This is a genomic window from Vibrio sp. PID23_8, from assembly GCF_003584965.1.
Taxonomy (GTDB): domain Bacteria; phylum Pseudomonadota; class Gammaproteobacteria; order Enterobacterales; family Vibrionaceae; genus Vibrio.
This window is the reverse complement of the sequence record NZ_LIXE01000009.1, coordinates 1-115,343: the sequence shown is the minus strand read 5'-3', so window position 1 is coordinate 115,343 and position 115,343 is coordinate 1. Positions and strand designations below refer to the sequence as shown.

General features: G+C 45.6%; 94 protein-coding genes (1 of these 94 running past the window's edge). 44 read left to right on the top strand and 50 right to left on the bottom strand.

All coding sequences use genetic code 11. The features are described from left to right. From AK966_RS15060 to AK966_RS15040, 5 genes are all read right to left on the bottom strand, one after another. Window positions 1–2,178 carry the 5' portion of a PHP domain-containing protein gene (locus tag AK966_RS15060; RefSeq protein WP_119464466.1) on the bottom strand. 396 nt of this gene lie to the left of the window's left edge, so the window shows 2,178 of its 2,574 coding nt (coding positions 1–2,178); it begins with the start codon at window positions 2,176–2,178; the stop codon falls past the left edge of the window. A gap of 99 nt (window positions 2,179–2,277) precedes the next feature. Further along, the gene (locus AK966_RS15055; protein ID WP_099079376.1) at window positions 2,278–3,732 is read right to left on the bottom strand and encodes a hypothetical protein; all 1,455 of its coding nucleotides are present in this window, start codon (window positions 3,730–3,732) and stop codon (window positions 2,278–2,280) included. Beyond that, on the bottom strand, window positions 3,719–4,534 hold the full coding sequence (locus AK966_RS15050; protein ID WP_099079377.1) for an XrtA-associated tyrosine autokinase: 816 nt from the start codon (window positions 4,532–4,534) through the stop codon (window positions 3,719–3,721). Before AK966_RS15050 ends, AK966_RS15055 begins: the two co-directional genes overlap by 14 nt. A gap of 45 nt (window positions 4,535–4,579) precedes the next feature. Next, on the bottom strand, window positions 4,580–6,112 hold the full coding sequence (locus AK966_RS15045; protein WP_119464465.1) for an XrtA system polysaccharide chain length determinant: 1,533 nt from the start codon (window positions 6,110–6,112) through the stop codon (window positions 4,580–4,582). 17 nt (window positions 6,113–6,129) lie between these two features. Continuing rightward, a complete protein-coding gene (locus tag AK966_RS15040) occupies window positions 6,130–6,834 on the bottom strand; it encodes an XrtA/PEP-CTERM system exopolysaccharide export protein (RefSeq protein WP_220473358.1) in 705 nt (234 codons plus the stop codon). Between the two features lie 543 nt (window positions 6,835–7,377). Here AK966_RS15040 and AK966_RS15035 point away from each other — a divergent pair. The 12 genes from AK966_RS15035 to AK966_RS14980 all read left to right on the top strand — a co-directional run bounded on the left by AK966_RS15035 (window position 7,378) and on the right by AK966_RS14980 (window position 21,866). Continuing rightward, on the top strand, window positions 7,378–8,778 hold the full coding sequence (locus tag AK966_RS15035) for a TIGR03013 family XrtA/PEP-CTERM system glycosyltransferase (protein WP_099079380.1): 1,401 nt from the start codon (window positions 7,378–7,380) through the stop codon (window positions 8,776–8,778). 4 nt (window positions 8,779–8,782) lie between these two features. Then, window positions 8,783–9,709: an XrtA system polysaccharide deacetylase gene (locus AK966_RS15030; protein ID WP_119464464.1), complete on the top strand. Its 927-nt coding sequence runs from the start codon at window positions 8,783–8,785 to the stop codon at window positions 9,707–9,709. Beyond that, window positions 9,651–10,694, top strand: a complete 1,044-nt coding sequence (locus tag AK966_RS15025; protein WP_099079382.1) for a FemAB family XrtA/PEP-CTERM system-associated protein — start codon at window positions 9,651–9,653, stop codon at window positions 10,692–10,694. The genes AK966_RS15030 and AK966_RS15025 overlap by 59 nt, the downstream gene beginning before the upstream one ends. Window positions 10,695–10,697: 3 nt before the next feature. Next, window positions 10,698–11,915: a TIGR03087 family PEP-CTERM/XrtA system glycosyltransferase gene (locus tag AK966_RS15020; protein WP_119464463.1), complete on the top strand. Its 1,218-nt coding sequence runs from the start codon at window positions 10,698–10,700 to the stop codon at window positions 11,913–11,915. After that, complete coding sequence (xrtA, locus tag AK966_RS15015) at window positions 11,908–13,344, top strand: exosortase A (protein WP_099079384.1); 1,437 nt, start codon at window positions 11,908–11,910, stop codon at window positions 13,342–13,344. Before AK966_RS15020 ends, xrtA begins: the two co-directional genes overlap by 8 nt. Window positions 13,345–13,358: 14 nt before the next feature. Further along, window positions 13,359–15,239 (top strand): XrtA/PEP-CTERM system amidotransferase, encoded by a 1,881-nt coding sequence (locus tag AK966_RS15010; RefSeq protein WP_099079385.1) that lies wholly within the window; start codon window positions 13,359–13,361, stop codon window positions 15,237–15,239. A 6-nt stretch (window positions 15,240–15,245) separates the two neighbouring features. Continuing rightward, window positions 15,246–16,472: a glycosyltransferase family 4 protein gene (locus AK966_RS15005; RefSeq protein WP_119464462.1), complete on the top strand. Its 1,227-nt coding sequence runs from the start codon at window positions 15,246–15,248 to the stop codon at window positions 16,470–16,472. Beyond that, complete coding sequence (locus AK966_RS15000) at window positions 16,465–17,619, top strand: acyltransferase (RefSeq protein ID WP_182852708.1); 1,155 nt, start codon at window positions 16,465–16,467, stop codon at window positions 17,617–17,619. The genes AK966_RS15005 and AK966_RS15000 overlap by 8 nt, the downstream gene beginning before the upstream one ends. After that, window positions 17,585–18,754, top strand: coding sequence for a glycosyltransferase (locus AK966_RS14995; RefSeq protein ID WP_099079387.1), 1,170 nt, complete (start codon window positions 17,585–17,587; stop codon window positions 18,752–18,754). Before AK966_RS15000 ends, AK966_RS14995 begins: the two co-directional genes overlap by 35 nt. A gap of 15 nt (window positions 18,755–18,769) precedes the next feature. Further along, the gene (locus tag AK966_RS14990; protein ID WP_119464460.1) at window positions 18,770–19,867 is read left to right on the top strand and encodes a glycosyltransferase family 4 protein; all 1,098 of its coding nucleotides are present in this window, start codon (window positions 18,770–18,772) and stop codon (window positions 19,865–19,867) included. Between the two features lie 12 nt (window positions 19,868–19,879). Next, complete coding sequence (locus tag AK966_RS14985) at window positions 19,880–20,770, top strand: glycosyltransferase family A protein (RefSeq protein ID WP_099079389.1); 891 nt, start codon at window positions 19,880–19,882, stop codon at window positions 20,768–20,770. A gap of 73 nt (window positions 20,771–20,843) precedes the next feature. Further along, the gene (locus AK966_RS14980) at window positions 20,844–21,866 is read left to right on the top strand and encodes a glycosyltransferase (RefSeq protein ID WP_099079390.1); all 1,023 of its coding nucleotides are present in this window, start codon (window positions 20,844–20,846) and stop codon (window positions 21,864–21,866) included. A gap of 78 nt (window positions 21,867–21,944) precedes the next feature. Here the strand turns inward: AK966_RS14980 and AK966_RS14975 are convergent, their stop codons facing one another. From AK966_RS14975 to AK966_RS14915, 13 genes are all read right to left on the bottom strand, one after another. Beyond that, on the bottom strand, window positions 21,945–23,156 hold the full coding sequence (locus AK966_RS14975; protein WP_182852704.1) for a CDP-glycerol glycerophosphotransferase family protein: 1,212 nt from the start codon (window positions 23,154–23,156) through the stop codon (window positions 21,945–21,947). Between the two features lie 56 nt (window positions 23,157–23,212). Then, a complete protein-coding gene (locus tag AK966_RS14970; RefSeq protein WP_119464458.1) occupies window positions 23,213–23,992 on the bottom strand; it encodes an NTP transferase domain-containing protein in 780 nt (259 codons plus the stop codon). Further along, the gene (locus AK966_RS14965; RefSeq protein WP_119464457.1) at window positions 23,989–24,618 is read right to left on the bottom strand and encodes a gamma-glutamyl-gamma-aminobutyrate hydrolase family protein; all 630 of its coding nucleotides are present in this window, start codon (window positions 24,616–24,618) and stop codon (window positions 23,989–23,991) included. Before AK966_RS14965 ends, AK966_RS14970 begins: the two co-directional genes overlap by 4 nt. Then, window positions 24,615–27,596: a PEP-utilizing enzyme gene (locus AK966_RS14960; protein WP_182852702.1), complete on the bottom strand. Its 2,982-nt coding sequence runs from the start codon at window positions 27,594–27,596 to the stop codon at window positions 24,615–24,617. The genes AK966_RS14965 and AK966_RS14960 overlap by 4 nt, the downstream gene beginning before the upstream one ends. A gap of 531 nt (window positions 27,597–28,127) precedes the next feature. Further along, window positions 28,128–28,817: a VPLPA-CTERM sorting domain-containing protein gene (locus tag AK966_RS14955; protein ID WP_119464455.1), complete on the bottom strand. Its 690-nt coding sequence runs from the start codon at window positions 28,815–28,817 to the stop codon at window positions 28,128–28,130. Between the two features lie 228 nt (window positions 28,818–29,045). Beyond that, entirely contained in the window at window positions 29,046–30,173 is a 1,128-nt protein-coding gene (locus AK966_RS14950; protein WP_119464454.1) for an acyl-CoA dehydrogenase family protein, read from the bottom strand. Between the two features lie 11 nt (window positions 30,174–30,184). Beyond that, window positions 30,185–31,393, bottom strand: coding sequence for an acyl-CoA dehydrogenase family protein (locus AK966_RS14945; protein ID WP_099079397.1), 1,209 nt, complete (start codon window positions 31,391–31,393; stop codon window positions 30,185–30,187). A gap of 16 nt (window positions 31,394–31,409) precedes the next feature. Then, a complete protein-coding gene (locus AK966_RS14940) occupies window positions 31,410–32,576 on the bottom strand; it encodes an acyl-CoA dehydrogenase family protein (protein ID WP_119464453.1) in 1,167 nt (388 codons plus the stop codon). A gap of 8 nt (window positions 32,577–32,584) precedes the next feature. Then, a complete protein-coding gene (locus AK966_RS14935; RefSeq protein WP_099079399.1) occupies window positions 32,585–33,760 on the bottom strand; it encodes a lipid-transfer protein in 1,176 nt (391 codons plus the stop codon). Window positions 33,761–33,772: 12 nt separating this feature from the next. Next, a complete protein-coding gene (locus tag AK966_RS14930; RefSeq protein ID WP_119464452.1) occupies window positions 33,773–34,195 on the bottom strand; it encodes a MaoC family dehydratase in 423 nt (140 codons plus the stop codon). After that, window positions 34,176–35,285 (bottom strand): acyl-CoA dehydrogenase family protein, encoded by a 1,110-nt coding sequence (locus tag AK966_RS14925; RefSeq protein WP_099079401.1) that lies wholly within the window; start codon window positions 35,283–35,285, stop codon window positions 34,176–34,178. The genes AK966_RS14930 and AK966_RS14925 overlap by 20 nt, the downstream gene beginning before the upstream one ends. Continuing rightward, window positions 35,282–36,256: an OB-fold domain-containing protein gene (locus tag AK966_RS14920; RefSeq protein ID WP_182852700.1), complete on the bottom strand. Its 975-nt coding sequence runs from the start codon at window positions 36,254–36,256 to the stop codon at window positions 35,282–35,284. Before AK966_RS14920 ends, AK966_RS14925 begins: the two co-directional genes overlap by 4 nt. A gap of 50 nt (window positions 36,257–36,306) precedes the next feature. After that, entirely contained in the window at window positions 36,307–37,071 is a 765-nt protein-coding gene (locus AK966_RS14915) for an SDR family oxidoreductase (RefSeq protein ID WP_099079402.1), read from the bottom strand. 147 nt (window positions 37,072–37,218) lie between these two features. On the opposite strand from AK966_RS14915, the gene AK966_RS14910 reads away from it, so the two are divergent. After that, window positions 37,219–37,995 carry an enoyl-CoA hydratase gene (locus tag AK966_RS14910; RefSeq protein ID WP_119464451.1) on the top strand — a complete coding sequence of 259 codons (777 nt, stop codon included), beginning with the start codon at window positions 37,219–37,221 and terminating at the stop codon, window positions 37,993–37,995. Between the two features lie 117 nt (window positions 37,996–38,112). Here AK966_RS14910 and AK966_RS14905 read toward each other — a convergent pair whose 3' ends face one another. The 3 genes from AK966_RS14905 to AK966_RS14895 form a co-directional block, all read right to left on the bottom strand. Continuing rightward, entirely contained in the window at window positions 38,113–39,276 is a 1,164-nt protein-coding gene (locus AK966_RS14905) for a helix-turn-helix transcriptional regulator (RefSeq protein ID WP_099079404.1), read from the bottom strand. A gap of 75 nt (window positions 39,277–39,351) precedes the next feature. Then, a complete protein-coding gene (locus tag AK966_RS14900) occupies window positions 39,352–40,311 on the bottom strand; it encodes an electron transfer flavoprotein subunit alpha/FixB family protein (protein WP_119464450.1) in 960 nt (319 codons plus the stop codon). A 9-nt stretch (window positions 40,312–40,320) separates the two neighbouring features. Beyond that, window positions 40,321–41,070: an electron transfer flavoprotein subunit beta/FixA family protein gene (locus tag AK966_RS14895; RefSeq protein ID WP_099079406.1), complete on the bottom strand. Its 750-nt coding sequence runs from the start codon at window positions 41,068–41,070 to the stop codon at window positions 40,321–40,323. 515 nt (window positions 41,071–41,585) lie between these two features. Between AK966_RS14895 and AK966_RS14890 the strand changes: the two genes are divergently transcribed. Then, a complete protein-coding gene (locus AK966_RS14890; protein WP_182852696.1) occupies window positions 41,586–41,930 on the top strand; it encodes a c-type cytochrome in 345 nt (114 codons plus the stop codon). A 257-nt stretch (window positions 41,931–42,187) separates the two neighbouring features. On the opposite strand, the gene AK966_RS14885 is transcribed toward AK966_RS14890, so the two are convergent. The 13 genes from AK966_RS14885 to AK966_RS14825 all read right to left on the bottom strand — a co-directional run bounded on the left by AK966_RS14885 (window position 42,188) and on the right by AK966_RS14825 (window position 56,030). Beyond that, the gene (locus AK966_RS14885) at window positions 42,188–43,222 is read right to left on the bottom strand and encodes a ferredoxin--NADP reductase (protein WP_099079409.1); all 1,035 of its coding nucleotides are present in this window, start codon (window positions 43,220–43,222) and stop codon (window positions 42,188–42,190) included. Between the two features lie 27 nt (window positions 43,223–43,249). Beyond that, window positions 43,250–44,470 carry an acyl-CoA dehydrogenase family protein gene (locus AK966_RS14880; RefSeq protein ID WP_099079410.1) on the bottom strand — a complete coding sequence of 407 codons (1,221 nt, stop codon included), beginning with the start codon at window positions 44,468–44,470 and terminating at the stop codon, window positions 43,250–43,252. A 310-nt stretch (window positions 44,471–44,780) separates the two neighbouring features. Next, complete coding sequence (locus AK966_RS14875) at window positions 44,781–46,346, bottom strand: amidase (protein WP_119464448.1); 1,566 nt, start codon at window positions 46,344–46,346, stop codon at window positions 44,781–44,783. A 1-nt stretch (window position 46,347) separates the two neighbouring features. Further along, window positions 46,348–47,226: an SDR family oxidoreductase gene (locus AK966_RS14870; RefSeq protein WP_099079412.1), complete on the bottom strand. Its 879-nt coding sequence runs from the start codon at window positions 47,224–47,226 to the stop codon at window positions 46,348–46,350. A 37-nt stretch (window positions 47,227–47,263) separates the two neighbouring features. Next, a complete protein-coding gene (locus AK966_RS14865) occupies window positions 47,264–48,415 on the bottom strand; it encodes an acetyl-CoA C-acetyltransferase (RefSeq protein ID WP_119464447.1) in 1,152 nt (383 codons plus the stop codon). Continuing rightward, window positions 48,415–49,485, bottom strand: a complete 1,071-nt coding sequence (locus AK966_RS14860; protein ID WP_119464446.1) for an acyl-CoA dehydrogenase family protein — start codon at window positions 49,483–49,485, stop codon at window positions 48,415–48,417. The genes AK966_RS14865 and AK966_RS14860 overlap by 1 nt, the downstream gene beginning before the upstream one ends. Window positions 49,486–49,493: 8 nt before the next feature. Then, window positions 49,494–50,645: an acyl-CoA dehydrogenase family protein gene (locus AK966_RS14855; protein ID WP_119464445.1), complete on the bottom strand. Its 1,152-nt coding sequence runs from the start codon at window positions 50,643–50,645 to the stop codon at window positions 49,494–49,496. Between the two features lie 18 nt (window positions 50,646–50,663). Then, entirely contained in the window at window positions 50,664–51,440 is a 777-nt protein-coding gene (locus tag AK966_RS14850) for an enoyl-CoA hydratase family protein (protein WP_119464444.1), read from the bottom strand. Continuing rightward, window positions 51,441–52,535 (bottom strand): nitronate monooxygenase family protein, encoded by a 1,095-nt coding sequence (locus AK966_RS14845; protein ID WP_119464443.1) that lies wholly within the window; start codon window positions 52,533–52,535, stop codon window positions 51,441–51,443. Window positions 52,536–52,539: 4 nt separating this feature from the next. Continuing rightward, a complete protein-coding gene (locus tag AK966_RS14840) occupies window positions 52,540–53,424 on the bottom strand; it encodes an enoyl-CoA hydratase (RefSeq protein ID WP_099079418.1) in 885 nt (294 codons plus the stop codon). Next, window positions 53,421–54,251, bottom strand: a complete 831-nt coding sequence (locus tag AK966_RS14835; RefSeq protein WP_099079419.1) for a CoA-transferase subunit beta — start codon at window positions 54,249–54,251, stop codon at window positions 53,421–53,423. The genes AK966_RS14840 and AK966_RS14835 overlap by 4 nt, the downstream gene beginning before the upstream one ends. An 11-nt stretch (window positions 54,252–54,262) precedes the next feature. Further along, window positions 54,263–55,138 carry a CoA transferase subunit A gene (locus AK966_RS14830; RefSeq protein ID WP_119464442.1) on the bottom strand — a complete coding sequence of 292 codons (876 nt, stop codon included), beginning with the start codon at window positions 55,136–55,138 and terminating at the stop codon, window positions 54,263–54,265. A gap of 1 nt (window position 55,139) precedes the next feature. Next, window positions 55,140–56,030, bottom strand: coding sequence for a VOC family protein (locus AK966_RS14825; RefSeq protein ID WP_119464441.1), 891 nt, complete (start codon window positions 56,028–56,030; stop codon window positions 55,140–55,142). 191 nt (window positions 56,031–56,221) lie between these two features. Between AK966_RS14825 and AK966_RS14820 the strand changes: the two genes are divergently transcribed. The 3 genes from AK966_RS14820 to AK966_RS14805 all read left to right on the top strand — a co-directional run bounded on the left by AK966_RS14820 (window position 56,222) and on the right by AK966_RS14805 (window position 59,283). Next, on the top strand, window positions 56,222–57,016 hold the full coding sequence (locus AK966_RS14820) for a hypothetical protein (RefSeq protein ID WP_099079422.1): 795 nt from the start codon (window positions 56,222–56,224) through the stop codon (window positions 57,014–57,016). Window positions 57,017–57,311: 295 nt separating this feature from the next. Continuing rightward, window positions 57,312–58,211, top strand: a complete 900-nt coding sequence (locus tag AK966_RS14810) for an HprK-related kinase A (RefSeq protein ID WP_099079424.1) — start codon at window positions 57,312–57,314, stop codon at window positions 58,209–58,211. Beyond that, on the top strand, window positions 58,195–59,283 hold the full coding sequence (locus AK966_RS14805) for a nucleotidyltransferase family protein (protein WP_099079425.1): 1,089 nt from the start codon (window positions 58,195–58,197) through the stop codon (window positions 59,281–59,283). The genes AK966_RS14810 and AK966_RS14805 overlap by 17 nt, the downstream gene beginning before the upstream one ends. A gap of 95 nt (window positions 59,284–59,378) precedes the next feature. Here AK966_RS14805 and AK966_RS14800 read toward each other — a convergent pair whose 3' ends face one another. From AK966_RS14800 to AK966_RS14785, 4 genes are all read right to left on the bottom strand, one after another. Then, window positions 59,379–62,282 (bottom strand): S8 family serine peptidase, encoded by a 2,904-nt coding sequence (locus AK966_RS14800; protein WP_119464439.1) that lies wholly within the window; start codon window positions 62,280–62,282, stop codon window positions 59,379–59,381. Window positions 62,283–62,584: 302 nt separating this feature from the next. Next, window positions 62,585–63,520 (bottom strand): OB-fold domain-containing protein, encoded by a 936-nt coding sequence (locus AK966_RS14795; RefSeq protein ID WP_099079427.1) that lies wholly within the window; start codon window positions 63,518–63,520, stop codon window positions 62,585–62,587. A 4-nt stretch (window positions 63,521–63,524) separates the two neighbouring features. Next, a complete protein-coding gene (locus tag AK966_RS14790) occupies window positions 63,525–64,736 on the bottom strand; it encodes a thiolase family protein (protein ID WP_099079428.1) in 1,212 nt (403 codons plus the stop codon). 12 nt (window positions 64,737–64,748) lie between these two features. Continuing rightward, window positions 64,749–66,650: a long-chain-acyl-CoA synthetase gene (locus AK966_RS14785; protein ID WP_119464438.1), complete on the bottom strand. Its 1,902-nt coding sequence runs from the start codon at window positions 66,648–66,650 to the stop codon at window positions 64,749–64,751. Window positions 66,651–66,989: 339 nt separating this feature from the next. Here AK966_RS14785 and AK966_RS14780 point away from each other — a divergent pair, with 339 nt between their 5' ends. The 3 genes from AK966_RS14780 to AK966_RS14770 all read left to right on the top strand — a co-directional run bounded on the left by AK966_RS14780 (window position 66,990) and on the right by AK966_RS14770 (window position 71,476). Continuing rightward, window positions 66,990–67,820, top strand: a complete 831-nt coding sequence (locus tag AK966_RS14780) for an alpha/beta fold hydrolase (RefSeq protein WP_099079430.1) — start codon at window positions 66,990–66,992, stop codon at window positions 67,818–67,820. A gap of 20 nt (window positions 67,821–67,840) precedes the next feature. Continuing rightward, window positions 67,841–69,958 (top strand): FAD-dependent oxidoreductase, encoded by a 2,118-nt coding sequence (locus AK966_RS14775; RefSeq protein WP_099079431.1) that lies wholly within the window; start codon window positions 67,841–67,843, stop codon window positions 69,956–69,958. Between the two features lie 96 nt (window positions 69,959–70,054). Further along, window positions 70,055–71,476: a coniferyl aldehyde dehydrogenase gene (locus tag AK966_RS14770; protein WP_119464437.1), complete on the top strand. Its 1,422-nt coding sequence runs from the start codon at window positions 70,055–70,057 to the stop codon at window positions 71,474–71,476. Window positions 71,477–72,297: 821 nt separating this feature from the next. On the opposite strand, the gene AK966_RS14765 is transcribed toward AK966_RS14770, so the two are convergent. From AK966_RS14765 to AK966_RS14740, 6 genes are all read right to left on the bottom strand, one after another. After that, complete coding sequence (locus AK966_RS14765; protein ID WP_099079433.1) at window positions 72,298–73,374, bottom strand: replication initiation protein; 1,077 nt, start codon at window positions 73,372–73,374, stop codon at window positions 72,298–72,300. A 1,061-nt stretch (window positions 73,375–74,435) separates the two neighbouring features. Next, window positions 74,436–75,191 carry an SDR family NAD(P)-dependent oxidoreductase gene (locus AK966_RS14760; RefSeq protein ID WP_119464436.1) on the bottom strand — a complete coding sequence of 252 codons (756 nt, stop codon included), beginning with the start codon at window positions 75,189–75,191 and terminating at the stop codon, window positions 74,436–74,438. Between the two features lie 39 nt (window positions 75,192–75,230). Continuing rightward, entirely contained in the window at window positions 75,231–77,630 is a 2,400-nt protein-coding gene (locus tag AK966_RS14755; RefSeq protein ID WP_119464435.1) for an RND family transporter, read from the bottom strand. 17 nt (window positions 77,631–77,647) lie between these two features. Next, window positions 77,648–78,658 carry a YCF48-related protein gene (locus tag AK966_RS14750; protein WP_216360614.1) on the bottom strand — a complete coding sequence of 337 codons (1,011 nt, stop codon included), beginning with the start codon at window positions 78,656–78,658 and terminating at the stop codon, window positions 77,648–77,650. Window positions 78,659–78,919: 261 nt separating this feature from the next. Further along, a complete protein-coding gene (locus AK966_RS14745) occupies window positions 78,920–80,479 on the bottom strand; it encodes a DUF1302 domain-containing protein (RefSeq protein ID WP_220473357.1) in 1,560 nt (519 codons plus the stop codon). A gap of 15 nt (window positions 80,480–80,494) precedes the next feature. Further along, window positions 80,495–81,880 (bottom strand): DUF1329 domain-containing protein, encoded by a 1,386-nt coding sequence (locus AK966_RS14740; protein WP_119464434.1) that lies wholly within the window; start codon window positions 81,878–81,880, stop codon window positions 80,495–80,497. 248 nt (window positions 81,881–82,128) lie between these two features. Between AK966_RS14740 and AK966_RS14735 the strand changes: the two genes are divergently transcribed. The 5 genes from AK966_RS14735 to AK966_RS14715 are packed head-to-tail and all read left to right on the top strand — an operon-like array spanning window position 82,129 to window position 86,728. Further along, on the top strand, window positions 82,129–83,097 hold the full coding sequence (locus AK966_RS14735) for a flavin reductase (RefSeq protein ID WP_119464433.1): 969 nt from the start codon (window positions 82,129–82,131) through the stop codon (window positions 83,095–83,097). A 10-nt stretch (window positions 83,098–83,107) separates the two neighbouring features. After that, window positions 83,108–83,905 (top strand): fumarylacetoacetate hydrolase family protein, encoded by a 798-nt coding sequence (locus AK966_RS14730; protein WP_099079438.1) that lies wholly within the window; start codon window positions 83,108–83,110, stop codon window positions 83,903–83,905. Window positions 83,906–83,953: 48 nt separating this feature from the next. Continuing rightward, window positions 83,954–84,856 (top strand): acetaldehyde dehydrogenase (acetylating), encoded by a 903-nt coding sequence (locus AK966_RS14725; RefSeq protein ID WP_099079439.1) that lies wholly within the window; start codon window positions 83,954–83,956, stop codon window positions 84,854–84,856. A 10-nt stretch (window positions 84,857–84,866) separates the two neighbouring features. Further along, window positions 84,867–85,889 (top strand): 4-hydroxy-2-oxovalerate aldolase, encoded by a 1,023-nt coding sequence (gene dmpG, locus AK966_RS14720; RefSeq protein WP_099079440.1) that lies wholly within the window; start codon window positions 84,867–84,869, stop codon window positions 85,887–85,889. A 59-nt stretch (window positions 85,890–85,948) separates the two neighbouring features. After that, on the top strand, window positions 85,949–86,728 hold the full coding sequence (locus AK966_RS14715; RefSeq protein ID WP_099079441.1) for an SDR family oxidoreductase: 780 nt from the start codon (window positions 85,949–85,951) through the stop codon (window positions 86,726–86,728). Between the two features lie 110 nt (window positions 86,729–86,838). Here AK966_RS14715 and AK966_RS14710 read toward each other — a convergent pair whose 3' ends face one another. The 5 genes from AK966_RS14710 to AK966_RS14690 all read right to left on the bottom strand — a co-directional run bounded on the left by AK966_RS14710 (window position 86,839) and on the right by AK966_RS14690 (window position 92,562). Continuing rightward, complete coding sequence (locus AK966_RS14710; RefSeq protein ID WP_119464432.1) at window positions 86,839–87,060, bottom strand: hypothetical protein; 222 nt, start codon at window positions 87,058–87,060, stop codon at window positions 86,839–86,841. Between the two features lie 543 nt (window positions 87,061–87,603). Further along, window positions 87,604–88,680: a ParB family protein gene (locus AK966_RS14705; protein ID WP_099079442.1), complete on the bottom strand. Its 1,077-nt coding sequence runs from the start codon at window positions 88,678–88,680 to the stop codon at window positions 87,604–87,606. Further along, the gene (locus tag AK966_RS14700; protein WP_099079443.1) at window positions 88,680–89,879 is read right to left on the bottom strand and encodes a ParA family protein; all 1,200 of its coding nucleotides are present in this window, start codon (window positions 89,877–89,879) and stop codon (window positions 88,680–88,682) included. Before AK966_RS14700 ends, AK966_RS14705 begins: the two co-directional genes overlap by 1 nt. A gap of 210 nt (window positions 89,880–90,089) precedes the next feature. Continuing rightward, window positions 90,090–91,181: a Rieske 2Fe-2S domain-containing protein gene (locus AK966_RS14695; RefSeq protein WP_099079444.1), complete on the bottom strand. Its 1,092-nt coding sequence runs from the start codon at window positions 91,179–91,181 to the stop codon at window positions 90,090–90,092. Further along, window positions 91,174–92,562 (bottom strand): MFS transporter, encoded by a 1,389-nt coding sequence (locus tag AK966_RS14690; protein ID WP_099079445.1) that lies wholly within the window; start codon window positions 92,560–92,562, stop codon window positions 91,174–91,176. The genes AK966_RS14695 and AK966_RS14690 overlap by 8 nt, the downstream gene beginning before the upstream one ends. A 249-nt stretch (window positions 92,563–92,811) precedes the next feature. Here AK966_RS14690 and AK966_RS14685 point away from each other — a divergent pair, with 249 nt between their 5' ends. From AK966_RS14685 to AK966_RS14620, 14 genes are all read left to right on the top strand, one after another. Beyond that, the gene (locus tag AK966_RS14685; protein ID WP_143699939.1) at window positions 92,812–93,900 is read left to right on the top strand and encodes an MBL fold metallo-hydrolase; all 1,089 of its coding nucleotides are present in this window, start codon (window positions 92,812–92,814) and stop codon (window positions 93,898–93,900) included. A 13-nt stretch (window positions 93,901–93,913) separates the two neighbouring features. After that, window positions 93,914–95,635, top strand: a complete 1,722-nt coding sequence (locus AK966_RS14680) for a class I adenylate-forming enzyme family protein (protein ID WP_119464431.1) — start codon at window positions 93,914–93,916, stop codon at window positions 95,633–95,635. Between the two features lie 31 nt (window positions 95,636–95,666). Beyond that, window positions 95,667–97,424 (top strand): FAD-dependent oxidoreductase, encoded by a 1,758-nt coding sequence (locus AK966_RS14675; RefSeq protein ID WP_119464430.1) that lies wholly within the window; start codon window positions 95,667–95,669, stop codon window positions 97,422–97,424. Window positions 97,425–97,454: 30 nt separating this feature from the next. Beyond that, entirely contained in the window at window positions 97,455–99,068 is a 1,614-nt protein-coding gene (locus AK966_RS14670) for a FadD3 family acyl-CoA ligase (protein ID WP_119464429.1), read from the top strand. Window positions 99,069–99,198: 130 nt separating this feature from the next. Further along, the gene (locus AK966_RS14665; protein ID WP_099079450.1) at window positions 99,199–99,981 is read left to right on the top strand and encodes an SDR family NAD(P)-dependent oxidoreductase; all 783 of its coding nucleotides are present in this window, start codon (window positions 99,199–99,201) and stop codon (window positions 99,979–99,981) included. Window positions 99,982–99,990: 9 nt separating this feature from the next. After that, a complete protein-coding gene (locus tag AK966_RS14660) occupies window positions 99,991–101,115 on the top strand; it encodes an alkene reductase (RefSeq protein WP_099079451.1) in 1,125 nt (374 codons plus the stop codon). Between the two features lie 12 nt (window positions 101,116–101,127). Beyond that, window positions 101,128–101,859: an SDR family NAD(P)-dependent oxidoreductase gene (locus AK966_RS14655; protein ID WP_099079452.1), complete on the top strand. Its 732-nt coding sequence runs from the start codon at window positions 101,128–101,130 to the stop codon at window positions 101,857–101,859. Between the two features lie 10 nt (window positions 101,860–101,869). Next, a complete protein-coding gene (locus tag AK966_RS14650; protein ID WP_099079453.1) occupies window positions 101,870–102,505 on the top strand; it encodes a nuclear transport factor 2 family protein in 636 nt (211 codons plus the stop codon). A gap of 258 nt (window positions 102,506–102,763) precedes the next feature. After that, entirely contained in the window at window positions 102,764–103,051 is a 288-nt protein-coding gene (locus tag AK966_RS14645; protein WP_099079454.1) for a YkgJ family cysteine cluster protein, read from the top strand. A gap of 123 nt (window positions 103,052–103,174) precedes the next feature. Continuing rightward, window positions 103,175–103,525 carry a DUF3147 family protein gene (locus AK966_RS14640; protein WP_099079455.1) on the top strand — a complete coding sequence of 117 codons (351 nt, stop codon included), beginning with the start codon at window positions 103,175–103,177 and terminating at the stop codon, window positions 103,523–103,525. A gap of 527 nt (window positions 103,526–104,052) precedes the next feature. Then, window positions 104,053–104,769 (top strand): PEP-CTERM sorting domain-containing protein, encoded by a 717-nt coding sequence (locus tag AK966_RS14635; protein WP_119464428.1) that lies wholly within the window; start codon window positions 104,053–104,055, stop codon window positions 104,767–104,769. 306 nt (window positions 104,770–105,075) lie between these two features. Then, on the top strand, window positions 105,076–106,254 hold the full coding sequence (locus tag AK966_RS14630; RefSeq protein WP_147422379.1) for an SGNH/GDSL hydrolase family protein: 1,179 nt from the start codon (window positions 105,076–105,078) through the stop codon (window positions 106,252–106,254). A gap of 176 nt (window positions 106,255–106,430) precedes the next feature. Next, window positions 106,431–107,765 carry an MBOAT family protein gene (locus AK966_RS14625; RefSeq protein WP_182852694.1) on the top strand — a complete coding sequence of 445 codons (1,335 nt, stop codon included), beginning with the start codon at window positions 106,431–106,433 and terminating at the stop codon, window positions 107,763–107,765. Between the two features lie 47 nt (window positions 107,766–107,812). Then, window positions 107,813–108,757: a hypothetical protein gene (locus AK966_RS14620; protein WP_182852692.1), complete on the top strand. Its 945-nt coding sequence runs from the start codon at window positions 107,813–107,815 to the stop codon at window positions 108,755–108,757. Between the two features lie 324 nt (window positions 108,758–109,081). Here AK966_RS14620 and AK966_RS14615 read toward each other — a convergent pair whose 3' ends face one another. Continuing rightward, window positions 109,082–109,831 (bottom strand): PEP-CTERM sorting domain-containing protein, encoded by a 750-nt coding sequence (locus tag AK966_RS14615; RefSeq protein ID WP_119464424.1) that lies wholly within the window; start codon window positions 109,829–109,831, stop codon window positions 109,082–109,084. A gap of 375 nt (window positions 109,832–110,206) precedes the next feature. Between AK966_RS14615 and AK966_RS14610 the strand changes: the two genes are divergently transcribed. The 5 genes from AK966_RS14610 to AK966_RS14590 are packed head-to-tail and all read left to right on the top strand — an operon-like array spanning window position 110,207 to window position 115,168. Next, on the top strand, window positions 110,207–110,992 hold the full coding sequence (locus AK966_RS14610) for an SDR family oxidoreductase (RefSeq protein ID WP_099079461.1): 786 nt from the start codon (window positions 110,207–110,209) through the stop codon (window positions 110,990–110,992). A gap of 12 nt (window positions 110,993–111,004) precedes the next feature. Beyond that, window positions 111,005–111,466, top strand: coding sequence for a MaoC family dehydratase (locus AK966_RS14605; RefSeq protein ID WP_099079462.1), 462 nt, complete (start codon window positions 111,005–111,007; stop codon window positions 111,464–111,466). Between the two features lie 16 nt (window positions 111,467–111,482). Next, window positions 111,483–112,685 (top strand): thiolase family protein, encoded by a 1,203-nt coding sequence (locus AK966_RS14600; RefSeq protein ID WP_119464423.1) that lies wholly within the window; start codon window positions 111,483–111,485, stop codon window positions 112,683–112,685. A gap of 56 nt (window positions 112,686–112,741) precedes the next feature. After that, window positions 112,742–113,509, top strand: coding sequence for an enoyl-CoA hydratase/isomerase family protein (locus AK966_RS14595; protein WP_172438120.1), 768 nt, complete (start codon window positions 112,742–112,744; stop codon window positions 113,507–113,509). Between the two features lie 18 nt (window positions 113,510–113,527). Continuing rightward, complete coding sequence (locus AK966_RS14590; protein WP_099079465.1) at window positions 113,528–115,168, top strand: electron transfer flavoprotein-ubiquinone oxidoreductase; 1,641 nt, start codon at window positions 113,528–113,530, stop codon at window positions 115,166–115,168. The last annotated feature ends 175 nt before the right edge of the window (window positions 115,169–115,343 follow it).

The following is a 115,343-nucleotide window of genomic DNA, read 5'->3' as shown; positions in this document are numbered from 1 at the left end:
AAAAAAAGAGCCTTTACGTAATGCCTCTATTACTCCATTAATTGAATTGTCCCGCGAATAGACCCTAGTTTCTGAAAATTGACAAGGCCAATAATCACCTCTCGTACCATGAAAATCAGAAGGTGCACGTGCCCCCCAAAGTAATTTCCCTTTGCCAAGTAGATTATCCCACACCCCACCAACCTCTGAGACAACAGGGTCCCATCGGTCATGTGTCTTAAATTTATGGAAATACGAACCAATTTTATCACCAGGAACTCGTTGATGGCCTGGAGCTCCGGAAAAGCCTAAAAAAACACTGTTTTCTTTCGCCCAATCCTCCAAATTTCTAAGAGTCTCTTCAAAACTGTCGACTTTGCGGCTAGGGTGATTATAAAAAACTGCAGGTAAAACTGGGTAAGAATCGAAGCTACTTTCAAGCCACTTAAGCCCATCCCTCACAGATGAAAATGGGTTGTTAGGGTTTCTATAGTCATCGAACTGACGTCGAAACTGACTCGCTATCATGGCGGCAGTATGCCCTTCTGGGAACAGCAGCGTCGCATGCTCTCGTCCCTCATACGGAGGTAAATTCCATTCCAAGCCAGAAATAATTGAAAGTGTTGGAAATGCGCGATCGATTGCTTCAATTTCAAGAAAATAGTCTAATGAACCTGCATGTAAATCACCGTCTGAATGATCAGTAATCGCAATCGCATCGCACCCATAGCTCACCGCTTTATTGGCGATTTGTTCTATCGAATGCCCACCATCGGAATGCTTCGTGTGGATATGAGTATCGACAGCCAACCAAACACCATTGGAAGCCCAAGGGATAGTGTCAATTATAGCTAAACTCTTGTTTCTGGATAAATCATCTAAAGAACTGTTTTGATATAAGGTGAGAGCTTGCACTTCTGCTTGTAGTTTCTCTATCGTTTTAGTGTACTCCTCATTTTCAGTACTACCAATGACCTTTTCAAAGTCTTCAGAAGTTATAGAGCGATGCCGATTAACATTCGGAAAAAAAAGGGCTTCGGAATGACTAGCGATAAGAAGGTTTTGTGAGTGAACGGCATTAATTTTACGACTCGAGATAAAATTAGAAAATCTTGCACCAGCGATATCTGCGGCTAAATCAGAAATATCAAAACCAGAACCATCTTGATTAGCATCAAACAACTCTTTTAGTTCGCCCATATTATTAGCAATTGCTTCGCTACCAACTCTTTCAATAATAGCAGAATATAAAAAGTGCAGTGCTAAATCATTTCTGTTATTAAGAGATGCTGTCTTTGATGAGAGATTAGATAATTTAGTACCTATTGAATATGTGTCAGCATCTATTAGCTCTGCAAAGCGATGGTTTGCGAATGCCATCGCGACCGCCCACAATGCATACTCATTTTCTTTTCTAGCATCACTAATGCGGCTTCTCTCTTTTGCATGTTGAAATACAACATTAAATATTTCTGATAGAGAAAGCTTTCTTTTGCTCATGATGACATCACTTTCCAACATAAACTCTAAATAGCTACCGATAACATCAGGATCAATTTTATTATTGTATCTTGAACTAAATGATTTTATAAATGAAGATATATCAGACAAACCAGATTTGATATAATTCTTTAGATCACCATTTTTTATCGCTCTTAAGCGTAATGTATTATCTTCTATTTCTATACTTTTTATAAATTGCTCAAAAATATCATTAACACCAGAATCAAATACTATTTTTAAAAAAACACTAACCCCGAATTCAACCAAAGAGCCAGGGACATAAATCCCGCCTACCTGACATGAATCGATGGCGTTATTACCATCTGGGATGATAAAGCAAGAAACGTTGACATATCGATTATTAATAAAACCGCTTAAATCTAAGGTTCCTAATACTACCGCACCATAATGAGAAACCTTAATCTCAAAATTCATATTAGGTGTAAGATGTGAAGCAGCTTTAAATATAGATGTTAATTTTTCACCACTGATCTCTACTTCTATTTCATCCTCCAAACCAAAGATGACACCGGATACGTATTGATATTTATCCACTGCATCTTTGACCTCTTTTGGATTAATGTAAACATCAGAAACCAATGGTTTTTTAGATAACAAAAAAAATAGCGGCAAAAATAAAACAATCATAACAAACAGAATTAAAACCTTCCATTTATAACGCCTCAACTTGTCCATCTTTGACAATCACCTCATTGTAAACCCAATTTCAACTCTTTATATCTCACCTATTGATTAAAACATCAAAAATAAAATCATGCACTAACAAGGAATAAGTTAGTATTCAACTGAAACTGTAAAATTAGCTCTATTTTCTTTGTATATCGAACTATTGGCATGACGTAAGGACACGTCCCAAAAAATGCTGTTTGAAATCTGATTTTCTAAAGAAACATCGAATATACGGTAATAATTAATCAGAGATTCAGTTGGTTCAGAATCAAATTTATCTATATCAAATTGAAAGCTAGCAGACAATGAAGTCAAATTAGAGATATTGTGCAAAATGGCAAGTTTACTTCCATAAAGCTTACTGTCTCCTACATTATCACTTCCTACATTATCACTGTCAGAGAGTATTAGCCTCTCTTGAGCACGAAGGTCAAAACTAAACGTTGTTCTGCGTGTAATAAACGACGAGTTCATACTCAACTCTTTGACAAGTTGGAATTCCTCTATATTTTCTCCTACAACAAAAAATTGGCGTTCAAATCCTTCAAGTTCTTCACGATAGCTAATGGTGTTAGTCATTCTTTTGTTTATATTAATCAGCGTAAAATCATAGGAATCCCCATAAAACTTTCTTGTGTAATCAAATGCTAAGAATGTTCTTGGGTTAGGATTAAGACTAACAGCCCACCTCCAAAAGTCCCTATCGTTAATCGAAAATTCGTAACCCAATTCAACATAAGATCTCCGATGTAGATAATATCGTACTCCAGGTCCCCAACTCCCAGATTCAACAACTTTATCTTGATTGCCTGTTGTATATCCTTCATAGTACGCGTGAATGAGAGGGCTCACCCCATATACAGTCTGAATTCCAACTTCTTGGTCGATCTCATAGTTATAATAGGATTCTTTTGTATTAGCAGATATGTTTTTTTCGTAAGAATAATCCGTCAACCAAAAATAATCCTTCTCAGACAAACCATTTTGAAAAACTATATTGCTTTCTATAGCATAATAATCACCTATACCATCTTCGTTAGATGTAGCGCTCCCATAAATGGATCCATAAATATCAAAATAACCTCTTGGATTATTCTGATATGAAATTTCTGCGTCTATCGAACGAGTTTCTATCGTGTTACCAGAAATAATATCAGGGTTAGCATTATCTTGAATAGAACGAGCAATATTGGTAATCGTAGCGTTAGTTTCTAACTCTACAGAGTCCTTATATATTTTTCTATTTGCGAAGAGTGAAAGTTCATTAAACAATTTATTTTCACTAGAGTCTTGCAGGTTAAACGTTTGATATACATCGTAGCCAAACAGCAACTCTCCATTATTTCCAATAGATTCAGTGATAACACCGGCGGACCATGTTGATACGAATCCACTGTTTTCATTTGTTGAATCTAAATTTATGTTATCGGAGTAAGTTAATTCGACCGAAGCCGTTGGACTAATCTCTACATTCGCGGAAAATACATTTTTAACGATGATAGATGATAAAATTAATATTATCCCCTCTAACTTTAGATATTTACAACTAGCCATACCCATAACCGTAACCATATTGACTTAGCTTATAGTTAACAGACTTATTAAGAATAAATCCAATGGCTAACCTGCTATCGAGCTGAGACACCGCCTCTTTGATAGATGAAATTTTCGTTTTGTTGTGTTCGACCACAACCACAACCTGACCGACGAGTTTTGACAACGAGATGGTTTCAATAACACCGAGAAGAGGCGGGCCATCGAACAGCACGATACGATCACTGTAACGGCTTGCTAATTCACTTGCCAATGCCAACATCTTGTCACTGGCCAAAAGTTCGTAGCTCAAATGATGAGCTTCACCTGAAGGCATTATCCGAAGGTTCTCTACTGAAGTGTTGTAAATAATACTCTCTACATCCGATACATCACCGTTTAAGTAGTCGATTAAACCAGGTCTATTATCAATATTAAGTATTCTGTTAACACTAGGATTTAGCACATCCGCATCAACGAGTAATACTGATTTGTTTTTCTCTAACGAAAGCATCATAGCTAAGTTAACAGCGCAGAAGGTTTTACCTTCATTTGCTGTCGAGCTAGAAACCATGATTAGATTGCCATTCTCATGGCTATTTGCTCCAGAGCCAAATGCATTGCTTACCAATTTGTGTTTTATTGCACGAAACTCATCATTAACTCCTTGTTTATTCCCATTACTTCTTACGCAAACCATCCCCTTCTTTTTTAGATCTTCAACATCTATAACGATAATGTCTTTCTTTAAAAATCCAGGTTCATTGATTTCTTTCGTTCGCTCTTCTAAAGATAATTCACCGCTCTCTTCTGATTTTGAGTTGTGCATCCTTTCCCCCAAACGCATTTTATTGTAATAAATAAACTATCGAATCTACCTAATCATGCTATATATTGATGGAACAGTATTGATAACCAGTAACATGAACAACACGCTTAACAACATTAAGGTCATAAAAATAAATACCATTAACCTTTTCTTTTCTGCTGCTAGTAAACCAGAGCACGCTGTAGCCGACACAACACCAAAAACAGGCACTCCTGTCATCTGATAAAGTTGGTTTGGTGAAGTGGCCACTGGATACATCTGGCTCATAATAAACGACACCCCAAAGCCTGCCCCAACGCCAGCGACCAGAACGGCTAATAATAGTAGTAAGCGATTTGGGCCAGAAGGTGATGTCGGTATTGAAGGAGGCTCAATGATTTTGAATTTAATGTCTTCCGAAGCATTTCCGACGCTATTAGAAATAGAGGCAGTTTCACCTCGAGACATAAGCTCTAGATACTTTCCTTTAGTGACTTCGTAATTTCTTGTCAGTGATGTAAGCATAGCCTCAACATCTGGCACAATATCAAGCTTACTTTGATACTCGTCTATCTTCGCTTTGTGATTTTCGACGCGTACTTCTAGCGATGCGATTTCATTGTTAAGTCGGTAAATCGAGATTTTTAAGTCCTGATAGACTAAATTATCATTTAAACTGTTGTCTACAGTGATATTTTTCACCGACTGACTTTTTAACTGTTTTAGCTCTAATAACTGTCGTTTAGTCTCAACGACATCAGGGTGTTTCTGTGTATATCGGAATAGAAGCTCATCTAAACGCATTTCGACAGCCTCAATCCTAGCGTCATACTCAGTCTGAATGGTGAATATTTGGCTCAATGCATTTTGCTTTTCTTCTTCGAGCTGAAGCTTGGCTCTAGCAACACCAGATCTTGCCTCTTTTAGGGCTAATTCTGCTTGTTCTAAATCAGACTTCTCTGATTCAAGATTTGAGTAGTAACTTTGATCACTACCAGGAAGAAGCCCGATATATTCTCGCTTAAAATCTGCTAAGTCTTTTTCTGCTTCGACTAATCGGTTTTCATAATATTCAATTTGGTCATTAATGACATAACGGGCTTGTTCAGCATCAAGTCGTTTATCTCCTAAACTGCTTTCAATAAATACGTTTAGCGCCGCTTGTACTACATTTTTGGCAAAAACTGGGTTTTCACCAGTATAACTGATTGTATATAAATTATTTCTACCCGCAGACCTAATTATTATTCCTGACTTCAAGTCATTTAATAATTCTTCGTATTCTTCTGGAGTAGTTGCCCTAATGTTAGCATCAACTTCATTTCCAATAACTTCGAGATTTCTCGTATTAAGTAATGTCTTGGCCATCAATTCCAATCTCTGGGAAGGATCCGTTTGTATTGCAAGCCCTCGTAGAAGTGGGCCAAGAATAGACTGTGTATCTGCGTAAACTTTTGCCTCTGATGTATACTGATTTGGCAGTAAAGTAACGCCAATCCACCCGATTGGACAAATGATCCAGGCCAAAATGAGAATATACCTTCTTTGCAACCAAATTCCCTGGAGATAGTAAGCCAACAACTTAACTTGTTCTTGCATGTATTGTTCTTCCCTGATTAAAACCACGCCTCTGGAATGATGATAATATCGCCAGGTAAAATATCGACATTCGCCTCTATATCACCGTCTCTCAGTAAGTCATCCATTCTTAAACCGAATTGTTTTTGCTGATTTTTAATCACTCTTATAAGTCGAGCGTTATTTCCGTCGGCAAAATCTGTTAATCCTCCAACCTCAATCATCACGTCAAAGAGCGTCATGTTTTCTTTATAATTGATAGCCTGAGGCTCTAACGCTTCACCCATTACCCGAACCTGCTCGCTGAATGGGCCAACAAAGGTGTCCACCGAGATAGAGACTATTGGATCTCTTATATACACAGATAGTTGGGCTTCAAGCTCTCTAGCGAGGAACGTTGGTGTCTTGCCAGCAACAACAATATCATCGACCAGTTGGGTAGAAATCATGCCATCAGGACGAACCGTATACGTTCCTGATGCCTCTGGATTTCCCCACACCGAAATGGTTAAAGAGTCTCCTGGGCCAATAAGGTAACGATAGTTATTAATGTCCTCAGTCAAGGATGGGTGGATTGTTGCCGTGGGTAACGAAGGTAAATCGTTAGTGGTACAGCCTATCATCAGCCAAACACAACTCAAAACGAATGCTTGTTTAGATTCTCTGTAGAATTGGCAAATTGCACTCATACATGCTTCCTTAGAATTCCTTTTCTCATCCATATCTTTACGTTCCGCTGCCACGTAAACTCAGAGTTCAACGTACCGAATGTTTCGTACTATGACTCCCTTTCCTATTGCCGAATGTACAAAGACATGAAAATCTATAGCTATACAAGAATCTAATATAGAACATGAATTTACACTCTGCACATTAGTTGACAGAAAAAACATGCCCCAAGAAATGCAAAAGTAAAATGTCAGTTACACCCAACATTGTTTTCAGTGGCACCACTCTTTTACCTATTTACATTGTGTAATACTACTCTTCAACATGCTTCCTTAACCTTCTGATTACCAAAATAATTACGGCGAGATTATCCAAATTAAGTAGGACACTACAAACCGCTACATTAAGATCTGAATCCTAATTGTGATTCGTTCATCACGGATTTACTTGAGTCATTAGGCGAACTGTCTTCTACAAGCAAACACTAAACTAAAGTGAAAATAGTCTAATATTGCATTGGATCTAACAACAAAACCCGTCTAAGTTTCATAAGTGTGTGACTCCCAAAATGTATTTAATTTGCTTTAGTGAGTTCTTAATTATGTCAGGGATAGGATATGTCGAGCGCTAAATTTCACGGATTGAATACCAATAATACTTTAATGATAGTTACTGATTTCATGGTGGTTTTTTTCAGTTTCATACTGACAATATTCTGCGCGAAGTTGTTCACGAGTGACTTTTATTTAAGTAATTCTAATATTGATGTTTATGTGCAATTCTTCATCTTTGCTCTGCCTTTACATTTAACGCTGTTAGGTGTTGGTTTATACAACGAAAAACTCAGGGAAACCTTTTATGGCATTCTAATTCGAATATTTGTCGCTGTTTTATTGGCTTATATATTAACCAGACTACTAAGCCATTTATTTATTGCAGACTTTTTCCCTCATTCATTCAATGAGTTATTATCCGTCTTCGCATTTTTTTCGCTGTCGATCTGCCGCTTTATCATGTTAAAGCTAGGGTTGAATCAATTGGTTAAGCGACGCATCCTAATCCTTGGTTCAGGGAAAAGGGCAAGTATCATTGAGCAATGTATGCGCCGTAGCTCCGATCGTATTGGGCTTGATTTTGTCGGTTTTGTCACTATTGAAGGCGATGCCCAGCAACAGATAAATGACGAACAAGTCATCAAAATCTCAGAACCGATTGATACTTTTGTAAGGCATAAGCAGATTGATGAACTCGTTATTGCAATTGATGAACGTCGAAATAACCTGCCCTTTGAAGAATTGCTCCGCTTAAAACAAGTGGGAGTGCAAATTACCGACATCATTGAATTTGTTGAGCGAGAAACTGGGCAAGTCGCCGTCAACTACCTCAACCCATCTTGGTTTCTTTTCCAGAACCATCGCTCAAAGAACCAATTGAGAACAAACTTGTATTGGTTGTTCAATGGTGCGATCGCGATTTCAATCGCTCTATTAACCCTCCCAGTGATGGCACTTACTGTGGTGGCCATCAAACTAGAAGGCGGGCGACATTTTCCTATCCTGTACTCTCAAGAGCGAGTCGGACTAAACGGCAGACGTTTCTTTATATACAAATTTACGAGCATGCGTACTGACGCAGAAAAAAATGGTGTTCAGTGGGCGCAACAAGATGACCCCCGAGTAACTAAAGTCGGTAAGTTCATTCGGAAATTTCGTATTGATGAACTTCCACAGCTCTACAACGTCATTATCGGTGACATGTACTTCGTTGGTCCGAGGCCAGAGAGACCACAATTTACTCAAGGCTTTAGTAGCTCCATTCCCTATTACAATCAAAGACACAATGTTAAACCAGGTTTAACAGGTTGGGCGCAGCTAAAGTATCCCTATGGCAGCAGTGAAAAGGACGCATTAGAAAAGTTGAAATTCGATCTTTACTACATAAGAAACCGCAACTTTACCTTGGATCTTTTAATTTTATTGAAGACATCCGAGATTATCCTCTTTGGAAAAGGTAGATAGCCGTATGACTGATTTACCAAGCAACGATCACTCTATAGCGCAGTGTGCGATGACCGTCGATGTTGAGGATTATTTTCAAGTAGCAGCCTTTGACAAAGTAATCAAACGTTCAGAATGGGGGACTAAGTACCCTCTACGAATCGAGCGAAGTACGAATAGGATCCTCGAAATTTTCTCAGAACATAATGTAAAGGCAACTTTTTTTATGTTGGGGTGGGTCGCTAATTCATGCCCACAATTGGCTAGAGCAATCACAGAGAACGGGCATGAACTAGCTAGCCATGGCTTCAATCACGAAAGAGCCACCTCTCAGTCCCCAATCGTGTTTAGACAAGATGTTCAACGTAGTAAAGCGTTGCTAGAAGATATAACTGGTGGCCAGATTAAGGGCTATCGAGCACCAAGTTTCTCGATCAACCCACAGAATGAATGGGCATTTAGTGTTTTGGCTGAATTGGGTTTTCTCTACAGCAGTAGTACTTACCCAGTTAAACACGACCATTATGGCGCGCTAGATTGGCCGAAATTGAAGTATCGTCGGCCTGAGGGAATTTACGAAATTCCCATACCGACGTTACATAAATTCAATCGCAGCGTCCCAATTGGCGGGGGTGGTTTTTTCAGACTCTACCCCTACGATTTGAGTAAAGTGTTGATTAACCGCTTTATTCGCGAGACTGGTTTGCCTTATAGCTTTTATTTTCACCCTTGGGAAATCGATCACCAGCAACCTCGCATCGCTGGGATAACCCTGAAATCTCAATTTCGCCACTATCTGAATCTTAATCGAATGGAAGCTCGTATTCAGCACCTATTAACGGATTTTTCATGGAATACGATGAGCCATGTTTTCCAACTGGATGGACTAACGGATGACTCAAAATCTACAAATCAGAAAAATGACTCAACAAGATATGTTGGCCTGGGATAAGTACGTTGACCATCATCAAGACGGTACGTTTTTTCACCTTACCGGTTGGTACACAGTCATACACTCTGTTTTCAAACATAAACCACAATACCTGCTCGCGGAACGCGACCACAACATCGTGGGTGTGTTGCCTCTTTTTGAGCAGAAAAGTGCGATTTTTGGCCACGCGCTGATATCGACACCTTTTTGTGTCTATGGTGGCGTGCTCGCTGACTCTGATGCCATTCGACATAAACTCGAAAAATCAGCACTTGAGCTTGGCGCGTCTTTAAATGTCGACTATGTAGAGCTACGCGATAAAACGCCCCGTGAATCAGAAGGGCCTTGGGTGGCACATTGCCAGCACGCAACGTTTTCATCCGTACTTAGTGATTCTCCCGATCAAATCCTAACTGACATTAAGCGAAAGCAAAGAGCGGTCATTCGCCACTCGCTTAAAAACAACCTGAAATGGGATAACAAAGACGACACGTCGTGCTGCTACGATGTGTATGCTCAAAGCGTTCACAACCTTGGCACTCCCGTCTTCAACAAAAAGCTTTTCGATTCACTAAAAGAAACGTTCGCTGAGCGATGCGAGACACTTGTTATCCATAATGATAAAGATACTCCAGTATCGAGTGTGCTCAGTTTCTACTACAAAGATACAGTACTTCCCTATTACGGAGGCGGTACTCACGATGCTCGAGATTTAAAGAGCAATGATTATATGTACTATCAACTTATGTGCATCGCTAAGGACAAGGGCATGACACAGTTTGACTTCGGTCGAAGCAAAAAAGATTCAGGCTCCTACCAGTACAAAAAACACTGGGGTATGCAGGAGAATAATCTTCACTATCGTATTGCACTAATCAAAGCCAAAAACTTACCGAACCTGTCACCAAACAACCCTAAATATCGGATACTAATAGGGTTATGGAAGAAAATGCCGTTAAGCCTTTCTCGTCAAATAGGGCCCCAACTTTCCAAATATTTAGGCTAGAACATGAAAGAACCGCTACTGTACTTGTGTCATCGTATTCCGTATCCCCCGAACAAGGGGGACAAAATCACGACATTCAATGTTCTGAAGTTCTTGAACAAACACTATGACGTATATGTGGGCTGCTTTATCGATGACCCAAACGACAAACAGTACACTGACAACGTTGCTAAGTTGTGCAAAGAATGTTTTTTTGTCGACCTCAATCCTACCCTAGCCAAAATAAAAGGATTAACTGCATTTGGTCGGGGTGAACCGATCACCTTACCCTATTACCGCAGTTCTAAAATGCAGAGCTGGGTTAATCGAACCATCGCAGAGCACAGCATCACTAAAGCTTTTATATACTCAGGCTGCATGGCGCAATATGTACTCAGGCCCGAATCACCAACCTTATATAAAGTGATGCAGTTTGCGGATATTGATTCTGATAAGTGGCGTCAATATGCATGTTCCTCAAACGGGGTCATGAGCAAAATTTACATGCGTGAATACCAGGCTCTCGAAGGGTATGAAAAATACGTTGCAGATAAATTCGAGGTTAGTTGCTTTATCTCGGATGCAGAAGCTTCTCTTTTTAAGGAAATGGTGGACGACCATATTCAACCAAAAATTAAAACCTTAAGTAATGGTATCGACAGTGAATACTTCTCACCGTCAGCTATCGCGAACCTAAATGAAGGTTTTTCCGTTCAAGATGACAACTATATTGTCTTTACCGGCGCAATGGATTATCGACCTAACATCGAGACCGTAACGTGGTTTACTCATCATGTTTGGTCTGAAGTCATTAAACAGTGCCCAGATAGCAAGTTTTATATTGTCGGTTCCTCCCCCCCTAAACAGGTGTTGGAACTGTCCTCATTTTCTGGCGTTATTGTCACTGGTCGTGTCGATGATGTTAGACCTTACCTCGCACATGCTAAAGCGGCTGTCGCTCCTATGCAGATGGCTAGAGGAATCCAGAATAAAATTTTAGAAGCGATGGCAATGGAAAGGCCTGTACTTACGTCAAACCGTGGTATCGAAGGATTGGAAGGGTGCCCTAATGAAAACCTGTATGTCACCGATTCAGAACAAAATATGAGAGCATGGGTGATCAATAAGTTAGAGAGCCCTCCCCTTAACGCCACTGATTCTAGAGTGTGGTTAGAGCAAAATTACAGCTGGGAAGCAAAACTGACCCCTTTGCTGCATTATTTGGGAGCTCGCGGTGATTAAGCTACCCATATATCGCTTTATTCTCCCCCTTATCACTTGGGCTTTTGTTTACCATGAGTCTATAGAAAGCATGGTCACGGTATGGTCGCAATCTAAAACTTATGAACATGGCTTTATTATTGTTCCAATCTCTCTATGGCTCACTTGGCGTAAAAGAGACCAGATCAAGCAAACCCCGTTGGGGAGCAGCTGGATCCCTGTCGTTCTCTTTATATTCCCGACACTGTGCTGGATGTTCGGAAAGGCGGCAGATGTCGCGCTGCTTGAGCATATTGCCGCTATTTTCAGCTTGCAGCTAATACTTTGGGCGTTACTAGGGACTCCCCTAACGAAGATCCTGTTTTTCCCAATATTTTATCTAATTTTCTGTATTCCTTTTGGTGAAGAGCTCGTTCCCTATCTTCAGGTCATTACCGCTGATATCACCGTGTTTGCCCTACAACTCTCAAATATTCCTGTTTATCGTGAAGGGTTATTCCTCGAGATACCTAATGGCCAGTTTGAAGTGGCCGAAGCGTGTTCAGGAATACGATTCCTAATTTCTAGCCTCGCACTCGGGACCTTATTCGCTTACCTCAGCTTCAATAAATGGTGGAAGATACTCATTTTTGTCGGGTTCTCGTTTATTTTTCCGATTATCGCAAATGGCATCCGAGCTTACGGCATTGTGCTCATCGGCTACTTAAGTGACATGAAGTATGCCACTGGCGCGGATCACTTAGTTTACGGGTGGGTCTTCTTCGCTTTCGTCATCGGCATCATCTTCTATATCTCTGATAAGTTTGCCGACAACCCGCGATCTTCGGCTACGTCACAGAAACCGAACCATGTGATTCGAACGCCGGCCAAAACATTGACTATGTCGATATGCTTTACCGCCGTTTTGTTCCTACAATTCAAATGGGAAGCGTCTTTACAAAAAACCGACCAGCAAGCCGTCTCTCCAATTCGTTTACCTGACCAGATAACTGAAGTTCATTCGTCAGTGTGGGGGATCTCTTTCCCGCAGGCACTAACAGTAACGAGGGGCGTCACGCCTGACGGTCGAGTTGAATACTTTTCAGCAAGATATTCCATCCGTCAGAAGCATGGGGAATTAATTAGCTCAGTTAATCACCTCTATGACCAGAATAAATGGGCGCTGAACTCAAACTCGAAACACGTCATTTCACCACAGGTTATTGATGCCTTTAATGCAACGCAACTCACTATCGCTAATCATTACGGCGAGTCAATGAAAGTCCTTTACTGGTATTGCATCGATAATGTCTGTTCGAGTAACCCACTAGAAATAAAACTAATCAAAGCAACGAAATTGATGACTGAACGGTCGGGCACAGCAGATATATTGGCGTTGGCAAGTTTCGATTTGACAGACGAACAACTTCAAGCACTCGCGAAGGCATGGATGGCCAACGGAGACTACTAACAGGGAATCATGTTATGTGTGGAATATCCGGAATATTTAATCTTGAGACCAATGCAGCGATTGACGAGAGCCTATTAAAACATATCAATCGAGTGCAATCTCACCGAGGGCCTGATGATGAAGGTTACTTCATTGATAGCGACGTTGGCTTAGGTCATCGTAGATTATCAATCATTGACCTCAGTAGTGGACAGCAGCCTATTTTCAATGAAGATCAATCCGTTTGCGTTGTCTTTAACGGCGAGATTTACAACTTCGAATCATTAGTTGCTGAGCTGTCATGTCTTGGCCATCGCTTCTCTACTCATAGTGATACTGAAGTCATTGTTCATGCTTGGGAAGAATGGGGAGTCAAATGTCTTGAACGCTTTCGCGGGATGTTTGCGTTTGCACTGTGGGACAGGAACAAAAAGCGACTTTTTTTAGCGAGAGATAGGCTCGGCAAAAAGCCTCTTTACTACACCAAAACCACATCAGGCCAATTCATTTTTGGTTCTGAGCTCAAGGTATTACTCGCCCATCCAGACGTCGACACAAGGTTACGCGAGCAGATGGCAGAAGAGTTCTTTATGTATGGCTACATACCTGAGCCATTCAGCGCATACAAAAACGTTTATAAGCTCAACGCCGGCCACTATATGCTGTTAGAGCCTTGCACAAAAATCCAACAAACTCGTTACTGGGATCTACCCGTGCCCACCAAAACTCATTCATGGGAAGATGTTCAAACCGAACTGATCGAGCGGCTAAATGAGTCTGTCAGAATTCGCCTGCTCTCCGATGTACCTTTGGGGGCTTTTCTGTCCGGTGGCGTGGATTCAAGTGCTATCACTGCCCTGATGGCTGGCCTGCAAGAAACCCCGGTCAACACGTGTGCAATAGGCTTTAATGAACGTGACTATGACGAAAGTGACTATGCCAACCAAATAGCCGTGAGGTACCAGACCAACCACATAAGCCAAATCGTCTCCTCAAACGATTACCATTTAATAGACAGGCTCAGTACCATTTATGATGAACCTTTTGCCGATAGCTCAGCACTCCCTACCTACCAAGTGTGCCAACTGGCACGGCAAAACGTAAAAGTTGCTTTATCCGGCGATGGCGGTGATGAAGTCTTCGCTGGCTACCGACGTCAAAGAATGCATTTAACCGAACAGCGTCTTAGAGATAAAATCCCCCTACATTTACGCAAATCTCTATTTGGTGGCTTAGCAAGCGTCTACCCTAAAGCCGACTGGGCTCCCAAGCCACTACGAGCAAAAACCACATTACAATCACTGGCGATGAATACGGTCGAGGCATACGCCAACACCATGTCAAAACTGCGAGCAGAACAAAGGCATCAACTTTTTCATCCCGATTATTTGCGTCGCCTCAATGGCTACTCCGGTTTAGAGATCATGCGGCAGCATGCTAAGGCGGCACCAACCGATGATCCGTTAAAGCAGATCCAATATTTAGACATCAAAACTTGGCTTCCAGGAGACATATTAACCAAGGTGGATAGAGCCAGCATGGCGCATTCGTTGGAAGTTCGTTCGCCGCTACTCGACCATGTCTTTGTGGAATGGGCATTCTCAATTAAGAGTACGGACAATATCCGAGGCACCGAAGGAAAATACGCCTTCAAGAAAGCGCTTGAACCCTATGTGGACTCAAACATTCTCTACCGCCCAAAAATGGGATTTAGCATTCCTATCGCCGAGTGGTTTAGAGGACCGTTAAAGCACAGCCTCAGCTCAACCATACTTTCTGAAAATATGCTCGACAGTGGTTTTTTTTCTGCCGACACGCTTAAAAAAATGATTAATGAGCATATCGAAGGAAAGAGTAATCACGCCGACGCCCTTTGGTGCCTGCTGATGTTTGCAAAGTTTATGAATAGGCAGTAGTGATAAATGAAGATATTGACAGTAACAACCTTATTCCCTTACGCCAATAACCCAAAGCATGGTGTGTTTATCGAAACTCGGCTACGTCACTTAAAGCAGCATTTTCCTGACGTTGAAATAAAGGTTATCGCTCCGATTCCTTGGTTTCCATTTCGCCAGCCAATGTTTGGTGCGTATGCTTCTTATGCCAATGCTCCACTGCATGAAAATCGTTTTGGGATGGATGTCTACCACCCTCGTTACGTTGTCGTGCCTAAAATTGGAATGACACTCACTCCACATACACTCGCTAATACAATATATAAAAAAGCAGCGGAACTTATCCAGCAAGGCTTTGATTTTGACATAATTGATGGCCACTACTTCTATCCAGATGGGGTGGCCATATCACAAGCTGCAGAAAAACTGGGTAAACCCTTTACAGTCACAGCTCGAGGGACGGATATCAACCTTATTCCCGAATTCACAAAGCCTAAAAAAGATATCCAGGCGGTCCTTAAACGTAGCGATCACAACATGGCGGTTTGTGAAGCGTTAAGGAAGGAGATGATAACGCTGGGAGCGGAACCTAACTCGGTAACCACACTGAGAAATGGTGTGGATCTAGAGCTATTTTCCTATGTGGACGAGTTAAAACAAACCGCACTAAGAGCAGAGCTCAATCTGCCGCAGGATAAACCTATCATCATTTCTGTCGGTCATCTTATTGAACGCAAAGGCCATCACTTCGTTATCGAGTCATTACGACAGCTGCCCAGTGTCTTGCTTCTTATCGCTGGCAATGGACCAGACGAAAATCAACTCAAACAACAGGTCATAAAAAATCAGCTGCAAGATCGCGTCATTTTCCTCGGTAGTCTTAGTCAAAGTGAGCTTGCGAACTACTACGGAGCAGCTAACGCGCTTGTCTTGGCATCAAGCCGTGAAGGGTGGGCGAACGTTCTATTAGAGTCCATGGCCTGTGGAACCCCTGTCGTGGCAACAAATATCTGGGGGACACCGGAAGTGGTTCAAAATATACAGGCCGGTGTCCTTGTTGACAGAGATTCGAACTCGATCGCTCAAGGCGTACAGCATCTGCTAGAAAATCCCCCACAGCGAAATCACACTCGTCTTTACGCAGAACAGTTTGATTGGTTCACCACTTCTCAAGGGCAATACGATGTATTCTCTTCACTTCTAGAAAGACAGTTTGAAGCCCAACGGAATGACGGCGGGGTCCAATATGAATAAGTCGCCTAGCAAGGATGGAGATGCTACATCCCAGGAAGTAAGGACCGTTCAGATACTTAGAGGGCTCGCTGCACTGATTGTTATGATCGGTCATACTGTTGGGAAATTGAAGCATGAATACTCGCAGGAGGCAATGCCAGACCTCTTTCTATCTATATGGAAGGTCAGTGCACTCGGTGTGGACGTATTTTTCATTCTAAGTGGTATTGTCATGGTACTGGTTACACGAGATTCTCAGAATAAAAGTAATGACATAAAATGCTTTGTCATTAAAAGAGTGTTCAGGATTTACCCAATCTATTGGCTTGCTTTTATCGCTTACCTGTCTTTGTTATCACTGAGTAACATGCTCAACACACAACCTCTACTAGGGCATGTAGAGCTACAGCCTTTAATAACTTCTCTCCTTCTGTTACCGACAACGAATAATGGTAGTTACTATCCTTATCTAGGCATCGCTTGGACACTCGTGTTCGAAATGTTTTTTTACATGGTCTATGCTGCGTTATTAACTTTAAAAATCCAAAGCAGGTTACTGACCCTAAACATTATTTTTGTCTTCCTTGCGCTCACTAATTTTGTCTTATCCTCTACTTTTAGTAGTGCATATATACACTACTACACAAACCCAATAATTTTGGAGTTCATTGCGGGTTGCTGGATCGGCTACCTTTATAAAAAGGGTGTACTTTTAGGCAAAACTCTCGCTATTCCTCTTGCTATCATAGCCCTGATTTTACTCAGTCTGTCATCTCATTTAGAAGCACCTTACGTGTCTTTCTATAACCTAAATCCATGGCGTTTTATAATATGGGGGATGCCATCAATAATGCTTGTTTACGCGATTGTTTCGTCCGAGCACTTATTCCAAGCAAACGCTTTTAGACCAATGGTTGCGTTAGGTAACGCCTCATACTCACTTTACCTGTTTCATGCGGCACTTTTCCTTCCAGTACTTGGCCTTATTTTTTCCACGTTAGATGTGTATGCTTACATAGACGTTTATACCTCTACGGCCGTTCTTTCCATTCTCTGCATAGCAGGCTCATACTTAATTTACTCACTCATTGAACGCCCTTTAGCTTCAATACTCAAAAGAAGGATGTTGTGTAATGAAGATACTTTATCACCACAGAATCGCGTCTAAAGATGGCCAGTATGTCCATGTGGAAGAAATCATTAATGCCCTTGAAAGCCTTGGTCATCAAATTATTGTCGTTGGTCCAAATGTCTCCGAGGAGGCGGAGTTTGGCAGCGACGGTGGATGGGTATCAAAGCTAAGAAGTGTATTACCGAAAGCGTGCTCGGAAGTGTTGGAGTTTGGCTATGCGTTTTATGTCTTTTTCAAGTTGCTACTTGCTGCTATTAAGCACCGCCCCGATGCTATTTATGAACGCTATAACTTATTTTTGCCAGCTGGAATTTGGGTCAAGAAACTCCTTCGCCTTAAGCTCATTCTGGAAGTGAACTCCCCTCTTTACGACGAACGAAAGCAATACGGAGGCATCACACTAAAACCGCTGGCAAAATGGAGTGAGGTGTATACGTGGCGTAATGCCGATCATGTGTGCCCTGTTACCCATGTGCTCGCTCGCTATATCCTGCAAGTGGGCGTTCCAGCAGACCAAATTACGGTGATCCCCAATGGCATTGACCCTCAAAAGTTCTATCCAACCACTCAGCATGATCGAAATCGTAAATTTGAAAATCAGCTAACCATCGGTTTTGTTGGCTTTTGCCGGGAGTGGCATCAGCTAGATAAATTACTATCCTTGATAGCAGAGCCTGAAAATAACCATTTAATGCTACTTGTCGTGGGTGACGGCCCCGCTGCTGCAACGCTACAGCAACAAGCCCAACAGTTAGGCATTGAAGACCGTTTTCACGTCACTGGTTTAATAGAGAGAAACGATATGCCAGGTTGGCTAGACCAAATTGACATCGCTCTTCAACCTGCTGCAACACCATGGTCATCACCACTTAAGCTCATCGAGTACTTAGCAAAAGGGAAAGCCATTGTCGCACCCAATACCGAAAACATTAGAGAGCTTTTATGTGATAACAAAAACGCGCTTCTGTACGACATGAGCTCACCTGATGACATTTTAGTATGCGTGAAACGAATTCTCGCCGATGAAACCCTGCGGAAACAACTGCAGCTTGAAGCAACAAAAACCATTCAAGATAAGAAGTTGACCTGGCTGAACAATGCGAAACGTATCGAACATATATTTTCAGATATAACGTCTAAGGTATCGATACCGTTTAAGGAAACCGAGTAACGCAAGGAACTGCATGTGAACAAACTGGATAAAAGACTCCACATCGCTTTTTTGATTAATGATATAACAGCTCTTGGTGGTACAGAAAGGATGTGTACTATGATATCAAATGAACTCTTCGCCGCCGGGTTTGATGTGACGATCATCAGTCACCATGAATCAAAAACAACACCTTTTTTCTTTCTCAATGAATCGGTGAAAAGAGAACAGCTGTTCGATGCATCGAAGTCGTCCCTTCACCATCTCACGCTGCCTTTCGCTATTTCTCGCATGATCTCACAACTTAAGCCTGACCTTATTATCAGCTGTGACACACAAATGTGCCTGTATTCATCGATACCACTGCTGCGCAAAAATCACGTAGCTTGGGAACACTTCAACTCTGGAATTAGCACCAGATTTGGTAGTCGTTGGTTTGGCCGTCGACTTGCCTCGCTCTTGTGCAAAAAAATCATTGTGCTAACAGCAACGGATAAAAGACATTGGATAAATACGCTTCAAACCAACCCTGACAAAGTGGTCGTTATTCCTAATCCCCTACCCATTGAACGACCTAAGAATTGGAACCACTCGGAGAGGAAGAACATCGTATTGGCAGTAGGACGAATGACCGCTCAAAAGGGATTTGATTTACTCATTAGAGCTTGGGCCCAAATCGAACGAGAATCAAAGAAAAACTGGACACTAAGAATCGTGGGACCCACTGGGAGTGCGAAACCTGAGCTCGAAAAACTTATACGTGAATACCAGCTGGAACAGAGTGTCGAGCTTGTTGCTGAGTCCACTCACATCGAGAATGAGTATCAACAAGCAGCGATGTATGTGCTGAGTTCACGCTATGAAGGATTTGGGCTGACCTTGATAGAAGCGATGGGCCAAGGGCTTCCCGTTATTGCGTTCAATTGTCCGATGGGGCCTTCAGAAATCATTGCCGACAAATATGGCAAATTACTGCCAGAGCATAATATTGAACAACTGGCAGAGTGTATTAACAGCTTCTTGCTCAGTCCTCAACTTCGTGATGAATATGGCAAACTTGCCTACACACGTTCAGAGGAATACACACCTATCAATATCATCAACAAATGGACATCGATGATCCACCAACTATGAAGGCCTGCAACTATGAGTAAAGTGACAAAAAAAATCCGAATTAATGTGCTCGCTTATAATGAAGCAGATTTCATCGAGCGCTGTCTCAACTCTATCGATCAGTCTTTGTTCGCGCTGAGTAACATGGATGCAGAGGTCAACATCATCTGCAATGGATGTCGTGACGATACATACCCAGTAACTCAACGATACTGCCAAAATAAGGACGGTTGGCAAAGCTTCGACATCCCGCTAGGAGACAAGGCGAACGCCTGGAACTATGCAATCGAATTAGGCAACGATACCCCTCTCATGACTATTTTCATTGATGGAGACTGCACGATTACACCAGGTTCACTCATCAGTATCATGCAGTCATATGATGCTCACCCCGATTGCTACATCATCGCAGGCATACCAAAGACTCAAGGAAGAACGACAGATCACATCATCACAAATACACTAAAAGGAGAGGCGCTAAGCGGAGCGTTCTACGCTGTTACTCCGCTTTTTGTCGAGAAGTTGCAAAAGTTAGACTTTAGGCTACCTGTTGGGTTAATTGGTGATGACAGCCTTTTAGCTTGGGCCGCCAGCCATGATTTTAGACTATCCAATGGTTTTTCCTATGGCTTCATGCGCGGATGTGAAGGTGCCGAATTTTATTATCATCGGCTAACACCAACCAGTTTAAAGAATATTTATCTCTATATTAGGCGATTACATCGCTATAGCCTTAGACACCTCCAACAAAGTGCCATACGAGAACATCTGAACCATTATGACAGCTTCGAATCTTTGCCAGACTCGATTGATAGTATTTACAGTAACATCAAATTCGATCACTTAAGGTTAAAGTCACCAAACAGTGTTTTCGACATGATTAACTATTTTAAAATTAAAAACTCCGCATCAATAGCTACTTAAATCATTACCTAAAAGACGAGTACGCCAAATCTCACTATGGTTTCAAACACAGAAGTTAAAATGGGACATCATCATGAATAGTCACTCTTCCGATAGAAGTAACCAAGAAACTTATGTTGTAATCATCAGCGGAAACTCTCTTGGATTGGAAAATGATTCATTAGTACTTCAGTCTGCTCTAAAAAAAGCGTACCCCTGCATTTCCTCAAAAGTACTCTTGGGAAAGAAAAGTTTCTTAAACAAGGCATTGAGTATCGCCAGTCTCTTTCTAGAGAGAACTCGTGGTAAGGTGTTGGTGTTTATTCATATGGAAGAAATTCAGGCTAAATTGCTCTGGCTTGCAACACAAAATTACTTGATTCCTAATCAAGACTGGTTCCGCCCCCACACAGAGAAAACAACCTTAAGAAACGAAAAAATTGTGTTACTTTGCAAAACCAGAGACGCACTCCAAGCTTTTTCAGATATTAAAAATAGAACGCATTACTTAGGGTTTAGCTCTTTAGACCGTTATCAGTCTCACTCCCAAAAAAGTTTTAGCCGATATTTGCATCTCGCCGGAAAAAGCGAGAAAAAGGGAACATTATCTGTGATTAATTCGTGGAAAAGGCATCCTGAGTGGCCAAAACTGACTTTGCAAACCACCGTCGTTGCTCACATAGAATCAGCGAAAGACGTGAAGAATATTGACCTGATCACAACCAATCAAACTGGGGATGATTTACTCAGCTTGATGAACAGTCACGGCGTTCATATCTGTGTATCCGAAATGGAAGGCTTTGGTCACTATATCGTTGAAGCTCTCTCAACTGGTGCCGTCGTTGTCACAACAGATGGCGCACCTATGAATGAAATTGTCACACCCAACTGCGGCTTTCTGGTCAGTTGCGTCGAAGCAAATCATCAATATAGAGCGAAAGGATTCAAAATCAATGAGCCAGAATTTGAGAGTATCATCACTTCAATCACCAGAATGCCACACCACAAGCTAATGACAATATCGAAATGCAGCCGAAATAGATATCTTGAAATTACATCAACATTCGAAGGAAACGTTAAAGCTCATTTTGATCAATACATTCTTTCAAACAAATAAAGGATAGAGATAGAGATTCTTTCTTAAACCATATTGTGGACTACTCGCTTGCCTTGCCATCGTAAAATGAAAATATCACTAGTCGCCAACAACCAGCGTCTCATTCAGTATCGTCATGATCTGCGCCGTCGGTGATAATGGTGGTCTTAGCTTCTTTTGCATATCCTCATCAAACGTGACCTCATCACCTCGAATTATCGACACGATGAACCTTTCTATGTCTGATTGCTTTTCTGCTTTCAACATTGCGTCATAGCCTAACTTGCCGTAGTCATTCAGACGCTCTCTGATGTTCGGATTAAGGTAAAGTACTGGCTTACCTATGTATAAATACTCGGTGATAAATGAAGTACAATCATGGATCATGCCATCCGACTCTCTGAATAAACCCACATATTCCCCCTCTTCAAGTTGCAAATTAGGCTTGGATGACCAGAAGTTCCAATACTGATCGGTTTTTTCTTTTCCCCAGTCAGGGTGGCGATAAAGCTTCTCTTTTAGTAATGGATGGGGTTTAAAAGCAAAGTTCACTTGATCGGAATACTTGACCGCCAATGCTTTGAGGCACTCAGCGTTTTCAAGAAACGTTGCGTTGGATAAAAAGCTGCTATCAGCGATGCTGTGGTGTGGTGCAATGATGATTTTTTTGAGCGATGGGTTTATCCACGGGTTTTCATATTGGCTGTCATTATACAATGCCTCGGTCGCAGGATAGCCTACGACTACACTATTACTTCCTTCATTGTAAGCGTATTCTTGAGCAATTTTTCTATGGATCTCATTAATTTGAAAAAACTTCCATACCAGGTTTTCAGTCGGGCCATTAAAGTGAATAGCGAAATTCAAATCCAACAATTCAAAGTATGGAACATAACACGTAAGCTTATTTCTTAAGCTTGAGATAGAGTACTTCTCTAACGAGTCGTTATGTGGGTTGGTGAAGAATATCAGGTCTTGATTTATGACGTCATCCTCTTCCGCCCATTGTTCACTTGGGCAAGATCGGCTAACCCTATATCCCTTATCAACAAAGAACGCTTCGGTTTGTCTTGTGTTCGCTTCAATATCAGAAGCATTACACCTTGGGATCACCAAAATCATAGGACAATAATGGGGATGCTTATCCATCGCCTGGTAGAGCAAATCTGTTTTCCACATGCTTTTTTCAAGCACCAGAAACACTACCTTGATTTGATCGCCGTGTTTGGTCTTACGCCTAATCCGCTTTATCTCATAGTAGTGAAATGGTTTGGCGGCTAAGATTAAGAGCCGAGTTCGATGTTTTTTCACTCTCATCCATAACCAACGCACCATTGGCACTGTGCCTAAAACGTCCCTTATCATGACTACGCCTTATAAAAAGGGTCAAGCTGGTTGCGTTTGTATAGCGCCTCATAAGCATTCAAATCGTCGGTTGAGTCAATCTCTAACCATCCTGAATCCACCTCTACAGCTTTTATCTTCCAGCCTTTATTGATGAGTATCTGAAGAAAGCTAGTCATATACATATTGTAGAAATCCTTACCGTCATATAATGCCTGACGATCAAGTTTCAAATAGTCATTTACAAAGTCGCCAATCTTATCTTTTCGAATCTTGATAAGCCCAGTATATTGCCCTTGGATCTGATCATAACTTTCCGGCTTCTGACCTAACTCTAAGACGCATCCTTCCTTATCGAGCACCAAAGTCTCTGCATCGTTGAGGGGGTCATCCATCCTAATTGACCATAACTCATGCCAATTTTTGTCGACCATGAGCGCGATTTCAGCCTCCGAAGCTAGCAGTGCCTCTAAATTCGATGGGTTATAGACAATATCACCGTAGCTAATAATCAAGTCCTCTTCACACGCTTCGATGAACTCAATTGCCGAAAATAAACTTTCTACCATATTAGTTCGCTGGAAGTGCTCATTGTAACTGGTATCATAACCGAGTACTTCAAGCTGCTCAGCGCAATAGCCAGTTGCGATGTGGATATCCTTAACGCCTTGACTTTTCAAGCTATCAATTTGCCTATCCAACAACGTTCGACCTACCAAGGGAACCAGACACTTAGGCTTATTATTGGTCAAAGGGCGCAGTCGCGTCCCTTCTCCTGCCGCCAAAATTAATGCTTTAGTCATAAGATTTGTCTTTTCAGTAAGTTTATGTCTAGTTGGTTGAAACCATCGACTCTTTCAGGGTGCCACATCATCCCGAACACTTGTTTTGAAGGATGAGTAAAAGCTTCAATATTTCCCATATGGTCTGATGCGATAGGTTTCAGATGCCTAGCTAATTTTTCTGAAGGGATCCCCCAACCATGAAAACTGTTCACCAATGTTGGCAATTCAAAATCCGCATTTAAAGTAACCAACTCATGCCAGGTACCAATGTGGCCTTCAATTGGTTGAAAACCGCCACCGAAATAATGATTTATCACTTGCATCCCTCGACATACCCCAATCAAAGGCAAATCATTTTCTAATGCATATTGGATAAGTGCATGCTCAAATTCATCCCTTTCAGGCGCCGTATCGCTCGCCAAGGGGTCAAGGTCAGTGATGCTATTTCCTCCGGAGAGGATAATCCCTGACAGACCTAGCGATGTCATCAGCACCTCCACTAGGCTTGCTGGAATATTCGGTAAAGGAACAGGCAACCATTCCATCGAAATCATTAATTCATACCAACGCTGATCGATTGCATCGCGTTGTTCGTCATGGCTTTCGACAAAGTCAACGCGGTGACTTATTCCCACGAGCTTCATTTAACGACTCTCAAGGTTTGTCCCAGGCAATCCAACTCGAGCTTATGAGAAGCTAATAATGCCTCGTAAAGTTTTTCCCCTACGCCTATGGCTGCCGGTAAACCTATCTCTGCGGCTCGAATCGCCATATGCGAGTTTGCGCCGCCAAACTGAGTGATCAGCCCTGCTATTTCGTGACCAAAAAGCCAATCGTAACCAGGATCAGCCTGAGGAATCATGACGATTTTTCCTCTAAGATTGGTGTTATCATTAGAGATAGGGGCAACCTCTGCCGTAACACTTTTTAAACCAATATAGTTTGGTAATGAAGAGTGTCTCTCAAAACAATAAAATTGAGATTGATCATTAATAAATGAAGGGAGCTCGACAATCCTTGTTATCTGATAGTCCGCCTTTCTTTTCTGTATGCTCTCAAGTAAGCCCTCCGTCGTCATTCGGTTGAGTGTTAAACTTTCAATGTCACTATATGTCATATAGGAGAGGTCATCTCTGCTTAACCCAATGCTATGACCCCATTTCACCAGACTGTCTAATGCTTTGCTTAAACTCTTTGTCATTTCGAATTTAACACTTTCACGCTGTTGAGTTGCTTTCACCAAGTACTCGATGAATGCAGACGTACTAAGAACTGATTCTAACTGTTCCAACATACCACTCATGGCCAGCAGCTCACCGTCGGTAAACTGTATGTCGCAGCTTATTTGCTCTTTAGATTGCATCTCCTTCGGTATCAAGTAATGCTCAGGAAGCTCCCAATAGGCAGGCGTGGTCACTTCGTAAGTCCCTGGCCTCAAATGACCATACTGGTCTATTAACTCCCCCAAGGTGATTTCACCAGAGGAAAAACGCGCTTTATCTTTTTCAAACTGCCCCGCAACAGTGTCAAAACTACTCAAAAAACCCATGCAGCGCTCTTCCGACAAACCACCACTTTGTACCAAACTATTTAACAACGTACGAGCGACGAAACCCGCTCTTGCGGCATGAGAAAATGCCAAGGTACCATAACGCCTGCAATCATCGAGCAAGGCAAATGCTCTATCTAAATCCATCATACAGGCGTCATTAATATTCTGACGTCGCGATGTTAGGATCACGACGGGACTCACGTCGTCATCTAACCGAGTCAGCGCATTTTGCGTTATTTCTTTTAGTCCTTGTTCTAAAAAGGACAAGTCTGACTCTCGGACGCCATAAGGGAGTAAACGTGCAGATGCGTCTTGCTTAAACTCGGGCGTCCAAATCGTAAAAGCGACATCGAATTCAATTTTATCGTGCAGACTTGGGTTATTGTTCAGTATCGCGATGTAAGCATTGACGATCCTCCCCGCAGAGTCTTCAGGTACCGATTCAGGTATAAAAGAGCTAAAACTCGCTCTCACATCAACGTAAGGATGCCCAGAAAAACTGACAATTAACGGGTGTGGCCTCACGTCCTTGTAACCATACTCAGCTCTCTGTTTGGCCCAAACATCATTGGTAATAAGTTGCTGATACAGGCTTAGAGATAACGGTTTAGGCCGGGTACTAATGATTTCGGCAGGGTTCCAATCTGGCATATTGGCGAAGATTGTGGTGTCGCCGAACACAAAGGGAGGCTTAATTTGATACTCGTTATAACGGGTAACATTGGATTTTAGAGAGGTAATGATCCTGTTATTTTCGATCTCATCATCATTGCTGACTAAAACTGGCCGCACCTGAAATATATGCACTGTTCCGGAAGAGTCGACCGCAAACTCAATATCTAACTTGTCAAAACCGAGCAGTGTTTCTAGCTCTTGAACCGAAGTCAACACAGACTTGAGTTCTGGAGCCACCGTGTCGAGCGTCTCTGGATGAAATTTACTAACTAGGACGGTTCTTAATTCACCACCACAACCGGATGTCACTGACTCTGTAGATTGCGTTGTATCATCAAAATTAAACCGATAATAAGGTGCGCCGGTTTCTAGGCTACAGGTAAAGACAACACCGGACATGATGACATCTTGCAAAAACGCCTGAATAAGGATCTGTTCTTCACTCGCAAGTGACGGTCCATAAGAATCGAGCACCGTTTGTATCGCCGAGTTGAGTTGTGCCAGATCATTTCCATCAACGCCAAGAATACTATCAAATCCACCCGCGTTAGAGCTGTTCCAGTTGTCTTCGGCCTTTGAGCTGCTTCTCACCACCAGTTGCTTGTTTTCAAACTTATTTCTTATAGCTGCCAGTACTGTGGTTGAATCGATGCGCCATTCTGCTGCGGTAAAACTATACTGTTCGCCGATATAGCTGGTTTTTACGATATGTTCTAGGCGTGAAAGCGTGTCTGCTTTGGTACCCAAAATAAAATTTGCTATATCGTTTGGGGAATTAAACTCTGCCCACTCCCCCTTAACATCTTTATAATGGACGGTCAGTCCTTGCAGGCTCATGAAAGCGATAAGATCGAGCAGTTTTTTTCCTGCCATTTCTCGTTTAATGTCATGATTTGAGTCTACGATTACGTTGACGGCCCGCTCTCCGAAATACACTAAACCGGTAAATTCAAACAGTTCACTATCAACAATCAAAACTTCAGCTTTATCGATGTCTTCTTTTTTCCTGGCGTAGTACCTTTCTAACCAATGACTATCCACCGCAACGGTGATATCCGCCTCTAGTGAGATAAATTCATTAATAACATCATTTCGAAAGACAGTGTCCCCGTACGTTACGATGCAAGGTTTGTTTGAGATTGGGGCATGGAAGAAAGTATCCAGTGGCGTGGAACTTTTCCACTCTGGCGTGGCAATAAAGTTCAATTTGGGGTAAAGACCGATCACTTCCTCTATTTGATAACCTCCAAGAAAATACACATCATCAAGTCGAACTAAACTTGAAAAGCTGTGTATCTGCCAGTCCATTACTCTCGTATTCATTGAGATGTTTTTTAGTGCTGAAGGTTTGTTGCCACTCTTTGGAGCACCAGCCCCCAAAATAAACACGTTCACTCGCCACCCCCAACGTTCCATCCTTAGAACAAGCAATAATTAACTAACAGATTACTGCCGTCGTCGGGCATTGCTTTTCTTGTAACTAGGCAATCGCCCGACCAATTTCTCGCATCAGCGCTAATGGCATTCTCAAAAGCAAATAAATGCGACACTCTCATCCTTGCAAAAACCGCGAAGCTTCGACCGATTAAGCACAGGATATTTCATCAAAATGCAACTTAGCATGCTTATTTTTTGTGACTATTCACTCAAAAATCGCTCATCACTTCACCACAAATAATGACAATTATATTATCTTTCATTGCGTTATATCCAAATAACCAAGCAACATTCTGATTATCAAATAAGGTGTCAACCATCGTCTATCGTTAAATTAGATGGGAACATAAATCAGGAGCCCTTAGGCATAGCCAGCACGTAAGCCTGACTCTAGCCACGTTGATCATTAGGTTCGTTAAATAATTAGAGCCACTGCGTAATACGCTATGTGGCTCGGATATTTTACCTGTTCAGAACAAAATCGAATATTCAGCTCACTTTCCTACGACGAATCATGCCTAGGCCTAAAAGCCCCGCCGCCAACAAAAGGGTTGAAGCTGGTTCAGGAATGCTTCTTGGCGTACCTCTTCGGCTACCGTATGACTTATCACTCCCTGTACACTCTTCGATGCCATCCGGCAGCGTCGCATCACCGGTACAGAGTTGCTGTGAACGAACGCCGGCTAGACCAAAGTCAGACAGCTCTAGTCCAAAATCCAATGTCGTCCACGTAAAAGTTTGGATTTGATCAAATCCTTGCGCGCCAAGTCTAAATACGAGCTCCCACTCATCATCTGGCGTTTCCAAACTAGGATTTAAACCGTTTAAATTACATCCTTGACCACAATCATTTGAGGTGGTATCTGTCGCCCAAAGCGCTACCTCATCTGCAGGGTCAATATTTGTCAAACCAATGTCCGCAGCCGTCGTCCCGGGCATCGTATGATCGCCAAAATCAATAAATAAACCCAGCCCTTCAGCATCCCAAGGGTCTACGGTAAACTTATAGTTAAATAAATCGTTTGCCTGATCGTGTTCGACGGTAAACACATAACTTCCAGATTCACCTTGATTCGTCGTCCAATTATTATAAACAATCCCAGCTTGCGCTGGACTAATGAAAGCGATACCAAGATAAAGGAAGATTGCTGATTTAACACTCATAGTTTTAACACTCATTGCTTTAACCTCGTAAAGATGTATTGCAAGGATAAAGGAGCAAAGTTCACGCCAAAATTAAAAGTGCTAGTAAGACAACAAATTAGCGAAGCGCTCTTAGTAAGTCAGCCCTGAAGTGTAAAAAATATTGACAGTGTAGTTATTAAATAAAAATCCTCGTAAGCGGATGCGTCACGAGGATTCGGTTTAGAAAGCAAAAAATTTAGACCGTTATATGCTTATAATCAATTACTCTTCCAACAAGGCTTGATAACGGCTCTGATGGTAGTCTGAATCTCCGAGATGCATTTGGGCCACACGAATTCGCTTTAGATACAATCCCACATCCAACTCGTCTGTCACGCCCATTCCGCCGTGCATTTGAACCGCCTCTTTGCTTATAAGATCCGCCATCTGGTTCATTTTCCATTTCGCTAAACTCACCGCTTTCGCACGTTGCTGTTCGTCAACTGAACTATCAATGACAGAAAACGCGTTCATCAAGGTGCTTTTGGCCAGTTCAAGTTCGACATAACACGCAGCAGCGCGGTGCTGAAGCGCTTGGAAACTGCCAATCGGTTGATCAAATTGCTTACGCGTTTTCAGATACTCTAATGTCATCGTAAACAGCGCCTCACTCGCACCAAACAACTCTGCAGCCAAACATGAAGCCGCGACATCCTGCGAGAACGCTAACGCTTCTCGAACTTCCTGCGCGCTACCAAGCATGGCCTCTTCCGATACCACTACCTGCTCGAAACTGACCATCGCCATATTACGAGCATCGACCAGCTTCATCGATTTCTGCGTCACACCAACGCTGCTAGCGGGAACAAACACTAAACGAAGTTGGCTGTTCAGCTTCGCCACCACGAGGTAGGCATCTGCTCCTAGTCCATCGGTAACAAGCACTTTCTGGCCAGAAAGCACATAGCCATTATCATTCGCTGTCAGTGTGGTAGTCACCGTATTCGGATCATAAATGTGGCTCTCTTCATGAGCCAATGCCACGCGAAGTTCACCGCTAATAATCCCCGTAAGCCACTGATCTTTCTGCGATTCATTACTTAGCGTTTCGATTAATGAACCGCACAATACCACTGATGAGAGTAAAGGCGATGCCGATAGATTGTGACCAATTTGAGTAAATACCGCGCCCATTCCTTTATAACCGAAAGCGAGACCGCCAAACTCTTCAGCGAATGGTATGGCAGTCCATCCCATTTCGGCCATACTCTTCCAAAGCTCGCTATCGAACGCTTGGTCTGTATTGTTGTCACGCAGTGTGCGCTGAGCAGATACCGGGCTGATCTCACCTAAAAGTCCTTCGGCACTTTCCAGTAACATCAGCTCATCTTGTGAATAAATTAGACTCATTGATGTACCCCTTATTGTGTCTTTTCTACTTTGCTCGCATCCGGCAAATTCAATACGCGTTTGGCAATCACGTTCAATTGAATTTCGGAAGAGCCGCCTGCGATGGTTTGAGTAAAGCTGTTTAACCAAGCTCGAGTGACACCCAGTTCCTGCTCTGAGAACGCATCATCCTGCCAACCCAGCCCACGATAGCCCATGACGTCAAGTAACAGTTCAAACTTGATTTTTTCTTGCTCAGTGTGCACGAGCTTCATGATCGACATTGTGCCACTCACGTCTAAGCCCGAACGCGCTTCTTCTGTCATGCGCTGAACCGTAAGCGCATAGGCTTGTTCTTCCATGTCGGCTGCGGTGATGCGTGCTTTCAGGCTTGCATTATTAGCAACCGGCGAAGAAGACAAATACGCTTTACTCAGAGCTAAAAGGTCATAGTGCGTCGGCAAGCTAAACTCACCGAACTTCGACATCGCCGCACGTTCATGTTGAAGCAGTTGCTTAGCCAGTGACCAACCCAGATTTGGTTCACCAATGAGGTTGTTCTTCGGTACGCGCACCTCGTCGAAATGCACTTCGCAAAATGACGATTTGCCACTGATCAAATCAATCGGCGAAACCGTTACGCCTGGAGCGTGCATATCCATCAGTAATAACGAGATACCATGGTGTTTACTACCGGAATTGTCCGTTCGTACCAAAGCATACATCCAGTCACTTTTATTGCCGTAAGAGGTCCAGATTTTTGCCCCATTGACGATGTAATCATCACCATCTTCTTTTGCCGTCGTGCGAATATTCGCTAGATCGGAGCCTGCATTAGGTTCACTGAACCCTTGGCACCAACGCACTTCTCCACGAGTCATTGGGGTCAGAATACGTTGCTTTTGCGCTTCTGTACCGTATTTTAAAACCACGGGACCGAGCATCCAAATACCGAGGTTAATCTGCGCAGGTCGGCAGCCTAAGCGGCGAATTTCTTGTTCTAGAATATTTTCTTGGGTCGCATCTAAACCGCCACCGCCATATTCTTTAGGCCATCCCGGACAAAACCATCCCTTGTCGCGCATGCGCTCAAACCACAAACGCTGATCTTCCGTCTTGAACTCAATCTGGCTTCCGCCCCAAACCAGTTCGTCATCAGGAGTGGGCGTTCTTAACGAAACCGGACAGTTTTCTTCTAGCCATGCCCGAACTTCCTGTCGAAATAAATCTTTATCGCTCATCGATGTTCTCCTTGAATTATCGGGCTCGAGGCAATCCTAAGCCTAGCTGTGCGATCAATTCGCGCTGAATTTCGTTGGTACCACCACCGAACGTTACCGTAACAGAAGCGCGAACTTCATACTCTAACTCACCCTCAAGTAATGATGCCGCCGATCCCTGACGAACCATGCCATTCGCACCAGTTATCTCTTGTAGCTTGCGCAGTATCTCGATGACAGACTCTGAGCCGTATACTTTGGTCGTTGACGCTAAGGCCGCATCTAACGCCCCTGTTTCAAGCTCAGCCGCAATACGGAAATTGATCAAACGCATCGCTTCAAGACGGGCATAGCACTCAGCCAATGCTGTACGCACCCATGCTTTATCCATCGCTTTGTTGCCTTGCTCGTCCGGTGTTTTTGCCCACAAAAATACGCGGCGGAATAGACCAACGACTTTGTCGGACCATGAGCCAAGACCCAGTCTTTCATGGTTTAACTGAGCCGTCATTAGCTTCCAGCCACCGTTTAACTCACCAACCAACATCGATTTTGGTACTTCCACATTGTCATAATATGTCGAAGTAGTGGTGTTAGATGTCGTAGGAATTAGCGTGTGAGAAAAGCCTTCACTCTTGGTATCAACAATCATGATTGAGATACCTTTATGTCTTGGTAAATCAGGATCAGTGCGAGCCGCTAACCAAATATAATCCGCTTCATTTGCGCCTGATGTCCATAACTTGGTGCCGTTAACCACGAAGTGATCGTCTTTTTGACGCGCAACCGTCTGTAAGCTTGCCAAATCTGAACCCGCATTCGGCTCAGAGTAGCCAATCGCAAAATGGATATCACCGCGTGCAATACCGGGTAAAAACCTCTCTTTTTGCTCTTGCGTCCCAAAGGTCATCAACGCGGGACCAACGGTGCTGATAGTAACAAAAGGAAGCGGAGCGCCTGCGATATTGGCTTCTTCAAAAAAGAGCAACTGCTCCGTTGCGCTGTAACCTTGACCGCCATATTCTTTCGGCCAACCGACGGCTAACCAGCCATCTTTGCCCATCTGACGAATCACATCACGGTATTCCGTGCCGCTCTCTTTACCGCGTAATCGTGCTTTGAGCTCCGGCGTCATCAGTGCAGAGAAATAGTCCCGAATAGTACGGCGTAGCTCTTGTTGTTCTGGTGTTAAATCGACAAACATACTGCCTCCTACTCACTACCTAAAATCAGACCACTGGTTGGAACACCCGTACCTGCCGTCACGAGCACATTGTGTACATCATCAACCTGGTTGACTGCTGTGCCACGAACTTGCCTTACTGCTTCCGCAACGCCGTTCATGCCATGGATATATGCTTCGCCAATCTGGCCACCATGTGGGTTGATTGGGAGCTTGCCACCACGAGCATGATGACCCGCACGAATGAACTCTTTCGCTTGACCCTTAGGCACAAACCCAAACTCTTCTAATTGAGGCAGAACAAAAGGAGTGAAATGGTCATAAATGATCGCCGTTTGGAAATCTTCCGGTGTCAAGCCTGACTGGTTATAAAGCTCTTTTGCGACCACGCCCATTTCAGGCAAACCCGTGATATCTTCACGGTAATATGAAGTCATGCATTGCTGACCATCGGCAATGCCTTGAGCGCCCGCTTTGATGATGACTGGCTTAACTTGCAGTGTTTTTGCTACTTCAGTACGTGTGATAACCATCGCGACCGCGCCATCAGACTCTTGACAGCAATCAAACAAATGCAGGGGTTCGCAGATCCAACGCGATGCTTGGTGCTCTTCTAACGTGAGCGGTTTTTCATAGAAAAACGCATTTGGGTTAGTCGATGCGAAATCGCGTGCCGCCACCGCGACGCGACCGAAATCCTCAGACGTTGCACCGTATTCATGCATATAGCGCTGTGCAAACATACCAACCCATGCTGCTGGCGTATGGAAACCATGCGGAAGGTACCAGCCGTAGTTAACGTTCTCGAAGATTGGCGTTGATCCGAAACCATAGTCGCCACTACCAAAACGGTACCACGAACGTTCATTCATCGCGCGGTAAACCACGACCGTATTGGCAAGGCCCGAGGCAACGGCCATTGCGGCATGCATAACCGGTGCACAAGCAGCGCCGCCACCATGAGGGATTTGAGAGAAAAAGGTCACTTTCTCACACCCTAGCAAGCGTGCTAATTCGTATTCCGGCACTTTATCGACCGAGTAGCTGCAAAAGCCATCGACTTCGGAAGGAGAAATGCCCGCATCTTCCAAGGCAGCTAACGTCGCTTCCATGGCCAGACGCAGTTCTGTGCGACCTGAGTTTTTGGAAAACTCCGTTGCCCCTAACCCCACGATTGCGGCTTTGCCGCTGATTGACGAATCCATTCTTTTTCTCCCTTATGCCGGCAATGACATTAAAACAGTGCCACTCACGTGTGTACCCATGCTATTTTTGCCCGCGATGCTCACGACGACGTTATTTGCTTCTGAGTCGATGTGCGTCACTTCACCTTTGAATAGCATGGTGTCGCCTGGGTAGTTAGGCATGCCTAGCTTGATCTTAAGATCTTTCAAACGGGCCCCATTACCCGCCCACTCTTCAACGTAACGCTGAACCAATGCATTGGTGGTTAAGATATTCATAAAGATATGCGGGGTACCCGATGCCTGTGCTGCATCTTTGTCATGGTGACCCGGAAAGTAATCGCGTGTGGCAAGTGCACCGCCCGTAATCAAAGCAACAGTAATTGGGATCGATAGCTCTGGTAAGTTATCACCAACATTGATTTCACTGATTCTATTATTTTTCTTCGAGATCATATTTCCACCCGAGTGTGTTGTTATCTGCTAGCCAATCGCCTAAGCGTTCAAGGTTGTCACTGCTGCCTCCAAGAGCAAGGCAAATCGCACGGCTCCAATACAAGTACAAATACGTTGGAGAGCTAATGTCAACGCCAAAGCCGCCATGCACATGTTGAGTTTTATGACAAATGAAATGCCCCGCTTCACACGCTTGCCACGCCGTTGATAAGGCCTCCGGCTCACACGGCAAACCTTGATCTAATCGATAAACCAATTGCCAAAGCGTAGATCGCACGGCCTCTAGTGAAATTTGGCAGTCGGCTAATACCATCTGCACCGCTTGGAATGCACCAATTTGTCGTTCAAATTGGCGGCGCTCACTAACGTACTCAACCGTGCGTTTGATTTGCTGCTTACACAGACCAACCAACATGGCAGACTGAGCCGCAATCAAACGAGGATGAAGCCAAGATTCTGCATCGTCAGACAGCAAATAGTGTTGGTTTAGACGTACGCCTTCAAAGACAAGATCGGAAACCGATTCTCCTTGAGTTAGCGTGCCATCAATGCGCTGGATGTCGCTTAAGCTCAAGTCGATCAATACCAAGCGTTTTCGACCTTCAAGCTCAGCGGCAACCAACGTATATTGGCTATCACTCGCTTCAGGTACGGCATTAACGCGTCCAGAAAGGATTAATTCACTACCTTCAAATTGTGCCGATAGTGAAGCGTCATCGAAGTTGGCGATGGTTAACACATTTGCCCCTTCTGCAGCAGTGATTGCAATTGGCAGTAAGGATTCATTGCCAAACTGACTGATCACCGCCGCAGCAAGTTGATGGCGATATAACGGTACCATTGCGAGCGATTGCCCTTGAGCTTCAAGCACCACCATCATTTCGGTCATGTTTAGTCCACTTCCGCCCACGGTTTCTGGGATCAACAGCGAGTGTAAACCGGTCTCGATGCACGTATTCCATAACGTTTCCATGCGATTTTTACCTGAATCGGCAAACGTGCATAACTGCTCATCGGTACAATAATCACTAAAAACGGAGACGGCTAACTCTTCGATGGCGCGCTGGTCATCTGTAAGGGTAAAGTTCATTGCGCCTCCCTAATTTTAAACATCGGTAATGTCAACTCACCATCAAAGGTTTCAAAGCACACTTCTACTGGAGTTCCAATAGCCATCTTCTTCGGATCCATACCAACGAGACCCGCAGTAATACGAACCCCTTCTTCAAGTTCAATAAGACCGATTGGGTTTGGGTAATCGAAAGGTGGAATTTCTGGGTAGTGCATCACCACGTAGGAATAAAGCTCACCTTGGCCGCTTGCCACTTGATAGTCGAGCTCAAAAGATTGACAGTGAATACAAACCGGAGCCGGTGGGTGCTGCAATTTATTGCAACTTTTGCAATGCTGAATACGCAATTCATGAGCATCACAGCCTTCCCAGAAAAAGCGGTTGTCATCACTGATACCAGGCTTAGAGCGCTTGATCACAGGAATCGCTGAATCACTCTCTTGTTTTGCTTCCACGGGATGAGCAGGCTTAAATTTGAACACTCGGAAAAGCAACTCGCCCACTTTCTCATCGCCGTTTGGTCGTTCTGAGAAATAGGCCATCTTCAATGTGACAAAATAGCCCGTACCTAGCGCGGTTTGTTTCTCGTCACTGAGCGCTTCGAAACGAGTCGTGTAGTACAGCTTTTCGCCCATTTTTAAATAGCGATCAAAGCTTAGCTCCGAGTTAACCGCCACGACCGATGGGTAGCCGTTTTCTTCAAGCAAACTCAATACACCATATGGATTTTCGTCGGTAGAACCTGGTGGGTAATTATTTTGATACAGCCCCGATTCACACCAACTCTGTAGCATCGCCGGTGGCGCAACTATTCCCTCAAATTCGGTGCGAAGTGCGTACTCAGGATCCGTGTACAACGGATTATTCACCCCCATCACTTCACACCATTGCCTTACCATTGCTGGGTTCACTTCATCCCACGCGTAAATACGGCCGAACTCTTTGCCGACCATTTCGCGTAATGGGGTTAACCAGTTATTATCAGCCAATGTCTTTCTCCTACTATTCAAAACAACTGATTACTTAGTTGTTGATGTGTTTACGCTTCTGCCGCAGATAAGAAAGCGGGTTTTTCACCACCACCATGGAGCACTAAATTACAGCCACTCCCGTATAGGCAATGTTCAGATGCCAAAAATAAGCACGCACCACCAATGTCACTTGGTTGGGCCATGCGCCCTAAAGGAATAGTCCCACTCACTGCTTTAATACCGGCATCATCACCATAATGAAGGGTAGATTGCTCAGTCTCGACCAAGCCCGGGGTCACGGCGACAACGCGCACTTTAGGTGCCCACTCCACAGCCAGCGATTGAACTAAAGACAATACGCCCGCTTTTGCTGCACCATAGGCAGCTGTGCCTGGAGATGGTCTCAACGCACTCACACTGCTGATGAAAATGATCACCCCAGGACGAGATTGACTCTGCATCAGGGTGTTTGCTCGTTGAGCTACATTGAGGGGTGCGATTAAATTGAGTCGAATAATACTTTCGTGGAAGCGTGGCGATGCCTTGTCAGCCAGTGCAAACGGGCTGCCTCCGGCGTTATTGATTAGCACATCGAGTTGGCCATATTCAGCCTGAATAATCGAAAACAAGGTATCGACAGAGTCTAAATCGCGTACGTCAACAGGTAAGAAGCGGGCTTTCATTGCGCCACTACTTGGCAATGTTTCTGGCTCTGTGCGGCCACACACAATGACTGTCGCACCACTTTGCAGAAATGACTCCGCAATACCGAAACCAATACCCTTCGTACCTCCGGTGATCAACACCGTTTTACCTATATTTTCAAATTGCATAACGTCTCCATTTACCATCATTCCATCACAATGGAAGTGTCCTGATGTTATTTTCAATGCTTATGCCGACCAATTCGTCGTCTAAATGGACGATGAAAAAAAAACGTGAGCTATGGAGAATCGCCTTGAAAGAGAAAGGAGTTTCCGATGGACGAAAAACCGGTTTTATTGACTTATCCTAGCGAAGGGGTAGCGCAGCTAACGCTCAATCGCCCACAGGCGACAAACGCACTGAGCTTAGAGCTGCAGAAACAACTCGCTGATTACTTTGTGCAGTTGTCTGAAGACTCAAGCGTGCGCTGTATTGTACTCACTGGTGGTGAAAAGGTGTTTGCAGCCGGAGGCGATATCCACAGCATGGTCGATTGCAGTCCTATCGATATTTATAAGCGTCACACCGAACGTTTGTGGGCACCGATAGCCAACTGTCCCAAGCCAATCATCGCTGCAGTATGCGGCTATGCTTATGGCGGTGGTTGTGAGTTGATGATGCACGCCGACATCATCATCGCGGGGGAAAGCGCCTCATTTTGCCAGCCTGAGATCAACATCGGTATCATGCCTGGCATAGGCGGCACACAGCGCTTAGTCCGTGCGATTGGTAAAGCCAAAGCAATGCAGATGGCGCTGACTGGTAAACCGATCAACGCCCATGAAGCGTGGGTGGCTGGTTTAGTCAGTGAAGTCTGTGCAGACAACAACGTCCTTGAACATGCCAATTCAATGGCGAAAAGGGTCGCAAGAATGCCACCATTAGCCGCCGAGCAGATAAAAGAAGTGATCAATGCAGGGATGGATGCATCGCTGGATGCCGCGATGGCCATTGAGCGAAAGGCGAATGCGTTGTTGTTTGCTTCGTACGATCAAGAAGAAGGCATGAAAGCCTTTATTGAAAAACGCTACCCTAGCTTTAAAGGGGAATAAAGCAAACCCCAAGCCATGATTTCCCAAAAACATATCTTGGGAACGTCATGGCAATTATTAGGCTCATTTAATTAGCTTGAAGCGATGTAAGAACATGCTGCCACCGCATCAATAGGATCACATATGAGCTTCTGCATCCGTGCATGCAAGTGGCGCAACACTGTTAAGCAAAATACGGACAAGCTCCGTTTGGCGTCGAACGCCGGTCTTGGAAAAGATTGAACGCAGGTGTGCACGAGCAGTATTGCGGCGAATATTGAGCCTTTCTGCCGCTTCTTCTAAAGACAGTCCGTTGGCCAATTCGAGTGTCAGCGCCGTTTCAGCAGACGTTAAACCAAAAATTTTCTTAGCAACATGACTGCTTGCCTGAGACTTAGCTACAGAATCACGGATATAAACCACCGCTTTTCCATGCCCAGTACCATTTTGCCATGCAGGCGATGGGATCACTTCGACAACAACCCCAAGGTTAACCTCACCCGATGGGCGAGCCACAGACATAGCTTCAGGCAGTATCGGTCGATCCGACTCCCTAACCATCTTAAATGAATTATGGATCAGCTGCTTGAGCTCTCGATTATCATTCGGATAATGGGCCGTTAATTTTCCGCCCTGAACTTTCAGTCCATCTTCTTGCATCAACAATTCATTGGCAAAGACATTCTGCTCAAGAACACGGCCCGATTCATCGATTTGCACCGTGGCGATCGATAGACGGCTAATCGCTTCATTGTACATTGAGCCGAGTGAGTGGCTTCTGTCTAGCTGGTGATGAATATCAAGGGCACGTTTAAGGTGGGAGACAAGCATTTGACAAAGCGCTTTGTCTTCGGAGGAAAAGTTTTGGGCAGCTTCAGGTCTCGTGATACGCAGTTTCACCGTTCCGCCATCACTCGTTGCAATATCAACCGACATCACATGATAGACATCAATATTTGCACACCAATATTTACGATAAGTACTTTGGATCCACGCTTCTTCATCCATTAGATCATCAACCGTAAATACCGTATCTACTTGTTGATTATTAAATGGTGTGATGTGATAACGATAAGGAAGATACTGCACCTTTTTTTCTGCGCTAATACCGTTTCCAATCGCGATCATTAAGCCTAGATCTTCTTCCTCATTTTCGAACGTTGGTTTAAGAATCAAAGTAACATAATTTGCCTCAAAGCAATCGCGCAAAGCTTGTAATGGCTTATACCAATTGGATTTACTTTGAGAAAATTCATAAATACCTTCAATCAGTCCACTGTACTGTTTAAGATCAAAAGACATGTCCGCCAAAATACCCTCCGTTATACTACTTATTTAAGGGTAGGAACCCGCAGTAATCACTTACTGCGGATCGCACTATGACTGAGCAATAGATTCCGTAAGTTCAGGAACCACAGTGAACAAGTCACCTTCCAGGCCATAATCAGCAAACTGAAAAATAGGCGCATCAGGATCCTTATTAATGGCTACTATTACTTTAGAATCGCTCATCCCTGCAAGATGTTGAATCGCGCCAGAAATCCCTACAGCTATATATAGCTCAGGCGCCACAATTTTACCGGTTTGCCCTACTTGATAATCATTCGGTACATAACCTGCGTCTACTGCAGCTCGTGAAGCGCCTAGCGCCGCACCCAGTTTGTCAGCCAGTGGTTCTAGAAGAGCGCGGTAGTTTTGATCACTACCTAACCCTCTCCCCCCGGACACCACGACTGACGCAGTATTGAGATCTGGACGATCTGATTCAACCAATTCAATTTTAACAAACTGCGATAGACCCGTGTCTGCAGCAGCTTCAATGTTAACTAATTCAGCTTGACCTTCCATGGCTGCCTTTTCAAATGCAGTCGTTCTGACAGTTAAGATCTGAATTTTTTCTTTCGACTCAAGTGTTAACAATATGTTACTAGTGTATATGTGGCGTTGGTAGATGCCAATATTTTCTATACTAATAACATCCGAAACTTGAGCCGTATCAAGAAGTGCACTTACACGAGGGGATACATTTTTTCCAAACGTTGAGCTGGCGCTAATAATAGCGTCGTACTGCTCTGTTCGAGCCAACTCAACCACAAGCTCTGCCACGTTTTCAGCAACCAAGCCTGCATAATGAGCGGCATCGGCATGTAATACGCGGTCAACACCAGAGATTTTCTGACACGCTTGCGCGACTTCAGCACACTGCTCGCCCGCAACAAGAAGATCAATCTTTGCGTCGGTACTAAAGCTTGCTAGCTTTTGAGCGGCGCCAACGGCATTACACGTAGCACTGACAAGTTGATTATTAAGATGTTCTGCGACAACTAGAATTTTCATAATTTCCCCTTAAAGAACCTTTGCTTCGTTCTTAAGCTTTTCGATTAGCTCTTCAACACTTGAAACCATCACGCCACCTTTGCGCTGCTCAGGAACGGCATAAGACACGGCCTTAAATCGAGGTGTGGTATCAATGCCTAAGCTTGCTATATCGATGGAATCTAAGGGTTTACGCTTTGCCTTCATGATATTCGGAAGTGAAGCATAGCGAGGTTCATTGAGTCGTAGGTCACACGTCACAACTGCTGGTAAAGGCATGTTCAATACTTCCAAGCCTGCGTCAACTTCACGTGTCACGGTCAGTGAATCACCATCCACGATAATCTCAGAGGCAAACGTCCCTTGTGGCCACTTAAGTAGCGCCGCAAGCATTTGACCAGTTTGGTTGCTGTCGTCATCAATCGCCTGCTTACCAAGCAACAATAGTTGTGGCAGCTCTTGCTCTGTCACCGCTTTTAGGGTTTTCGCAACCGCCAGAGGCTCGATGCCATCTTCGGCAAGAACATGAATGCCTCTGTCAGCCCCAACCGCCAATGCGGTTCGAATGATATCTTGGCAACCTTGACTGCCGATACTGACGACGACAACTTCAGACGCGACACCCGCCTCTTTTAGACGAACCGCTTCTTCTACCGCAATCTCGTCAAACGGATTCATGGACATCTTTACGTTATCAAGATCAACACCTGAGCCGTCTGACTTCACTCGCACCTTAACGTTGTGATCGACCACTCGTTTGATGGGAACCAGAATCTTCATGTATTACTCCCTCATTTGTACATGGCACCGATCATTGCTCTTAGAATCTTACGTTTAGCAATCATCGATTAACCGGGTTTTCCGTAAGTTTCACCAAGGGTAAGAAAAAGTAACGCGTTAAACATCGTCCATTGAGACTAGCGATAACTGTTGGGAAACAGTGAAACACAAAAAACCAAGACAAGAAAAAGCGGCCATCTAAAATGCCAACACCTATCAGCCATCAACTGTTATTGGTACCAATACATTACTTGCGTACGAAAACATGGTTTCGTGCCATCGGTTTCGTCATTGATGAGATTAAGGGCTCATCAAGTTGATCAAAAAGGCTGCGAATGTCGCTCCCAGTGAGCAATGTCCAAAAATAAGGAGAACAAGATGACAATGACACGCCGTAGATTTTGCATGACCACAACGTTCAGCCCCTTTGCAGCGTTGGTCTTATTGACAAGCTATAGCGATCTCGCCAGCGCTCAGTTACAACCCGCTTGTTGCGATGATAGATGGGATCCCGAATGGGCTCAGTGAGATATGTGGGCCCCGGGCATGATGAATATTGGACAACGAATGACAAGGCATTGAACTTTTATGCACTCAAACATTCCACAAGAATATCTCAATGTAAAAAACCATTTGCACAAAAGCCAGACGCGATTCGTGAAGGTGGCAAACTGTATCAACAGAAGTGTGTACGCTGTCATGGCACACAGGGGATGGGAGATGGAAAAATCGCCAACTCATTAAATCCCTCGCCCGCACTTTTAGCGTATATGATCCAAATGCCTATGGCGGTGGATGGGTATTTACTTTGGTCAATCTCTGACGGGGAAATTGTTGGGCACAGGTATGCCTGCGTATAAAGGCCAGTTATCGCAGAATGATATGTGGTAAATCATTACTTATATTCGAGCAGGGTTCCCTTCAGATACTCAAAGCGAGCAGAAATAATTCACCTGAATACGGGATAAGGAAGCCTGTGAGCCAATAGATATCATTAACTTATGCTTTCTTGGTTGGTCGTTCTAATATTTCGATATCCAACGACGTAACACTATCCTTAGGTAACAAAAACGGGAAGCGCTCACTTCCCGTTTGTTACTGTTTACACGAAGTCTCTTTAAGTAAAGCGAATCTTAGCTACTTTAGAGTGTGGGATCGCTTGGCAACTCAAAATCAGCTTTTGCTTGATATCACGCTCATCTAACACCTCATTAACCAGCATGCTGACATCGCCTTCTACCACTTCACACATGCACGAGGCACAAAGCCCGCTGCAACAAGAGTAAGGCAACTCGACCCCAGCTCGCTCGGCAGCGTTCAATAGCGTCTCGTCTGGCTGCCATGGGAATTGATGCGTTTCGCGTCCAATTTCCACCGTTGTGTCACAGATTGAGCTAAGCCCATCATCCGATGACATCTCAAGCACTGGCTTACTGTCAGCGGATGGCGCAACAAAGCGCTCTAGGTGAATCGCCGACTTTGGTATGTCAACGGTCGATAGCGCGTTTTCTACCGCGTCCATGAAAGGTGCCGGCCCACAAATGAAAACCTGAGCTGAAGATGACATTGAACTCGCGAGCGATGTCAAAAAGGACTCACTCGGAATACCACTCAGGCTCTCTAGCAAGTGAATCACTTCTAAGCGCTGTGGGTAATCCGCCTGCAAACTTTTGAGCGTGTCTTTAAAAATCACCGACTGCTCATCTCGATTGGCGTAAATAAGGCGAATGCGTGCATTGCCTTTAACCAATGCGCTTCTCAATATCGAATAGACCGGGGTAATACCACTTCCCCCGGCAAACAGTAACAACTCATCATCAAAGCTTTTCGGCACAAATACGCCAGCAGGCGGCATTACGTCGAGCACATCACCTGGCTTTACGTTGTCACACAGGTAGTTAGAGACTCGACCTCCTGCCACACGTTTAACCGAAACTTGCAACTCCGTATCGAGTTCAGGTGAACTGGACATTGAGTAACAGCGGACCTGATCGCCTCCTTCCCACGGTACACGCAGCGTAAGGAATTGACCTGGCTTATATTGGTATAATGTGCGAACGGACTCCGGCACTTCAAACTGCAATGAAATCGCCTCTTGGGTCTCTTGAACGACCTTCTTAACCACAAGCGCGTGATAATGAGCTGCCGACATAGATTATCCTCCGATAACTGAGATTAATTATACAAATGGGTCCATGTTTGGCATACCAAGCATGACAGCGCCATGTGCACGCATATAAGCATCTGTGTTGTTGGCAATGTGACCACGAGCTTGATGAATATCGCGGAAAATTCGTTCAATAGGATTAGCACGATACAGACCAGACGCAGCGCAAGCACGTAATAAGGCATCCACTTGCTCTGCACAAAGCTTAGGCACCGCTGATGACTGAGCACGCTGCAGTAAACGTTCATTTACGTCTAGAGTGCGTCCATCGCGAATGCTCTCTACAATGCGACTGTAGTTTCTAAATAGCACCAACTTTAGCTGATCACTGACCATCATCGCATCGCATACTGCAAATTGAGCATTCGGGTCTTCGGCAGTTTTGCTGCCGTGCTTACCGATATGCGCGCTTGCTCGCTCTCTAAACTCGTTGATAGCACCATCTAGCGCACCAATACACGCCGAAGAAACTGCACGTTGGAACACTTGAGTAAATGGAATCTTATACAGCCAACTCGGGTTAGTCGCTCGACCTGGACAGCCCTCGTCACTGTGATTGTTTGTACGCTGAGTGCGATGCTCTGGCACAAACACACCTTCAACGACAATATCGTGACTGCCTGTAGCTCTTAGGCCATGAACATCCCAGTTTTTCTCAATGCGGAAGTCTGACTTAGGCAGAAGGAATGTCGTGTGTTCTAGGTCACCACTGTCATCATTTTTTGGTAGCAGTGCACCAAGGAAGATCCACTCACAATGCTCACAGCCACTTGAATAGCCCCAACGACCCGAGAACTGGTAACCGCCTTCTACTTTTTCTGCTTTACCAACCGGCATATAGGTTGATGCAATTCGAGTGCTGCTATCGTTCTGCCACACATCTTGTTGAGCCTGTTCTGGGAACAACGGCAGTTGCCAATTGTGAACGCCAATCACGCCGTAAATCCAAGCGGTAGACATACAGCCTTTGGCCAGCGTCATTTGAATACGGTAGAAAACACGTGGGTCAAGTTCGTAACCGCCCCATCGTTTTGGTTGCAATACGCGGAAAAGACCCGCCGCTTCGATGTCAGCAACCGACTCGCTAGGCACCTTACCATCAAGATCGGCCTGTTGGGCGCGTGCTTTCAGTTTTGGGATTAAAGCCGTTGCTTTTTCAATAAGATCAAGCGCCTCTGGCGTGAGGTAGTCTTCGTTGACGGCGTGTGCGGTAATTTCTTCATAGATTGCCATGTTTATTCTCCTAAACACCCCCGCCAAATCTCGACGGTTTCGGCGTTACTCTCTTTGATTAGACGCTAAAAGATTTCCACACTTCCTGTAGGCTCTCATCGTCAATACGGACTAACTCCCTATTCGACACCAGGATTCATGACGGTAAAGCGATAAAACGACACGACTTGTGACAAGCGCACATGATGAATCGCGGGAAGAGAGTAGAAATAGAGGATGAGAGCGGACAAACAGAGAGAAGGCTACAACGCGGTTACTAAAAAACAATCGTCAAAGTAATCGCGTCGCAAGCCGAATTTACGTAAAAAGTTTAGATGGTGCTCGGCATACGATCATGCCAAGACAGTGCGGTTTCGAGCTGCGCGGCTAAAGAGAGCAGTAACGCCTCTTGACCGAATCCAGCCGCGAAGTGCATACCAATCGGTAGATTATCCGCATTCCAGTGTAGTGGAACCGACATGGCCGGTAAGCCCGTCATGTTAAACAGCGCAGTAATTGGGGATGCTTTGATCACCTCACGGACAAATGCGTCATAAGGCTGATAGAGACTTAACTCACCAATTTTAGGCGGAGGCCCTGCGGTGACCGGCGATAAGATCACATCATATTGATTGAAAAACTGATCAAATGCCTTACCGCCTTGGTCAAAGGCGCTGCGTGCGTCATACACTTGTTGAGCTGTGAACGTTTTTGCACGTTGAATATGCTGCCAGACAATAGGAGAAAACTCTTCCTTAGTCGCCGCGCGGCCGAGGGAAGCTTCTCTGTCTCGAACAGCGTGTAAAACACCACTCGATGTTGCCACACCCATCCCACTGAACATCGATTCGATTGGCAGTATAGGCGCCGCTCTCTCGACATGGTGACCCAAAGAGGCCAATAAGGCAGCGGTTTTATTCACGCCATCCAAGCAATCTTGACTGATGGGCAATCCGAATGGATGTGAATCCATAATGGCGATATTCAAACGCTTAGGCGGACGTTTTACGGCTTCAAGGTAATCGTGTTGCTGATGAGGTATGCGTGACCCGGCTTCTCGACCACTGGTCAAAGCCAGCAATTTCGCGGTATCTCTCACCGTGCGGGTGATCACGTTGTGCACCGATAATCCCATCCAGCCTTCCATATGTTTCGGGCCCATCGGCACCAAACCACGACTTGGCTTTAAGCCGAACACACCACAATGGGAAGCGGGAATACGAATGGAACCACCACCGTCACTGGCATGCGCCGCAGGCAAAATGCGCGCAGCCACAGCAACCGCGGAGCCACCGCTCGAACCACCGGAGGAGTAGCGAGTATCCCAAGGGTTTAACGTATCGCCATGCAGCTGGGATTCCGTCGTCGCGGTTTGACCAAATTCAGGGCTGGTCAGCTTAGCCAATATGTTGAGCCCGGCCGCTTGATAACGCTCGGTCAACGTCGAGTTTTGAGTCGCACGTGCGTTTTTATAAAACACGCTGCCATTCGTAGTTACTGTATCTTTCAGCTGAATATGCAGATCTTTAAGCGCGAAAGGCACACCAAGTAATGGTGATTGCTGATAAAGAGCGTCACGCTCTTTGCTCGATTTAGCACTCAGTTCACTGGCACTCTCACGTGCCCGTTCGAAGTGGTTCACCGATAACAAATTGAACTGTTTGCGTTTTTCAAACCTTGCCGTTGCCGCATCAAATAGCTCTAAAGGGGTCACTTCACCTTTTCTGAGCAGCGAGGCCATGTCTGTTACATCCCACCCTTCATACTCAGGCAGAGGTAGCGTTGATCCAGAGATCGACGAGGCGTTTGCAGTAAAGCTAAGGCCAGAGGCGACTAGTGCCCCTGTCCCCAAACCACCTTTCAGTAACTGTCGACGACGGCGGTCTATATTTTCCATATTAACTCCCCCACACCTTTTGTGCAGGCTTGGCATCATTAAGTAATGAAGTGATGGCTGGGCCAACTTGGTCCATTTCCCACTTCGCGCCTTTATCTGCTGTTACGCCAGTGCGCCAACCGTCACCTAGCGAGATACGGCCACCCTGACTCTCGAAGATTTGACCAGTGACATGCGATGACTCCGTACTACCAAGCCATACCACAAGTGGTGCAACGTTTTCTGGTGCCCATAGATCAAAGCTGTCGTCTTCTGGCTTTTTCACCACGTCAGGCATCGCGCTTTCCGTCATATGAGTACGTGCTGCAGGCGCTAGTGCATTACTTGTAATACCGTAACGTCGTAATTCAGCGGCTTGAACAAGGGTTAAGCTCGCAACGCCACCCTTAGCTGCCGAGTAATTTGATTGACCGATCGAACCCTGTAAGCCCGCGCCTGAGGTCGTATTGATAATACGAGCGTCAACTGGCGTGCCTGCCTTGGCGAGATCACGCCAGCGACGCGCCAAGATATTCGCAAGACAGAAGTGACCTTTAAGGTGAACCTGCATCACTTTATCCCAGTCGGTTTCCGTCAGACTCACGAACATTCTGTCGGCCAGAATACCCGCATTATTGACCAACACGTGTACTTCACCGAATGCCTCAAGTGCCGCATCGACAATGAGCTGTGCGCTTTCAAGCGAAGTAATGTCATTACTGTTTGCAATCGCTTTACCGCCCGCAGTGACAATCTCATCCACAACCGCTGCTGCCGCTTCATGGCGGATATCATTGACCACCACATTGGCACCTTCTTTTGCAAATGCCAACGCGTACGCTTTACCAAGACCACCGCCTGCGCCTGTGATGATTACCGTGCGTCCATTACACCATTCCATTGTCTCTCCTTAACTGGGTATCCCGTCTGTATTCTGTTTAAAGTCGTTCGATGATGGTGACATTGGCGACGCCGCCACCTTCACACATCGCTTGCAGACCATAGCGTCCACCACGACGCTCAAGCTCATGCAACATTCCTGTCATTAGCCTAGCGCCAGTTGCGCCAAGAGGGTGTCCCAGTGCAATCGCGCCGCCATTAACATTCATTCGATCGTAGTCACAGCCCGTTTCTTTCATCCAAGCCATCGCGACCGATGCAAACGCTTCATTCACTTCGGCGATGTCGATGTCACTCATTTCCAAACCGGCTTTTTCTAACGCCACTTTGGTGGCAGGGATGGGTGCCGTTAAGTGCCAAATTGGGTCATCACCCAACACACTTAAATGATGAATTCGAGCACGTGGCGTCAGGTTGTAGCGATTCAACGCTGCTTCTGAAACGATCAACAGAGCAGCTGATGCGTCACAGGTTTGGCTTGATACAGCGGCGGTGATCGAGGGGTAATCTTCACCAACAGGCTCCAACTCAGCCATTTTCTCAATCGATGTTTCTCTTGGCGTTTCATCGCGTCTTAGCCCAGCGAATGGTACGATTTCTCGATCGAAGTAGCCCTCTTCTCGAGCGACTATCGCACGGCGGTGACTTTCCAGAGCAAACGCTTCCATCTCTGCGCGAGTAATTCCCCAATGGTCAGCGATGCGCTGAGCGGCATAGAATTGATCCACGGGTGCATCGCCAAAGCGGGCTTTCCATCCCTCACTCTCAGCAAATGGCGTGGTAAAACCAAGCGGTTGCCCGGCCAGCATGGCAGAAGAGATAGGTATTTGGGTCATGGTTTGTACGCCACCCACGGCGATCACATCTTGTGTGCCACTCATCACCGCTTGCGCGGCAAAATGGATAGCCTGCTGAGAAGAGCCACATTGGCGATCCACCGTGGTACCCGGTACATTCAGTGGTAAGCCCGCCGCCAACCAACTAGTTCGAGCAATATTGCCCGCTTGCGAACCAATGGTGTCCACACAACCAAAAATCACATCATCGTATTCTTGGGCAGGAATGTTGTTGCGTTCGACCAGTGCTTTTAGCACATGAGCGCCTAGGTCCATCGCGTGTACGTGAGCTAAGCTCCCTTTGCGTCGTCCCGTTGGCGTTCTTATTGCGTCTACTATGTATGCTTGTGCCATTAGTCTCTCCCGAATGTAGATGCAGGGCCTGCAGTCTCTAATGCGTTGGCCAGAGAAGTATGTACGAAGTCGGTAACTCGCTGCTGATGGAACGCTTTTGAACCCCAGTAAGATTCCAGCGCCCATGTACGCTTCATGAACATCTGTAAATCCACTTCCCAGGTGTAACCCATCGCACCGTGAACCTGAATGCCGTGCTTTGCCGCTAAATGCGCCGCTTTGGAAGCAAACAGTTTTGCTTGAGAAACGTGGAACTCAACATCAGAGTGACCAGATTCCAACGAGTATGCTGCGCGGTACAAGACCGGACGTGCAAATTCAATCTCTTTCGCCACATCCGCCAAGTGGTGCTTCAGCGCTTGGAAACTGCCAATCGCACGACCAAACTGTTTTCGTTGCGCTACATAATCAACCGAAAGATCGAGCATACGTTGCGCAAGTCCCAGCAGTTGCCCAGCGGTCGCTAATGTACCACGGTTAAATAGCTGGTTTTTTATCGCCTTACCTTGCTCATCGCCAACCAATTTGGTTTCAGCACTTGGGTGCCATGCCACTTTGGCTAAACGTCGAGAGGAGTCGATACTGTTGCAGGCTTCGATATCGACCTGATCACGCTTAACGGCATGAAGATCATCACCATCAAACATCAGTAACAAATCAGCCTGGTGCGCGTCAGCAACTAATGCGTTAACCGGATGCGAAACCGCAACGCGTAACGCTCCAGATGCAATCTGCTCAAGCCACTCATCACGTTGGCCTGAGGTCGGTAACGCACTCAGTAAACCAACTGCGGTATAGCCGGTGTCAGCAATCACATCCGGAATGCAGTAATAGCCGAGCTCTTGAGTCAATAAAGACCAAGCAACATCGCCCATACCAATGCCTCCGGCCTCTTCAGGAACCGAGACCGCAAGTACCCCTTGCTCGGCAATGTTGGTCATCAATATCGGTGAGCGGCCTGAATCGGTCTCCCAAATCTCTCTTAACACTTCAGGGGCGGTTTCCGTCATCAGAAAACGGCTTATCGCTTCCTGGAAGGCCAACTGATCATCTGTGAATGTAAAGTCCATTTCTCACCTCAACTTTTTGGTAGCGCAAGCATACGCTCGGCAATGATGTTGCGTTGAATTTCGTTCGTTCCTGCGTAGATAGGACCCGCATGAGAAAAGAGGAAGCCTTCTAGCCATTTCGAACTTTGTTCTCCTATCAGTTCGCCTCTCGCACCGAGAATTTCCATCGCCAGCTCATGCATTTTTAAATCCAGCTCTGACCAAAAGATTTTGTTTACGCTGGATTCGGCGCCGATTTTTTCGCCTTTACTGAGTCGCCCCACTGTGTAGTACGCCGATAAAGCGTAAGCTTGTGCATCCGACCACGCGTTGGCGACTTCCACGGCAAGTTGTGGATTTTGCTCAGCATGCTGCATGTTTTCGTGAAACAATTTGATCAGCTCGCGAGCCGTCTGCTGGAATCGAGCGGGTGAACGCAGCAACAATCCACGTTCAAAGCCCGCGGTCGCCATCGCTACCTTCCAGCCTTGACCTTCGTCACCGATGCGGTTTTCAACCGGCACACGTACGTTGTCAAAAAAGATTTCCGCAAACGCCTCTTTGCCGTTCAGTGCCTTGATTGGACGGATAGTCACACCCGGCGTGTCCAATTTCACCATGATATAAGACAGGCCATGGTGGCGTGTCGAGTCTGGTTCACTGCGAAACAGGCCAAAACACCAGTCGGCAAAAATGGCTCGAGTTGACCAGGTCTTCTGGCCATTAATAACGTATTCGTCACCGTCACGAACTGCTTTGCTGGTGATGGCCGCCATATCAGAGCCTGCATTAGGCTCAGACCACGCTTGAGCCCACATGTCTTCGCTCGATGCCATGCGAGGCAGAAATTGCTGCTTTTGCGCTTCGGTGCCAAAATCAATCAACGTTGAGCCAAGCAGTAACTGGCCATTTTGGTTAACACGCATTGGCGCGCCTGCACCGTAATACTCCTCTTCGAATATCAGCCAATCAATCAGGTCACAACCGCGGCCACCGAGCTCTTCTGGCCACATCACCATAGAAAGGCGCGCGTCAGACAGTTTTTTCTCCCACGCACGATGCTGTTCAAAGCCTTCTTTGGTGTCGTAGCTGGCTAATGGCTCACGAGGTACATTTTCAGCGAGCCACTGGCGTACTTCGTCGCGAAAAGCTCGTTGTTTATCATTAAAAATTAGTTCCATGGTGGTTTATGTCCTCCATTACACATCGAAACGCGCTTCACGTTTTTCAACAAACGCGCGTCGTGTTTCTGCTGAATCTGGACGAGTGTAAGCTTCCAGTGTAAATCCTTGTTCCCAACGGTATTTAGCTTCTAAATCACCATCTTCGATACCGTTCAGTGCCTCTTTTGCGATGCGTATCATCGCCGGGCTTTTCGCTGCGATCTTGCTTGCGATCTCTAACGCGGTTTCTCTTAACTGAGAATGAGGAACGATACGCTCAATAAAGCCATAACGATCCGCCTCTTGTGCGGTCACCGTTTCGCCAGTAAAGAACATGTAACGCACTTTTTGTACTGGGAATAGGCGTTGTAGATGCGCGCCACCGCCCATCGCACCGCGATCAACTTCAGGCAGGGCAAAAGTGGCACATTCCGAAGCGATGACAATATCAGCCGCACCAGTAATACCAATGCCACCGCCAAGCACATAACCGTGCACCGCGACGATCACCGGAACCGAGCTACGATGCACCGCTTTAAACGTGGCGTAGTTACCCGCATTCACTTGAACAATACGCTCTGGGTACTGATCCAGCTCCTTAATATCAACACCGGCACAAAAGCCACGTCCTTGTGATCGAATCACAATCACTTTAACCTGCTCCTCATTGCCAAGCTGGTCAATCGCTTGAGCTAACGCAAGCCATTCATGGCTGTCCAGGGCATTCACTGGCGGCTTTTCAATAACAAGCTCCGCAATTCCATTATCGATAACGATGCTAAACGCATCGATTTGATTATTTCGTTGTGTCATCTAACTCACTTCCTTGTGCATATAGATAAAATGGTTGGCATTCTCCTGATACAAGCGGTTTAAACACTGATCCGCTTCTTCCGCAATGCCGTGAATAAGCTGCTCAGCAGAAACCAGTTCATCAATCGCCGCGGCAACCTGCCCACTTGGTAAAATACCTTGATCAGGGTGACCATCAACCATCGAGTGTTGTAACAACACTGGCTGATTCGCCGCCATAACGGTTTGTGACAGCTCTGCTGGATCTTCTTTTAACGCTTTAAAAAATACACTCAGCATATGCAGGAATGTCATGTTGGTTTGCTTCTTCCATTCCCATGCACTTTTAAGGGCAATCAGAAGACGTCCCATTGCACTCGATTTTTCAAGCTTTCTAATCAGGGAAGTGGCAATCATTCGGTGTCTAAGTCCGTCCACCGCAGTGGTGACTTGAATTTGTTGCGGGTCTCTGACGTTGAGATAACGCTCCAGCGTCGCACTCGGTGTTGGCGAGTCCGTGGTCATCAAAAAGCGGGTGCCCATCGCGATACCACAGGCGCCAGCACCTAGCGCCGATGCCAAACCACGCCCCGTAGAAAAACCGCCAGCGGCAATCACTGGCACATCAACCGCATCCAACACTTGAGGAAGCAAAATAGAAGATGGAACGCCACCAGTATGGCCGCCACCTTCAGCGCCTTGAATGGTGATCATATCGGCACCGAGTTTCACCGCACTCACCGCATGTTTTACTGCACCGACGGTTGGGATACATAGCACCCCGGCAGCTTTCAAACGCGCAATGGTTTCTTTATCAGGACCACGACCGTAACTGATCGCTTTCAGTTGGTATTCAATGGCCAAGTCGACACATTGCGCAGCATTTTCCTGAAACATATGGAAATTGAGACCAAAGTTTCGGCTGCCGGTGTGAGAGATGACACGCTTAATCTCATCTTCCAAGTCATCTGGGTTAATGGTTGCACCAGCCAGAAAGCCAAAGCCGCCTGCATTTGTGGTGGCAATCACTAGGTTTGAATCCGACACCCACCCCATTGCCGTCTGCACAATTGGGTATCGACAACCGAGTTTTTGGGTGAGCTCTGTCTGTAACATGCGCCTACCTCACTTTCTCAGATTCAGCGTGTTGCTGCTTGTTGGCTTTTGCCATCGCTTTTGCATCAAATCCCGACAGTTTGTCACCAGAAATCAATTGGTTGTGAGCATGAGCAAAGTGGTGAAAACCAAACGCCATATCCATTGAAGTGCGTTTGCCCATGATATCTTCAATGGTATTGACGACTTGCTTGGTCAGTTGCAGACCAAGCCTTGGCATCTCGGCGATTTTTTCCGCCATTTTGAACGTTTCTGCTTCAAGGTCTTCTCTTGCAACAACGCGATTCACCATGCCAAGCTCATAAGCGCGCTGTGCGCTCATTCGCTCACCCAAGAACAGAAACTCTTTCGCGACACGTGGGTTCATCTCAAACACGTGAGCAAAATATTCCACGCCAGGAATCCCCATTCGTACCACAGGATCTTGAAAGAAACTGTCTTCCGAACAAACGATAAGGTCGCACACCCAGGCCAGCATCAAGCCGCCTGCAATACAGGCACCATTCACCATTGCAATGGTTGGCTTCGGCATTTCTCTCCAACGGCGGCACATGCCTAAATACGCTTCCTGCTCACGGGCGTATTGGAACTCGCCCCCAGGCTTATTGGTATGGTCATACCAAAGGCTTGTACGATCAAAGCTCTGATCCACATCGCGGCCCGGAGAGCCTATATCGTGACCGGCGGAAAAGTGCTTACCCGCGCCACACAGAACAATGGCTTTAACATCGTCGTCATCACAAGCACGCTTAAAAGCATTATCCAAGGCATAAGTCATTTGACCATTCTGCGCGTTGTTGTATTGCGGTCTTGCCATCGTGACGACCGCGATACCACTACGAACTTGGTATTCAACCACGTCGTCAATCAAAATTGTTTCTTCGCTCATACCACGCTCTCCTTTTCAGCAGCCTCAGATACACGAACGCCAGGAGGATTGTCTTTTAATTGTCGAGCACGAATATTATGCGGATCTAACTGACGAATGATCTCCAGTTGCTCAATCGTTGGCGCAGGAGTCACACTGACAACATCCGGCACAAAGATCTCAAAGCCCGTGTTGGCAACCACGTCATCCACCGATACACCTGGGTGCACACTGAGCACACGCAGCTGGTTGTTAGGTCCTTGCCAGTCCATTACGGCAAGGTTGGTGATAACCAAGCGCAGGTCGATATCATCCAGCGAGTAACCTTTAGGTAGTCGCGCTGGGTTTTTACCAATTGACGCCACCATGTCGCATTCACCGCTGACGAACACACGGCTATTGTGATCAGGAACGAAAAATGAGTTCGCATGACAAATCGAGTTTCCTGGAAAGCCACGCACACCCAACATTTGCACTTTTGGACGCTGGTAATCGCTGCCCAATGCAGAAATATTCGCCTGACCAAACTGGTCAATTTGGGTTGGCCCGACCATGGCGTGTCGCTTTTTGCTCCACACGTTGTCAAAAATGCGCGAAAATCCCATCCAAGTTTCATTTTTCTGGATAAACTGCTCGCTGCGTTGACCAATTGGATTCGGCTCAGATAGCAGGAATGCCTCTGAGTCTGTCATCATCAAATCAGGGTTGCTTGTCTTCATTGCCAGGCTGGCAGCAAGACGCGGGATCACACCGATCCCGGTTGCGAGCACTTCTCCATCATGGCGAAAGGCTTCTGCACCGGCACAGATCATTAACTCGGCAAGGCTGTAGTCTTTTGCAACTGTCATCGTATCATCCTCTAGTAAACAGGTAGTGCTAACTGTCGAATGGCATCCAAACCACCCACTTTTTCCTGATAGCCTTGCTCATTTTGATGCTCAATAAACTTGGCGTAGTAGCCTTCGAATCCACCTTCACGGGCGAATCCGGCATACTCTTTAAAGTGCGCGGTATCAAAGCCGTACAATGGCGCGCAAGACGTTGGATGAGCCCCTCCAGCCACCTCAACAACACCCGTGGTATGACAGCGCTCCCAAAGCACATAACGTGATTCTTCTGCGCTGTAGAACGCGTCCGATTCAACGAGCGCTTCACAGCTGACAAATGTCTTATCTGCCGCACGAGCAAACCAATCATCCATGTAATGATCTGGTCCTTTGATTTGGCAAACACCTCGTCGATCGGCTTTGTCGACGTGCACGAGCGCAACATCCAGTTTCAGAGCCGGCATTGCCACCCACTCTTTGTCATCATAAGGGCTGTCAACACGCTTCAAATCAGGGTTCACCGAAACCACATCGGTGCCTAAACCCAAGGCTGTTGGGATATAAGGGCACCCCCAAGCAGCAGCTCGTAACCCGAGCAACATCATCCCTTCATCAATTTCCATCACTTCTAATTCACCTTTTTGGCGCGCTTGGCGGAAGAAAGGCTCAAGTGGGATGAAATCAAGAGAAACGAAGGCAAAAATGAGTTTTTTCACTTTCCCTGCAGCACACAACATGCCGACGTCCGCACCGCCATAAGCGACAACGGTAAGGTCTTTCACGTCTGAGTTTAAAATGGCGCGAATCAACGCCATTGGTTTACGGCGAGGCCCCCACCCCCCGATTCCGATCGTCATCCCATCTTCGAGGGAGTTCACCATCTGCTCAATGGTCATTTCCTTATTCATCTTATTTCTCCTGTCCGACCGAAAAATCGTGTCCCCATAGGCTGACACGAGTAAATTCAAAGGCACTGTGGTTATCCCAATCGACCTGTAGGCCGCCGTAGCCAAATTCCATATCGAAACCTGAAGGCGTCTGCATGTAAAAAGAGGTCATTTTGTCATTCAGATGCTGACCCAGCGTCGCTGATAGCTGGACACCATGTTCAATACGGCGGTCATTCGCTCGCCCCACTTCCGACATGGAATCCACTTCAACCATGGTGTGTACACAGCCCGATGGCACAGGAAACTCGCAGATTGCAAGGCTGTGGTGACGAGGATTATTACAGTGCATAAAGTAAATACGAGCACTTGGCGCGTCTTCTGTTGGACGGAAATTGAAAATATCGGAAAGTTGGAAACCCATCACTTCGGTTAAGAACTGGTGCGTTTCGTCAAAATTAGGAGCAGGAAGAACGGTATGGCCAAGCCCCATTTCATCGGTAAGAAAACGAGGGACGCCCTGAGGAGAAACAAGCGGTTCGCAACCTGATAGGAATCCCCAGTACACTTCATGAGTGTTGCCAGCAGGGTCGTTAAATGTCACTAGCTGTTGCACACCACGTTGCGTACATTGCTCGTTGTCGGCTAGCTCCCATGGCACCTGATGCTCGGTGAGCTTTTCAAGGGCGGCATCGAATGCGCCTTTAGAAGCCAGCTCCCAACCTGAAGCGATATAACGATTCTCGCTTCCTTCAATAATGAGCATACGAAATGGACGCTCATCCATTTTTACGTATAGGCCGCCACTTGGGGCTGGGTGGGTAGACATGCCCAATACTTGCTCTGCATAGTGTTGCCACTTATTCAAGTCATCGGTCTGGGCTACAAAATACCCGAGCGCCTTGATATCCATATTCTCGTCCTCTGATTATTACACACTGGCAATTATCGAAAGGTTATGGAAATCTCTCATCGTCCATTAAGACTAAAGGTTGAATTGTTGTTTTGACTTGAGTTTTCGGGAACAAATGCAATAAGTAGACTACACTCATTCTGTTGTAGCTAAAAAACAAATACTTCTGAGATTTCAAATCGGTGAAAGTTATGGATAACAAAGAGAAACCAAAAACAATGCCAGATGGTGACAACATTACTAACATTCAACGGAGCGACGATCAAAATGCAGCTGCAACGTCGCGCTTTTCACGAAGACGATTCATTCGTTCAGCTGCGGTTACTTCACCGATTTTATTATCCGTAAAAAGCCCTGTTGCTTGGGGAGGAGGCCTCTATAGCGATCAATGTAGTATCGTTTCGCAATTGTCCGGTAATGCTTCCCACCCCCATAACTGTCAGACTCAGGCCAAAAGCCCGTTATACTGGATTAACACCTTCATCGGTGACAATGAGATAGTAAATCAAGAACTGGAGAAGCAAGGATATTACGCCACTACTCCGTTTCATGAATTGTTCCCCCACAATCTCAGCTCCTATAAGATACAACCTCGGATGAGCAAAACCTGGCGCTACCGAGTGAATCCTGACACAGAAAACCCCGCATTATTGCAATGCCTAATGAGATCTGACACAAGCTTCTGGTTAGAGTTCGAGAATATTGAAAGTAAGCAGAAAGTAAATATTGATGTGCTCAATGGCGTTCCAAACTTCCATTGCTGCGTCACAGCTGGTTTTCTCAACGGTTTATTTCACCCTTCTCCGATAAACTACGTTGGCGATGAGACCTACGTTCAAAAAGTATTCAAAGAAGCACTGTTTCGTTCCGTTAACACCATCCTTTGGGATATTGAAACAAAACAATTACAGGAAACAAGTGGGACAAAATATTCGCAAGCGATGCTTGACGTAACGACTCGTCTTAATAGGTGGGATAACGTTTGATAATAAATCATTTACTTAAAAATTTACATCAAGCAGACAATATCGAAATAAATCCAGCGTTTTGCTTGAAAGATAGCGTGTTTACTAGCGAACATAACGTGGTGATTTTTAGTCCATTCACATGTGAAACCTTATTATGTGAAAGAAAAGCACTCCGTTTTCTAGTAGATTTAGTACAGAAACAAAATAATCCATCTAAAGTTAAAATTAGCCAACACGAAACTCAATGGATTAATGATATCATCGTAAAACTGATATCAATGAGGATAATTTTGCTCAAGGAGTGAGTCCATTAATGTTCCTTAAGAATCGATTATACCTACTTCAAGTGGGGGAGTTTACTTTTCAGATTGAATCTAACGTTTCTACCATCCATGACTACCTTTGCACGCACTATCGCTCCAACTTAAAAGAGCCTTCTTCACAAACATATGTTGATTACTATATCGCAATCAAACATGGTTGTTGGTATCGTCGTTTTTTTAAACCACAAGTTGCATTTTATTTTAATCATCTGGCTCCCTTTAAACCACTCCCCCTTTCTCAAGCCCACGCACTGCTTGAATGGGGAATGAACTGGGTTATTTCGACCCAAGCTCATCAACACTTGATCATCCATGCAGCTTCATTAGAAAAGAACGGTAAAGGCATTATTATTTCAGCACCTTCTGGATCAGGGAAAAGTACCCTCTGTGCCTATTTAGCTTCCCAAGGTTGGCGTTTACTCTCGGATGAATTAGCATTAGTGCATACCGAAAGCTTGGCTATACACGCCCTTGCCAGACCCATCAGCCTAAAGAACCAATCCATTGACGTCATCAAACCCTATTTTAGTGATGACCATTTTAGTGACATTGCTGTTGATACACATAAAGGTTCCATTTGCTTAGTGAAGCCTCCTCTTTCAAGCTCAATACGGGCGCAAGAGACCGCGAAGCCAAGCTTAATTGTCATGGTGAATTTTAACCCAGATGAACCTTTATATATAGAACGTATGGACTCGGCAGTTGCATTAACTGAACTAATCCAAAACTGTTTTAACTTCGGATTGTTGAATAACAATGGGTTTCAATGTGCAAAAAAACTTATCAACACCTGTGAAAATCTCTATGTAGAGTACAGTAATTTTCAAGATTGTGAGCAAGCACTAAGCCATTACTTGGAGGCAGAAAACCGTTGTGATAAAGCTAGTTGATGTATTAGTTCAGCCTGAACAGTTAATCGAAGTCTCGCCGGCAACATTATCGAATATCGTAGCTGAAGCTCGATATTTTAATATGTTGGGACAGCTTAAGTATCATTGTAATACACGTGGAGTATGGTCTCGTCTACCTAAAAAATTTCGCCAACAGCTCGATACTGCCACACTATTTTACGACAACCAGCGCAGAAAATTGGCGGTTGAAACTGACGAAATTGCTCATGCGCTCTCTCCACTCAACATCAATTGGATCTATTTGAAAGGCAGCGCCTACCACTTAAATAACATGAGTAACTTCTCAGGAAGAATGATGAGCGATATTGATGTTCTTGTGCAGGAGGAAGACTTACCACAGGTCGAAGCCGCACTAAGATCTCATGGCTGGATGCCTGCTCCGGTGAATAGTTACGATGAAAAATTCTACCGCAATTGGTCGCAAGAGATCCCGCCATTACGACATATTTATCGCCAAGTAGAACTGGATGTACATTTCAATATCCTGCCGAAGACATTAAAAGAGTCCATTAATAATAAACATTTATTCGAACAATCACTTCCGTTTAGCGATGACCCCAATCAAAAAGTACTCACCCCACATGCAATGCTCGCCCATAGTGCCATTCATCTGTTCTACGAAAGTGAATATGCCAAAGGGCTAAGAGATCTTTACGACATTGCTCTGTTGATCAATCATTATTCTGTAGAAGCGTCATTTTGGGATGATCTCATCGAACTTGGTCGTACGATTGGTAACGAATCATCGATCTACTTAGCGTTACGTTACAGTCAGCAAATTTATTGCTCTCAAATTCCTACCACGGTGATTGATCACTATGCTCAGTTCAGACCCAATTGGTTGTATCTCACTGTATTGGATTTCTGTTTCTTTGCCATTTTTACCCGCTCATTTCCACCTCACAGAAAGTCAGGACATGGGTTGGCAGAAACATTCCTCTACCTAAGAGGGCATTTGAAAAGAATGCCACTGCGCTTACTCGTCCCGCATCTAACCAAAAAGTACTTCGACAAATTTAAAGTCAAACAACAAGCAGACGAACTGATTTAATACTAACAACTATCTTCTTTTGCTAGCAACAGACAGCAAGCAGAGCTAAATACACTCTGCCTACTGTCTGTTGACAATTCGAGTTGAAACGCTGACTACTTAACGACGATATCGTCAATCAACAACACGGAATCGTACAGATCATCTTCACTGTCTGAAATATTGATTCGGTACTCACCTTGCCCTTGTGTCACCGGTATGGTTAAGCTGACGTTCTTAAACCCTATGTGCCCCACAGTGTCATCCCCTCCTGGAAAATCAATGCCGTCAATGAGCGTAAACTCAGAGTCATTCACACTATCACGGGCTAACTCTTGTTGCGTGCCATCGGGCAATGTCAATGTGATAAGCAATATGTCATCAAATGGAGAGCCTAAAAATTCCGGATACTCTTCGGTAAGGAAATTGTAAGTAAACTCAAGCGTTAACTCTGTAACGCCCGGCTGAATAACAAATGACTTGAGCAAGGTTGTTTCCGCTTGATCTTCTTCTGGACCAGTACTCAACAACGCCATTCGATTCCCTGAAGGTGGACGTAGACTACCCAGTTCAGTAATGCTACTCGCGGTACCACTAGTTTCCCATTCAGCCAAGTCCCCAATCTCAAAACCACCATTAAACACCGCCTCAAAAAGGTCAACGCGACTTGTACCAATCAACAGTGCTGCGTCAACCGATTTACCAGACCTGAGCAACCGCTCCCTAATTTGCTTTGGTTCCCATTCAGGGTGTTGAGTCCATATCACCGCGGCAGAACCCGACACCAAAGGCGCAGCCATACTAGTGCCCGATTTTATCGACGTACCACCGCCAAGCTGAGTAGAACGCGCATTTTCGCCCGGTGCCGCAATATCAACCCATGTCCCAAAGTTACTTAAAGATGCTCTCTCATCAAGATCTGTTGCGTTTCCTACGCACAGTGTTTGTTCATAATAACAAGGGTACTTTCTCTTATTCGACGCATCATTACCGGCTGTGGATACGATTAAGGCCCCTTTATTCGACGCATAGTCAATCACGCGATTTAGCGAGACCGAATCGACATAACCACCGCCACTAATATTTACTACTTTAGTGCCCCTGTCCGCAGAATAGCGAATCGCAGAGACCAGTGCCGCGTAACTTCCGCCTAGACCTCGAACTGCCAAAATTTTACTGTTCCAAGCAACACTAGCGATACCATCACTATTGTTTGATTCCGCCCCGATCAGTCCCGCAACGTGGGTGCCATGGCCATTTTCATCCATAGGATCATCATCACCGGAGACAGAATCGATTCCTTTAATAATTTTGCTGTCTAAATCGGCGTGTGTATAGTCAATGCCAGTATCCACCACACCAACAAGGGTGTCGCCAGAAGAGATATACCACGCCTTATCGGCACGTATTGTGGTCATATTGGATTGATTCAAAAACTCACTGTCATTCGGATAAGCATCAATGCTCGCAAGCACTGAGTATTCGACATAGTCCACTTCAGTGTATGTTTGAAGAGATTCAATCACTTGCTCTAAACGAGATAACGAATTATTGGTTTCAACTTGGAGTTGGTAAATCCCTAGACTCAATACCGTACCAACAATTGTACCGTTCTCTGACGCGACGATTTCCTGTATACGATCTTCGCTAGTTACATCTACAAACTTGACCAACAATTCGTTACTAAAGATTTGGTTGCCACTCTCATCGGTAATAAGAGCACTGAAATCTGACGGAGCAACTGAAGTGGGTAATTGAGTAACACTAAGCGTATGAACTCCTGATTTGATCTCGCCATTGGTAACGCGGTAATAAAGTTCACCGATACTGTTTTTAGAAACGGTGTGCAAACCGGTGTAAACCAAATCCCTAGCCACAATGTCTGGTGCGATACCGTCATCACGCAGTGAGCCGAGCGTCGCAATAACGCCAGTCCCAGCCTCATCGACTTGTTCAAGTGTTAGCGTCTCTGGAGCAGTGGCGGTACGTGTTACTTTGGCACTGACAATCAGCTCTTCAGTTTGCCCGAGCGTAATGGCGTCTTTATCAGTTCCAGGGGTACTTAACTTCATTGAGCTTCGAGACGCGGTATCAGTAACCGTAATTGGCAACGACAATGTCATTGTTTGTCCTGTTTCTACCAAATTCACCACACTGGTGAACGTATACTCACCTGCGGTTACGGCATTCAATGTCACGTTGACGACCCATGAGTTATCTTCTGCGGCAAGCCATCCCCCATTAGGGTAGTTACTGGTATAGGAGACACCGCTTGCCGGTGTGACCGATTGTTCCAGCTGCACGCCATACTCTGCGGCATTGCCATCAATAAACTTAACGACAAACGCGATGATTTTTTCATCACCTTCTAGCATCGCAATGCTCGAAAGCCCCTGTTCGATAGATACAAATGGGCCTTGCGACTGAACAACCGTTACTGTTCGTGTCGCGGTAGCTTGGTTACCTGATGAGTCCGTCGCTTCGTAAGTCATGGTGTAATCGCCCGTGACATTGGTATCGACACTCCCTGTTGTCACAACGTCAACAGATCCATCAACATCATCATCTGCTGTAGCGCCGGCGTCTTTGTACGTTTGACCTTGGCTTATCTGCGTTGGATTATCCCCCAATACGGTGATCACCGGAGGTGTCGTATCTGACTTAGTGACTGCCGCTTGTACTTTTACCGTTCTGCTCGCAGAAGCTTCGTTTCCAGCCGCATCCGTTGCCACATAAGTAATGGTATAAGTGCCTACTTTACTCGTATCAACATCATCCCCTGTTGTTGTTACCGTAACTGAACCGTCAACGGCATCGTCAGCCGTAGCTCCTGCATCACTATAGGTTTCCCCTTGCTCTACCGTCGCCGGATTATCCCCCATAACAGAGATCACTGGCGGCGTGGTATCCGAGCTCGACTGTACCTCCCCATCACCACCTCCCCCGCAACCAAAGAGAGAAAAGAATAACGCCGCCAGCGCCACTTTTTTTAGTGGTTCAAATACTTTGGTGTTTCCCATCTGATTTCCCCTTCATGATCCCATCATGAATCGTGAGCCATGACTCGAATCTCGTCCACCGTCGCTCACTCATAAATATCAATATGGCATTTTATTCCTTGCCTCGAAAAATGCTTGATTAAGCACCTAGATTAACCATAGCAAAAAAAATCAATCTCATATCAATAAGGCTGCATAAATAATATGTAACCACATCACTTAGCGGGACTTCTCTGTTCATGAACGGTGTCCATCATCAAAAAGCAAAAGGGCCTGAATTTACATTCAGGCCCTTTTCTATACCTTAAAGTAGTCGCTGCCCTCTAGCGATAAATAATAACCAACTCGTTAATCACTGATGGGCGTTCATTACCCACTACATGAGTCATCACTTCCAGCGTCAGCTGAGTGCCTTTTGGACTTTGAGTCGCAGACTTCACTCGCGCGCGCGCATGCAACACGGAATCAACGGGCACCGGGGCAGGAAAACGTAAGCGATCAGAGCCGTAATTCATCATGGTGCTAAAACCGGTAATTTCATACGGAAGTGCTAAATCAAATCTTGACTGAAGCACTTGAACAAGTGCACCGTGAGCAATCGTAGAGCCAAATGGACTCTCTTTCTCCGCTCGCTCTGGATCGGTATGCAACCAATAATCATCACCCGATAGCTTAGCAAAATCATCAATAAGTGCTTGATCGACGGTAATCTGGTTACTCCAAGGCGTAAAGCCTAACGACGGTAATGCGCTGATCGCGGCGGTATTCTCGACACCAATTTTCACCTGGCCACGATCGTTTTTACTTAAGCACTCAAGCGGGCTCTGGTAAGTGATCTTATCAAAGTCAACCTCCTTCGCCGTGAATTGCAGCAGCGTTGTGCCTTCTGCATCCACCTCTTCAAAAACGGGCTTTAACGGCATGCCAACGGCTAGATCCGCTTCTTCAACACCCACTATCGTTGTGTTGATCTGTACACCTTCTTTGAGTTGAGCGACCGCCAGCACTTGCGGCTTATCGCTAGCAAACTCAGCCATGGTTGGCACTCGAGCGATGGTAAAGCTATACAACGTCGCTTCTCCCGATACCTCTTTCCACTCCAACTGGTCACTAAGGCAGTGTGAACAATGGTGGCGTGGATAAAAGACCCAGCCTTGACAGTCTTGGCATTGTTGAATACGAACAACACCATCTTTTAGCGATTGCCAAAAAGGCGTTGAAATCGCCGTTGCTAACGGCATTGGTTTAGTATGATTCATCGATTTATGCTCCTTGCAAGATCAGGGCGCCCTGCTCACTCATCACGCCACCGGTGCCACTAACAAAAATTTGGTCACATTTCGCCAACTGCCTTTGATCTGCACGGCCAGCGATTTGGTGAAAGGCTTCTATCACTTGCGACATGCCACCGGCCGCCCCCGATTGACCGAAGCTTAACTGACCACCATGGGTGTTCAGCGGAAAATCACCTTTAAACGTCAAGTTATGTTCTTTAACAAACGACATCCCCTCCCCTTTGCCGCAGAACCCCGCGTCTTCTAGTGAGAGCAACGTGGTAATGGTGTAGCAGTCATAAAGCTGCGCCGCATTCATATCTTCTGGCTTCACGCCAGCCATGGTAAAGGCTTGTTTCGCGGCTCGCTCTAGCGGTGTCACTGTCATCTCTTCACTGTAAGAGGGGGATTTATAGGACAAGCGTTCACCAAAACCTTTCACAAACGCAGGGCGGTGTCGCGCACGTGTGGCCAACTCTTTCGATGTCACCAATACCGCAGCACCACCGGCAACTGGCATCACAATTTCAAGCACATGAAGCGGATCGGCGACCACTTTACTCGCTAGTACGTCTTCAGCAGTAAGCGTTTGTCCGTTGAAGATGGCATCTGGATGATACTGCGCGTTAAATCGTTGATCGACCGCGATTTTAGCCATCGCTTGCTTATCATAACCATATTTCGCGGCGTAACGTTGGGCGATCATTGCATAGCCGGTATTCTGGCCAACGTGGCCATAAGGCAGATCAAATTCCGCTTCAGGGGCACCAAACGCCGTCGAATGACCACCGTAGCGCATCGCCTCGGCCATCCAGCTTAAATCTTCACCCGGAGCAAATGGTGCCATGCGAGCAGGAATAACACACAAAACCGCTTGGCATAGGCCCATTTCAATGGCCGCAGCGGCGCGCCAGATCATCCCAACCGAAGAACAGCCACCAAGATCCACCACTTCAGCAAAGTTAACTTCTACCCCGAGGTATTCTGCCGCCATCGCTGGTACAAAAATGGACGCTTCATGAAATTGCGGGCCATGTAGCACAAGGCCATCGACATCTTTCATACTCAGCCCAGCATCAAGCACCGCTCGACGGCTAAGATCAGCCACCTGCTCCAAGTGAAACATTTGCGGAGCAGTTTGATATTTCTCAGGCTTATACTGCGCCGCGCCAACGATTGCTGCGGTTCCTTTTAATCCCATTGTTATACTTCCTTATCCCTGTTCAATTTGGTGAAATGGTGGATACCCCACTGCTTTAAGTACGTCGAGTGAGTACGGTTCATAAGTCGCCGTTTTCTCATTGCGCACATACAACGGGTCTTGACACTCCTCTGGGTCATAACCTTGTCGTTGCAGATCCACTTTACGCAGCTTAAATGTGGTGGTGATGTCTGCTGCCCCACAGACACGAACAAATTGTGGTGCCGCATAACGCGGTAATCGTTCCTCAGTGAGCTGATAAAATGCCGCTGGGTCAAAAATCGCCCCCTCTTGCATTACTACCGCGGCCATACCTGCACGACCTTCATGATTTGGCACTTGTACACCATAGATATTGATCGTTTCAGCACCTTTAAAATCCGCCAGTTCAGTGGCAACTTCTTGGGTCGACACATTTTCACTTTTCCAGCGGAACGTATCGCCAATTCGGTCGACAAAATAGTAGTAGCCATCGTCATCATAACGAAGTAAGTCACCCGAGCGCCAATAAGCATCATTATCTGCAAGCACATTTCGGACAATTTTTTGCTCCGTAGCCTCTGCAGACACATAACCTTCAAATCGCCCCGCACCAATCTCTGGATGATTAATGATCATGCCGAGCGCTTCACCAACTTCTCCCGGCTCACATGGGATGCAAAATCCGTTGCTATCTTTAACGTATTGATCCGCTTCAACATCGTATTTCACCAACAAAAAGTTGGTTTTGGTCTTATCCGGAACCCGACCACACGAGCCAATATAATTATCTAAGTTGATCAAGTTTGTGTTGGCTTCGGTTGAACCCCAACCTTCATAAATGTCCATTGCACCAAATTTATCCAACCAACGTTGCCATGATTCAGCCGTCAAGCCAGCCCCTAACATCGCGCGCACTTTATGGTCACGATTGCCCAAAGCCTGATTGCTATTGTCATCGTAATTCAACAAATAACGACAGATTTCGCCAATATATTGAACAACGGTAACCTGATGTTGTTTTATGTCACACCAGAACGAGCTCGAACTGAATTTACGTCGTAATACAATCGCCGACCCAGCAGCTAGTGCGGTAGAAGTGACTGATGTAGCGGCAGCGCCGTGATAAAGAGGAAGAAAACAATAAAAAGTGTCATCTTCTTTGGCATCTAACGTCACTTGCATCACATCACCAGAGGTCATCCAACGCATGTGGCTGTAGATCGCCGCTTTAGGTAATCCCGTCGTTCCTGAGGTAAAAATCAGTAGTGATGGCGTTTCCGCCGTTACCGATGAACGAACTGCCTTATCAAACGGTTCTGCGCTAGCGGCCTGCAACGCATGGACAAAACCTAAATCAAATCGAGCATGAATGCGCTCATCAGCGGGTTTTTCTTGGTCCGGTAATAAATAAAGCGGTAGCTGGGCAAAATCAGCAAATTCATCCATGGTTTGGGCAAACAGTGGCGCGCACTCTTCTCCAACAATCACCATACTTGGTTGACACGCATCAATGGCATGCACCAATGGCATGCCATGAATTTGGGTATTAATGAAAGCAACGGTCACACCGATTTTGGCGAGACCAAGCCAAACAAAAAAGAATTCGGGACGGTTCTCAATGGCCATGGCACATACATCGCCAGCTTTTAACCCTTTTTCATGTGCAACATGTGCGATTTTGTTTGCCTGACGATCAACCTCGCGGTAGCTCCATGAGTTATGGTCATAAATCAAGAATGGACGCTCAGCGATTTGGCTTACTTGTTGTTCAAACCGATCGGCCAACGTGTAATGATCAGACGGTTTTATTAACATCGCCGCTTTCGCTCGACGATCCATTTTTGCCTGTGTCTCACTGCGAGGAACAGGTAAAATGACGTCTGCTACTTGGTCATAGGTGCCACTCACCTTCGGACTCATTGTGTCTGTCATATTACTTCCTGTTGTATTCAAAGGATTCATTCCGTGAAATTGAGTGACGAGTCGGAGCAGTTGAATCATCAACCCTAGCAAAAACTGACGGTGTTTATTCTTATTAATTAATAGCGCCGACCTGCCATTCAATATCCCTCAATTTTTTATAAAAAATTGAACCAAGCCTATGTTGATAAATATCTTATCTCTCAACATCGTCCAACGGGACTAATCAGCGTCTATAGCGCAAAAGTCTATCTGGTCTAAACGGACGATGTAAAATCAGGCCAAACAAAGGACGATGGCAAGATGACAGTCATTGCGACTGAAAGGCATAACAACAACAAGGAGAAAGCAATGTCTAATTTGGAGCTAAATTTGCCTGAGCAGCATTATCTAACATTGCAAAATGGACTCACGGTACACTACCTAGACGAAGGCGAAGGCGACGTGGTGATTTGGCTACATGGCAGTGGACCAGGCGCATCCGGATACAGTAACTTTAAAGGCAACTATCCTGAATTTACCCAACAGGGCTTTCGTAATATTGTCCTCGACCTTCCCGGTTTTGGTCGCTCAGATAAGCCTAGTGATGTGCACTATAACCTCGACTTCTTTGTCAGCGTACTCAATGAAATCATCGAAACCTTACGTCTCTCGCCATGTACCTTATTAGGGAATTCTTTAGGCGGCGCGATCGCGCTTGGCCAAGCGTTACAGTACCCTTCAACGGTCAATAAACTGATCCTAATGGCGCCTGGTGGGGTGGAAGAGCGCGAAACGTATTTTGAGATGGAAGGCATCCAAAAAATGGTGGCCACATACAACCAAGGGCCAATGGGAATCCACGAAATGCGAGAAGTGATGAGCCTGCAACTTCATGACTCGTCACAACTGACAGACGACATTCTGCGCGAGCGTGTTGCTGTCGCTGTTACCCAACCAAGTCAACTGTTTTCAACCATGATGGTGCCAAACATGACAAAAGATCTGCACAAGTTGGCGTGTCCCGTACTTGGCTTTTGGGGTAGCAATGACCTCTTTAATCCGCCATCCGGTGTATTTAAGTTTCTCGACAATGTGCCTGAAGCAAAATTCATTTTACTAAACCAATGCGGCCATTGGGTTCAAGTCGAGCACACTGCTCTGTTTAACCGCACCTGTTTAGATTTTCTTCACGGCTGTTAATCGAACAAGGACAGTAAAATATGAGTAGCTATGAGCATCTTCTAAAACCCGGAAAGATCGGTTCAATGACGGTGCGCAATCGCATTGTATCTGCACCGATGGGAACAAATCTTGCTGAATCAGATGGCCATTGTGGTGAGCGTATTCAAGCTTATTACGAAGCACGAGCAAAAGGTGGCGCGGGATTGATCACCATGGGTGTGGGCGCAATAGCCTACCCCGCAGGCACTGCAGAACCTTATCAAGTCGGGCTTTCATCCGACGAATTTCTTCCCGGCCTAAAGCAGCTAACTGAACGCGTGCACAAGCACGGTGCAAAAGTCGCCATTCAGCTACAGCATGCTGGTAAAACCGCCGTTCGAGACATCGCCGAAGGGCGAGAACTTTGGGTGCCGTCGATACCACCTAAAGCATCTATGGCCATGATGGCCGCGCTATCAAAAGAAGAACTGGCATCGTTTGTCCGCCCTAAAGGGGGCAATGTCAAAATTCGCGTCATGGATCATAAAGATATTGAACAGATGATCACCTGGTTTGCTGACGCGGCGGATCGTGCGAAAAGAGCGGGATTTGACGGTGTAGAAATACACGCCGCACACAGCTATATCATCGCCGGCTTCTTATCTAGATATTACAATAAACGAACCGATGAATACGGCGGCAGTTTCGAGAATCGAACTCGCCTGTTACGCGAAATCATCGCCTCAGTTCGTCAAAGGGTTGGTAGTGATTACCCCGTTTGGTTACGCCTTGACGCATGCGAAATGCGAACGCCTGATGGCATCGATCTCAATGATTGCCTACGCGTTGCCAAACTGTCAGAAAAACTTGGTGTGGACGCGGTCAGTATCTCTGCATATGCCACGACAACCAGTGGTGATGCCTTTACTGAAGCACCATTGGTCCATAAGCCTGCTGGATTTTTAGATTGGGCGACAGAGGTTGCGAAACAACTAGTGATTCCAGTCATCGCCGTCGGCCGTTTGGAGCCTGAAGTCGCCAACCGAGCGATTGAAAAGGGTCAGTGCGATTTTGTCGCAATGGGAAGAAAACTGCTCGCCGATCCAGAGCTGCCAAACAAGCTAATGGCGAATAATCCTCAGAGCATTCGTCCTTGTATCTACTGCTATACTTGTGTAAGCCAAATTTTTATTAATCAACGTGTTAAATGTGCTGTCAATCCAGCCATGGGGCAAGAAGAACACTACCCTCTTTCCATCCCTGAACGTCAGAAACACGTTGTTATTATTGGCGGTGGTCCGGGCGGAATGGAGGCGGCGAGCCAAATCGCCAGACGTGGCCACAAAGTCACCTTGCTTGAGCAAGAAAAACGTCTAGGCGGCACGCTATTTTTCGCCTCAATGGTGTACCCAGAGAACAACAAACTGCTTGATTACCTGTACCAGCAAATCGACCACCCAATGATCACGGTTAAGCTCAATACCAAAGCGACGCCATCTGTATTAGCCGATCTAATGCCCGACGAAGTCGTGGTCGCGACCGGAGCATTGAGAGGTAAACCTGAGATAAAAGGCGTAGAACAAAAGCATGTCTGGAGTGGTGATGAGCTGCGTAAAGTGATGACCAGTGGTGGCAGTAATGTTGGAAAAGAGAAGTTCAATCTATTCCAAAGAACCCTGCTCAAAAGTGGTCAATTGAGTGGTATTACGGGCTCAGTTGAAGCCACAAGAAAGCTCTCCCATCTTTGGATGCCCCTAGCAGATAACGTTTGTATTATCGGTGGCGGTCTGGTTGGTCTGGAACTGGCGGAGTTTCTTGCTCAGAGAGGTCGAAAAGTAACGGTATTAGAGCCAGGTGAAACATTAGGCAGAGAGCTGTCAATTGTTCGCCGCTGGCGAGTGTTGCACGAAGTCGAGAAGCTTGGTGTGACAATGCACAACCAAGTTTCTATTCAAGAGATCACGTCCAATCAAGTCCACTTTTCATTTGCAGGCAATGAGGAAATCCAAACGTTGCCCGCAGGCTCTGTCATCCTCGCTTCAGGCGCAGAAACTGACAGTACATTAGCAAACCATATTTCGGATACCTATACCGTCCATCAAATTGGTGACTGTGGATCTCTTGACTACATCGAAGGCGCGCTCTCCACGGCATGGAAAGTGGCAGCAAAAATATAGCGCTAACTCATAAATATAAAGGGCACATCGATAACATCGTCGTATCCAGTCTAACGATTTATCGATGTGCTTAAGCAAAACATAAGGAAGAAATGGATGTCAGACAATTTTGCTCACCTTAGCCGTACTTTCGAACAACAGGTATCGGCTTATAAAGCGTTCAAGACCAGTTCAGCTCAAGAGCGACGTGATATTATCCAGCAAGTCATTCAACTGCTCGTCGATCATTACCAACCACTCATAGAAGCGATGGAGGCTGATTTTGGTGGCCGCAGTCAAACCTTTTCTATGATGAATGATATTCTAGGTTCGCTTGGCTCTCTCAAGCATACAAGAGATAACCTAGAGCAATGGCTTAAGCCAGAACAAAGATCCATGATTGCGCCATATGAACAGCTTGGCGCTCAGGCTGAAGTGCTCTATCAACCCAAAGGTGTAATTGGTATTATGGGTACTTGGAATGCCCCACTTTATACCCTTCTTAGTCCATTAGCGTGTGCCGTTGGAGCGGGAAATCGTGTCATTCTTAAGCCATCAGAATTGACACCACGTACTGCTGAGGTGCTTGCAGAACTGCTCCAAACCAATATTGATCCGAATTGGGTTAGTGTGATCACCGGCGACAGCGAAGTCAGTAAAGCGTTTTGTGCCACGCCATTTGATCACATAGTTTTCACAGGCTCTCCTAGCGTAGGTAAAAAAGTCATGGCTGCGGCAGCGGAAAACTTAACACCAGTGACACTCGAGTTGGGTGGTAAATCCCCAGCTATCATCAGCTCATCAGCGAACTTGAAAGAGGCTAGCCAGAAACTTGCCATCGCCAAAGGTACTAATGGGGGGCAAATATGTATCAGTCCTGATATTGTTTATGTGCCATCTGATGCTTTAGATACGGTTGTTGCAGAAATTAAAGCCGAGTTCAAACGTTGCTATCCGACGGTGATTAACAACCCGGATTTGGTACCGATTATTAATGCCTCTCATTATGAACGCATTCACCACTATATTGAGCAAGCGTTAAGCCAAGGGGTTCAGATTGAGCTGAGCCATGATGAACGTGATGCTACTGGCCGAAGAATGCCATTAACGTTAGTGATCAACCCACCGTCTGACATTTTGATCATGAATGAAGAGATTTTTGGTTTAGCATTAGTTATCAAAACTTATGAAAACTTTAATGATGTTCTCACGGATATCAATTCACGCCCAAATCCACTTGCTCTATATTACTTTGGTGAGGATCAACAAGAGCAGAAGCAAGTTCTGGAAGATGTTCGCGCAGGTGGTGTAACCATCAATGATGCCTTAATGCATGCTGCATTGCATGATGCGCCGTTTGGTGGTACTGGTAAATCAGGTATGGGTCACTATCACGGTAAAGAAGGGTTTTTGGCATTTAGTCACCTAAAAACTGTTTTCTATGCACCGAATAATGATATTCGTAGAGAGTGGGGAATGTTACCTCCTTATTCCACTGACTTTCATACATTGATCAAATCTCAGATCACCTCAGAATAATTAAACTACCTGTTAATGGTAGCAATTATCTATTGTTACTATTAACGGGGATTTTATCCCATTCAAATCATCCTGTATCCCACCATAATAGACTTTAACAAATCAATTAGTACATAGGCTTAGGTTAGATTTCTAAATCCAATTAGCGTGCTTGTGAAGCCTTTTTAGTACGATCCTTTTCTTTAACACCGACATGTAATCTAGAGAGAAGCGGAACAATGCTTCAACATGAACGTCATTTATTCGGACTTTTCTTGTGATCAACAGTCTTATCGATGATCAGAGGGAGGTCTGTAGGAATCTAATAAAAAATATAAATTGGTTGGTTCTGTGGATTAGTGTGTAAATCTTTGATTTTCCACTTATCCACAGACACTATAAAGATCTATTTTACCTATGAACACTATTATTACTATGAAAAATATAAGATCTATAGGCTTTGCAAGTTATTGATTTTAAATGATTTAATCCCGCAATATGATCCTTTTTTAGGTGCTTAAGTGACATTATCTAGGTGTTTATGATCACTTGCTAGGTGTTTATGATCCTTTTTCAGGTGTTTAGCAGACAGCTTCTAGGTGTTTATGATCATTTATCAGGTTTTTAGGTAACAAGATCTAGGTATCTGCATCGCTCGCTTTGCCATTTGGAGTACATTAACAATAGAAATGGAACCGATCTGCTTGAGATTTCTTCGACCGCTTGTTTTTTGTTCGTAAGTTCATTGTTGAGATGGTCAAATACCTAAAATGTGTCTTTTATCACAGGTAAACACCTAAAATCTGTCTCCTAAAGTTCTTAACACCTAAAATTTGTCATGTTCAATAGTCTGGGTTATCGTTGATATCGAGTAATGTATCGATTTTATCAAGTAAATCATCAATCTCTTGAGTTTGACTGGAAACATGTTGCTCTTTTTGTTCTCGGTGTCTTCTCGCGAGACTCTGCTCTACCTTTAGCGCATGCTCCTCTTTGCCTAAATTTCGGTAAGACATCGCTAAGATTTCTAATTCTGCATCGGTCAAACGTTCATTGCCATTGATACGTTTTAACTCTAACTCTTTGATTTTTAGTAATGCATCGTGTTGGTTAAATTCATCAACGGTTGATAGCTTCAGCCAGCGGAAAAGAAATTTGATGCCGACGATGGTTTTTCCCTTCTTGATCAATTCGAAGCCTTTATCTCCTTTTTCGCTTTCGAGAAAAAGGAGCTCTTTGCTGATTTGAGGGTGTTCTGAGAGTTCTTTGATGCTTTCTCTGATACAACGTTTCATAAATACGCTGTTATTTTTAAATGAGCTTTTGTCTTTTTTTAGTTTACCAGCTTCATCTAGCAGCCCAAACACCCCTTTCAGTTCGTCTAATTTCTGGGTGTGCATCTCAAAGCCTTTATCTTTAAAGCGGCTTAACAATTCGTAAAGGCGTTTTGAGTACTCTTTTTTTACATTAAAAAAGTTACGCGTATTGATGAGCGCAAACCCCTGATTATATTCTATATATTCAGGCTTCAGCATGTCGTTCGGGACCATGGTCAGCACACTATTTTTGTAGGCAATGTGCTTAAACAAGGGGCGATAATCAAATTCGGTATCACCCTTCTTATTTTCAACTTTGATGCCGACTTTTCGGCTGGCCAATCGATTGGCGACAGGGCTTAAGTTACTACCAATATGCTTTGACTCAACATTGAGCCATTCTGAAAGTTGATGCGAAGTAAACTCGTAATGAGGTGTACTTGTCTCCCAGTCATTCGGTCTCATATGCGCAATCATTAGCGCAAACATGTCTGCTTCACGTGCAGACAAATCCTGGCGACTGAATACCAGTTGGTGCCCTTTTTTGATGTGTTTAGGTAAGTTATCACTAACAACAGGGTAGTAATATGGCTCTTCGCTCATGGTCTCTTACTTCATAACTAACATAATTTAGGTATTCTGACATATTTTAGGTGTGGGATCATTATTACACCTAAATTATGTTAGCTATAAATGTGCTTTCTGTGATGTGTGCAATGCTGCTCGTTTCATGTGGCTTGAGTCTTCGCATTATCGTCGCTTAACTGGTCGGCTTGACAATATTTGGCTATCAGTATTCAACCTCCCTACCTAGAAAAGGTATTTTATAAAGTGAAAGGTGATGCTATTTGATCTTTAACCTGCCAGTTGCCCCTTTTGTTTATATCTTGGTTTAAAATCAAACGTACTTTTCTCACGGTTAAGAACGGGGGGGAGCGCAGTCTTTACTTGATGGGATGGTGACTGGCGTTTTTTATCGTTAAGGAGAAAAAAACTTGGATAAATTACGGAAAACCTGTACCTCCTTTGCTTTATGAAATCACGCTAAATCCGTACTTGTTCGCTGAATTGGCAGATTGACAACATGGTTGTTGATAAAAAGTACGGGCAAACGATCTTTCAATGATTCTAAATTCGTATTATGTGTTTTTTGGGGTTTAAGCGGATGATAGATGAGCATAAATGTGTACAACTGGATACGAAAAAGCGGTATTTTGAGTTTGATTCGAATTGTGTTTTACTCGATTTCGTCAAGGGCAGCTTTCCTAAATAAAAATATTTAAAAGGTTAGATATTTGCATCGGAAAATGGACTTAGTATTTGCTGTCTGAATTTTGTACTTTTTGGCTTGTTCTGTCATTCCGGTTGAGTGGACGTTGGCCCATGTTGTATTTCTCTTCGGCCTTAAACTCATGTGTTGCGTATAAGATTGTTTTTCGTCCAGGACATTTGACGATCTGTAAAGCATATTCATTAGATTGATATCATGAACCCAATGCCCATCGCTTGTCGTGTATAGCGGCGAGTTTGGGGTTGAGTGTGGTTCGGGGGAATGAAAAAATGATGCTGCTTTTCAATGAATAATTGTCAATATTCAGGCTGAATATTGACAATTATAAAGGTAGGTAGACTTCGTGGATGACCGTTGAATGACAGTGAGCGTGTTAACCTAAATACGCTTGTCCGCCATCTAAAGCAATGCTTTGGCCATTTAAGTAGCTGGCTTCATCACTGCACATTAACGCGACAAATTTTCCAATATCATCGACACAATCACCGACACGTTGTAGTGGTATTTGTCTGATAAACTCGGCAGCTTCTTCTGGATTTTCGCCCATCCACCAATTAAGGCCGGGTGATTTAGCATGTGGTAAAATGACATTGGTGCGAATATTGTCTGGTCCCCATTCATTCGCCGCAGCGCGCGTCAACGAACGTATCGCTTCTTTGACTGCTGCGTAGCCACCATAACCACTCATATCCCAACGTTTGCTTGCGCTACTAGCGAGATTGATAATACAGCCATCTCCTTTGAGGTATGGATAACACAGCTTCATCATGCGAAAGGTCGCTAAGGGCCCAGATTGCCAACCACGCTCAAGCTGTTCTTCGGAGAGATCTTGAAGACGTCCTAGAGGAGAGTCCTGTGCATTATTGACCAGAATGTTGATGCCTCCAAAATGGCGAACCACGGCATCGATGCACTGGCTCGTGCTGTGGCTATCCGAAACATCAAGCGTAAATGGCTTAGATTCACCTCCGAACTCTTGGATTAATTGGCACGTTTTTTCAAGTTTACTTTCGGTACGTCCCACTACCGCGATCTTCGCGCCTTGCTCGGCAAGAGCGAGAGCAATGCCTTGGCCAACGCCCTGCCCTGATCCGGTAATGAGTGCGACTTTTCCTTCTAGTTTTTTCATCGTTATTCCTGTCTGTACTCGTTGAGATTATGGTCAGTGTTAAGACTGCTGAGCCTCTCTGGCTTCAGGCTCTTTTTCTGGAGTGTGCTTAGGATTAAGTACGACCGCTTTTGCTCCTAATAAATAGGCAAGAGCAGGTAATAGCAGTATCGCGCCTAGCACATTTACTAGGAACATGAAGGCGAGAAGTAATCCCATGTCGGCCTGAAATTTCAACGAAGAGAATGCCCAGGTTGCCACGCTTACCGACATCGTCACCGCAGTGAAAATTGCTGGGATGCCACGAGTTTGAATGGATTGGTAGAACGCTTCTCGTAGTGGGACGTCACGATTGAGAGCATGCTGCATTCGTTCATAAATGTAGATACCGTAATCGACCCCAACCCCAACCCCAAGCGCAATCACTGGTAAGGTAGCAACTTTTAGTCCAATGCCAAGTACGGCCATTAATGCATTACACATAATACAAACTAGCATTAGCGGTAGAATGACACACAGTGTGGCAATAAATGAACGGAAAGTGAGCCAACACAAAAAACCAATCGCAACGAAAATTGAGATCAGAATTTGAACTTCCGCTTTTTCTACCGCCTGATTGGTCGCGACAGCAACACCCGCGTTACCACCGAGTAGTCGAAATTCTGCATCGGTTAGGTTTGCATTTTGGATGAATGTCTGGATTTCAGAGATGACATGATTCAGCGTCGTACTTTGGTGATCATCGAGGTACACCATCATATTTATGGTTTGACAACCATTGTCATTCAGACCAAGTTGTGGATGTGCGGCTTGAGCACCTGCACGTAATGCGACAGGATCACGCTGCAGAGTACGCCATAATGGGCTGCCTTCGTTATTACCGGAGACATATCGCTTAGCGTTGCCCGCCGTCGTGGCGACTGACTGAACACCATCGACGCCTCGCATATGAAAATCAAAACGCGAAACTGCATTCATGATTTCCCAGTTCAGGCAAGCTTCTTCTTGGTTCTTGCTCTCAAGGTAGACCGATAACACATCCATCCCAATGGAATAATCACTGACGATTTTATCGTTGTCCAAATTGTAACGTGAGTCAGCATGTAACTCCGGAACTCCATTACCAATGTCGCCAGTCAATAAGCTACGCGATTGCCATGTCGCACCCGCGAGCAAAATAAGCATTACGGCAACGGAGATTTTTGCTGGTTTTTCTGTTGCTAGCGAGGAGACTGCCCACCATAATGGACTGTGTTTGTTCTGCTCGGGAGTGTGACGAAGCGCCATACTTTCAAGGCTTAAATGCGAAAGTATGATCGGCATAAACATTTTATTGGTCATGATCATCATCGCAACGCCAAGGCAAGCGGTCACACCGAGCTCGTGGACGATTGGGATATCGATAACCATGATAACCATAAATCCAAGCGCGTTTGCGAGTAGCGCGACGGTGCCCGGAATTGCCAAGCGACGAAATGCATTCACGGCTGCTTCTTTACTATCAACCCCCGCCAAAACATCAAGTTTCCATGCGTTGGTCATTTGGACCGCGTGGGAGACACCAATCGAAAAAATAAGGAAAGGGACTAATAAGGACATTGGATCAATACCGTAGCCAATGATGGGCAATGTCCCTAATAGCCAGATCACCGGCAGTAGTGCAACCGCAACAATCAAGCCAGTCAGTTTAATTGACATGGTGTAGTGCCACAGTAAAAGCACAGTAACGACAAACGCAATAGAGAAAAACATCAAAACATTGGATAAGCCATCCATGACATCGCCCATGACTTTTGCAAAGCCGATGATTTGGATTTCAACACCTGCACCGGAAAGCGCTTGGCGGATATTTTCTAGGTGCTTAGCTACGGCGGCATAGTCGGTTTTAAGTCCGGTTTCTGGATCGATATCGAGCAGTTCAGCTTGCACCATCGCCGATTTATGGTCGTTAGATACCAAGTTACCGATCTGACCTGATTTGGCCACATTACTTCTGACTTGCGCGAGGCTTGCTTTGTCTGCAGTGAAGCGAGATGGGATAACGACATCTCCCATAAAGCCAAACTCGGTGACCTCAAGGTAGCGAACTTCGGGAGTAAAAAGAGATCGTACCGTGGCTCGGTTTACGCCCGGAGTGAAAAAAACACCATCGGTCGCTTTTCTTAAACGAGCGAGAAGCTCTGGGTTGTAAATATCCCCCTCCCCCTTCCAAGTTAAGCTGACCATGACACGGTTGGTACCAGTAAACTTATCGGCATGCTCTAGAAAGGCTTCCATATACTGGTGTTTGATTGGGATTAGTTTGGTAAAACCTGGATCAAATCGTGTTTTAGTCGCGGTGTAACTCAATAGAACGGTTAAAACTAAGAAAAACAGTGCTAGCGGAAAGCGCCAATGAATGATCAATCGACCTAACTTATCCACAAATAAATGACTACGTGTAAGGGCTTGTGTTGACATGGTTACTCCGAATTCAATCACTTGTTGATAATGGTTGACTTATAAGCGATTTCTTTAGCATCAGACACAGGGAAATGAATCACACCTGCGTCTGAACCCAGTAGAAGGTCACCGCTGTCAAGTAGATGGATATCGGTGATGGTTTCGCGCCCACCGCGTCTAAGCAGGTTGAAACTCTCACCGTTATCGGTTGAGGACAGTAATAACCCACCCTGCCCGCCCAGCATGATTTGGCCGTCGGGCAATTGAAGGTGTGCAAAAAGAGAAATAGGCAGGTTGAAATCGGCTTTTTGCCAGCTGATGCCGTCATCAAAGGAACGGAATATGTTGCCGCGCATGCCGTAAATTAGCCAAGACTGGTTACCAAGATGGATGCCGCCATAAAAAGAACCGTCGTAGAATGGCGTGATGCTTTGCCAGGATTGACCGTTGTCTTCTGATCTCAGTACTGTGCCCGCTTCGCCGGCAATCAATCGAGTCTTGCCTTCCTTTGGCACTATCATGGCATTGAGATGCCAATCCGTTTGTGCCGGAGGTGGCACATCCTGCCAAGTGTTTCCGTTATCATTCGATATTCTGGTCAGGCCATAAGCACCAATGGTGGCCCATTGATTCTTGGTGACCTGGCTGATGTTTAGCAGTGGTACGCTGTGCTCACTGCCGAAACTTACTTCATTCCAGTTCGCACCGCCATCTTGGGTTTGTAATATCCAACCTTCGTGCCCAATGGCTAGCCCATATGATTCAGTTTGAAACGTGAGATCGGTAATCAGCGCATGTCGCTGTGTGTTGATATTGGCTTTGTTCCACGTTTGACCATTATCTTGAGAGAGGAGAATATGACCTAGCTCTCCAGCGGCGATAAGTCCGAGCTTTGACTGAGCGACGCTAGTAATGATCATATTCTTGACAGGGATTTCGGTTGCCGCGAGAGGTTCAGTTATCCTTGGTGCAAAAGCTATGGTGCCAGCTGTGGCCATGATAAGTGACAAAGCGATTGCAATTGGCGTAGTTGCCATTTTTTTCATATACCACCTCGTTTCAATGTTATTTGGCATCGTTCCTTAATGCGCATTTTTGTCGTGCATAACAGTAGACCCTAGTTATAGTTGCACATACGGATCACTGGCATCGTCCAAACGGGCTAGGTGGATATTTTTCAGTTTAAATGCGTCGGTGGTCGCCGATTAATTAGTGGGAAATGCAATGTGGTTGACGGAATTAAGGACAGACATTGACGTGACGTTGAATAAAAAAATGGAGGCGTTATCGCCTCCATTTTATGCTCATTAAAATGCGTATTTAGCGGTAAAAGAGATGTTGTCTCTATCACTTAAAGGACGTTCTTTAATTGGGTCACCAACATCTGGATTACCAAAGTATCCAGCATATTGAAGAGTTAATAGAATATTGGATTCGTTGTGAGTCAACTCAGCACCGACTCGTGCACGATGGTCGCCTTCACCGCCCACACCACCGGTAAGCGTGCGCCCTGAAATCTGGCCGGTATAACCGATAGGGATGGATAGCCCCCACCCTTCAGAGAAACTAGGGTAAGATAGGATCAGTGTTGCCGCAACTGCTAGGCTATGATCATCATAATATACTTTATCACTTTCAGGGTTTGGTAGGCTAGGCGGAATTCCGGCGATGTTGCGCTTATCTGCATCAAGAATATCAACGTAGGCGATTTCTGCCGTAAGGTTGACTGATTCCGCAATGGCGTTGCGACCAAAGTTAACAATGGTGTTTAAATTGGTTTGCAACACTTCGCCTCGAGACGCAAGGGGTACGGCGTTCCCAAACAGAGCACCTTCAACGAACACAGGTGCGCCGTCTTTGTATGAAACTTCCGCCGCAATAGAGGCAATGCCCACATTGGTTGAATAGGTTAAACCGTATAGTTTAATATCATCAAAATAAATGATATTGTATTTCCCTGGAGTACCAGGAACAAGGCTATACTGAGTTTCAACGAGCGGGATACGGTCGGAATAGTTGAGGTAGTACAAGCCCACTTCTGATACATCGGTCACGCGATAACGAGTACCAATGCCCCACTGGTCGGTTTTACCTGGCTCGATATTAGCCCCGCGAGAGGCGACAACACAAGGTTCGCCCGGAGGTTGGGTTAAACATGTTGCCCCCTCACCAACCGCTTGAGAGGTACTGAAAAAGGTACCTGGCTCAGGAACCAATGTTTCTTGCCAATTAAACTGCCATTGTGCAAGTAGAGACAATTCTGGGGTGACTTCTAGCTGCATCGAAACCTGGTCTTCAGGTAGAAGTATTTCCTTTACTTCTGTACCCGGAACGGAGGCTTTAATCGCATCGGTCGGTCCTTGCGCTAGCGAGATGCTAGGAAAAAATAATCCCTCACCCCATGCAACTACATGGCGACCTACGCGAATATCCGCATAGCCGTATTCACCATATGGAAAAGAAGTGTACCCATAAAAATCGAGTAGGCGGGTGTAACCACCGCTGTATTTCTGTGCATCGTGAGAAAATTTATCATTTTGATAAACATGATCGTAAAAAGTACTTGCAGAGGCAACAAAACCAAAGTTATCCCATCTCAAATGCCCTTCGAGTAACAGGTAAAGACCATTACCGATCATGTCGTACTGGTCAAAATTACTGTCGCCGACTGACCCTTTCCCTGTTTTTGGGTTATATGCCAATACTGGATCGGGCTCTTCTAAGCGCATACCAGCGGAATAAGTGATGGTTCCTTTCCAATTCAACGTGGCATCATTGCCTAGATTGATGGTTTCTCCAGCTTGCGAACTAGAAGCAAATAGTGCTAACCAGAGAGCAGATTTTTTATAATTGGTTGTCAGTTTCACGTTTCTGCTCTCCTATTAATGGCTCAGACGGCGCAGTGCGGCTGGCGTAAAGTTGTTAGCCGTGAAGTTACCTTTGTTTAGAATTGGTGCAATACCACGTTCTTGGAACAGGTTGTAACCTACATAACCTCCGCTTTTCAGATCGTGATAGAAGCTTGAACCTGCCTCATAAGCTTTGGCATCAAACGCGTAGTAGTAGTTGATGTAAGCGTATTGAACTAGTTCGCCACGGGTGTCATAAAAATCACTGGCAATGGCATGCCAAGTATCTTCGTCAATGTACATCACACGTTTTCCATATTTATGACGGTACTCGTCTTTAAGGTTGCCTTCTAACACCCAAACACGACGGAGCTCGTAGCGCATAAAATCAGGGTTTGCATGATTTTTCGTTAAAAGCGCATCATAGGTGACATCATCTTGGTGTACTCGGTAGGCGTTGGCCGGGATGTACATTTCACGGCGCTCAAATGCTTTCCACTCATAGCGCTCAGGCGAGCCGTTCATTAGGCGATCCGAGTCAAGCGTTAGCTTGCCGGATGTGCCTGTTAATGGGGTATCGAAACCATACTCAGGCAGCTGACGAACACGACGAGTACCTGGGTTGTAAGTCCACGCTAGACGTTTACCACGGGCAAAGTTAACTGGCTCAGAAGTCACTGTTGCATTACCTTTTTGGCGTGTTGGCAAAATTGAGGACACAAAGCTGTAAGCCATTACACCTTCCATCGGCTTACCTACCTCATCCGGGTGGTTCGTCATGTCGAGGCCCTTATTGATGGTACGCGCCCAGGCAATTGATCCAGTAGAACTGACGTCAGCGACATCGCGAGTGGTGTTGTAAGTGTAAGGACGGTGTGGAAAAGTCTGATTCGCATAGATTTGCATTGGTTGGCTAAGATCAGGGATAGGGAATGGTGCGCCACCTTTGTAGCCGGAAAAACCAAAACCATCGTCGATCAGCTCAGCGTCAACGGCGTTTTTCTTAATCGCCACACAAACGTCATCTGGATAACGGAAATCGCGACGACCTGGGTAGATGGGCATTTTAAACGTATCTGGGTACTGCTTGAACATCGCAATTTGTCCCTGAGACAATTTGTCCGCGTAGTCATTGAAGTTCTGGCCATCAATCACATAGAGCGGTTTATCATCTTTGTATGGGTCGACGAGTGGTTGACCCACGTTTAACTCATAATCGACATGCTCTGGCTTTCCTAGCCATTTGCCTGAATACGCTGGGATAGTCCCTGCTTCATTGCCAGCTGCAATTGCGCCGGTACAAGTTAATGCGTTGCCCAATTGGCTCGCTTCTTCTTGCGACACCTTAGCCAATACTGAGGTCGATGGTACCAGTAGTATACTGGCTAGTAGAGCGGGGAATCCTTTCTGGTATTTCATGCTTCTCTCCTTTGTTCCTTCACCTGTTATCCGTGCTTTATCACCGTTAATCAGTACATCGAAGTGTTTTTGTTTGAGTATCACAGAATGATTATTTTCGAAGCACTACGGAACGGAATCGTCTATTGGGACTAGGAGCTAAATCTATGCGTCATAAACTGTAGTCCGTATTGACGATGGAGGTCGCCACGTTCCTTTCAATAATGACAGGGTCAAAGACAACTCATTTTTGTAGAGAGGAAGAGCTGATGCAGCAATCGAATATCGATCCTAAGGCGCTCCGTAACGCCTTAGGTACATTCACCACGGGCGTGACCATCATTACGACTCGAGATGGTGAAGGACAAGCGGTTGGCCTAACCGCAAACAGCTTCAATTCGGTTTCGCTTGATCCACCGTTGGTACTTTGGAGTCTGGCTAAAACTGCGCTGAGTGTACCGGCATTTACGTCAGCAACACATTGGAACGTTCACGTGTTGTCGTCAGCTCAGCAAGAACTATCGAACCGATTTGCTTCGAAAGGTGAGGATAAGTTTTCAGGGCTAGAACTGGATAAAGGTGTCTCGGACGCACCGTTGCTTCAGCAGTGTACGGCGCGTTTTCAGTGTCGTACGGCGTTTACGCATGACGGCGGGGACCACATCATTTTTATCGGCGAAGTGATCGCTTTTGACCAACAAGACCTGCCTCCTCTGGCATTCCAGTCAGGCCAATATGCGGTTACTGCGAAAAAACCGTGGCAGGAGCTAAAACTTTCATCGGCGAGTGAGGCATTAGAATGCAGCTACAGTGAAGATTTACTGGGTTACCTTTTGGGGCGAGCTCATTTTCAAATGTTAGGTAGAATGCAAAAAACCCTTAAAGAGCAAAGCATCACGGCGATGCACTTCTTTGCCTTATCGGTGTTGGCGATTCAGGACGATATTGGACTGAACGAAATTAATGCACATGTCGATTATACCGGCCAAAAAATTGAAACTCAGCATATGGATGAGCTGGTCAAGCAGGGCGCGGTTCGAGAGATTGACGGCCGATACGTACTGACGGAAAACGGTCACCAAGCCGCATTGCTGCACATTTCCGAAGCCAAAGTGATTGAACAGGAAATGGTCTCACAACTAGGCGAAGGCGATGTGATGGCGTTGAAAGTCATTTTAAAACGCCTGATCCAGCAAACCGACCCCGGCCTACCAGATTTATGGGCGAACGCATCTTAAGGAATGGTTTATGAGCAATATTGCAATAGAAAAATATGGCGAGCAATTATATCAAGCTTTACGCCAACGTAAGACCATCGCCCCTTTGGTATCTGGTGAGGAGAGTCACTTACTCACGATAGATGATGCGTACCAAATCTCGCTGCATGCGTTAGAGAAGAGAGCCCAGGATGGTGAAGTCGTGATCGGGAAAAAAATCGGCGTTACCAGTAAAGCGGTGCAAGAGATGCTTAATGTTCATCAGCCAGATTTTGGGTTTCTTACTGATAGCATGCACTATCCAGATGGCAGTGAAATCAGTTTAGCGCAGGCTAAGTTGATTCAACCGCGCGCTGAAGGAGAAATTGCTTTTTGTCTCAAGCAGGATCTGATCGGCCCAGGTGTGACGGCAGAGCAAGTTATCGAGGCGACCGAATGGGTTGCACCTTGCTTTGAGATTGTTGATTCTCGAATTGAAAATTGGCAGATCAGCATCATTGATACAGTGGCTGATAACGCATCTTGTGGTGTGTTTGTCATTGGCGAGTCACGCGTTGATCCACGTACGGTCGACTTAGCGTTGGCCCAAATGAAGGTATACCACAATGGTGAGCTTGCGGTTCTCGGTTTAGGCAGTGCGGTTCAAGGTCATCCAGCGGAGGCCGTCGCTTGGTTGGCAAATACTTTAGGTGAATACGGCATTCCATTCAAAAAGGGCGAAATTATTCTTTCGGGTGCATTGGCACCATTAATTGATGCGAAAGTTGGTGATCGTTTTGATATGGAAATCGAAGGGTTAGGAAAAGCGAGCATCAGCTTTGCCGAGTAAGTCATTGCAAAGGAAATTTCGAATTAGATAAAAATGAAGGATTAGTAAATGAGTAAAATCAAATGTGCTCTGATCGGTTCAGGGAATATTGGCACAGATTTACTGTATAAATTGCAACGCAGTGGCGTGCTAGAACCAGTTTGGATGGTTGGTATTGATCCTGAGTCAGAGGGCCTAGCTCGCGCTCGTGATGCCGGGCTAAAAACTACGGCTCAAGGTGTCGATGGTTTGCTTCCTTATGTTAAAGAGGACGAGATCAAAATTGCTTTTGATGCCACGTCAGCTTATGTGCACGCAGAAAACTCTCGCAAACTAAATGAACTGGGTGTTGTGATGGTGGATCTCACGCCAGCGGCGATTGGTCCTTATTGTGTCCCGTCAGTGAATTTAAAGAAAATGGCCAGCTCGATCATGAATGTCAATATGGTGACGTGTGGGGGCCAAGCGACCATTCCAATGGTTGCAGCGGTATCGCGAGTACAGGAAGTGGAATACGGTGAAATTGTTGCAACGGTTTCTTCCCGCTCAGTTGGTCCAGGTACACGTCAGAACGTTGATGAGTTTACTCGTACCACGGCGCGTGCCGTTGAAGAAGTCGGTGGGGCAAACACCGGTAAGGCGATCATCGTTATTAACCCGGCCGAGCCTCCGCTCATTATGCGCGATACGATCCACTGCTTGACTAAGGAAGCGCCCGACCAAGCGGCGATCACTGAGTCTGTCCATGCGATGATTACAGAAGTTCAGCGCTACGTACCAGGGTACACACTGAAGAACGGTCCAATCTTTGATGGCAACAAAGTGTCGATCTTCTTGGAAGTGGAAGGGTTAGGGGACTACTTGCCGAAATATGCCGGCAACCTTGACATTATGACCGCATCTGCAGCGAGAACGGCAGAAATGCTCGCTGTTGAACTGTTAGCGAACATTGAATCATCGGCTGTCGTATAAGGAGTGAACCATGAATTTTGAAAATAGAGATGTCATTCTACACGAAATGTCACTTCGTGATGGCATGCATGCAAAACGTCATCAGATCACAGTTGATGAAATGGTTGCAGTGGCGACTAATTTAGATGAAGCGGGCGTACCTCTGATTGAAGTGACGCACGGCGATGGACTGGGTGGTGCGTCTTTGAACTATGGTTTTCCTGCGCACACAGATGAAGAGTACCTGACGGCGGTTATTCCAAAAATGAAGCAGGCCAAAGTATCCGCATTGCTATTGCCGGGTATTGGTACTGTTGATCACTTGCGTATGGCGCATGACCTTGGAGTGAGCACAATCCGTGTTGCGACCCACTGCACCGAAGCGGACGTATCTCAGCAGCACATTGGTTTAGCGCGCGAACTGGGCATGGACACTGTCGGTTTCTTGATGATGGCTCACATGGCGTCACCGGAAAAGCTGTTAGAGCAGGCAAAATTAATGGAGTCGTACGGTGCAAACTGCATCTATTGTACGGACTCAGCAGGCTACATGTTGCCAGAGGATGTCACTTCACGCATTGCGTTGCTAAGAGATTCACTCAACCCTGAAACGCAAATTGGTTTCCATGGCCACCACAACCTGGGGATGAGCATTCCAAACTCTCTTGCGGCAATCGAAGCCGGTGCGAAGCGTATTGATGCCTCTGCTGCGGGCCTCGGTGCTGGCGCAGGTAACACGCCACTAGAAGTGATGGTTGCTGTCTTGAACCGCATGAACATTCGTCATGGTGTTGACCTGTATAAAGTAATGGATGTGGCAGAAGATATTATTACGCCAATGATGGAGCAGCCGATCCGAATTGACCGTGATGCGCTGACGCTTGGCTATGCGGGCGTATACTCGTCATTCCTACTGTTTGCTAAGCGTGCTGAAGCAAAATTCGGAGTGCCTGCCCGTGATATTTTGATGGAACTTGGGCGTCAGGGTACAGTAGGGGGTCAAGAAGATATGATTGACGACACCGCTATGACAATGGCAAAACAATCTGCGTAGTCACACTCAAGCAATAGTTTATTTGGGTTGGAAAAATAACGATTAACTAGGGAGCAGTTATGGCCTCAATTGCAGTTACAGGTTCAGCATCAGGTATTGGTGCTGAGGTTTGCAAAATGTTGGCGTCTGAAGGGTATTCTATTATCGGTATCGATAGAAATACGGACGACAACTTTACAAAAATCGCAGCAGATTTAGCGACAATATCGGGTCGTCGATCAGCGGTTAATGAAATCACACGTCTATGTGACGGTAAGCTTGATGGCATCATTTGCTGTGCCGGTGTTGGTGTTACTGCACCGTCGACGTCTTTAATTGTTGGCGTTAACTATTTTGGTGTTACTGAGTTGATTGAAGGACTAACGGAATCTTTGACAAAAGTCGGAAAAGCATCTGTGGTTGTGATCGGGTCAGTCGCGTCGACACATCAGCAACAAGAAACGGCAGAGCTTGCACAAGCGATGTTTGATTCTGATGAAGAGAAAGCGAACCACATTGCTGAAATGATGGGCTCAACCCATTTAGCTTACGCTGCATCAAAATATGCAGTGACTGCCTGGGCTCGTAAATGGTCGGTTTCTGTTGCGAACAAAGGTATCCGCGTCAACATTGTTGCGCCAGGTGCGGTTGAAACGCCACTGCATCAAGCATCAAAAGATGATCCTCGATTTGGCGAAGCGGTGAAAAACTTCGTCGCGCCGATGGGGCGCAATGGTCAACCGGAAGAAATTGCTAATGCTGTTTCGTTTTTGGTTTCTGAAAAGGCGAGTTTTGTGAATGGTAGCGTGCTATTTGTTGATGGCGGTATGGATGCCATGATGCGAGCTAAACAGTTTTAACTTAAGCGAGCCTTAACGCTATCACAAATAACAAGGCCGTCATTCATACTATGAATGACGGCCTTGTTATTTGTTCAAACGAGTAAAATAGAAAATCTCAAGTACCATACTCATAACAGATCTATGACGTTGTTCACTCCTAGAGCTGATGATTTATGCTCATGTTCACCAACAGGCGCTTCAAAGACAATGGCCAATATACATGCAGTCTGACTGATACACTCTCCTTGATGGACCGCTTTCGCTGGACCGTATGCGTACATTCCCATTTTTAGGCTGGTAGGGGCTTGCCCCTGATAAGTGACGTTAAGTTCGCTTGAAATTAAAACCATCCTCTCTGCTGATGTATCCCAATAGGCAGGTTTTTTTAGCCACTAGTAATTTTGACCTAGATATCGGCATTTGTTTTCCCCGGCTCACCATGCAGAACGGCTATTAGACATTCATCAGGAAAGAAAGGCGGGCAGCTTCCCCACTCGATGTCTTCATCGTCCATTGATGCCGATATTGCTTGTTTTTTGGCATAACCCAACCAAGGCATGACCATAATGGTTGATATGATCAATCAAGTTAAAACGTTTTTTATCGTGACTCCTTACTTTGGGTATCTTTCTGCTGACTCATACATTGTCAAAGGAGGGCTGATGACCATGAGACTACGCATGATGCTGTACTCACTCAATTTATGTGTAGCAAATTATGCAGTTCGGTGACGTTGTGGAGACGGTGTCTATTTAGAGAGACGTTCTTTGCAGGCTTAAACGCGAATAAGTGAGCCATATAGATTAACTGGCATAGAAGATTGGCGATATACACACCAACAAAAAGCCAGTCTTTTGGGACTGGCTCTGTGCTGTAGGGGGAGGGGAGGCTATTTATCCCTGATGTTTTTCTAGAACTTGGGCAATTGCATGATCAAGGTCATCCTGCAGCGACTTAGGTAGACGTGAAAACTCATAAGAGAAATTACGCCCTTTGACTCGCTTGCGAGCAAACATACTTTTGTTACTGAACTGTGCCAGTGTCATCACTTCTGCCTTGTCTTTTTCTTGTTTTGCTTCTGTGATTTTAAGCTCAGCTTTGATAGCGGAAATGATCACGTCTTTCTGATCTTGAGTGGAATATTCAGCCTGAATATTGACAATTTTTTTGCCAATACGGCGGACAAATTCCGTTAAGTTTACATCATCACCACACGCTTTCATCACCTTATCAAGTAAGGTGTAATCTGGGTGGGAGAGGGCATTTACCACAGGGAACAGTTTGACTAGGTTGTCATCAACACTCGCTGCTTTGATGGCTTTGCTCACACCAGCTTGACTGAGCCCAACCTGCGCAGCAATTTCTGCTTGGGTTATGCCCTCATTGGCTTGTTGAATGGCGACACACTGCTTACCAATCTCTCGTAGGTTGTGTTCTTTCGCGGTTTGTAGTTGCTTTGCTAACGCTTTAGCATCCGCAATCGAAATGTCGTCCTGAGTAACCAGAATGCGAAACTCTTTTACGCGACCCTCTTGGAGCAAAAACCACGCTCGGCGACGGGAACCATCTAAAATGTCAAGCTTGCCATCAATCTCACGACCCACTGCTGGGTAAAATTGCTGAAACTCGAGCGAGTTAAGGTCTTGTAGTGATTCTTCAGTTAATAACGACTGATCTCGGCCATTGACATCAAAAGTAACGTAAGTATCGTCGCGAACCTGCTCATACGAGAAGATCACTTCGTTGAAGTGCGCTGACTGACCAGAAGCCAGTTGCCACTGCATGCTTTGACCAACTGACTCAATGCCAAATTGTTTTTGTAAGTACTCAGCTGCAGAGCGTCCACTTTTTTCCAACTCATTAGTCAGTTGATGAGTCAAAGAGGTTAGGTTTGATTCCGCTGCTGCTTGTTGCGCTTGAGCTGCGCCAACTGCATTACCAAGAGGGCTACCGCCACGTTTTTTCGCCATTACGCTTGCTCCTGTTCACGCCATACATTCACAATATCACGCAAGATTTGGCTTGTTACCTCGTAACTATTTTGCTGCGCTGATTGGAAAGTCGCCTTGCTTTTTGGGTATTCACTTTTTGACATGTCAAAAACGGTAGAGAGTAGTGAAGAAGCCTGACGAACCGCTTCACTGTGCTTAAATTCTTTTGAATAAATGTACGGTGCAAAGTTGTCATACAAGCTGTTCATCAACTCGGTTGTGGTTGAGCTATCACGATGGTTCGTCAGCATGATTTTCATAAAGTCATAACCTTCGTGGTTGGCATTGGCCAATAGCGCCCATACTTGAGGGATGTAACTAAAGTAGGAACACGTCGCATCGATATCATTTTCTGTAATGGATAATGGGAACACCACACTGGTTGCTGCAAAGTAAGCATTGTAAGTGGCATAGCCAAGCGACGGTGGCGTATCGATAATGATGATGTCAAACTCATCGCGAACCGCATCAATGATATCGCTCAAAATAGAGTAAGGTGAAGCCAACTTGTGGCCGAACACCTGCTCGTGAAACCAACCTTCGATCGCTCGGTCAGTTTGTGATGCGGGTAAAATACGCAGGTTTGGAATAGTGGTCGTAAGGAATGCGTCAGACACTGCTTGATCGAACGTTTCACCTTCATCCAACTCAAAATTGCGCATCATGAGATCGCCAACCGATAGATTGCCTTCCAGCTCGGCTTCCGGCGCATAATACATAGAGAGCGTTGCCTGACCGTCCATATCGATAAGACCGATGCGATACTCTTGGTGAAACTCAGTCGCGAGGCCTGATGCGATGGTTGCGGCGGACACTGTTTTACCCACACCACCTTTTTGGTTTTGAATCACAATCACCTGAAGTTTTTGCACGTCGCTTCGGATGAATTTGCTTTCTTTACGCAACGCTTCTGGTAATAAATCACGCACACGATACATCTCCTCAATATCAATGTTCCATTGAGAGTCTTCATGACGGCGTGGATCAATATCGGCTGCAGCGACATACTTGTCTAAGGTTTTTGCGTCGATATCAAGGTATGTTGAGGCTTCTGCGCGAGTAAAGTTACGTAATTCTTTACGATGATTAGCCAAAAGGCGCAGGTTACGGCGCTTGATATAGGCGTCGGCGCCATCTTTTAGCGATTGAAACGTTGTTGTTGTTTGTTGAGTGTCCATATCTTTCTCCACCTCGTAATGGCAATAAGTATATCCCTTATTTTTTGAGTGTGGTAGTTAAAATTGAGGTATAAATGAAAAAATGGGACGTAGATATGTTTGGTCTGTGAGAAAGGAAATTGGGGAGCAGAAAAAACGCAGTGAAGATCATGGCGGAGGGGGATCCCAATAGCCTTCATCTTGGTAGACAAAGGCTATTGTGAGGAGAGTTTACTCGCTGTATGGGGTTGCGCCTTTCGGCACATAAACACCTTCACACTTATCTAAGAATTCTTGCTTACGTGCTTTAGGGTTATAGAACTGCTTATACCAGATACGTGCTTTCATGAACGGACCGTCACTTGGCAAGAATAGACCATTCAGACATGCCGCCTTGTTTGTCCATACTTCAAAGTCTTGAGCAAATGCAAGCTTACTTGCTTCTTGGAATTGACGTGCAGAAATCACATCTTCCACGCTTGCTTTCTCTTTACCGCTTGGCGATTTCACAAGTAGACCATGCCACACATGCACCTTACCGTCGTCAACCGGGGTATGGGCAATCATTAGCACCGACTCGTAGTATCCCGTTAGATCAGAAAGCAATACACCTGGACCATGATAAGTTGTCGTGGTGTGCAGAATAGGGCTAACGCCATCTTCACCAACCAGCGTACGGTGAGGACCACATTGACGCTGAATCGCTTTATAGCCTATAAACTCATTTTCGTATCGTTGTACGGTTGATCCATGAATCGGGCTAAGGTGACCATAATCACAAATGTTATCGATGACTTCCTGAGGGTGCTGCTCTAGCTCGCCTAGGTCATCAAATTTCCATTGAACCCAAGATTCATCATCCCACTGAGGCAGAGAAGGGTGATCCCACTCTGGATCACCATTTTCAGGATCGTGCCAGACCCAGATGGCTCCCATGCTTTCAACCACTGGCCAAGACTTAACACACGCTGTTTTTGGGATCGGGCCGTCATGATAAGGAATATCGTCTACTTTACCATCTGGACCAAAGCGCCATGCGTGGTAAGGACAACGAATGCCATCGCCATCGATGTTGGTACCTCCACCATCGATAATTACGTATGACGTGTCATTCTCTGCCGCAAGGTGTGTTTTCATGTGCGGGCAGTAAGCGTCAAGTAGTACGACGCGACCCGTCGCACGACCACGATAGAGAGCGAAATCACGGCCAAAAAATCGAACCGCAAGGGGTTTCGGTTGGTTGATATCCTCAGAAGTCGCGATCATGAACCAGCCACGTGGGAAGGTAAATTCCCCTAGGCGGTAGTCTTCGGTTTTAGCCATGATTTTCTCCTTGTTGATAATTAGGCTCAGTTAGATTCTGTTTTGTGTTAGGCGCACTTGTCGATGTGTGCATGTTGTCGTTCGTTGTCGTGCTGTCTTCGTCTACTGGTCGGTAATAAAAAGACGCGAGTAGATAAAAACAGGAAGAAATCAAGAACAAAGAAAACGTAATAAGAAGTGCGTCAGCCAACCCGTTGTCACCAAAGTAGTCGCTAAGACCACCAGTGATAAGTGGGCCTAGGCCGGCGCCAAACAGAGTTAGGAATAAGTTAAGTAACGCAGCTGCACTCGCACGTTGTGTGGAACCAACAATTTGACTGACTGCCGCATAAGAGAGACTTGGCCACCATGAATTAAAAAACGCAAACAACCCGATGAAGACGAAGCTTGGTGAGATCGCAAACCCCATCAATTCCATGCTCACGTCAGCTGGCCATAGGATCAGTGCGATGCCTGCTGGAAAGCTAAGTAAAATCCCGAGCATTGGGAATAGAATTTGCCAGCGGAAATGTTTTTGCACCAAGCGGTCACAAACGACGCCACTGAATATACTGCCGATACAGGCGCTTACACCACTAGCAATGCCGAATATCAAGCCGGCACTGGCTAAAGACATCTCTTGTGTACGTACCAAATAGGTTGGTGCCCAAATGACATAGCCATAACCCGCCGTTCCGGCTAGTGCACAACCGATGGCTAGCATTAGGAAGCCAGGTGTTTTCACAATAGAGGACAATTGCGAACGCAGTGAATGATGGGGTTGCGCAGTTGTCGGTTGCGATTCTATGTTGCGTTTAGGCTCGACACCGAAAAAGTAGAGTAAAACGGCGAGTAAAATACCTGGTGCACCAAAGACAAAAAATACCGTTCGCCAGCCATATTCTTGTGCGATCCAACCGCCGATGATCATGGCTAATAGCAGACCAAGGTGTGGACCCATCATAAAGATGCTGATCACCAATGAACGGCGATTTTTTGGGTACAGTTCTGAAAGCATTGAAATCGAAGGTGCCATACCTCCGGCTTCACCGACCGCGACGCCCATTCTAGCGAGTAATGCTGTCCAAAAACTTTGCACCGCGCCACACAGCACAGTGGCGATACTCCACAATCCACAGCAAATCGCGACCATGTTACGGCGGTTAACGCCTTTATCAGCGAAATGACTAAGGGGGAGGCTAAGCAGTGAATAAACGGTGGCAAATGCGAGGCCAGAAAGTAGCCCCATCATGGTGTCTGATGCGCCAAATTCTTGTTTAATTGGCTCAATCAGGATCGCAATGACGTTACGGTCAATATAAGAAAATACATAAATCAGAGCGAGGAGCAATAACGTTGTATGGGTACGCCAGTTAACCGTACTCGTAGATGACGGAATCATACTTCTCTCCTATCAGTGAGAAAGCCATCGGGATGCTCCGGTGGCCCTTGTTTAAAACATCGTGCGTGACAACTTACGCATTAAGTCAATGAGAACGAGCCTCATGACATTGAGTCTCTTTGTTGTAGATAGAAGATAGAGAGTTTGTAATTTTAAACATCGTCCTTTTGGACGTATTGCATTCTGCGTATTTTGTTTACATTTTGGTAACGTCTGTTTTTGGGATAAATAAGAGAGGGAGAATTTAGGGTGACAGTTGAACGTTCGGCTCCAGAACATACCAAGTCTCATGCGACTGAACTGAGCTATCCTATGGCTTCCCCATCTGTCGGTGAGCCAACTCTTATCGTACCTGGCGTTTATATAGTCCGTATGCCGATGGATTTGGGGCTCGATCACATAAATATCTATTTGTTAGAAGATTTCGACGGCTGGTATGTCGTAGATACGGGGCTTGCGACCCCAATGGTCAAGAAAATTTGGCGGGAGATTGTCGATAAGTGGTTAGTTAAAAAGCCACTAAAAGGACTAATTTGTACCCACTTTCATTATGATCATGCGAGTTTGGCTAAGTGGATGATGGTAACCTTCGATATTCCTCTTTATATGTCTGCGGGAGAATATTTTTTGATGAGGACGCTAGCGGATTCGAAGAAAAAGCGCGTCAACACGCACTTAAAACCGTTTTATCGTCAGCAAGGCGTACCAGAATCGCTCATTGATAATATCTTGTCCCTGATTGAAATGGATCCATTATCCAGTCTTTATGCCCCAAACTATTGCCGCGTTCGCGAAGGTGATGTGTTTCAGATTGGGGGAAGAGAATGGCATGTTCTCATCGGAGAAGGCCACTCACCAGAACATGTCTGTCTTTATAATGCCACGGATGGTTTATTGATTGCTGGTGATCAACTGCTACCAGAAATCAGCAGTAGCGTATTCGTCAATGAAATTGAGCCCCAAGCTGACCCGTTGCGTGGCTGGTTGGCGTCATTAACGAAATTAAACGGTTTGCCTAGTGATACGATGGTGCTACCCGCTCACGGTGGTGTGTTTTTCGGTCTGCATCAGCGGACTAATGCGATATATGCCCTTCATCAGAGGCGGCTTAAACAAACGCTAGACGTCGTACAAAATAACGGCACATGCCATTTATATGAAATCATGCGTAGCTTGTTTACCAGAGAAATGAGCGCGATGAATACCATGCTCGCGTTAGGTGAGACAGCGGCACACGTGAACTATTTACAATTTGAACAAAAAATAGAAAAACAATTTAGTACAGACGGGGGCGTGATCACATACCGTCCTTTTTATGCTATCGATTCGCTTACATAAAGGAGATTGGTCTATGGAACAGGATGTCCAAATTAGCCAGCTAGTGTCACAACTGACGGCACAAGAGAGCCCATTTGCGTTACAACAGGATAACAAAGGCTTGTTCTCTTATTGCAATGCACCGCAGAGCTTACCGCAGGTGATCGAAACAGCAAGGCGCGAGGATGACTCATGTTTTATGGTTTACCAACAGGACCGCTGGAGCTTCCAACGCTTTTTTGATGAACTCGATCGTCTGGCCAGTTGGATGTTACAACGTGGTATTAAACAGGGCTCGGTCGTCGCTATTGCCTGTCGAAACCGGCCGGAGTGGGCGGTCGCGTTTTGTGCAGCGGCACGTCTCGGAGCGATTCCTGCGCCGTTAAACAGTTTTGGTCGTAAGGAAGAGCTGCAAGCGGCTTTAGAAGATATTCAGCCAGCTGTCCTCGTTTGTGACAAAGACAGATTCGCGCGATTAGACGGTGAGACGGCGGTTGATGACTGCGCGGTTATCGTGATTGATGACAGTGAAAAGCAATATGGTATGGCGATTGATTATCAAGAACTGATTGCTCGAGAGCCTAAGCCACAAGCAGACTTACCAATGCCGTTAGTGGAGAGTGATGACTCTGCTTTGATTTTGTTTACTTCTGGGACGACGAGCCGAGCAAAAGCGGTTGTCTCAAGTCAAAAAGCCGTGTGCCAATCGTTGTTCAATATTGATTTTATCTCGGCGTTATCGGCGATGAGTTCCCCGGATAAAGTAAAGCGGATTGTCGAAAAGGCGAAGCCTGCGGTTATTTTATCTGCCGTCCCTTTGTTCCACGTCAGCGGTTTGCACGCCCAATTTCTAACTGCTTTGCGAAATGGTACCCGTTTGGTATTCATGCATAAGTGGGATACTCAGGTAGCCTATGAGTTGATGAAAAAAGAGGAAGTAACACAATTCAATTGTGCTCCGTCAATGTTATTGCAGCTGTTTAGAGAGCCGCATCCAGATAAAGAAGCCATATTAGAGCAACTATTCGGTTTGGGTTTTGGCGGTGCAGGCGTGCCCGAGTCCCTAATGGAGCATGTTTTTAACGTCATGCCGAATCAGATGATTGGTATTGGTTTCGGTATGACTGAAAGCAATGGCGTTGCATCGGCGGTGTCAGGTGATTTATTCCGTCTAAATCGTGATAGTTCTGGTGTTATTTCACCGATCATGCAGGTAAAAATCGTTGACCCGATTGGTCAAGAACTGCCAGATAACGAAGTTGGGGAAGTGTGGCTGAAAGGGGTATCGGTAATGAAAGAATACCTCGCCAACCCCCTAGGAACTGCTGAAGTGATGCATGACGGTTGGCTCGCTACGGGTGACTTAGGTTACCGCAACGCAGACAACTTCTTATTTATCGTTGGCCGATTAAAAGAGTTGATTAACCGCAATGGCGAAAAAGTGTCTCCGCAAGAAGTGGAGTCTTGTCTCCAGCGTCATCACGCAGTTAAAGAAGCGGCGGTCTTTGGCATTGAAGATGACACCACAGGGGAAGCGGTGATTGCAGTCGTTTCTCTCGCCCCTTACGAACAGATCAGTGAAGCGCAGCTGAGGAGTTTTGTTGGTGAGCACCTTGCCAGCTACAAAGTGCCTTCCCAAATTCATATTTTGCAACGTGAATTGCCGCGAAGTCCGGCAGGCAAGCTATTGCGAAAAGAGATCAAGCGAGAATTCTCAGTGAAGACCGGTGCGCTTCTGGCAACAAACGAGTTTTGATTTGGAAATCGGGTGACCAAAAGGATTACGGATGAAACAGACACAACAAGCAGTATCACCACAGCAACGTTATGATGTGGTGGTGGTAGGCTCGGGGGCGGGCGCAATGTCGACGGCAATTGTTGCCGCAGATAAGGGATTGTCGGTGGTGATGATTGAGAAAACCGATCAATATGGCGGAACATCGGCATTATCAGGCGGGGGCATTTGGATCCCCAATAATGACCACTTTCATGCTAAAGGTGGCGGTGACAGTCGAGAGTTGGCGCTGAAATACTTGCAAGCGTCGACTCAAGGTGAGGTGGACATCAAAAAGCTTGATGCATATTTGGACAATGCCCCACAAATGATTCGTTACCTAGAGCAACATACGCCAGTACGTTATGCAGTAGCGGAAAAATACCCGGATTATTATCCGCACCTCGCAGGCTCACTGCCAGGTGGTCGAACGCTGGATCCGGAGTTATTTGATACCTCTTGCTTAGGCGAAGAAATTCATCACATGCGTAAAGCATCTCGCTCTACGTTGCTGATGGGAAAGATCGCTTGGACCGCTCGTGATGCGCATAAAGCAATGGCGCGAGAGCGAGGATGGCGACTGTTACTCCTACGTCGAATGATGCGTTATCAATTTGACTTCCGCCAACGTAAAAAGGGCAAGCGCGATCGTTTGGCAGGCTTAGGCAGTTCACTGATCGCATCACTGCGAAAAGGCATGCTCGACCGCGATATTCCATTGCTGCTCAATACCGATTTTGAAGATCTCATCATCGAACACGGCCGCGTGACCGGTATCCAAGCGAAACAGTCTGGGCAGCCTACGACATTATGGGCGAATAAAGGCGTGGTATTAGCCAGCGGTGGCTTTGAGCAAAACCAAAAACTCAGAGAAAAGTATCTGGCCACCCCAACGCAAAAATCGTGGAGTGCAACGCCAAAAGACGCTAACTCTGGCGCAGCGTTAGAGGCGGGGATCCGGCACGGTGCCGCCACCGACTTGCTCGATTGGTGTTGGTGGTCTCCGACCTTCTCCGTCCCTCGTGAAGCGGAATCTCGTGGCGTGTTTGCTGAGCGAGCCTTCCCTGGAGCGATCGTGGTTAACGGACTGGGTAAACGTTTTTATAACGAAGCGGCACCATATTTGGAATTTGGCCATGCGATGTACCAAAACAATCAGGAAACTAACGGCAAGACGATTCCTGCTTGGGTCATTTTTGACGCGAAGTTCCGATTCAATTATGCGATGGGCCCATTAATGCCCGGGCAAATCATGCCGGACAGCCGATTGCCAAAAGATTGGAATGAAGACCTGTACTGGAAAGCAGACACCCTCGACGAATTAGCGGCTTTGATCGGTATTGATGGGGATGGGTTAAAGGACACCGTCACCAGAATGAATGAATTTTCGCAGACTGGCGTCGATTCGGACTTTGGCCGAGGCGGCAATGTGTTTGACCGTTACTACGGTGACCTAAACATTAAACCAAATCCATGCTTGGCATCCATCGACAAAGGCCCTTATTACGCCATGAAGCTTCAGGCCGGTGATATCGGCACCAAAGGTGGCTTGGTAACCGATGAGAAAGCGCGAGTGGTTCGCGAAGATCAGACCCATATTGAAGGTTTGTATGCAATAGGCAACTGTTCGGCGTCTGTGATGGGTAAAAGTTACCCAGGCGCAGGGTCAACGCTAGGGCCTGCGATGACATTTGGTTATATCGCGGCTCATGACATTGCCGAGTCAGTCGTCGTGACGAATCCAGTAGAAAACGAACGTACCGTGGCCTAATAACAATCGCATTGATGAAGGATAATTAACATGGATAAATTATCACTTGCTCTTCAGCCAAATACTATTCCGAGCTTAGTGATCGAAGCCGCGGCGAAGTACTCTGATATCACTGCCATTCGTGATGGTGAAGAGTCCATCTCATACGCGGAGTTACCGGAACGAGCTCTTGATGTGACCAAAGGGCTGTTAAACTTAGGAGTGCAGAAAGGCGACCGCGTCGCTGTCTGGGCACCTAATTCCGCACGTTGGATTTTAGCCGCGATCGGTTTGCAGATGGCAGGCGCGGTATTAGTGCCACTTAATACCAGAATGAAAGCCCATGAGGCGCAAGACATTCTCCATCGAAGCGGCGCGAAGGTGTTATTTAGTGTTGGAGACTTTCTTTCAAGTGACTATGCGGCAGAACTTGAGAAAGTGGCACCAAGTTGTCTGGAGAAGATTATCGTCCTGAGTGAAAGACAAGCAGAACCGAATGACAACATGCTCGAATGGGATGCGTTAATTCGCTTGGGCAACACGGTTTCGCAAGAGCGACTTTTCGAGTGCTTACTGTCGCTGGAAAGCAACGACGCTTCCGATCTTATGTTTACCTCTGGTACCACAGGTAAACCAAAAGGCGTGGTCAGTATCCACAGCGCCTGTGTTAACGCTTTCAGAGAGTATGTCCAAGTGCTGGCTCTCAAGCCTGGAGAGCGTTATTTAGTGATTAACCCTTTCTTTCACGCTTTTGGCTACAAAGCTGGCTGGGTCGCGAGTTTGATCGCCGGCGCCACCATTTTACCTGAACAAGTGTTCGATGCCGAGACCGTGTTAAATAGGATTGAATCTGAACGGATTAACATCTTGCCTGGGCCGCCGACATTGTACTTATCTTTGCTTGCTCACCCGAAGCTAGACCGCTACGACCTATCAAGTTTAAGAGTGGCCGTCACGGGCGCGTCGACGATACCTCCGGTTCTGATTGAGTCGATGAGAACCACACTCGGGATAGAAACCGTTACTACTGCGTATGGTCTAACCGAATGCGGCGGGCTAGCCACTATATGTGATCCACTCTCGCCATCAGAAGTGATCGCACAAACCAGTGGCAAAGCGATTGTAGGTACGGAAGTGGCAATTTTAAGCCAACAAGGTCAGGCGTTAGCCCAAGGAGAGGCAGGGGAAGTGTGTATTCGCGGCTTCCATGTCATGAAAGAATACTTTCAAGACCCACACGCCACCGCAGAAACGATTGATGCCGATCAGTGGTTACATACAGGCGATCTTGGTGTGCTTGACCCTGAGGGCAACCTACAGATCACGGGTCGAATCAAAGACATGTTTATTGTTGGTGGTTTTAACTGCTATCCAGCAGAAATTGAAGCAGCGTTGGCAGAGAATAATCAGATAGCCCAGTCTGCCGTCATTGGTGTACCCGATGAGCGAATGGGGGAAGTGGGTTGTGCCTTCATTGTTGTTAAAACAGGATGTGAACTCGACGAAGCTGAACTCATTCGTTGGTCTAGAGAAAGAATGTCGAATTACAAAGTACCTCGTTATGTGCGCTTTGTTGACAGCTTACCGGTCAATGCTTCGAATAAAGTCTTAAAAAACGAACTTGCTCAGCAGTTCAAATCCGAAGTGGCGTTAGGCACTGAATAATCTCGACACCTTGCATATTCAAACGTAATGCGTGCTATTCCAATAGGATGAGCCCTGCTTCTTGACACTCTACACCTGGGTTTATCCTCTTTTTCTATATAAATAATCACCTTATGGGTGAGGAGGAACTATGACATATGCGGATCAACCACGACTTAGTGGCAAAGTGGCTTTTATTACTGGTGGTGGTAGTGGTATTGGCGCCGCTACGGCTGAGTATTTTGCTCAACAAGGGGCAAAAGTGATCATTTGTGGGCGTACGCCTGAGTCATTGAATGAGGTTGCCGAGCGCATTCAAAAAACAGGCGGGGTTGCAGAGGCGCGAACCTGTGATGTCAGCTGTGAAGCGTCGCTTATTCAGACACTGGAAAGCATACAGAAAGATTATGGTCAGTTAGATATCTTAGTTAATAACGCCATGGCATTTACCTGGGGCGCAATCGAAGAGATGACGACAGAGGATTGGCATGCAAACTTTGCCACATCCGTTGATGGTACTTTTTGGGCAACGCGCTGCGCTATGCGACTGATGAAAGAGAGAGGCGGTGCCATCATTAACCTTTCTTCCATCTGTGGAGAACTCGGAACGGCTTATATGTCGGGCTACAGTGCATCAAAAGCGGCGGTGATCAACTTCTCTCGAGCTGCCGCTGTTGAGGGTGCGCCGTTTGGAATCAGAGTCAACTGCGTGATGCCATCGGTGGTTGAAACCCCGGCAACACAGGGCATGCTATCGGATGAAGAAGCAAAGCAGAAAACAGAAAGACTGATCCCGATGGGGCGTGTCGGGCAGCCACATGAATTGGCCGCTGCGATTGCGTTTCTCGCCAGTGATGAGGCAAGTTACATCACCGGAGTGAACTTACCTGTCGACGGTGGTCGCGCGGCCACGTTAATTACCGCGTTAGATTAGGGACCAACAATGAATAGCCATTTAAAAGACGACGTCATCGAGCGTTCTCCTGATTCTGTCGCCCCATTCTTATTCGAACCGTTATCACTCGGAGAGATTACGCTAAACAACCGTATTGTTATGGCTCCGATGACGCGCAATCGTGCCAACCCGGACGGTTCACCCAGTTCGTTGATGGTTCAGCATTATGCAGAGCGTGCGTCGGCTGGGCTTATTATTGCCGAGGGTACGTGGCCTAGCGTGACTGGACAGGCCTATTGTCGTCAGCCAGGTATCGAAACCGATGCTCATATCGAGGCATGGCGTAAGGTGACGGATGCGGTTCACCAAAAAGGTGGCAAAATCGTTTTGCAAATTATGCATGCAGGACGTATCGGAAGCCGCTATATCAAACCGCCTAAAGTCGAAACGGTTGCACCTTCTGCCATACAAGCGAAAGGGGAAGTGTATACCGATGCGGCTGGAATGCAGCCATTTGATATGCCAAGAGCGTTATCAACGCAGGAAGTCAAATCTGTGGTTGAAGAGCATCGCCAAGCGGCCATCAATGCCAAGAAAGCGGGTTTTGATGGTGTAGAGCTACACTGTACCAGCGGTTATTTACCTATGCAGTTTTTGTGTAGTGGCACTAACCTCAGAACGGATGAATATGGTGGTACGGCTGAGAATCGTGCTCGTTTTGCTTTTGAATGCTTGCAAGCGATGAGCGATGTATTTGGTCATAGAGTTGGGTTAAGAATCAATCCCGGCAACCAATTCAACGATACGCAGGATCAAGACCCCATTGCCAGCCATAATGCACTATTAAAAGCGTGTCGTAGTTTGAATTTAGCTTACGTGCATGTTATGCGAGCGCCAACGACGAGCATTGACGCATTTACTCTGGTAAAAGCGTATTTTTCCGGTGCAGTGATCCTCAATGATGGCTTTAATGCAGAATCTGCCAATCAGGCGATCAAAAATGAGTTGGGCGATGCCGTCTCCTTCGCTCGTCACTTTATTGCTAATCCGGACTTGGTCGAGCGTATTGAGCACAATCAACCGCTGGCCAAGTTTGATCGAGCAACGTTGTACACCGTGGGCGGTGAAGGGTATATAGACTACCCGCCCGTCACGCTAAAAACAGCAAATTAAGGGAGTATAAACATGAAACATCAAGGACAGGTTGTATGGGTAACAGGTGCAGGGCAAGGTATCGGTCAAGCCGTGGCTAAGCAGTTTGCACAGCAAGGTGCCAAAGTTGCGGCCATTGATATTAACGCTTCGGCTGCGCAAGCGGCAGCGGACGCATTGGGTGATAAGGCCATCGGCATCGCGTGTGACGTTTCTGACAGTGGTTCGGTCAGAGACGCGATGGCTATCGTCAAGCAGCAATTAGGCCCGGTTAACGTTGTGATCAACTGCGCCGGCGTTGGCTCCGTTGATGGCTTTGTTGATACCCCTGATGAAAATTGGCAAAAAGTTATCGCGGTTAACTTGACCGGAACCTTCGTCTGCTGCCGAGAGGGGGCGAAAGCGATGTTGGAACAAGGGGGTGGCAGCATCATTAACATATCGAGCACGGCGGCTATGACGGGGGAGGGCCCAAGCCATTACTGCGCTTCTAAAGCTGGAGTCATGGGCTTAACACGCAGTATCGCCAGAGAGCTTGCGCCAAGCGGTATTCGTGTCAATACCATTGTCCCAGGGCCAACCAATACACCGATGATGGCTGACATTCCAGAAGAGTGGACACAACAGATGATCAATGCGATTCCGCTTGGTCGCATGGGAGAAAGCGAAGACATTGCCAAAGTAGCTAGTTTTCTCGCGAGCGACGACGCTGAATTTGTCACCGGACAAAACATTGCCGTCAATGGTGGCATGGCATTTTTGTAAGGAGACTAAGATGGCCTTTTCAGATACAACATTGACTCAGCGAGTTGATCGACTTGAGTCAACAGAGGCGATACGCCAACTCGCCGGAAAGTATGCGTTATCTCTCGACATGCGCGATCTTGACGCGCATGTCGGTTTATTCGCAGAAGACATCAGAGTTGGTAAAGAAAAAGTGGGCCGCGCTCACCTAAAAGCGTGGGTTGACAAAACACTGCGCGAGCAATTTACCGGGACGTCGCATCATATCGGCCAACATATCATTGAATTTGTCGATGATAATCATGCTATTGGCGTGGTGTATTCGAAAAATGAACATGAGACAGGTGCAGAATGGGTGACCATGCAGATGTTATATTGGGATGACTACGAGCGCATTAATGGCGAGTGGTTCTTCCGTCGTCGGTTGCCTTGCTACTGGTACGCCAGTGATCTAAACCACCCACCTATCGGGGATATGAAAATGCGTTGGCCAGGCCGTGCACCATACCATGGCACTTTTCATGATTTGTTTCCTTCTTGGGAAATGTTCTGGCGTAACCGACCAAAAGAAGGCGATTTTCCACAAGTTGCATCACCAGCACCTCTTGATCAGTTTTTGCTGACCATGAGACGCGATGCACCAACGCCACGAATTCGGGTTCGCTAATCCGCTATACTTCCCAGATGTTTTCTTGCTTCAGGAAGGTTAAACAACTGACGTTTCGCGTTGACTTTAAACGTGAAACATCAGTTGATGCTTTTCAGATTGACTCAGGGTTCGTGCTAGGTAAGCTGCTCTAATTGGGGCGTCATCGCTTGTAGCATATCCAATTCATGAGATACACAGGTCAACACCCCCTTTAATTTTTGAGTAGTGGTATTAGATTTTAGGTATCATGCACAATTGATTAAATTGTAGATACCTATGAATATACCAATTAATGACACGCTTGCCTCCAAAGTCTCCTGCTCGAATTGCAAAGCGTGCTGCTGCCGCCTTGAAGTGATGATCATCTCTGACACCGGTGTTCCTGAAGAATTTATCGCTCGTGACAGTTATGGTGGTGAGACGATGAAAAGATTAGCGGATGGCTGGTGTGCCGCTTTAGACAGAGAAACGTATCTGTGTACTATCTATGAAAACAGACCGTGGATATGTCGTGAATTTGAAATGGGCTCTTACGAGTGCGTTGAAGAATGGATAAAATCATAACAAATCCAGCAGATTACTTTTTTGTGAGAATTATATGGTAAGCGTGCCAAGGTAGTTACAATCAGGACAACGTTTTTACCGATATAAAGTAAGCTTGATGTTCCAAGGAAAAGGAAAGTAAGAATGTTATGGATAGTGGTCAAATATCTGACAACGGCGGCAATTGTCGTCGCCATTTCTGAAGTTGCGAAACGTAGTGACAAAGTGGGCGCATTAGTCGCAGCATTACCCACTGTGACCATATTGGCGCTCATTTGGATGTATATCGAAGGTCAAGAAACCGAACAGCTTTCCAATCATGCGCTTTTTACCTTTTGGTACGTATTGCCAACCTTACCGATGTTTTTGCTTTTTCCATATCTACTGAGCAAATATTCGTTTTGGCTCACTATGCTGATTAGTTGCGTGGTGTCGATTGCGTGCTTTGCGATCACACATTATGCAGCGAAACAATTCGGGATCAATTTGCTGTAACTAAGCTTTTTTAAGTGCAACATTCCTCAACAAAGAGTAAGACGCTTTATCGAGGGGATCTCGCTCGATACTCTTCGCATGCCGTTTGTGGTGCCGTTCTTCACGTTATAGGCTGAATCAAGCAGCTCAAAAGGTTAATATGCGCTACAAGTGACTCAAACTGAGTGATAGACCTCGCTAGCATGAGTGGCTTATATCAAGACCTTCCCGAAAGACTTAAATCCAACCCTAGAGTTTGTTGACCTCATTCGGCTGTTTTTGCTTTGCAATGTTTTGTTCGCGGCGGACGGCTAGTCGCAATTGTAATAATAAGCGACGAAGTATGCGAATAAAAAGCGTGAGCACAATTCGCATTCGGATCTCACGGGTGACATCAAAACATAGTGTCAGATATCTTTACGGTATGAGTAAAGTATCAGCTTAAGTGGTTGGATTTATTAACAAAAAAACATGGCCTAATTATTGCTTTGTGTGGAGTGAATGCCAAGGTGTTTTAATTTTTATTTAGCAATTAGAAAGGAATTTGAATGCAAAAATATACATGTTTACTGTCCATCTTAGCCGTTTTATTTACTTTAACCTCCTCGAACGTTTATGCCGGTTTTATCCTCGATAAGATTAAAAATGGCGATTCACTCTCTTCGCTGAGTAGTGTTGTCGATACCACTTTTGATAATGCCAGCGTCGATTCAAATAATATATATGGCTGGACCGGGGCCAATTTATTCTTCGATGATAACAACGAGGGAACTTATAACTTTTCATTTACCTACTTGGGTTCAGAGTCTAACTATCAAACTAATAAATTTTTTGAATTGCAAAGCCCGATATTAGGGGGGACTCTGTTGAGCGAAAAAGATGCGGTGGGGACAACCGTGGACTTTGAATTCAACCACCAAGAGGAGTCAGCAGTACCATTTGGTTTTTCTCGCTGTACCGGACTTCATTGCTCAAATATTGCCTTAAATGGTTTTAACGATGATGGTGAGCCAAATTTCTTCTTTGGTTTTGCAGGCATCGATGAAAGCAGCTTAGATTTTTCGACCGCCTATTTATTTTACAATGACGGCGGAGGCAATGCTGACGCAGACTTCGATGATTTCGTATTGTCGATGACGGTTGGCCAAGAGAGTGCACCATTCGGTGTTGTTCCCACTGGCGTCGTGCCAGAGCCATCTTCATTAGCAGTCTTTGGTTTAGGGCTATTTGGGGTTGGCTTGTTGCGTCGCCGTCAGGCAAAGTAACGTCTCGCTCATACGAGCAAAGAACCCGTGGCGAGACCGCAGTTTTGAGTCAATGGTTCATTCCCCCAACAGTTAAGTGATGATTGGTAAAGGTCTAGTGAGATTGCTAGGCCTCTTATCCACTCATCCATTCATACTTCTATGAAACGAGCTTGTTTATGTTGTGACTAACTTACCGCTCTATAACAAGTTTATTACCTTGGCTTATCTATCTGCTGAATTCAGCATCGCCAATCTTCGCTGATTTATTTCGACCTTTGATTTAGGCAACAAAGCTAATATCAGCTGCTATTCTTACATTTGACAATGTTATTAATTGTTGAAGAGCAAAATGGAAAATACTTGCTCAATCATTTGTCCAATATGCATTTCCAAGGAGAGACAATGCAGAGTGTTGGGGTAAGACCGCGTAGAGCAAAGCTGAATAGGTTTGTTAAGTATGGATGCATTCTGATTGGTGGGTCTTTAGCTGCTATCTTGCTTTTTGAATGTGTATTGCGTTTGCTTTACCCACCCCATAATTTCTTGACACCGAACGTTTCTCATCATGAAAGTTTGGGGTATCACATAAAACCTTTTCATGCCGGTCACGATGCTTGGGGTTTTCGAAATCAAACGATACCCGCTGAGGTTGATACGGTCGTCATTGGCGATTCTTTTGCCTATGGCGTCTCAGTTAGTGCGCGCGATGCATGGCCTGAAGTTCTTGCAAGTAATGTGGCCCTGCCAATATATAACTTGTCGGTGGGGGGCTATGGGGTGAGGCAGTATCAGTATTTGCTTGAAACTTATGCCACTCAGCTGAGCCCGAGACAAGTTATTATCAGCTTGTATTTAGGTGACGACATAGCGGTGAAGCCCCCTCATTTTAATCGAGGCAATAATCAAGAAAAGTCGTCCGATCAATATCGATTTAACTTGCGCCGTTGGCTTGCTTCAAACAGCTTTCTTTATCACGTTATTGTGCAGAGTGCCGTTGGAGACTGGATAAGGTTGGTTGAAAACTGGTGGTTGACTAACGAGTCGAGCAGCGAGCGTTATATCTATTTTGATAACACAGCTAATCGCACCATATTCACACCAAAGCCTAGACTAAAAAATCTCGATCTATCTCGCGAGAGAAATCAAATAGGTTTAACGGCGTTAAAGTCGATAATTTTAGAGATGGAACGCTTTTCCGCTAGTAAAAACATGGCCTTTAAAGTGGTCGTTTTCCCGACAAAAGAGCGTGTTTACAAAGAGCATTACCTTTCAGTTGGCAATGAAAACTACCCAATCATGAATCAACTGTTTTCTGCTGAAGATGAAGTGCGAAAGCAGCTCACAAGATTCTTATATGAGCATCAGATTGCCCATTTAGATTTATTAGAGTCACTGGTTCAAGAAAATAGGAAGAGTAAACTTTTCTTTCAGGATGCAAATGGGCATATGGCCAGAGAAGGACATAAGGTAGCGGCGAAAAGGATTGCAGATGAACTATATTGAGACTACTCACGGTGATTTAAATTCTCATTTTAATTCTATATCGTGGGATTGAACTGATGCTTTTTCCAACATTTGAATTTGTCTTTGCTTTTTTACCGCTCTCGTTAAGCTTGTACTGGATGACCTTTTTCTATCGTCCAACCGAGTCGATACGAGTGATGCTGGTAATATCCCTCGTGTTTTATTTTTTGCCTAATTGGTTGCATGGTCACATCATTATTGCCTCGATACTGGTGAACTTTGTCATATCAAAGTATGTACAAAAAACAGGTAAAATCGCGAAGTATTTCCTCATCTTGGGTATTGCCTATAACCTTGCTGTTATCGGTTACTACAAGTATTCCTTCTTTTTTGGGGAAATATTTTATTATCTCACCGATATCGATATGGGACTGACTAAGTTTATTCTTCCGGTTGGCATCTCATTTTATACCTTTCAGCAAATTGCCTATTTAGTGGATTGTTACAAAGAAAAGGATGTCGACTACAGTTTTTGGCATTACAGCTTATTCGTGACCTTTTTTCCACAACTTATCGCTGGGCCAATTGTTCACCATAAAGAGTTGATTCCTCAGTTCATGAGACTGAAAAATCTTGGTTTTAACGGCGAGTGGTTTGCAGCAGGCGCGTTTATATTCATCATCGGTTTAGCTAAGAAACTACTGCTTGCGGATAACCTTGAAGTATTAGCAACAGAAGTGTTCTCCCATGCAGATAAAGGTGATTACATTGGAACCTTCGCGGCGTGGGTCGGTGCGCTGAGTTATACGCTACAACTATACTTCGATTTTTCAGCCTATTCGGATATGGCAATTGGGTTAGGCTTGATGTTTGGTATAAGGTTGCCAATTAACTTCTTATCCCCTTATAAGTCAGAATCCATTGTTGAGTTCTGGCGGCGCTGGCATATCACTCTGTCGGCTTTTCTTCGTGATTACCTATATATCCCTTTAGGTGGCAACCGAAATGGTGCAATAGGTCGTTATCGCAACCTAATGTTGACGATGTTGATAGGTGGTTTATGGCATGGGGCGGGTTTCAACTTCATTATATGGGGTGGATTGCACGGATTCTATCTCATCGCTAACCACGCCTTTCAATCAGCGACCAGAAACATAAACTTATCTAGCTTTAAACCCCTATTTGTTCTGGTTACGCTTTTCTTTGTGGTTATCGCTTGGGTGTTTTTTAGAGCCGAAACGTTACATGGTGCCATGACCATTGTTTATCAGATGCTAAGCTTTTCATCAGCAACCTCTGAAGTTATTCAGGTGCAGCCCTATATGATCTTTCTAATTGTTGTTGGATTTTTCATTACACAATTTACGCCAAACGTATCACAGATGTTCGAATACCAGGGTTGGAAAACCCCAGATGACTGGCAACCAATAACGATCTTTTTTGACAAGTTTAAATTCCGCAAAGGAGCGCTGGCATATATCAGTTGTTTACTGGCTGCATCCTTAATGTTCATGGCACAACCCACAGTATTTATTTACTTTAACTTTTAATTATGAAATCTAGTCCTAGTTATCACTTAAAACTCTTGATCACTTGCTTGCTAGCAAGCATGACTTTGTTGGTCGGCATTTCCTTCCTGCCTGATTCGCCTTATACGCGTTATCGTTTGCTTGATATTGGTTCATATAAAGCCGCAGCATGGATTTATGAACGTATTCACTTTGATGACACGCCGATCGATGTTGCGTTTTTTGGTACGTCCCATACCATGAATGGCATCGATAGTCGCTTGGTCGAGCAGTCGCTAGGTGACGATGAGCTCCGAGTTGTTAACTTTGCGATTCCCCATTTTGGCCGGGACATGCACTACACGTTGGTTAAACAGTTATTGGAGAGTCGCAAGCCAAAGCTTATTGTACTTGAAGTAAGAGAGCAAGAAGCGAGAGATCTCCATCCAGGTACGCATTATCTTGCGCAGCCAGAAGATCTTTACGCTGCGCCTTGGATTGTGAATCTGAGGTATTTTGGTAATCTTATTCGTCTACCATTAAGGACCATTAAAACGGCATCTTATAATTCTTTTCCCGAGTTTTTTGGGTTTAAAACGGGCTTCTCAGCGGTGGACTATCACGGTTCACATCTTAACAATGCCATATCTTGGGCAGATGGAAAGGAGAGGGTGGGTGTTGCCTCGGAACAATCATTACATCCAATGAAGGGTATCTCAAGGCCATTAGGTTGGCTTGACGAGTTAACGTTCTACCTCTCTCATAATGCTAACTTCTATTATGTTGAGCAGATTTCGGAATTAGCTGAAAAATATAATGTACCAATAGCGTATGCATATATACCAAGTTTTGGTGCGCCAGACGTGTCTGTATTTGCCGACAAATACCCTGACAATCAATGGCTCTATTTTGATGAGCGTATATTTAAAGAGAAATCCAACTGGGCTGATCCGGGCCACCTAAACAAAAACGGAGCGATAGCTCTCTCCATGGATGCTGCGAATAAACTCATTCCCTATTTTAAAAAACACTAAATCTTTTACATGACTAAGCAATCCCAAGGTAAACCACTATTCAGGACTGGTCCCCTATTCCATCTCTGCGTCAATTCTTAGAAATAGTCTGAATTGTATTGGCGAGTATGCATGAACTTGAATTAGTGATATGGGCTAGATATCATATCTTCAATCCGTTCAGGAAAGGCCTAAACTGAGTTAGGCTCGAAAAGCAACATGCCGTTTCATCAAATTGCCTGTAATAATAAGCCGCTTGCGATATGGCAAACGGCTTGTGAAGTGCGAGTCAAAATGACAGTGAACAGTAAAAGAGTATATAAAGCATGTCCTTTAGTTCAATGCCTATAGCTGAGATTTGCGGCGACGCAGCAGCCCTAATCCAAGTAGACCAGCGCCGAAGAACGCAATACTGGCAGGCTCAGGAACAGAGACGACACTACCGATCGAAAAGTCAATATCAGCTTGGCCTGCTTCCCCCAGAGTATTGATCGTAAACTCTATCGCACTGACGTCCGTAAAATCTACCCCAACAAAGTCACTGAAAGAAAGGGCGGCTAGACCCGTAGTAGCACCCGAAGCGGTATACACGACAGTGTCAGTCTCGGCACCTAACGCAGACCAGACTTGCACTCCGAACGTAAAGCCAAGGTCAGTATTAATGACATCCAGTAGGAAGGCGTCACCGCCATTAAGGGTAAGGTCTACAGAGCCTAAACCTGCGGTATCAATATTTACCGCATCACTGTCATTGCCGTCGTACTGAATTTTACCCTCCGCGACTACACCTGAACCTGTACCATAACTAAGACTTCCTGCTGCCACCGACAGAGCGACACCAGTCAATGAACCAAAGGGGTCATCTAACAGGTTAACCCAGAGATCGCGCTCCCCGCCTATGATACCAAGGGGATCATCATACGTTGCGCGGTCTGGATTACCACTACCTATGCCATCGACTGTCGTATCTTGCACCCAGTTCACACCAACTGCATCAGGGTTGTCAAAATCGTCAATGACCACAGCATTTGCTTGCGAGGCGAACGCTAGCGAGGTGGCGAGCGCAGTGTACAGCCCATATTTAGCTATTTCCATGTGTATTTCCTTATCGTATTTAGAAGTTAATACAAAGTTTGTTACTGCGCTTTATTAACAGCAGCATTCGTGCCAAATCGGAAAGGTGTTTTTTATTAGTTACTTGTGATTGTTAGGTTAACGATGTAGATGAGAAGTGTAAAAATTACTGACATTTTTCCTTTCGCTTCATTGCTCGTTTTTACTTCGACTCTGTTGCTTGCTGAGTGCTCATTTTCGGTGGAATGGTGGCTCCGTTGAGTGACAGGGGCATATACCATCAAATCCTGTCGAATATCTTCAATTAGTCCAGTTTGACGATGGCACCCAATGATCACTGTGTTCGAATGATCCCAATTAAGGTTTGAATTGTTTTTGAAGTTAGGAGATTGGGTGATGAGTCAGATCCCAGAATATGTCAAAGGTCACGGGTTGTTGAAAGATAAATCCGTATTGATCACCGCGGCGGCGGGGGCGGGTATCGGTTTTTCTGCCGCTCAGCGCGCACTTGAGGAAGGATGTCGTGCCCTGATGATATCGGACATTCATCCGGGGCGGTTAGATAAAGCAGTGACCGCATTGCAGGAACAGCATCCAGATACGCCAGTTTACGGTCAGTTGTGTAACGTCACCAAGCAAGAAGAAGTGGATGCCTTGGTTTTGCAAGCTAACAGCAAACTGAATGGTATCGATGTGCTTATCAATAACGCCGGACTGGGCGGCCAGAAATCGATTATTGAGATGAGTGATGACGAATGGTCACTCGTTCTTGATGTGACGCTAACGGGCACTTTCCGCATGACACGTGCTGCACTGCCTTATATGCAGCAGCGTAAGAAGGGCGTCATTGTTAACAACGCATCGGTACTCGGCTGGCGAGCACAAAAAGAGCAAGCCCACTATGCCGCAGCAAAAGCGGGCGTAATGGCACTAACTCGATGCAGTGCGTTGGAAGCGGCAGAGCATGGTATTCGTATTAATGCGGTATCCCCTTCTATTGCGTTACATGACTTCCTAAAGAAAGCCTCTTCAACAGAACTATTGGAACAACTGGCAAGTCGGGAAGCCTTTGGACGCGCTGCTGAAGTGTGGGAAGTGGCGAACGTAATGATGTTCTTGGCTAGTGACTATGCCTCTTACATGACCGGTGAAGTCGTGCCTGTCAGTTCACAACGCGCTTAATGGAGAATAACCGTGTCAAATGTAACCATCACCAATCCAGAACAACTGCTCAGCCTTGAGGGAAAGACGCTAGGTACGACAGAGTGGCTGACCATATCACAGCAACGCATCAATTTATTTGCTGAAGCAACCAATGACCATCAGTGGATTCATGTTGACGAGGAAAAAGCGGCAAAAGGGCCTTTTGGTGCGTGCATTGCGCATGGCTATTTAACGTTGTCGCTTGCCAGTGATTTCCTTTTTCAACTTATCGATATTCAAAATTTGGCAATGGGTGTGAATTACGGTTGTAACAAGATCCGTTTCCCTGCGCCCGTTCCAGTTGGCAGTCAAATTCGTGGACGCGGTGACGTGATCCGCGTAGAGAAGATCGGTGAAGCATATCAAGCCGTCATTCGAATCACGATCGAAATTGAAGGTTCAGAACGTCCAGGTTGTGTCGTGGATACCATCAGTCGTTATTCATTCAAGTAAGGTCAAGGAGTAGACAATGAAAAAAGCGGTTATTGTTTCGGCGGCTCGCACCGCATTGGCGAAATCATTCCGAGGAAGTTTTAATGACACCGAAGCCCCCGTTCTTGGTGGTGCTGTGGTGAAGGAAGTGGTTGAGCGAGCCCAGATCGAACCAAGCCTCGTTGAGGACGTTATTATGGGCGCGGCGGTTCAACAAGGAACGCAGGGCTACAACATTGGTCGTCTTTGTGCGTACACCGCTGGTCTGCCTCAATCGGTACCGGGCATGGCTATCGACAGAATGTGCGCGTCTGGCCTGATGACCATCAGCGTTGCGGCAAACAACATCATGACGGGTGACATGGAAGTGGTGGTAGCCGGTGGTGTTGAATCACTTTCTTTGACGCAAACCAAGCACAAAAACAGTTACCGTGCACGCTCAGAAGCCGTGATCGAACAGGCGCCATCGGCTTACATTCCGATGATAGAAACAGCAGAAATTGTCGCCGAACGCTATGGCATCACGCGTCAGCAGCAAGACGAATACGCACTACAGAGTCAGCAACGTACTGCGGCAGCACAAGAAGCCGGCCTGTTTGATGATGAAATTGTACCTCTTAGCGTAAATAAGCTGATATTTGATGAAAATCGTCAGCCAGCGGGTCACGTGGAAGTTCGTGCCGACAAAGATGAATGTAATCGCCCATCGACGGATTATCAAAGCCTAGCGAATCTAAAAACGGTCTGGAGCGATGGCGCTTACGTTAAGCAAGGCCAGCACATTACCGCGGGTAATGCCTCTCAGTTTGCTGACGGTGCGGCAGCCACACTGCTGATGAGCGAAGAGAAAGCGAAGCAACACGGTCTCGATATCATGGGTGAGTTCAAAGGAATGGCGGTTGCTGGCTGCAAACCAGAAGAGATGGGCATTGGTCCAATTTACGCAATTCCAAAGCTGCTTAACCGATTCGATTTAAAAGTGGATGATATCGGCTTGTGGGAAATCAACGAAGCATTCGCCAGCCAAGTTATTTACTGTCGTGACAAGCTTGAGATCCCAAATGACCGCTTGAATGTCAATGGCGGTGCCATTTCTATTGGTCACCCGTTTGGCATGTCCGGTGCGCGCATGGTCGGTCATGGCCTGCGTGAAGCGAAACGCCGAGGTGTTCGTTACCTTGTGGTTGCCATGTGTATTGGCGGCGGTATGGGTGCTGCAGCACTGTTTGAAGTGAAGTAATAGGAGAGCTTACGTTGTCTATTTATGAGCATGTATGGTCAAGGAAAGAGAATTCATTGCTGAATGTCTCTGTGACCGAAAAGGTCTGCTTCATTACGCTCACTCGTTCAGCCAGTTTAAATGCATTTAATCAGCAAATGCGTGCCGAGTTAGTTGACGCTTTGACACTCATTAATGATGACGCGCAAATTAGAACCGTGGTGTTGCTGGCTGAAGGCCACTGTTTTTCTGCCGGTGCCGACTTATCTGAACTTTCCAACGAGTGCGATGACGTTCAGGTTCAACTGATAGAAGAGTATGCGCCAATCTTCAATATGATTCGCCATTCTGACAAAATTTTTATCGCCGCTGTTCATGGTGTTGCTGCTGGTATCGGCGCAGCATTAGCGATGAGTTGTGACTTATTAGTGATGGCCGACAACGCTCAGTTATACCCGGCATTTATGTTACTTGGTTTAGTACCGGATGGCGGAACAAGTTGGCATTTTGTCAAGCAGCTCGGGTATCGACAATCACTTGAGTTATGTCTTGAAGCAAAAAGCATGGATGCTGAGATGTGCCTTGACTTGGGGTTAACCAATAAAGTGGTGACACACCATGAATTAAAGCCATTTGTAGCTGATTGGGCGGAAAAGCTTTCTAAGGGGCCTTCAATCGCACAACGCCATGTTAAGCCGCTATTACAACAGGTTGAAAAATTGTCGTTCGAACAAGCATTTGCAATGGAAGCAGAGCTGCAGCAGCAGTGTTTTATCAGTCAAGATTTCGAAGAAGGATTATGTGCCTTCTTTGAAAAGCGTCAGCCTATCTTTTCAGGGAAGTAGGTAAAAAGGAGAGAATATATGCGTGAATCAATGGAATTTGATGTTGTGATCGTGGGGGCGGGCCCATCTGGTTTAGCGTCTGCTTGTCGACTTATGCAACTGGCACAAGAAGCAGAAAAAGAACTGTCAGTCTGTGTGGTCGAAAAAGGGGCTGAAGTGGGCGCGCACATATTATCCGGTGCGATTGTCGAACCTCGTGCTTTGGATGAGCTCTTCCCAAATTGGAAAGAAGAAAATGCGCCACTCACTTGTGGTGTGACGCAAGACCAGGTGATTATTTTAAAAGACGAGGAAATGAGTGTTTCGCTACCTCACTTTGCTATTCCTAAGCCAATGCATAACGATGGTAACTACATTGCCAGTTTGGGCAATGTGTGTCGTTGGTTGGCACGCAAAGCGGAAGAGATGGGCGTCGAAATTTTCCCCGGCTTTTCAGCCAGTGAAGTGCTGTACCATAAAGATGGTTCGGTAAAAGGCATCGCCACGGGTGACATGGGGCGTGACAAATCAGGTCAGCCTAAAGCGAGCTTTATGATGGGGATGGAATTGCATGCCAAATACACCCTATTCAGCGAAGGCGTGCGCGGTCATCTCGGTAAACAAATTATTGAACACTTTGAGCTAAATAAAGCGTGCGATCCACAGCATTATGGTTTGGGCATCAAAGAGCAGTGGGAGATCCCGGCAGAAAAACACACTCCAGGTTTGGTCGTGCATGGCTCGGGTTGGCCACTAGGCAGCGAAGCTTCGGGTGGTTTTTTCTTATATCACGGTGACAACAACCAAGTTTCTGTTGGTCTGATAGTTGATCTCAACTATCGCAACCCATATCTGAACCCTTATGAAGAATTCCAGCGCTTAAAACATCATCCAGACATTGCTGCTCATCTTGAAGGCGGCAAGCGTTTGGCATATGGTGCTCGCGCGATCTCAAAGGGTGGCCTTAACTCATTACCTTCGATGGTCTTCCCTGGCGGTATGCTGATTGGTTGTAATGCTGGCACGCTGAATGTAGCAAAAATTAAAGGCACCCACACCGCAATGAAGTCGGGCATGTTGGCAGCAGAAGCGGTATTTACGGCCTGTACGAGCGAAAAAGGGTTGACGGGAGCAGACTTCGAAGCGCGCTTAAAAGCGTCTTGGCTATATGACGAACTGTATCGTAGCCGAAATTTCGGCCCAGCACTGCATAAGTTTGGTTTATGGGCCGGGGGAACGTTTAACTATCTAGACCAGAATTTGCTTGGCGGTAAAGCGCCAATCACGCTGCGCGATAGAGAGTACGATCATGCCAAATTGCAGCCAGCGGAGAAGTATGAGCCAATCGTATACCCTAAGCCAGATGGTGTACTGAGCTTTGACAAAAACTCCTCTGTGTTTATGTCCAATACCAATCATGAAGAAGATCAGCCTTGTCACCTGCAGTTAACGGACTCCGATATCGCGATCCAAACTAACTTACCCGTCTTTGCTGAGCCAGCGCAACGTTATTGTCCAGCAGGGGTTTATGAAGTGGTTGATGATGAGCAGGGTAAGCGCTTGCAGATCAACGCACAAAACTGTTTGCATTGTAAGACGTGCGACATCAAAGACCCGTCACAAAACATTACTTGGGTTTCGCCAGAAGGCGGCGGTGGCCCAGGTTACCAAAATATGTAACACCTCTCTTTGTGCACAATTAGCCAGTATCTTGTTGATGCTGGCTTTAATTCAATGACAAGTGAGAGAAAGAACAAGACTAGAAGGAAATTGTCATGAGCTTATCACCAGGGGCGAAATTCCGGCTCGCCGTTGAGCAAAACGATCCGCTACAAATTGTTGGCACCATCAACCC

What these genes read in the sequence shown, in the direction of transcription:
- AK966_RS14695 (WP_099079444.1), bottom strand. Translation starts at nt 91,181, where the DNA reads ATGGCTAAAACCGAAGACTACCGCCTAGGGGAATTTACCTTCCCACGT.
- AK966_RS14670 (WP_119464429.1), top strand. Translation starts at nt 97,455, where the DNA reads ATGGATAAATTATCACTTGCTCTTCAGCCAAATACTATTCCGAGCTTA.
- AK966_RS14985 (WP_099079389.1), top strand. Translation starts at nt 19,880, where the DNA reads ATGAGTAAAGTGACAAAAAAAATCCGAATTAATGTGCTCGCTTATAAT.
- AK966_RS14995 (WP_099079387.1), top strand. Translation starts at nt 17,585, where the DNA reads ATGAAGATACTTTATCACCACAGAATCGCGTCTAAAGATGGCCAGTAT.
- AK966_RS14900 (WP_119464450.1), bottom strand. Translation starts at nt 40,311, where the DNA reads ATGAAAATTCTAGTTGTCGCAGAACATCTTAATAATCAACTTGTCAGT.
- AK966_RS14665 (WP_099079450.1), top strand. Translation starts at nt 99,199, where the DNA reads ATGACATATGCGGATCAACCACGACTTAGTGGCAAAGTGGCTTTTATT.
- AK966_RS14740 (WP_119464434.1), bottom strand. Translation starts at nt 81,880, where the DNA reads ATGAAATACCAGAAAGGATTCCCCGCTCTACTAGCCAGTATACTACTG.
- AK966_RS15020 (WP_119464463.1), top strand. Translation starts at nt 10,698, where the DNA reads ATGAAAGAACCGCTACTGTACTTGTGTCATCGTATTCCGTATCCCCCG.
- AK966_RS14940 (WP_119464453.1), bottom strand. Translation starts at nt 32,576, where the DNA reads ATGTTTGTCGATTTAACACCAGAACAACAAGAGCTACGCCGTACTATT.
- AK966_RS14835 (WP_099079419.1), bottom strand. Translation starts at nt 54,251, where the DNA reads ATGACAGTTGCAAAAGACTACAGCCTTGCCGAGTTAATGATCTGTGCC.
- AK966_RS14865 (WP_119464447.1), bottom strand. Translation starts at nt 48,415, where the DNA reads ATGGCACAAGCATACATAGTAGACGCAATAAGAACGCCAACGGGACGA.
- AK966_RS14915 (WP_099079402.1), bottom strand. Translation starts at nt 37,071, where the DNA reads ATGCAATTTGAAAATATAGGTAAAACGGTGTTGATCACCGGAGGTACG.
- AK966_RS14730 (WP_099079438.1), top strand. Translation starts at nt 83,108, where the DNA reads ATGAGCAATATTGCAATAGAAAAATATGGCGAGCAATTATATCAAGCT.
- AK966_RS14870 (WP_099079412.1), bottom strand. Translation starts at nt 47,226, where the DNA reads ATGGAATGGTGTAATGGACGCACGGTAATCATCACAGGCGCAGGCGGT.
- AK966_RS14950 (WP_119464454.1), bottom strand. Translation starts at nt 30,173, where the DNA reads ATGAGTCTAATTTATTCACAAGATGAGCTGATGTTACTGGAAAGTGCC.
- AK966_RS14925 (WP_099079401.1), bottom strand. Translation starts at nt 35,285, where the DNA reads ATGAACTTTACCCTTACAGATGACCAGCGCGCCATCGAAGAGTTAGCC.
- AK966_RS14645 (WP_099079454.1), top strand. Translation starts at nt 102,764, where the DNA reads ATGAATATACCAATTAATGACACGCTTGCCTCCAAAGTCTCCTGCTCG.
- AK966_RS14800 (WP_119464439.1), bottom strand. Translation starts at nt 62,282, where the DNA reads ATGGGAAACACCAAAGTATTTGAACCACTAAAAAAAGTGGCGCTGGCG.
- AK966_RS14725 (WP_099079439.1), top strand. Translation starts at nt 83,954, where the DNA reads ATGAGTAAAATCAAATGTGCTCTGATCGGTTCAGGGAATATTGGCACA.
- AK966_RS15055 (WP_099079376.1), bottom strand. Translation starts at nt 3,732, where the DNA reads ATGGGTATGGCTAGTTGTAAATATCTAAAGTTAGAGGGGATAATATTA.
- AK966_RS14945 (WP_099079397.1), bottom strand. Translation starts at nt 31,393, where the DNA reads ATGAGCGATAAAGATTTATTTCGACAGGAAGTTCGGGCATGGCTAGAA.
- AK966_RS14880 (WP_099079410.1), bottom strand. Translation starts at nt 44,470, where the DNA reads ATGGCAATCTATGAAGAAATTACCGCACACGCCGTCAACGAAGACTAC.
- AK966_RS14690 (WP_099079445.1), bottom strand. Translation starts at nt 92,562, where the DNA reads ATGATTCCGTCATCTACGAGTACGGTTAACTGGCGTACCCATACAACG.
- AK966_RS14890 (WP_182852696.1), top strand. Translation starts at nt 41,586, where the DNA reads ATGGGCTCAGTGAGATATGTGGGCCCCGGGCATGATGAATATTGGACA.
- AK966_RS14660 (WP_099079451.1), top strand. Translation starts at nt 99,991, where the DNA reads ATGAATAGCCATTTAAAAGACGACGTCATCGAGCGTTCTCCTGATTCT.
- AK966_RS14770 (WP_119464437.1), top strand. Translation starts at nt 70,055, where the DNA reads ATGTCAGACAATTTTGCTCACCTTAGCCGTACTTTCGAACAACAGGTA.
- AK966_RS14715 (WP_099079441.1), top strand. Translation starts at nt 85,949, where the DNA reads ATGGCCTCAATTGCAGTTACAGGTTCAGCATCAGGTATTGGTGCTGAG.
- AK966_RS14970 (WP_119464458.1), bottom strand. Translation starts at nt 23,992, where the DNA reads ATGACTAAAGCATTAATTTTGGCGGCAGGAGAAGGGACGCGACTGCGC.
- AK966_RS14750 (WP_216360614.1), bottom strand. Translation starts at nt 78,658, where the DNA reads ATGAAAAAAATGGCAACTACGCCAATTGCAATCGCTTTGTCACTTATC.
- AK966_RS14635 (WP_119464428.1), top strand. Translation starts at nt 104,053, where the DNA reads ATGCAAAAATATACATGTTTACTGTCCATCTTAGCCGTTTTATTTACT.
- AK966_RS14600 (WP_119464423.1), top strand. Translation starts at nt 111,483, where the DNA reads ATGAAAAAAGCGGTTATTGTTTCGGCGGCTCGCACCGCATTGGCGAAA.
- AK966_RS14700 (WP_099079443.1), bottom strand. Translation starts at nt 89,879, where the DNA reads ATGGACACTCAACAAACAACAACAACGTTTCAATCGCTAAAAGATGGC.
- AK966_RS14825 (WP_119464441.1), bottom strand. Translation starts at nt 56,030, where the DNA reads ATGGATATCAAGGCGCTCGGGTATTTTGTAGCCCAGACCGATGACTTG.
- AK966_RS14735 (WP_119464433.1), top strand. Translation starts at nt 82,129, where the DNA reads ATGCAGCAATCGAATATCGATCCTAAGGCGCTCCGTAACGCCTTAGGT.
- AK966_RS14910 (WP_119464451.1), top strand. Translation starts at nt 37,219, where the DNA reads ATGGACGAAAAACCGGTTTTATTGACTTATCCTAGCGAAGGGGTAGCG.
- AK966_RS14875 (WP_119464448.1), bottom strand. Translation starts at nt 46,346, where the DNA reads ATGGAAAATATAGACCGCCGTCGTCGACAGTTACTGAAAGGTGGTTTG.
- AK966_RS15030 (WP_119464464.1), top strand. Translation starts at nt 8,783, where the DNA reads ATGACTGATTTACCAAGCAACGATCACTCTATAGCGCAGTGTGCGATG.
- AK966_RS14590 (WP_099079465.1), top strand. Translation starts at nt 113,528, where the DNA reads ATGCGTGAATCAATGGAATTTGATGTTGTGATCGTGGGGGCGGGCCCA.
- AK966_RS14905 (WP_099079404.1), bottom strand. Translation starts at nt 39,276, where the DNA reads ATGTCTTTTGATCTTAAACAGTACAGTGGACTGATTGAAGGTATTTAT.
- AK966_RS14855 (WP_119464445.1), bottom strand. Translation starts at nt 50,645, where the DNA reads ATGGAACTAATTTTTAATGATAAACAACGAGCTTTTCGCGACGAAGTA.
- AK966_RS14860 (WP_119464446.1), bottom strand. Translation starts at nt 49,485, where the DNA reads ATGGACTTTACATTCACAGATGATCAGTTGGCCTTCCAGGAAGCGATA.
- dmpG (WP_099079440.1), top strand. Translation starts at nt 84,867, where the DNA reads ATGAATTTTGAAAATAGAGATGTCATTCTACACGAAATGTCACTTCGT.
- AK966_RS14765 (WP_099079433.1), bottom strand. Translation starts at nt 73,374, where the DNA reads ATGAGCGAAGAGCCATATTACTACCCTGTTGTTAGTGATAACTTACCT.
- AK966_RS14780 (WP_099079430.1), top strand. Translation starts at nt 66,990, where the DNA reads ATGTCTAATTTGGAGCTAAATTTGCCTGAGCAGCATTATCTAACATTG.
- AK966_RS14885 (WP_099079409.1), bottom strand. Translation starts at nt 43,222, where the DNA reads ATGTCGGCAGCTCATTATCACGCGCTTGTGGTTAAGAAGGTCGTTCAA.
- AK966_RS14755 (WP_119464435.1), bottom strand. Translation starts at nt 77,630, where the DNA reads ATGTCAACACAAGCCCTTACACGTAGTCATTTATTTGTGGATAAGTTA.
- AK966_RS14795 (WP_099079427.1), bottom strand. Translation starts at nt 63,520, where the DNA reads ATGAATCATACTAAACCAATGCCGTTAGCAACGGCGATTTCAACGCCT.
- AK966_RS14810 (WP_099079424.1), top strand. Translation starts at nt 57,312, where the DNA reads ATGTTCCTTAAGAATCGATTATACCTACTTCAAGTGGGGGAGTTTACT.
- AK966_RS14710 (WP_119464432.1), bottom strand. Translation starts at nt 87,060, where the DNA reads ATGGTTTTAATTTCAAGCGAACTTAACGTCACTTATCAGGGGCAAGCC.
- AK966_RS14845 (WP_119464443.1), bottom strand. Translation starts at nt 52,535, where the DNA reads ATGTTACAGACAGAGCTCACCCAAAAACTCGGTTGTCGATACCCAATT.
- AK966_RS14790 (WP_099079428.1), bottom strand. Translation starts at nt 64,736, where the DNA reads ATGGGATTAAAAGGAACCGCAGCAATCGTTGGCGCGGCGCAGTATAAG.
- AK966_RS14650 (WP_099079453.1), top strand. Translation starts at nt 101,870, where the DNA reads ATGGCCTTTTCAGATACAACATTGACTCAGCGAGTTGATCGACTTGAG.
- AK966_RS14775 (WP_099079431.1), top strand. Translation starts at nt 67,841, where the DNA reads ATGAGTAGCTATGAGCATCTTCTAAAACCCGGAAAGATCGGTTCAATG.
- AK966_RS14850 (WP_119464444.1), bottom strand. Translation starts at nt 51,440, where the DNA reads ATGACACAACGAAATAATCAAATCGATGCGTTTAGCATCGTTATCGAT.
- AK966_RS14840 (WP_099079418.1), bottom strand. Translation starts at nt 53,424, where the DNA reads ATGAGCGAAGAAACAATTTTGATTGACGACGTGGTTGAATACCAAGTT.
- AK966_RS14760 (WP_119464436.1), bottom strand. Translation starts at nt 75,191, where the DNA reads ATGAAAAAACTAGAAGGAAAAGTCGCACTCATTACCGGATCAGGGCAG.
- AK966_RS15035 (WP_099079380.1), top strand. Translation starts at nt 7,378, where the DNA reads ATGTCGAGCGCTAAATTTCACGGATTGAATACCAATAATACTTTAATG.
- AK966_RS14785 (WP_119464438.1), bottom strand. Translation starts at nt 66,650, where the DNA reads ATGACAGACACAATGAGTCCGAAGGTGAGTGGCACCTATGACCAAGTA.
- AK966_RS15000 (WP_182852708.1), top strand. Translation starts at nt 16,465, where the DNA reads ATGAATAAGTCGCCTAGCAAGGATGGAGATGCTACATCCCAGGAAGTA.
- AK966_RS15025 (WP_099079382.1), top strand. Translation starts at nt 9,651, where the DNA reads ATGACTCAAAATCTACAAATCAGAAAAATGACTCAACAAGATATGTTG.
- AK966_RS15005 (WP_119464462.1), top strand. Translation starts at nt 15,246, where the DNA reads ATGAAGATATTGACAGTAACAACCTTATTCCCTTACGCCAATAACCCA.
- AK966_RS15010 (WP_099079385.1), top strand. Translation starts at nt 13,359, where the DNA reads ATGTGTGGAATATCCGGAATATTTAATCTTGAGACCAATGCAGCGATT.
- AK966_RS14680 (WP_119464431.1), top strand. Translation starts at nt 93,914, where the DNA reads ATGGAACAGGATGTCCAAATTAGCCAGCTAGTGTCACAACTGACGGCA.
- AK966_RS14955 (WP_119464455.1), bottom strand. Translation starts at nt 28,817, where the DNA reads ATGAGTGTTAAAACTATGAGTGTTAAATCAGCAATCTTCCTTTATCTT.
- AK966_RS15045 (WP_119464465.1), bottom strand. Translation starts at nt 6,112, where the DNA reads ATGCAAGAACAAGTTAAGTTGTTGGCTTACTATCTCCAGGGAATTTGG.
- AK966_RS14615 (WP_119464424.1), bottom strand. Translation starts at nt 109,831, where the DNA reads ATGGAAATAGCTAAATATGGGCTGTACACTGCGCTCGCCACCTCGCTA.
- AK966_RS14630 (WP_147422379.1), top strand. Translation starts at nt 105,076, where the DNA reads ATGTTATTAATTGTTGAAGAGCAAAATGGAAAATACTTGCTCAATCAT.
- AK966_RS14830 (WP_119464442.1), bottom strand. Translation starts at nt 55,138, where the DNA reads ATGAATAAGGAAATGACCATTGAGCAGATGGTGAACTCCCTCGAAGAT.
- AK966_RS14965 (WP_119464457.1), bottom strand. Translation starts at nt 24,618, where the DNA reads ATGAAGCTCGTGGGAATAAGTCACCGCGTTGACTTTGTCGAAAGCCAT.
- AK966_RS14610 (WP_099079461.1), top strand. Translation starts at nt 110,207, where the DNA reads ATGAGTCAGATCCCAGAATATGTCAAAGGTCACGGGTTGTTGAAAGAT.
- AK966_RS14980 (WP_099079390.1), top strand. Translation starts at nt 20,844, where the DNA reads ATGAATAGTCACTCTTCCGATAGAAGTAACCAAGAAACTTATGTTGTA.
- AK966_RS15050 (WP_099079377.1), bottom strand. Translation starts at nt 4,534, where the DNA reads ATGCACAACTCAAAATCAGAAGAGAGCGGTGAATTATCTTTAGAAGAG.
- AK966_RS14935 (WP_099079399.1), bottom strand. Translation starts at nt 33,760, where the DNA reads ATGGATTCGTCAATCAGCGGCAAAGCCGCAATCGTGGGGTTAGGGGCA.
- AK966_RS14930 (WP_119464452.1), bottom strand. Translation starts at nt 34,195, where the DNA reads ATGATCTCGAAGAAAAATAATAGAATCAGTGAAATCAATGTTGGTGAT.
- AK966_RS14675 (WP_119464430.1), top strand. Translation starts at nt 95,667, where the DNA reads ATGAAACAGACACAACAAGCAGTATCACCACAGCAACGTTATGATGTG.
- AK966_RS14895 (WP_099079406.1), bottom strand. Translation starts at nt 41,070, where the DNA reads ATGAAGATTCTGGTTCCCATCAAACGAGTGGTCGATCACAACGTTAAG.
- AK966_RS14640 (WP_099079455.1), top strand. Translation starts at nt 103,175, where the DNA reads ATGTTATGGATAGTGGTCAAATATCTGACAACGGCGGCAATTGTCGTC.
- AK966_RS14655 (WP_099079452.1), top strand. Translation starts at nt 101,128, where the DNA reads ATGAAACATCAAGGACAGGTTGTATGGGTAACAGGTGCAGGGCAAGGT.
- AK966_RS14705 (WP_099079442.1), bottom strand. Translation starts at nt 88,680, where the DNA reads ATGGCGAAAAAACGTGGCGGTAGCCCTCTTGGTAATGCAGTTGGCGCA.
- AK966_RS14820 (WP_099079422.1), top strand. Translation starts at nt 56,222, where the DNA reads ATGGATAACAAAGAGAAACCAAAAACAATGCCAGATGGTGACAACATT.